This is a genomic window from Serratia sp. 1D1416 (assembly GCF_003641105.1).
GTDB classification, from domain to species: domain Bacteria; phylum Pseudomonadota; class Gammaproteobacteria; order Enterobacterales; family Enterobacteriaceae; genus Serratia; species Serratia ficaria.
In genome coordinates this window covers 1,659,047-1,774,389 of the sequence record NZ_CP032738.1, presented here as the reverse complement: position 1 = coordinate 1,774,389, position 115,343 = coordinate 1,659,047, and the positions used below count along the sequence as shown (strand labels likewise).

Here is a 115,343-nt window from a genome sequence, read left to right as displayed (position 1 = left end):
GTGCAACGAATTGCACTGGGTTTCCCCATTCGGGTATCGCCGGTTATAACGGTTCATATCACCTTACCGACGCTTTTCGCAGATTAGCACGCCCTTCATCGCCTCTGACTGCCTAGGCATCCACCGTGTACGCTTAGTCACTTAACCTCACAACCCGAAGGCGTCTTTTATGAATAATCGACACTTCGCATTGCAAACATTTGAGAGACTCTATGACAGGTTACTCCTCATCCCAATATTTCTACGGAGGGACAAGTTTCAGCCGTCATGTTTCAATTTTCAGCTTGTTCCAGATTGTTAAAGAGCAATATCTTAAACACGACTCGCAAGAGTCATCTTTAAGATTTTTTCGGTTACGAATAACCGGTGATAATGTCTTTCACTCATTATCGGAATGGCGTCCCCAAGGGGATTCGAACCCCTGTTACAGCCGTGAAAGGGCAGTGTCCTAGGCCTCTAGACGATGGGGACACGAAAATCCGATTAAACTGAACGTTTTAATCGGTTCGCATCAGCATGAGTCAGAGACTCATTACATCAACAGGTGCGCATTGCTCGTTACTTTTTCATCAGACAATCTGTGTGAGCACTTCACGCGAATCGATATCATTAGGTAAGGAGGTGATCCAACCGCAGGTTCCCCTACGGTTACCTTGTTACGACTTCACCCCAGTCATGAATCACAAAGTGGTAAGCGCCCTCCCGAAGGTTAAGCTACCTACTTCTTTTGCAACCCACTCCCATGGTGTGACGGGCGGTGTGTACAAGGCCCGGGAACGTATTCACCGTAGCATTCTGATCTACGATTACTAGCGATTCCGACTTCATGGAGTCGAGTTGCAGACTCCAATCCGGACTACGACGTACTTTATGAGGTCCGCTTGCTCTCGCGAGTTCGCTTCTCTTTGTATACGCCATTGTAGCACGTGTGTAGCCCTACTCGTAAGGGCCATGATGACTTGACGTCATCCCCACCTTCCTCCGGTTTATCACCGGCAGTCTCCTTTGAGTTCCCGACCGAATCGCTGGCAACAAAGGATAAGGGTTGCGCTCGTTGCGGGACTTAACCCAACATTTCACAACACGAGCTGACGACAGCCATGCAGCACCTGTCTCAGAGTTCCCGAAGGCACCAAAGCATCTCTGCTAAGTTCTCTGGATGTCAAGAGTAGGTAAGGTTCTTCGCGTTGCATCGAATTAAACCACATGCTCCACCGCTTGTGCGGGCCCCCGTCAATTCATTTGAGTTTTAACCTTGCGGCCGTACTCCCCAGGCGGTCGATTTAACGCGTTAGCTCCGGAAGCCACGCCTCAAGGGCACAACCTCCAAATCGACATCGTTTACAGCGTGGACTACCAGGGTATCTAATCCTGTTTGCTCCCCACGCTTTCGCACCTGAGCGTCAGTCTTCGTCCAGGGGGCCGCCTTCGCCACCGGTATTCCTCCAGATCTCTACGCATTTCACCGCTACACCTGGAATTCTACCCCCCTCTACGAGACTCTAGCTTGCCAGTTTCAAATGCAGTTCCCACGTTAAGCGCGGGGATTTCACATCTGACTTAACAAACCGCCTGCGTGCGCTTTACGCCCAGTAATTCCGATTAACGCTTGCACCCTCCGTATTACCGCGGCTGCTGGCACGGAGTTAGCCGGTGCTTCTTCTGCGAGTAACGTCAATGCGATGCCGTATTAAGACATCGCCCTTCCTCCTCGCTGAAAGTGCTTTACAACCCGAAGGCCTTCTTCACACACGCGGCATGGCTGCATCAGGCTTGCGCCCATTGTGCAATATTCCCCACTGCTGCCTCCCGTAGGAGTCTGGACCGTGTCTCAGTTCCAGTGTGGCTGGTCATCCTCTCAGACCAGCTAGGGATCGTCGCCTAGGTGAGCCATTACCCCACCTACTAGCTAATCCCATCTGGGCACATCTGATGGCGTGAGGCCCGAAGGTCCCCCACTTTGGTCCGTAGACGTTATGCGGTATTAGCTACCGTTTCCAGTAGTTATCCCCCTCCATCAGGCAGTTTCCCAGACATTACTCACCCGTCCGCCGCTCGTCACCCAGAGAGCAAGCTCTCTTGTGCTACCGCTCGACTTGCATGTGTTAGGCCTGCCGCCAGCGTTCAATCTGAGCCATGATCAAACTCTTCAATTAAAAGCTTGATTTGCTTCAACTCGTGAAGCGATGCTCAAAGGTTACTGCATGAATTTTACTTCAGTAGTCACTCTTCAAGACTTGATATTTTTTCGCATCCGAAGATGCTGGATATCGTCTTGTGGAGTGCCCACACAGATTGTCTGATAAATTGTTAAAGAGCAGTGAGTTAGCCGCGTTGGCTTGCTAACTCGAGGTGGCGTATACTACGCTTCTCACCTCACAGAGTCAAGCGATTATTTCGCTTTTCTCTTTCCGACCCGGCGACTTGTCAGTCGTTGTTCCCGGTCAGTGGAGGCGCATTATAGGGAGTTCTCGGCGGGCCGCAACCCCTAAATTCAAAAAACTTTTCAAACGCGGCTTTTTTCGGCAAAACGCTGCCCAAGGCAGCGTTTTTGTCACTTTTCGTACTGGGGCTGGCTAAATTCCTGGGCGAAACGTTCGACCTGTTGCCAATCTGTGTACTCCACTTCCTTGCTGGTGTCCGTTTCCCCGCCGGTCATGCGCATAATAAATTGAATCATGATACGGTCAAACCAAGGATAACGGGGATAACGCAGCGCGCCGGCGAATACCGCACACTGTTTCGGCTGCCAGGGAGAGGCCAGCAAAAACTTGCGGGTATAGACATTGGTCTGCGGCGAACGCTTTTCCGGCTTGCGGGCTGTCAGGTTAACGGCAAAGAACGCACTCGGCATGCGATTCAGCTGCTCCGCATGGCGTTTGACGAACTTATCCAGAGCCGGATTGAAATGGCCATAGCGAATAGAGGCGCCGAGCATCACCTGCTGATACTGGCTAAGGTCAACATTCTCCGCCTGCAGCAGATCGATAACGTCACAGCGCAGCGTATCCTGAACTTTGCTTGCTATATAAGAAGCGATCGAACGCGTTTGCCCGTCACGGCTTGAATAAAGTATCAGTGCCTTCACGGCGTTACTCCTTCTATCGGGATCATTCGCGCCAGAAGGTCGGCGTGAACAGAACCAGCAGTGTAAATACTTCCAGGCGCCCGAACAGCATGGTTACCACCAGGACCCACTTGGCCGCGGCCGGCATGGTGGTGAAATTGTCCGCCACCACGCCCAACCCCGGCCCCAGGTTATTCAGCGTCGCCGTTACGGCAGCAAAAGCGGAGAAATCGTCGACGCCGGTGGCGATAATCGCCAGCATGCTGACGATAAACACCAATGCATAGGCCGAGAAGAAGCCCCACACCGCCTCAAGGATGCGCTCCGGCAACGCGCGGTTGCCCAATTTGATGGTGTAAACCGCATTCGGGTGAACCAGCCTTTTCAGCTCGCGCGAGCCCTGCAGGTAAAGTAACAGTATGCGGATCACTTTCAGGCCACCGCCGGTCGAACCGGCGCAACCGCCGATAAAGGCGGAACACAGCAGCAGCATAGGCAAGAAGAGCGGCCACTTGGCAATGCTGTCGGTGGTAAAGCCGGCGGTGGTAGCCATCGATACCACCTGGAAGAACGCCTGATTGACCGTTTCCATACCGGTCTTGTAAACGCCGTGGCCCCATAGCACCAGCGTACAGACCACCACCAGCGTCAGTTGCACGAAGATAAACATGCGGAATTCAGGATCCCGCCCGTAGACCTTCAGGCTGCGCCCGCTCAATAAAGCAAAGTGCAAACCATAGTTACAGCCGGAGATCAGCAGGAAAACGGCAATAATGGTGTTGATGGTTGGGCTGGCGTAATAACCGATGCTGGCGTCATGGGTAGAAAAGCCGCCGATGGCGATAGTCGAGAAGCTGTGGCCGATAGCGTCGAACACCGACATTCCCGCGCCCCACAGCGCCAGCGCGCAGGCGATGGTCAGCAACACATAGATCAGCCACAGGGTTTTGGCGGTTTCGGCGATCCTCGGCCGCATCTTGTTATCTTTCAGCGGGCCGGGCATCTCCGCCCGATAAAGCTGCATGCCCCCGACGCCGAGTATCGGCAGTATCGCCACCGCCAACACGATGATCCCCATCCCCCCCATCCATTGCAGCATCTGCCGATAAAACAGGATGGCCTTCGGCAGCGAGTCCAGCCCCACCAGCGTGGTGGCACCGGTGGTCGTCAGACCGGAGAAGGATTCAAAGAAAGCGTCGGTCAGCGACAGGTTCGGCCGCTCCGAGAACAGAAAGGGCAATGCCCCTACGCTGCCCAGCACGGTCCAGAACAGCACCACGATCAGGAATCCCTCACGCGGCTTCAGCTCATGCTTTTGCTTGCGGTTGGGCCACCACAGCATCAGCCCGATAGTGACCGCCACAAAGAAGGTCTGACTGAATGCCCGTCCCGCCCCGTCGCGGTATATCAATGCCACCAGGCCGGGAATAAACATCGTCCCGGAGAACAAGATGACCAGCAGACCCACGATGCGGGTTATGGCGCGAAAATGCATTTCAGCACGATCCTTAGCAATTCAATTGGGAGGAATTATTGCGAAATGGGGGTTAAATGCAAATTACCGCGACTGAGATCACGTAATTTATTCCCAAACAGCTCAACGCCGGTTGCCGGCAAAGCCAGGTGCAGCAAGACGTCAGCGCCATATTCGCCCTGCAGGATGCGGCCATCGGTTTGCTGTAACAGATTTTCCACCAGCGGCAACTGCGCATAGTCGCACTGCAAAGTATATTCGACCTGCGGAACCTTGTGCGCCAGGGGCAACTGTTTTAATGCCTGTTGCACGCCGCTGCCGTAGGCTTTTACCAGGCCACCGGTACCCAATTTGATGCCGCCGTAATAACGCACGACCACAGCGGTGATTTCCCCAATTCCGCTGCCCATCAGCTGCGCGAGGATCGGTTTGCCCGCTGTGCCGGAAGGTTCGCCATCGTCGGAAAACCCCAGCTGCTGCGAATCATCCGGCGCCCCGGCCACAAACGCCCAGCAATGATGCCGGGCCGCCGGGTGCTCGTCACGCACCTGCTGCACGAACGCCTTCGCCGCCGCTACCCCGCTGGTCGGCGCCAGCAGGGTGATAAAGCGGCTTTTCTTGATTTCCTCGCTGACGCTGATGGAAGCAGCCGGTATCGGGTAAGGCTGCATCAGGCCAGATTCAGATCGCGCGTCATGTTCTCGGTGCGCTTATCATGGATCACGACATTGTCCTCGATGCGGATGCCGCCATAAGGCTTCAGCGCATCGATACGATCCCAGGCGAAGTGTTGCTTGAATTCACCGCTGCGCCACGGCGCCAACAACGATTCGATAAAGTACAGGCCCGGCTCGATAGTCAACACCATGCCCGGCTGCAATACCCGGGTGCAGCGCAGGAACGGGTATTTGGACGGTGCGGCCAGGTGCGTACCTTGCTCGTCCTGCATAAAGCCGGCGGCGTCATGCACCTGCAGGCCCAAAGGATGGCCCAGGCCGTGCGGCAGGAACGGCGTGGTGATGCCCTGTTCAACCATCGCCTCTTCGCTGATGCCGCTCACCAGCTTGTGGCTCTTGAGCAGCTTGGCGATACGCTGGTGCATCTGCACGTGATAGTCGGTATAGCGTACGCCGGCCTTGAGGGTGTCGATCAGCGCCAGCTGTTCGTCGTTCAGATCCTTCACCAACTGCGCAAACGCGCCGCCGCTCTGCGCCGCATAGGTGCGCGTCAGGTCGGCGGCGTAGCCGTTATATTCCGCACCGGCGTCAAGCAGGAAGCTCAGCGACTCGGCCGGCGGCTGGTGATCCAGCTTGGTGTAATGCAGCACCGAAGCGTGTTCGTTCAGCGCCACGATATTGTCGTAAGGCACGTCGGTATCGCGATGGCCGGTAGCGGTCAGATAAGCCTGATTGATATCGAACTCGCTCATGCCGGACAAAAAGGCTTCATGCGCCGCGCGGTGGCCCATAACGGCGGTCTTCTGCGCTTCACGCATGCAGGCCATCTCGTAGCCGGTCTTGATTGAGCGATGGAAATCGAGGTAGTTCAACACCGCTTTCGGGTTGACGTTTTCCGAGGCGATACCGAGATCGCGGGCGCGCTGCGGCGCATAGCCGATATAGCCCACGCGCTCTCGCTGCGCCGGCAGCTGCTGCGCGATATCATCGGCGTTGGCCAATGGCATCATCTCAATGGATTTGGTCCAGAAACTGTCCGGCAGCGGCTCCACGCTGTGCCAATAATCGACCGGTGAATAGAACCACAGCTTCGGTTTGTTAACGCCGTCGACCCACAGCCAGCAATTCGGTACCGAGGTGACCGGCACCCAGGCTTTAAAGTTCACGTTCACTTTGAACGGATAGCTATGGTCGTCGAGAAAGACCTTTTGCAGTTCGCCGGAGTGAATCAGCAGCGCATCCAGCTTGTTGCGCTCCAACACTTCACGTGCGCGTTTCTGCATTTCTGCCAGGTGGTCGTTATACAAAGAAGCCAGCGTTTCCATTACAGTACCCTTAATGCCCTTAGCACGAAAAAAATCATCTTAACACAGCGCCCCGGCGCACCAACCCCATAGCGTTGGTCATGCGGGGCAGTTCGCAATTCGCGGTGAAACCCGTTACATCCGCAGTTTAACCATCAGCCAGCCCAGCAGGCCGAGCAGCGCAATCGCCAGCGCCCACAGCCCCTGATGCTCGAGCAACACCGCCCCTGCGGCGGCGACGCCAGCCAGACACTGTTGCAGGAACCCGCACAGCGCCATCGCATAGGCGCCATAGGCTCTGGCATCGCTGACCGCCATCGCCATGCTGTTGGGAAACAGCACCGCCTGGCCAAAAATCGTCAGGCAGTACAGTGCGATAAACACCGTCATGCCGGACAGGCCGACCAACAATCCGCTCCACCACAGCAGCATGATCGCCGCCGTCGCCAACGCGACAATGCCGCTGCCGATCTGCATCAGCCGTTTGCCGCCAACGCGCGCCACCGTGCGGTTTACCGCCATCGCCCCGCTAAAATAGGCAATGCCGATCACCAATCCCAACGCACCGAAGGCCGTGACGTTGAGACCGAACCCCTGCTGCATCACGAACGGGCTCACTTCCTGCAGCGTCACCGCGATGGCGAACCCCAGCCCGCCAACGCAAGCCGGCCAGAAAAAACCCGGCCGCCGCAGGATGGCGAAATAGGTCGCCGCCATCGGCGGACGCTGCCCCGCCGGGCGCCCCGCTTCCAGCGGCAGCGTCGCCATCAGCAGCAGGATCGCCAGGCCGGTGAGGCCCATCAGCACGAAGCCCATTTGCCAGTGCGCATACTGACTGAGCAGCCCGCCGATAAACTGCCCGCCGCCCAGCGCGGCGATAAAAGCGACCGACAGCACCGACAGGCGTCGCGCCAGCTCGTCGCCGCTCCAGTTATCACGCACGATAATACGCGCGATGATCGCCGCTCCGCCCGCGGCGACGCCTTGCACTGCGCGCAGCGTCAGCAGCTGAACGCCATTATGGCAAAAGGCCAGCAATCCGCTGCAGGTGATGAACAACACCAGAGAGAGCGTCAAGGGCAGGCGTCGGCCAAAACGGTCGGCCGCCGCGCCCCAAAACAGCACCGGCAGGGCGGCGCCGATCACAAAGATGGAGATGGAAAGCTCGGTGGCGCGGCGGCTCATCGCCAACTCCCGCATCACCGTCGGTAACGCGGGCAGGTACACCGTGGTCGCCATCTGCGCCATGAACACCAGCAGACACGCCAGCGTCATCGTTCTGGCGGGAATGCTCCATAAAACGTTGCGTTTCGCACATGCCGCCTTACTCATCCTGAACCTCGCGTAGGTAATGAACTGCCTGGGGCAAGTGTATGGGGGGCTATAGATTCCGGCAAATGCCGATAGCACATAAAATATAACTTCGTTTTAAATCAAAAAATTAATCAGATGGCATGTGATCAGACCAGCAAAATCGCAATCTCTTATTTGCATATTGTTAACATAAAAACCACACTCCTCATCATCTGGTCATACCAGATCAAACGCTGATTCAGGAGATAGACATGCTCTACCAAGGCGAAACATTACAACTGCACTGGCTCGACAACGGCATCGCCGAGCTGGTGTTCAACGCACCGGGCTCGGTCAACAAGCTGGATACCAGCACCGTCGCCAGCCTGGGCGAAGCGCTAGACGCGCTGGAAAAGCAGACCGAGCTGAAAGGGCTGCTGCTGCGGTCCAGCAAGGCCGCCTTTATCGTCGGCGCCGATATCACCGAGTTCCTGTCGCTGTTTGCCGCCCCGGCCGAAAAGCTGCTGGAATGGCTGGCCTTCGCCAATTCCGTCTTTAACCGGCTGGAAGATTTGCCGGTGCCGACCATTTCGGCGATTAACGGCTATGCGCTCGGCGGCGGTTGCGAATGCATTCTGGCGACCGACTTCCGCGTCGCCTCGCCGGACGCGCGCATCGGCCTGCCGGAAACCAGGCTGGGCATCATGCCGGGCTTCGGCGGTTCGGTTCGTCTGCCGCGCCTGTTGGGCAACGACAGCGCGCTGGAAATCATCGCCGCCGGTAAGGACGTCAGCGCCAAAGACGCGCTGAAAGTCGGCCTGGTGGATGCGGTTGTCGCACCGGAAAAACTGACCGATGCGGCGTTGAACATGCTGCAACAGGCGATCGACGGCAAACTGGACTGGCGCGCGGCCCGTCAGCCGAAGCTGGAGCCGCTGAAACTCAGCCCCATCGAAGCGGCGATGAGCTTCACCACCGCCAAAGGCATGGTGCTGCAAACCGCAGGCAAACACTACCCCGCGCCGATGACCGCGGTGAAAACCATCGAAGCCGCTGCAAAATTGGGCCGCGACGCCGCATTGAAGCTGGAAACCGCCAGCTTTGTGCCGTTGGCGCGCTCCAACGAAGCGCGCGCGCTGGTCGGCATTTTCCTCAACGATCAGTTCGTGAAGGGCCAGGCGAAAAAGCTGGCCAGGAATGTGGAAGCGCCCAAGCAGGCCGCCGTGTTGGGCGCCGGCATCATGGGCGGCGGCATCGCCTACCAGTCCGCGCTGAAGGGCGTGCCGGTGATCATGAAGGACATCAGCGAAAAATCGCTGACGCTGGGCATGAACGAAGCCGCCAAGTTGCTCAATAAACAGCTGGAGCGCGGCAAGCTGGACGGCCTGAAAATGGCTCAGGTATTGTCGACCATTCAACCTACGCTGGACTACGCCGGCATCGAACGCGCGCAGGTCATTGTCGAAGCGGTGGTGGAAAATCCGAAGGTAAAGGCCGCCGTATTGTCTGAAGTGGAAAACCTGATCGGTGAAGATACCGTTCTGGCCTCCAACACCTCGACCATTCCGATTAATCACCTGGCGAAATCGCTGAAACGCCCGCAGAACTTCTGCGGCATGCACTTCTTTAACCCGGTGCACCGCATGCCGTTGGTCGAAATCATCCGCGGAGAGCAAACCAGCGACGGCACTATCGCCGCGGTTGTGGCCTACGCCACCCGCATGGGCAAAACGCCTATCGTGGTGAACGACTGCCCGGGCTTCTTCGTCAACCGCGTGCTGTTCCCTTACTTCGCCGGCTTCAGCCTGCTGCTGCGTGACGGCGCCGATTTCCGCCAGATCGACAAAGTGATGGAAAAACAGTTCGGCTGGCCGATGGGCCCCGCCTATCTGCTCGACGTGGTGGGCATCGATACCGCGCACCACGCCCAGGCGGTGATGGCGGCCGGTTTCCCGGAGCGCATGAACAAGGACTATCGCGACGCCATTGACGTGATGTTCGACAACCAGCGCTTCGGCCAGAAGAACCAACTGGGCTTCTACCGCTACAGCCAGGACAACAAGGGCAAACCGCGCAAAGACAACGACGAGCAGACCGACGTGCTGCTGGCCGAAGTGAGCCAACCGCGCCAGACCGTCAGCGACGAAGAGATCATCGCCCGCATGATGATCCCGATGATCAACGAAGTGGTGCGCTGCCTGGAAGAAAACATTATCGCCAGCCCGGCGGAGGCCGATATGGCGTTGGTTTACGGCATCGGTTTCCCGCCGTTCCACGGCGGGGCGTTCCGCTACCTGGACACGCTCGGCACCGCCAACTACGCCGAGCTGGCCCAGCGTTATGCACACCTTGGCGCGCTGTATCAGGTGCCTGCCGGCCTGCGCGCCAAAGCCGAACGTAACGAAAGCTACTACCCGGTGGCTGCGCCGCTGTCCGATGTCGCCACCCGCCAACCGGCATGAGGTCATAAAGATGGAAAACGTAGTTATTGTTGATGCCGTACGCACGCCGATGGGCCGCTCCAAAGGCGGCGCCTTCCGCCAGGTACGCGCTGAAGATCTTTCCGCTCACCTGATGCGCGCGGTGCTGAGCCGCAACCCGGCGCTGGATGCCGCCGAGATCGATGATATTTACTGGGGCTGCGTGCAGCAGACGCTGGAGCAGGGTTTCAACATCGCCCGCAACGCCTCGCTGCTGGCGGAGATCCCGCATACCGTGCCGGCGGTGACCGTTAACCGCCTGTGCGGCTCCTCGATGCAGGCGCTGCACGACGCGGCGCGCGCCATCATGGTCGGCGACGCGCAGGTCAGCCTGATCGGCGGCGTAGAGCACATGGGCCATGTGCCGATGAATCACGGGGTGGATTTCCATCCCGGCCTGAGCCGCAGCGTGGCCAAGGCCGCCGGCATGATGGGCCTGACCGCCGAAATGCTGGCTAAAATGCACAATATCAGCCGCCAGATGCAGGACGAGTTCGCCGCCCGTTCGCACCAACGCGCACATGCCGCAACCCTAGCCGGCCATTTCAAAAACGAGATCGTTCCGACCAGCGGCCACGACGCCGACGGCGTGCTGACCCGTTATGACTTCGACGAAGTGATCCGCCCGGAGACTACCGTCGAGAGCCTGGCCGCGCTGCGCCCGGCGTTCGACCCGGTCAACGGCACCGTCACCGCCGGCACCTCTTCCGCCCTGTCGGACGGCGCTTCCGCCATGCTGCTGATGAGCGAATCGCGCGCCAAGGCCCTCGGGCTGAAAGCGCGCGCCCGCATCCGCTCGATGGCGGTGGTGGGCTGCGATCCGTCCATCATGGGTTACGGCCCGGTGCCGGCCAGCCGGTTGGCGCTGAAGCGCGCCGGTCTGAGCGTGCAGGATATCGATCTGTTCGAACTGAACGAAGCCTTTGCCGCCCAGTCGCTGCCCTGCATCAAGGATTTGGGGCTGCTGGACAGCCTCGACGACAAGGTCAACCTGAACGGCGGCGCCATCGCCCTCGGCCACCCGCTGGGCTGCTCCGGTTCGCGCATTTCGACCACCCTGCTGAACAACATGGAGCGCCGCGACGTGCAGTTCGGCCTGGCGACCATGTGCATCGGCCTGGGCCAGGGGATCGCCACCGTCTTTGAACGCGTTTAGCCGTGTCTATCTTGGGATGACCGCGTCACCGCTTAAAACCGCGGCGTCCCGCCAAGTTTAGTTGCCGTACTTCCCGCCTGTCAGGGGCGGGTTTTTTTATGCCCGCCATTCGCCGACGCCCCAATAAAAACGGGGCGACCACTGGCCACCCCGTTGTTATTGCGCCTCTCGCCGGTCAGATAAACGAGAAAGCGTCGCCAAACATATGCGCTTCCTGCGCGCCGCGTTCGGCGCAGAAACGTTCGCGGGCGATTTTCGCCATTTCGAAACGGCCGGCGATGTAGATATCGTGCTCCGCCAGGGTGCCGAAATCCTGCAGCACCGCGCTGAGCACGGTGCCGCTGCGGCCGCGCCATTCGTCTTCCGGCTGTTCCACTACCGGGATCACCTTCAGGTTCGGGTGCTGCAGCGACAGCGCTTCCAGCTCGCTCAGATCGTACAGGTGCTTCAGCTCGCGCCCGCCCCAGTAGATCGAAATATCGCGATCCGGCTGCTGCGCCAGCGCGGTCAGCAAAATCGAACGCGCATAGGAGAACCCGGTACCGCCGGCGATCAACACCAGCGGGCGGCTGCCCTCTTCGCGCAGCCAGGCGTCGCCGTGCGGAATATCGACGGTGATCGCCTGCTCTTTCAGAATGCGATCCATCACCGCCATGGCGTACAGATTCAGTTCCGAAGCGCCGATGTGCAGCTCGATGTATTCCTGTTGCGTCGGCGTTGACGCCAGAGAGAACGGGCGCTTGTCGCGCTCATCCATCACTACCATCAGGTATTGCCCTGCCTTGAACGAAAACGGCGCCTCAGGCACCAAACGTACCCGATAAACCGTATCGGTAATGGCCTCTACCGAGGTCACTTTACAGCTCAATATTGTCATGCGTTCCCTCTGTCGGGTCATCAATGCAAAACTGAGAACAGAGCCTGACGTTAAAGCGTCGGTTCCCTGTCACTGAAGATTGCGAGCTCATCCCAGATTTCGTCGACGCGCGCACGCACCTTTTCATCCATCTGAATCGGACGGCCCCATTCGCGCTCGGTTTCACCCGGCCATTTATTGGTGGCGTCCAGCCCCATCTTCGAACCCAGTCCGGAAACCGGCGAGGCGAAGTCCAAATAGTCGATCGGCGTATTCTCCACCAAAACGGTATCCCTTGCCGGATCCATTCGGGTGGTTATCGCCCAGATCACGTCATTCCAGTCGCGCGCGTTGACGTCATCGTCACAGACGATAACAAATTTGGTGTACATAAACTGACGCAGGAACGACCAGACGCCCATCATCACGCGCTTGGCGTGGCCGGCATACTGTTTTTTGATGGTCACTACCGCCAGACGGTACGAACAGCCTTCCGGCGGCAGGTAAAAATCAACAATTTCCGGGAATTGCTTTTGCAGGATCGGCACAAACACTTCGTTCAGCGCCACGCCCAAAATCGCCGGTTCGTCCGGTGGACGGCCGGTATAGGTGGAGTGATAAATCGCATTGCGGCGCTGGGTGATGTGAGTCACGGTGAACACCGGGAAACTGTCTATCTCGTTGTAATACCCGGTGTGATCGCCATACGGGCCTTCCGGCGCCATTTCCCCCGGCTCGATGTAACCTTCCAGCACGATTTCCGCGCTGGCCGGCACTTCAAGATCGTTGGACAGGCACTTGACCACTTCGGTTTTGTTGCCGCGCAGCAGCCCGGCGAAGGCGTACTCGGAAAGGGTGTCCGGCACCGGCGTCACCGCGCCGAGGATCGTAGCGGGGTCGGCGCCCAGCGCCACCGCGACCGGGAAACGCTCACCGGGATGCGCCTGGCACCATTCCTGGTAATCCAGCGCGCCGCCGCGGTGCGACAGCCAGCGCATGATCACTTTATTCCTGCCCAGCACCTGCTGGCGGTAGATGCCCAGGTTCTGCCGCTCTTTATGCGGCCCGCGGGTGACCGTCAGCCCCCAGGTGATCAGCGGCGCGGCGTCTTCCGGCCAGCAGTGCATCACCGGAATACGGCTCAGATCGACGTCGTCGCCCTGCCACACCTGCTCCTGGCAAGGCGCGGAACCCAGCACCTTGGTCGGCATGTTCAGCACCTGCTTGAACTTCGGCACCTTGTCGAACAGATCGCGGAACCCCTTCGGCGGCTCGGGTTCTTTGAGGAACGCCAGCAGCTTGCCCACTTCGCGCAGCGCGCTGACATCCTCCTGGCCCATGCCCATCGCCACGCGGTTGGCGGTGCCGAACAGGTTGCACAGCACCGGCATGTCGTACCCTTTCGGTTTTTCAAACAGCAGCGCCGGGCCGCCCGCACGCAGGGTGCGATCGGCAATTTCTGTCATTTCCAGATAGGGATCAATCGGCTGGCTGATGCGTTTTAGTTCCCCTCTCTTTTCCAGCAACGAGAGGAAATCGCGTAAGTCACGGTATTTCATGCTGATCATTATAACGGCCAGTGAGGAGGGCATTATAAGCCCTCTTCACGCTTGTTGCTGCAATTTTGTTAAACGCCGCCCAATACCGGGCGACCCTCAGCGGCAGATGAAGGGCACCAGCGCGGCCAAAGCCCGCGTATCCTGATACTCGCGGGTCTCTTCGCCGTGGCGGAATACCTTGAACCCCTGCTGCCTGGCGCTGAAATAACTCAGTTCATCGCCCTCGACGTGCAGCAGGCTGCCTTCGCGCAGCGCCACCACCGATTCGCTCGGATTGACCACGCAGAACTCCGCCAGGCGCTCGTCGCGGGTTTCCCCCATATGACCGCTGATATGGGCGTCGATATAGTGCGGGTTAATCTGCACCGGGAACAGCCCCAGCGCCGGCAACACCACGCTGCAGCGCACCGGCATGTCATTGGTGGTGCGGATGCTCGGCGTCGCCACGTTGCAGCCGGCGCTCCAGCCGACGTAGGGCACGCCGCGCTCGCGCACCGCACGCTGGATAGGCACGATCAGCCCCTGCTCATGCAGCATCTGGTTCAGCATCCAGGTATTGCCGCCGCTGACCAAAATACATTCCGCTTCGGCGATCGCCGCCGCCGGGGAGGCCGCGTGATGAATGCTGGCGACCTCGATGCCCAGGGTCTGCGCCAGCTCCTGCGCGCGCTGGTCATAGTCATTGCGGAGCATCGCGTAAGGGATAAATACCGCGAATTTAACGCCGCGGCGCTCAATCATCGCCAGCAGCCGGCTCTTGGCGTACCCCAGCAGTTCGGCTTCGTCAGGCAGCTTGCCGTTGCTCAACAGAAATAACTCCATCTCTCCCCCAAATCAAAAACGATGAATAGCGTCACATCTGGCGGCGCCGGGCCTTGCCATACTGTGACGGTAACAAATTTTTAGCCCTCTGTTATACCCGAGCCGTGCAGACAAGTGTGTGACCCTCCGCTAATAGCCAACTATTCATGGAGATAGCGCCGGTTACAAGCTGAAACCTGCATCACTATGTATCCGTAATAGCTTTTGATATGCTTACCGGCTGGCAGAAAGGCATGTGAAATTATGGAATCCTGGTACTTACTCTATTGCAAACGCGGCCAGCTGTTACGGGCGCAGGAACATCTGGAACGGCAGGAAGTGAACTGCCTCAGCCCGATCATCACGCTGGAAAAAATCGTGCGCGGCAAACGCATCGCGGTCAGCGAACCCCTGTTCCCCAACTACCTGTTCGTGCAGTTCGACCCGGAGCGCATTCACACCACCACCATCAGCGCCACCCGGGGCGTCAGCCACTTCGTGCGCTTCGGCTCGCTGCCGACCACCATTCCGCACAAGGTGATCGAAGAGCTGCAAACGCACGCCAGCGAGGCTTACGTCGATCCGGAAACGCCGCAGCCGGGGGACACCGTGCTGATCGTCGACGGCGTATTCGAGGGGCTGCAGGCCATTTATACCGAACCGGACGGCGAAGCGCGCTCGATGCTGTTGCTGAACCTGATCAACAAGCAGGTCAGCCAAAGTCTGGACAATCGGCAGTTCCAGAAGCTGTAATGCAGAAAGGCGCCCGCGGGCGCCCTTCGTTTTTATGCGGTCAGCGCTTAGCGCTGCATCGCCTCATCATGCAGCCACTGGGCGACCCGCTTGGCGAAGTAAGTCAGCACGCCATCGGCGCCGGCGCGTTTGAAGCACATCAGGGATTCCATCACCGCAGGCCGTTCCTGCAGCCAGCCATTCTGGATCGCCGCCATGTGCATGGCATATTCGCCGGACACCTGGTAAGCGAAGGTCGGCACGCCAAAGGTGTCTTTCACCCGGCGCACCACGTCCAGATACGGCATGCCCGGCTTCACCATCACCATGTCCGCGCCTTCCTGCAGATCCTGCGCAATCTCTTGCAGCGCTTCGTCGCTGTTGGCCGGATCCATCTGGTAGGTCTTCTTGTTGCCGCCCTTCAGGTTGCCGGTGGAACCCAGCGCATCGCGGAACGGGCCGTAGTAACAAGAGGCATATTTGGCGGAATAGGCCATGATTTGGGTATTCACCAGGCCTTGCAGCTCCAGGCGATCGCGTATCGCACCGATGCGGCCATCCATCATGTCGCTTGGCGCCACGATTTCCGCCCCGGCTTCGGCATGGGACAGCGCCTGGCGCACCAGAATCTCTTTGGTGACGTCGTTAATCACATAGCCTTGTTCATCGATCACCCCATCCTGCCCGTGGGTGGTGTAAGGGTCGAGCGCGACGTCGGTCAGAATGCCCAGCTCCGGCACCGCGTCCTTCAGCGCGCGCACCGTGCGCTGCACCAGACCGTCCGGATTATAAGCCTCTTCCGCATGCAGCGATTTCAGGCCCGACTCGATGACCGGGAACAGGGAGATCACCGGCACGCCGAGCTTGGCGATGGCTTCCGCTTCCTTGATCAACAGATCGATAGTCATGCGCGATACGCCGGGCATCGATGAAACCTCTTCCTGGCGGTTGCTGCCTTCCATGACAAATACCGGATAGATCAGGTCGTTGACCGTCAGCTGGTTCTCGGCGACCAGACGGCGACTGAAGTCATGACGGCGCACGCGGCGCATACGGCGACCAGGGAAGGTGCCCGGAAATGCATAGCTCATAGTTTTCTCCTAACTCAAACCAGCCGGAATAGCCGGCGGGCGTTCTCATCGGTTTTTTGCCCCAGCCATTCAGGATCTTCCTGGCGCCAGGCGGCCACCTGACGAACGATATGGGGCAGAAAACCGGGTTCGTTGCGGCGAGATGCAGGTTTAGGGTGTAAATCCCGGGGCAACAGATAGGGGGCGTCGGTTTCCAGCAATAAACGCTCCGCCGGGATCCGCGGCAGCAAGGCGCGCAGCTCCAGGCCGCGCCGCTCGTCGCATACCCAACCGGTGATCCCGATCGACAGGCCCAGCGACAGGCAGCGGTCTAATTCTTCGGCGGTGCCGGTAAAACAGTGCACCACGGCCGCGGGCAGTTTATCCAACCAGGGCGCCAGCAGCGCGGCAAAACGTGCGTGTGCGTCGCGACAATGCAGAAAAACCGGCATCGCCAGTTCCGCCGCCAGCGCCAACTGGGCGCTGAATGCCGCCTCCTGCTGCTCCGGCGTAGAGAAATTGCGGTTGAAATCCAGCCCGCACTCGCCGATCGCCGCCACTTCGGAACGCGTGGCCAGCGCATGGATCTGCTCGGCGCTCTGCGCATCCCAGCCGCTGGCGTAATGCGGATGCACGCCGGCGGTCGACCAGCAATAGCCGGCATCCTGCTGAGCCAATTCACTGGCCTCGCGACTCTCCTGCAGATCGGTGCCGGTGATTAGCAGCCCGGTCACCCCGGCGGCGCGCGCGCGCTCCACCACCTGCCGGCGGTCTTTGGCGAACTGGGGGCTGGTGAGGTTCACGCCGATATCAAACATGGTTTTTCCCAAAGCAAAAGCCGCCCAGCGGGCGGCTCGGAAACACAATACGGACTACGCGGCCGGGGGGTCTTCACCCTCGTCTTCTTCTTCCGGCTGCGGACGACGTTTGCCGGTATAGAAGCGGGCGAAGAACACCCCCACTTCAAACAGCAGATACATGGGTATCGCCAGCAGGGTTTGCGAAAATACGTCCGGCGGCGTCAGCAACATACCGACCACAAAGGCGCCGACCAAAACGTAAGGCCGTTTTTTCTTCAGATCTTCCGGCGACGTGACCCCGCTCCAGCACAGCAGAATGATGGCGACCGGCACTTCGAAGGCCACGCCGAACGCCATAAACAGCGCCATGACGAAGTCGAGGTAGTTATTGATGTCGGTGGCGATCATCACCCCTGCCGGCGCAGTCTTGGCGAAGAAACCGAAGGCCAGCGGGAACACGATGAAGTAAGCGAAGGCCATGCCGAGATAAAACAGCAGGCTGCTGGAAACCAGCAGCGGCATCATCAACCGGCGTTCATGCTTATACAGCGCCGGCGCGATAAAGGCCCAAACCTGATACAGGATCACCGGCGCCGAAACGAACACCGAGACGATCATGGTCAGTTTGATCGGGGTAAAGAACGGTGACGCCACGTCGGTGGCGATCATGCTCGCGCCCGCCGGCAGCTGCTTGATCAACGGCGCGGACACCAGCTGATAAATGTCGTTGGCGAAATAGACTAACGCCAGAAAGATCGCCAGTACGCTGATGATCGAGTTTAACAGCCGCTTACGCAGTTCTATCAGATGACTGATAAGGGGTTGGGTATCTTCAACAGCCATGTTTTAACGATCGCCACTAGGTTGGTGAGACGCTGGGGTTTTATCCGCAACAGGTTCGGCCGCCGCTTCAACGGCAACCGGCTTTTTGACCGGCTGCGCGACGACGGGCGCTTCCGCCGGCGTCACGCCGTCGTCGTGAATGGCTTCCGGGTCAGTGGCCAGCGGGTTATGGATGGTATGCGCCAGTTCGTCCTTTTCGCCCTGATAGGTGCGCTTCAGCGACTCCGCGGCGTCTTTCAATTCATCCATTGACGCCTTCAGTTCCGGCGTCAAATTCTGCAAACCGGCCTTCTCGGCTTTTTTCAGGCTGTCCTGCAGCTCCTGCAGCTTCAGCTCCTGAGAAAGCTCGTGCTGCACCGAAGCCGCCAGCGAGCGCAGCGCGCGGATCCAGCCCGAAACGGTTCTGACCGCTACCGGCAACCGTTCCGGCCCGAGAACGACCAGGCCGATAACCAGCACCAACAGCAGCTCACTAAACCCAATGTCAAACACGGTTTATACCTGCTCTTTGTTCTTCGACTCTTCGGTTTTCACTTCCGGCTGCTTATCGGTAATAGGCTTGGCCGTGAAGTCAGCGTCGTCCAGGCTGCTTTTCTCAGCCGTATTGGTCGGCGGTGGAGTTTCGTCGCCGATCGCCTTTTTGAAACCCTTGATTGATGCACCGAGATCGGAGCCCAGCGTGCGGAGCTTTTTGGTGCCGAACAGCAGCACCACGATCACTGCGATGATCAACAATTGCGTAATACTAATACCGCCCATTCCAATTACCTCTAATTTTAAAAGGGTATTTCAAAGCCAACCGCATTATAGGGCAGACTTTACCAGAGTATCGAGTCAATTCAGGTGGTTCGCTTCCAGCCAATCACCCAGCATACGATGCCGGCGGCCATCATCCAGGCGGGGAATACCTCGACCTGGCCCAGCAGCAGCAACGTACCGCTTACTAACAGTGTAGCGCCAACGCCGAACAGATAACGCGATTGCCCTTGGCGAACCCGCTGGGCCTGCATTTGGTTGGTCAGCTTATCAACGCTTTGTTGCAGCAGTTTATGTTGCTGCAGGCTGTCGTAAAACAATTCAGGCAGCTCGGGCAGCTTCTCCGCCCAGAACGGCGCCTTTTCTTTCAGCGCGCGTATTACCGCCGGAATGCCGACCTGATCGCGCAGCCAGCTCTCGAGGAACGGCTTGGCGGTGGTCCACAGATCCAACTGCGGGTAGAGCTGGCGGCCCAGACCTTCAACATACAGCAAGGTCTTCTGCAATAACACCAGTTGCGGCTGCACTTCCATATTGAAACGGCGCGCCGTATTGAACAGGTTCAGCAGCACGTTGCCGAACGAGATCTCCGCCAGCGGCTTCTCGAAAATCGGCTCGCAAACGGTGCGGATGGCGAATTCGAAATCTTCTACGTTGGTGTCGCGCGGCACCCAGCCGGAGTCGACGTGCAGCTCTGCCACCTTGCGATAATCGCGGTTGAAGAAGGCGATGAAGTTTTCCGCCAGATAACGCTTGTCGTCCTTGTTCAACGAGCCGACGATGCCGCAGTCGATGCCGATATAGCAGGGATCTTCCGGGTGTTCGTAGCTGACGAAAATATTACCGGGATGCATGTCCGCATGGAAGAAGCTGTCGCGGAATACCTGGGTAAAGAACACCTGTACGCCGCGCTCCGCCAGCAGTTTCATGTTGGTGCCCTGCTGTTCCAGCGTGGCGATGTCCGATACCGGAATGCCGTAAATCCGCTCCATCACCAGCACGCTTTCGCGGCAGTAATCGGAGTAGACTTCGGGCACGTACAGCATCGGGCTGCCTTCAAAATTGCGGCGCAGCTGAATGGCGTTGGCCGCTTCGCGCAGCAGGTTCAGTTCGTCCAGCAGGGTCTTTTCGTACTCGCGCACCACTTCGCGCGGGCGCAGCCGGCGGCCGTCCGGCATCAGCATCGGCACCCAGCCGGCCAGCCGGTACATCAGGCGAACGTCGGCCTTGATGATCGGCCCGATATCCGGTCGAATCACTTTCAGCACCACTTCCTGGCCGGTGGTTTTCAGCCGGGCGGTATGCACCTGCGCAATGGAGGCCGACGCCAGCGCCTGCTGGTCAAAATCGTCAAACCAGGTCTCCAGCGGGCCGCCCATCGCCTGTTCTATATGCTTGCGCGCCAGCGCGCCGTCAAAGGGCGCTACCCGGTCCTGCAGCAGCGTCAGCTGATCGGCGATGTGCGGCGGGAACAGGTCACGGCGGGTCGACATCATCTGACCGAATTTGATCCACACCGGGCCCAGCTCCTGCAGCGCCAGCCGCAAACGCTCGCCCAGGGGTTTATCCTTGTGGCGATTCGGCATCCAGAACAGCAGCCGGCGGCCAAAGCGCAGCGGCAGGGTCAGCCGCATTTTAGGGATCAGTTCATCCAGACCATAGCTGAGAAAAACGCGGACGATCAAATACAGGCGGCGCAGTTCGCCAGGGGTCATCGCTTGCCCTCCAACTTGTCCATGCGGGCGAGCAGCGCTTGCGCGCTGCGGGTGACGGCGTCAACTTCCTCGTTGAACCACACCACTTCCAGCGGCCCCGGCGCCAGGCGCCATTCTTCGGTCAGGGTTTCCGCCACATCTTGTTGCCGACGCTGCACACCGGCCTTCAGCAGGCCGGCGCCTTTGCCCAGCGCCTGGGTAATGCCCTGCGCGGCGATATCGCCGATATAAGGCGCCAGCCATTCGGCCGGATCCCATTCCGCCAGATCCAACAGCCCGACCAGCTGTTGCACCACCTGGATGTCGCCTTCCACCGTCAGCTCGCCGCTGCGCATCAGCACTGGCAACTGTTGGCGATCGCGCAGCTTGAGCAGCGCCGGAATGCGGCTGCGCACCTTGCAGTCGGCGTCGTCTTCGGACTGCCCCAGCACGTCGACCCGCAGCTCGCTGAACACCAGCACCAGCGGCGAGGCCAGCTCTTCCAGTTCGATACGCAGCACCTTGCCCGCCAGGCGCTGCCGGGCGGCTTTCATGCTGCGGTCGCGAAACAGCAGGCTGTTCAGCGAGGTTTCCAGCGCCCCGGTCAATAGCGGGGTAAACAGCATCGGCATATTCATATCAGAACTTGAAGCCCCGATGCAGCGCCACAATGCCGCCGGTCAGGTTGAAATAGGTCACGTTATCGAAGCCGGCGTTGCCCATCATGCCCTTCAGGGTTTCCTGATCGGGGTGCATGCGGATCGACTCGGCCAGATAGCGGTAGCTGTCCGGATCCTTCACCACCAGCTCGCCGATTTTTGGCAGCACGTGGAAAGAATAAGCGTCGTAGGCCTTGCTCAGCGGCGCCAGCAGCGGCTTGGAGAACTCCAGCACCAGCAGGCGGCCGCCCGGCTTCAGCACGCGGAACATCGAACGCAGCGCCTTGTCCTTGTCGGTCACGTTGCGCAGGCCGAAAGAGATGGTGATGCAGTCGAAGTAGTTGTCGGGGAACGGCAATGCTTCGGCATTGGCCTGCACATAGTTGATGTTGCCGACGATGCCGCGATCGCGCAGCTTTTCGCGCCCCATCTTCAGCATCGAATCGTTGATGTCCGCCAGCACCACCTGCCCCTGCTCACCGACCATGCGGGAGAACTTGGCAGCCAGGTCGCCGGTGCCACCGGCCAGATCCAGCACCCGCTGCCCGCGGCGCACGCCGCTGCAGTCAATGGTGAAACGCTTCCAGATACGGTGGATGCCGAACGACATCAGGTCGTTCATCACGTCATACTTGGCCGCTACCGAATGAAAAACGTCCGCCACCATGGCCTGTTTTTCGTCTCTAGCGACGGTGCGAAAACCGAAATCGGTGGTTTCCTGCGGTTGTTCTGCCATTGTCCTGCCTGCTATTCAGTCAATTTTGTGGGGTTGAGTGTACCAGAACCCCAAGGAATACCCCACCTCGCCGCGGCGTTCAGCCATGCGAAACGGAGCCTGGTTCTTCGGCGGGATTGTCATCTTCCGCCTGCGGCACTGCGGCGGCCTCGTCGTCGTCCGCCGCCGCATCGGCTTCATCTTGCTGCGCGCCGGCCTGCTGCGCCAGCAGCGGGTTGATAGGTCGCTTCACTTCAACCCCCAGCGCGCGGAAGCCCTCGGTCTGGCCGATAAGATTACCACGGCCTTCGCTCAGTTTGTTCATCGCCTGGCGATAACTGCCCTGCGCTTTATCCAGGCTTTGCCCCAGCGCGGACATGTCGTCCACGAACAGCCGCATCTTGTCGTACAGCTTCGCCGCCCGGTCGGCGATGCGCTGGGCATTTTGGCTCTGATGTTCGTAGCGCCACAGGTTGGTGATGGTGCGCAGCGCCACCAGCAGCGTGGTGGGGCTGACCAGCATAATGTTGTGCTTGAGCGCCTCGCTGATCAATTCGGGCTCGCGGTCGATCGCCAACAGGAAGGCCGGCTCGACCGGAATGAACATCAGCACGTAATCCAGCGAACGCAGGCCGGGCAACTGCTGGTAGTCCTTGCGCCCCAGCAGCCGGATATGGCCGCGCAGCGAGGCGATATGCTCATTCAGCGCCGCTTCGCGCTCCGCCTCGTCTTCCCCGTTGAAATAGCGTTCGTAGGCGATCAACGACATCTTGGCGTCGATCACCACGTCCTTGCCCTGCGGCAGCCGGACGATGACGTCTGGCTGCATGCGGCTCTGGTGGTCCACCCGTACGTTGACCTGGGTTTCATACTCGTGGCCTTCGCGCAGGCCGGAGGCCTCCAGCACCCGGCTAAGCACCACCTCGCCCCAGTTGCCCTGGGTTTTATTGTCCCCCTTCAGCGCCTTGGTGAGGTTGATGGCTTCGCGCGCCATCTGCGCATTGAGCTGCTGCAGATTACGGATTTCGTGCGTCAACGTATGGCGCTCGCGTGCTTCCTGGCCAAAGCTGTCCTGCACCTGGCGGTGGAAGCCGTCCAGCTGTTCGCGCAGCGGCAGCAACAGGCGATCCAGGCTCTGCCGGTTCTGTTCATCCACCTTGCGCCCGCTGTGTTCGAAAATGCGGTTGGCCAGGTTTTCGAACTGCGTGGTGAGGCGCTGTTCGCTGTTGATCAGCAGGCGCTGCTTTTCTTCCGCCGCCATGCGGGTCTCCTCCAGACGGATGGTGACCTCGCGCAGTTCGGCTTCCTGCACGCCGTTGACCTCGCGCTGGGCGCGCAGCTCCTGATTGAGCAGTTCGCACTCGTTGCGCCAGTGATTGAGCTGTTGCAGCTTTTCGTGCCCGGCCGCCAGCTGGCTGTGCAAATTGCGCAGCTCCAGATCGCTCTGGCGCATCTGTTGTTCCTGGCGCTGCAGCGTCTCCTGCCGGGCCGTCGCTTCCTGTTGCGCCTGCAGCAGCGATTGCTCCAGCAAGCGCAGCTCGGTTTCATGCTGCGCGCCGGCCTGCTGCGCCCGCAGGCTGGCGATCAGCCACCCCAGCAGCATGCCGATAACCACCCCACCCATACCGTAAACCAGACTGGTATCCACCCTGCCTCCTGTTGCGCCTTGCCGTTCCGGCGTTTCACTCGCCCGTTGCCCGTCACGTTAAGGGGATGCTGTATGGATGTCCAGCCTGATTTTGCACGCTGCGGGCAATATTGCGCGCCGGCGCGCAACTCAGGCGAAAGTCAGCCCAACCATTGGCTTAACCACTTGATGCCGAACGCCCCGGGCGCCAGAATGCCAAACGCCCAAATCATCGCCGAAGTGATGTTCGCCAGTTGGAAATAGCGCTGCGGCATGCCGCATATGCCCCCACCAGCGGCACCACGGCGCGCAGCGGGCCGAAGAAGCGGCCGATGAAAATGCCCACTACGCCCCAGCGCTCAAAAAACGCATGGCCGCGCGTCAATAACTGCGGATTGCGCGACAGCGGCCACATGTGCGCCACCCGGTCCTGATAGTGATAGCCGATCCAATAGGAGATCCAGTCGCCGAAGAAGGCGCCGGCGGCGGCGGCGGCCCAGATCGGCCAAAACGCGATGCCGCTTTCGCCGATCAACGCGCCCAGCGCCAGCAGGATCACCGTGGCCGGCAGCAGCAGCGACAAAAACGCCAGCGACTCGCCGAACGCCAGGAAGAAGATAATGGGAAGGGCCCAGCCCTCGTGCTGACGCACGACGTCGCTGACCCAGTTGATAACGTCATTGAGGCTCAATACGGGGCTCCTGATACGCGATATTCCACCGCCAAGGATACGCAATGTCAGCCGGAACGAGTTAAACCCCGGCTAAACATCAGGCGGTTTACTCGAGGTAAAACGCCTGCAGCGTTTCGCGCTGGGCCGCCCCCAGACCGTACTCCGCCTCCAGCCAGCGATCGGTAGAGCCGTATTGTTCGCGGATGCAGCTCAGGGCGGTCATCAGAAACTCTTCGCGCGCGCTCAGCACGTAGGCGAACTGCCCGAGCGCGGCCGCGTTCAAGCGGATCGACAGCTGATCCAACATCTGCTCGCGAAAGGTCGCCAGCGTGGTTTCGGTCAGCAGGTAATCTTCGGTCACCGTCGCTTCGTCGGCGCCCAGCGCAAACAACACCAGCGCCGAACCTATCCCGGTGCGGTCTTTACCCACCGCGCAGTGCTGCACAATCGCGCCGTCGCCGGGGTTGCTCAGCAGCTGCGCCAGCCGCTTGTAGGCCGCATTGCCGAACGGCAGGCGGCGATACAGCTCCAGCATGAACGCCCGGGCGTCAAAGCCGGCCAGCGTTTCGCTGGTGAGCTTTTCCAGGTTGGCGTTGACCTCGTTGCTCAGCGGGTTGGCCGGCACGTGGTGATAATCGGCGCCGCGCCACAGGATATCCGGCTTGGCCTGCACCTCGTCGGCGTCGCGGTAGTCCAGCACCGATCGCACCGGCACGCCGGCCAGAAACTCGCAGTCTTTCTCCGTCAGCCGCTCGAGCGAGCCGGAACGGAACAGCAGGCCGCGTTTGATGCGGCGCCCATCGGCCACGCCGTTGCCGCCAAAATCGCGAAAGTTGATACCGCCGTCGAGCGGCGCAAGCGAAGGGTGAAGCAGGATTTGGGCGGTCATAAACGTCCTCATTGTTATGGTTTGACAACGCGCTGCGGCGGCGGCCAACATGCAATAACGCTGCGGCCGTCGGCGTGACGCCGATGGCTATAACCGTAACAGATTAACCGCGAATGGAAAAACGGGCCGCAGAGCGACCCGTTGAACAACAGGGGATTACAGCAGGCGGCGCGCGGCGTCCACCACGATCTGCACCGCTTTGCTTTCGGTGTTTTTCATGGTTTCCGCGTTCGGGATCTCTTGCTGGGTACGGTTGACGATCACCCCGGCGACCATACCGGCGCGCAGGCCCTGGCTGGCGCACATGGTCAGCAGGGTGGCGGATTCCATTTCATAGTTCATCACGCCCATCGCCTGCCATTCTTCCATCGAGCCTTTGAAACGGCTGACCACGCGGCCGGAGTAAGTGTCGTAGCGCTCCTGGCCCGGGTAGAAGGTATCGGAAGACGCGGTCACGCCAATATGGGTAGTGGCGCCGCTGGCTTTGGCCGCTTCCACCAGCGCGGTGGTGCAGGCAAAGTCCGCGACCGCCGGGAACTCCATCGGCGCGAAGTGCAGGCTCGCGCCGTCAAGACGCACCGCCGCGGTGGTGACCAGCACATCGCCGACGTTGATGTCGGACTGAATGGCGCCGGTGGTGCCGATGCGCAGGAAGGTGCGAATGCCCAGCTGCGCCAGCTCTTCCACCGCAATCGAGGTGGATGGGCCGCCGATGCCGGTAGAGCAGACGATCACCGCCTTGCCGTCCAGCTCCGCGCGCCAGGTGGTGAATTCACGATGGGAGGCCAGATGCACCGGATTTTCCATCAGCTTGGCAATTTTCTCTACGCGCTGCGGATCGCCCGGCACGATGGCAAGCTGAGCCCCTTGTAAATCACTTTTGGTGAGGCCGAGATGAAAAACGTCAGATTGAGACATACGAGACTCCTCATGGATCATGTTTATTGGGAGGAACAAAAAAGCACTCTACTGAAAACTGCCGGTCAATTTCGTGACGGCAATCACCATGAGCAAAGAAACAGAAATCAAACTACATAATAATTGTGATTTTTATCACAAAAATCAGGTTAACGCCCCAACGATAAACACCACCAGCCTAGCCGACGAACCCACTTCGCCGCTGTCCTGCGCGCTGCCCCACCGAGGCGGCCGCCCGCCTGCCGAAATCCTTTGGCCGCAGGAAGGGAATAACCGCATTCTATCGGTGACTTAGCGACAAAAAAGGCGCCTAACGCACCTTATGGCACTTACAGGGGCCAAAATGCGCAATAGCATGATAAAAAGGGCTTAAAAATGCCGTAAAGCCAGATAATTAGCCGTTTTTTACCGACTTGGCCGAAAGTGCTCCACTCGATGCCAATAACGGGTAATCTTTCCTATAGTTAATCTCAGCGTTTTTTTCTATTGCACGGAGACCGCAATGAAAACCGACCACGTGATGACATTACAACAGGCCGCGGGGGGATTCGCCCCGGCCGCCGCACCGTTGGCCGCCTCCGCTATTCTCACCGACGAACAGGGCATTCACGCCGGGCAAACCACCATCCCCTCCCAGGGCGATGAACTGCCGGCCTACATCGCCAAACCCGCCGACCACGGTGGCCCCTTCCCGGTGGTGCTGGTGGTGCAGGAAATCTTCGGCGTGCACGAACATATTCAGGATCTGTGCCGCCGCCTGGCCAAGCAGGGTTATCTGGCAATAGCGCCGGAACTCTACTTCCGCCAGGGCGACGCCAACGACTACAGCGACATCGGCGAGCTGTTCCAGCAGTTGGTGACCAAGGTGCCGGACCGCCAGGTGCTGTCGGATCTGGACCATGCCGCCCACTGGGCAACGCGCCACGGCGGCGACGCCGGCAAACTGGCGATAACCGGCTTCTGCTGGGGCGGCCGCATCACCTGGCTGTACGCCGCGCACAACCCGCAGCTGAAAGCCGCGGTCGCCTGGTACGGCAAGCTGGTGGGTGAAAAAACGCTGAATTCGCCGAAGCAGCCGGTGGACGTTGCGACCCAGCTGTCGGCGCCGGTGCTGGGGCTGTATGGCGGGCAGGACGGCAGCATTCCGCAGGAGACAGTGGAAACCATGCGTCAGGCGATCCGCGCCGCCAACGCCGAGGCGGAAATCGTGGTCTACCCCGAGGCAGGGCACGCCTTCAACGCCGATTATCGTCCGAGTTATAACGCCGAAGCGGCGGCAGACGGCTGGCGACGCATGCTGGACTGGTTCGCGCAGCACGGCGTGGCCGGCGTCGAGTAATCCCCTCCTCGGCGGCTGCGGCGGCCGTCTGCAGACATAAAAAGGGGCGCCTGGGCGCCCAATATCATCACACCAGAACCTCAATGCACGGCGGCCCCGATGCCCGACCGCCGCGCCGCGATCAGGCTCGTTGCTCGCGCAGGCGCTGCGCCGCCAGCACCATGTTGGCCAACGACTGCCGGGTTTCCGGCCAGCCGCGGGTTTTCAGGCCGCAGTCCGGGTTTACCCACAGGCGCTCCGCCGGGATGTTCTGCGCGGCTTTGCGCAGCAGCGCTTCGATCCATTCCACGCTCGGCACGTTCGGCGAGTGGATGTCGTACACGCCCGGGCCGATTTCATTCGGGTATTCGAACTCCTTGAAGGCTTCCAGCAGATCCATATCGGAACGCGAGGTTTCGATGGTGATCACGTCGGCATCCAGCGCCGCGATGGAGTCCATGATGTCGTTGAACTCGCAGTAACACATATGGGTGTGGATCTGGGTATCATCCTGCGCCACGGCGGCGTTCAGTTTGAAAGCGTCCACCGCCCAGTTCAGGTAAGCGGCCCAGTCGGATTGGCGCAGCGGCAGGCCTTCGCGCAGCGCAGGCTCGTCGATCTGGATGATGCCGATGCCGGCTTTCTCCAGGTCTGCCACTTCGTCGCGCAGCGCCAGGGCGATCTGCCTGGCGATCACTTCACGGGTCACGTCCTCACGCGGGAACGACCAGCACAGGATGGTCACCGGCCCGGTCAGCATGCCTTTCACCGGTTTGTCGGTCAGCGACTGGGCGTATTTCGCCCACTCGACGGTGATGGCTTCCGGGCGGCTGATGTCGCCGATGATCACCGGCGGCTTCACGCAGCGGGAACCGTAGCTCTGCACCCAGCCGTTCTGGGTGAAAACGAAGCCGTCGAGGTTCTCGCCGAAGTATTCCACCATGTCGTTGCGCTCGGCTTCGCCGTGCACCAGCACGTCCAGCCCCAGGCGCTCCTGCTCGACGATCGCCTGTTTGATGTGTTCGCCGATGCTGGTGCGGTAGTTGTTGCCGTCCAGTCGCCCCTGTTTGAAGTCCAGGCGCAGGCTGCGGATCTCGGTGGTCTGCGGGAACGAGCCGATGGTGGTGGTCGGCCAGGCCGGCAGGTGGAAGCGCTCACGCTGCGCCTGGGCGCGCTCGGCGTAAGGGCGCCGGCGCTCGCTGTCCTGCGCGGTGATCGCCGCCAGACGTTGTTCCACCTGCGCATTGTGCACCCGACTGGACTGGCGGCGGGCGCGGATTGGCGCGCTGTAGGCGTCCAGTTCGGCCTGTTTCGCCGCACCCGGCGCATTCAGCGCCGAGCTCAGCAGCGCCAGTTCGGCGCATTTCTGCAGCGCGAAGGCGAACCAGCTCTTCACTTCGTCGTCCAGGCGGCTTTCCACGCTCAGGTCGATCGGGCTGTGCAGCAGCGAACAAGAGCTGCCGATCCACAGCGGTCGGCTACCCACCAGCGGCTGCAGGCGTTCGAACCAGTCGCTCAGATCGGCGCGCCAGACGTTGCGGCCGTTGATCGCGCCCAGCGACAGCAGCCACTCTTTTGGCAGCGCGTCGTTCAAGGCGGCGATATCGTCGTGGCCGGCGACCAGATCGACGTGCAGCCCCTGCACCGGCAGGGCGCGGACCGTCTCGAGGTTATGGCCGACGCTGTCGAAATAGGTGGTCAGCAGCAGCTTGGCCTGGCCCTGCAGCGCGTCGTAAGCCGGCTTGAAGGCGGCCAGCCATTCCTGCGGCAGCTCCAGCACCAGTGCCGGTTCGTCGATCTGCACCCATTCGACGCCGCGCCTGGCCAGCTCGGCCAGCACCTGTTGGTAAACGGGCAGAATGTCCTTCAACAGCGACAGGCGGTCGAACTGCTCGCCCTTCACTTTGCCCAGCCACAGGTAAGTTACCGGGCCCAGCAACACCGGCTTGATCTTGTGGCCCAGCGCCAGCGCTTCGTCAACTTCGTCCAGCAGCTGGGTCCAGCCCAGTTTGAACTGCTGGCCCTGGTGAAACTCAGGCACCATGTAGTGGTAGTTGGTGTTGAACCACTTGGTCATTTCCGCCGCCGCCGCCGGTTCGCCACTCGGGGCGCGGCCGCGGCCGATGCGAAACAGCGTATCCAGATCGATAGCGCCGTCCGCATTCTGATGACGCGCCGGCACGTTGCCCAGCAGCAGGCTGGTGGTCAACACGTGGTCGTACCAAGCGAAATCGCCGACCGGCACCAAATCCACTCCGGCCTGCTGTTGCTGTTGCCAATGGCGAGCGCGCAGCTCGCGGCCAACCGCCAGCAGTTCTTCCTGCGTTGAGTTGCCAGCCCAGTAGCTTTCCTGAGCTTTTTTCAGTTCACGTCGTAGCCCAACGCGCGGAAAACCCAGCGTGTGATTTAAAATTGCCATCGTCATATTCCCCATTTAGCCGTCCAGATGTTTACACATCCATAATCCGCAGGTACTGTATTAACCACAAGCGCAATTTATTCACTGTCACTGTGAAGGACTCTCATGATCGAACTGAAACACTTACGGACGCTGCAGGCTCTGCGCAACACCGGTTCGCTGGCGGCGGCGGCGGCCCAACTTCACCAGACGCAATCTGCCCTGTCGCATCAGTTCAGCGATCTGGAGCAGCGCCTGGGCTTCAAGCTGTTCGTTCGCAAAAGCCAGCCGCTGCGCTTCACCGCGCAGGGCGAGATCCTGTTACAGCTGGCGGAGCAGGTGCTGCCGCAGATCCAGCAGGCGCTGCTGGCCTGCCACGAACCGCACCAGGCTACGTTGCGCATCGCGATTGAATGCCACAGCTGCATCCAGTGGCTGACGCCGGCGCTGGACAACTTCCGCCTCCGCTTCCCGCAGGTGGTGATGGACTTCAAGTCCGGCGTAACCTTCGATCCGCAGCCGGCGCTGCAGCAGGGCGAGCTGGATCTGGTGCTGACCTCGGACATCTTGCCGCGCAGCGGCCTGCATTATTCGCCGATGTTTGATTTTGAGGTGCGGTTGGTGCTGGCGCCGGACCATCCGCTGGCGAGCAAGCCGCACATTGAGCCGGAAGATCTCAGCGATGAAACGCTGCTGATTTACCCGGTGCAGCGCCAGCGGCTGGACATCTGGCGGCATTTCCTGCAGCCGGCGGGCGTCAGCCCGGCGCTGAAAAGCGTGGATAACACGTTGCTGCTGATTCAAATGGTATCGGCGCGGATGGGGATTGCGGCGCTGCCGCACTGGGTGGTGGAAAGCTTTGAGCGCCAGGGGCTGGTGGTCACCAAAACCCTGGGCGACGGCCTGTGGAGCCGCCTGTATGCCGCGGTGCGCGACGGCGAGCAGCGTCAGGCGGTGACGGAAGCCTTTATCCGCTCTGCGCGCCAGCACGCCTGCGACCATCTGCCGTTCGTGCGCGACGCGGCGCGCCCCATCCCCGGCGGCGCCGGCGTCAAAGGGCTGGGCTCGCAGCCATAACGCTTCGGGCCGCCTGCGCTTGGGCGGCCCGTCGCTTCAGCCGACCTGCTTCGGCGCCACCCAGCGGCGATGCACCCACAGCGACGCGACGATCACCGCCCCGCCGATGATAAAGCTGGGCCAATGCGGTTGCTGCTGCCAGATGGCCAGGTTCACCAACAGCCCGGCCGGCACATGCATGTTATTCATGATGCCCAGCGTGCCTGCATCCACCTGGGTCGCGCCGTAGTTCCACATGAAGTAACCCAGCCCGGAAGCCACCGCCCCCAACCAGATCAGCACCCCCATTGCAGGTTGGTGGTCGGCAGCTGCTGCGGATTGCCCCACAGGCACCAGGCCACCACCGCCACCGCCAACGCCCCCAGGTAGAACCAGGAGAACGCGGTGTGCTGCGGCAGCGGGTGCACCTCCATCAGGCGCTTATAGCCGACCATGCCGATGGCGAAGCTGATGTTCGCCGCCTGCACCAGCAGCAGGCCCCACCAGAAATGCTCGCTCAGCTGATGGTAACGGATGATAGCCGCCCCCAGCACCGCCAGCAGCGCGCTGAACACATAGCCCCAGCGCAGGCGCCGGCCGCTGAGCAGATCGTAAATCAGCGTGACGTACAGCGGGGTCAGCACGGTGAACAGCAGGAACTCCGGCACCGTCAGGTACAGATAGGCGCGGAAGCTGAACAGGTACATGATGCCGAGCTGGCAGGCGCCCACCAGCATATACAGCAGGATCACCTTTGGCCGAAGGTTGCGCCAGCGCAGGAACGGCAGAAATACCAGCGCCGCCAGCCCGATGCGCATCAGCACCGAGAACCAGCTATCGACATGGCCCGCCAGATATTCGCCGATCAGGCTGAAAGAGAACGCCCACAGAATGGTAGTCATCACCAGAAGCAGCACGATGGGTTCACCCTAAAAATTCAGAAAGGGCGATTGTAACGGAAGGCGCGGCGCGGGGTAACGAAAAGGCGGTTGACGTCTGCTCGAAATGCAAACTGTCGGCAAATTTTCACCCTTGGATTAGGCTTAATGGAAAGGCGAGGTAAATATCATGAAAACTTATCACATTCTGTTCGGCCTGCTGCTGCCCGGTCTGGCGGCCGCGGCCAACGGCGTCACCGAGCTCGACTCACAGCAGCAGTTGCTCAACCAGCGCAGCCAGCAGGCGCAGCAGCAGCGCATGCTGAACAATCAGCAGCTGGACCAGCGCCGCCTGCAGCAACAGCGGCAGTTCGACAACCACCAACAGCGGCTGCTGAAAACCACGCCAAACGGCGGCCAGCCGCTGCCAAACGGCAATCAGCCGCGCGATCCGTTCCAACGCACGGCGCCGGCGGTGCCGCAGGCGCCGTTGCCGGCTACGCCCGCACGCCCATAACGGTGAGGATTAAAGGGGTGGTGATCGCCGCCAGCGCGGTGGACATCACCAGGCTGGTGGCGGCCGGGCCGGTGAGCACGTTGAACTGACGCGACATCAGATAAACGTTCACCCCCACCGCCATCGATCCCAACAGCACCACCACGCGGGTTTCCATCGGCGGCAGGTCCATCATCCAGGCCAGCAGCCAAACCACCAGCGGCTGCACAAGCAGCTTGAGGAAACAGATGGCGCTGCTCAGCTGCCAGCCTTCGCCGATGCGATATTCCGCCAGCCCCATGCCGAGCACCACCAGCGACAACGGCGCCGCCACCTGGCCGAGCATGCTGACCGGCTGATCGACGAACGCCGGCAGCGGCAGCCCGGTGAGGCTGAACAGGGTGCCGGACAGGATGCCGATAATCAGCGGGTTGGTCAGTACGCTGCGGGCGGTTTTGATGAAGCCGCGCAGCGTCGGCGAACCGTTGCGCGCCCATTCGATGGAAACGGTCACCAGCGTCCACAGGATCAGGCCGTTGAACACCAGCACCAGCGCCACCGACGGGATCGCCGCCTCACCGAGCATGACGCTGGCGATCGGCAGGCCGAGCATCACGTTATTGGAGAAAATGCCGCCCAGCGCGAACACCGAACCTGACACGCCGTCCAGGCCGAACAGCCGGCGGGCGGCGATGCGGCCGACGACGAACACCACCAGGCAGCTGCCGAAGAAGGCGATCAGCAGCCGGGCGTCCACCGCCGGCCGCTGCGAGAAATCGCACATCATGCGGAACAGCATGGCCGGCAGCGCGAGGGAGAAAACGAAGCGGGTCAGGCCGTCGGTGACTCCTGCAGGCCATTTCCCCCAGCGAATCAGGCCGTATCCCAGCACGATCAACACAAATAACGGTAAAGACAGCACTATCTGGTGCCACAGTGAAACGATAAAGGCGGACATCACATTCCTTCCGGTGGCGCGGCGGCGGGCAATGTCGTCGCGGGTTTCAACGGGCGCCGTTATTCCTCAATGCTCTGCAATTCAGAAATCCGGGCCGATCAAATCTATCCGGTCGGTACAAATGCAGTCAACGCCCCAGTCCAGCAGCAAGCGCGCGCGTTGCGGCTGATTGACGGTATACGCCAGAATGCGCAACCCGGCGCCTTTCAGCGCCGCCACCCGTTCAGCGGTCAGCTCTTTATGGTTGATATGCAAGGAGACGCAGCCCAATCGTTCGGTGAGTTCACGCCAGTTGTCGTCCCATTCGTCCAGCAACAGCCCGCGCGGCAGGTCCGGTACGGTGCGCTGCGCCGCCGCCAGCGCCCCAACCGAGAACGAGGACAGCAACGGGTCGGTCTGCCCCTGCCACAGCAGGCGCGCCGCCAGCGCCACTACCCGGCCGGTTTCGTCGTCGCTACCGGTGGTGGGTTTGATTTCGATATTGGCCATCAGCCCGTGTTGCCGACAACGCTCCGCCACGTCCGACAGCAGCGGCAGCCGCTCGCCCTTGTAGGCCGAGCTGTACCAGTTGCCGGCGTCGAGCTGCACCAGCTTGTCCCACGGCAGTTCGCCCGCCACGCCCCAGCCGTTGCTGGTGCGATCCAGGGTATCGTCATGCAGCAGGAAGATTTGCCCGTCCTGCGCCAGCTTGGCGTCAAACTCGATCATTTTATGGCCGTGGCGCGCGCCGACGTCGATCGCCGCCAGGGTGTTTTCCGGCGCCAGAGAACCGCCGCCGCGGTGGGCGACGATATGAGGATAAGACCAGGCTGTGGTCATCATTCCATCCTTAATCCGCTGTGGGTATCAAAAAAGTGCAGCGCCTGTGCAGGCAGCTGCAAATATAGCGTACTGCCCGCCGCCGGCAAGGTTTCATGCGTCAAACGCGCGATCACCCCGTGGCCGCCCCACTGCCCGTGCGCCAGGTTGTCGGCGCCCAACAGCTCCAGCGTTTGCAGCTGCAGCGGCACGCCGCCCTGCTCGCGCGTGGCCAGTCGAATATGCTCCGGGCGGATGCCCAACGTCAACTGGCGCCCCGCCCACTGAGGTTTGGCCTGCGGCAAGGTCAGCGTCATGCCGCCCGCCAGCTGCAGTTGGCCGCCGTCGGCGCTCAGGCTGCCCGGCAGCAGGTTCATCGCCGGCGAGCCGATAAAGCTGGCGACGAACAGCGACGCCGGGCGCTGATACACTTCGCTCGGGGTGCCGATTTGCTCCGCCACCCCTTTGTTCATCACGATCACCCGCTGCGCCAGGGTCATCGCCTCCACCTGGTCGTGCGTCACGTACAGGCTGGTGGTTTTCAGCCGGCGATGCAGCTGCTGCAGCTCGAGGCGCATCTGCACCCGCAGCTTGGCGTCCAGGTTGGACAGCGGTTCGTCGAACAGAAACACCGCCGGTTCGCGCACGATGGCGCGCCCCATAGCCACCCGCTGGCGCTGGCCGCCGGACAGCTCGCGCGGCTTGCGCCGCAGCAGCGGCTCCAGCTCCAGAATGCGCGCCGCCTCCTCAACCCGCTGACGGATATGATCCTTGCCGAACCCGCGGATCTTCAGGCCGTAGGCCATGTTGTCGTACACGCTCATGTGCGGGTACAAGGCGTAGTTCTGGAACACCATCGCGATGCCGCGATCCTTCGGCTCCAGATCGGTGACCCTTTGGCTATCGATATAAATATCGCCGCTGGTGGTGCGCTCCAGCCCGGCCACCATGCGCAGCAGCGTGGATTTGCCGCAGCCGGACGGGCCGACCATCACGATAAACTCGCCGTCCGCCACATCGAGGTCGATCTGTTTGATCACCGGCGTTTTGCCGTCGTAAGACTTGGTGACCGCCTGTAGTTTTAAACCTGCCATGTGAAAATTTCTCTCGTTACTTCTCGCTGTCGACGAGACCGCGCACAAACCAGCGCTGCATCAGAAGAACCACCGCCAGCGGTGGGATTAAGGTCAAGATCATCGCCGCCATCACCTGATTCCACTGGGTCGGCGCGCCGGAGGTGGAGATCATGCTCTTGATGCCCGCCACTGCGGTGCCCATCGAGGCGTCGCTGGCGATCAGGATCGGCCACAGGTACTGGTTCCAACCGTAGATGAAGGTGATGACGAACAGCGCCGCCAGGTTGGTCTTCGACAGCGGCAGCACGATGTCCCAGAAAAAGCGCATCGGCCCGGCGCCGTCGATGCGCGCCGCTTCCAGCAACTCGTCCGGCAGCGTCATGAAGAACTGGCGCAGCAGGAAGGTGGCGGTGGCCGAGGCCATCAGCGGCAGCGTCAGGCCGGTGTAGCTGTCCAGCAGGTTGAGGTTGGAGATCACCTCCACCGTCGGGAAGATGCGCACCTCTACCGGCAACATCAGGGTGAGGAAGATCAGCCAGAAAAACAGGCTGCGCAGCGGAAAACGGAAGTAAACGATGGCGTAAGCCGACAGCACCGACACCACAATTTTGCCGAAGGTGATCGCCAGCGCCATGATCACGCTGTTCAGCAGCAGCAGCGAGAACGGCACCTTGAGGTTGCCCACGCCGCCCTGCCAGATATTGCGGATGTTCTCCCACAGGTGGCCGCCCGGCACCAGGGTCATCGGCACCTGGAACACCTGTTTGTCGTCCAGCGTGGCGGCGACAAAGGCCACGTACAGCGGGAACAGCACCACCAGCACGCCGATTATCAGCATCACATGGCTGAAGATATCCAGCCCGCGTCGATTCTCAATCATTGGTAGCGCACCTTACGTTCTACGAAACGGAACTGGATCACCGTCAGACCGATCACCAGCAGCATCAGGATCACCGACTGCGCGGCGGAGCTGGACAGATCCAGGCCGGCGAAGCCTTCGCGGTAGATCTTGTAGATCAGCGTGGTGGTGGACTGCACCGGCCCGCCGCCGGTGGCGGCGTCGATCACCGGGAAGGTGTCGAAGAAGGCGTACACCAGATTGACCACCAGCAGGAAGAAGCTCACCGGGGTGATCAACGGCAATACCAAATTGAAGAAACGCCGTACCGGGCCGGCGCCGTCGATAGCGGCGGCCTCCACCAGCGAGCGCGGGATAGACTGCAACGCCGCGAGGAAAAACAGAAAGTTATAGCTGATCTGCTGCCATACCGAGGCCAGCACCACCAGGAACATCGCCTGTCCGCTGTTTTGCGCATGGTTCCAGCTGTAGCCCAGCCCGTTGAGGAAATGGGTGATCAACCCCAGCCCCGGGTTGAACAGGAAGATCCACAGCACCGCCGCCACCGCCGGCGCCACCGCGTAAGGCAGGATCATCAGCGTGCGGTAGATGCGGCTGCCGCGCAGTACGTAATCCACCAGCGCGGCGAAGAACAGCGACACCACCAGCCCGATGCCCGCCACCAGAAAGCTGAAAATCAGCGTGGTGTAAAACGAATCGAGGTAGTAAGGGTCTTGGAACAGCTGGGTAAAGTTATCCAGCCCGACAAACTGGCTGGACAGGCCGAAGGGATCGAGGCTCTGGACCGAGTACCACAGCGCCTCGCCGGCGGGCCACAGAAAGAAGATTGCGGTAATCAGCAGCTGCGGCAGCACCAACACATAGGGCAGCCAGCTGCAGCCGAAACCGGGACGATGTGAGCTCATAATCTAGGACTCATGCAGACAAAGATGGGCAATTCGAAACGAGGCGAAGTGCGGTAGCCAAAAATCATGACTGCAATAATTCCAGTTGACGTTGCGAGCGCCGCCAGATTGGGTGCGGACAGCGCACAGGATCCGGAGCGTACACGTAGTACGTGAGGAGTCCGAGCACTGCCCAATCCCAAGATGGCAAGCGCAGTAGTCAAATGGGATTATTGCGTCGAAGATTCGAAGCGGCGCAGCAGTACATCACCGCGCTGTACGGCGGCATCCAGCGCCTGCTGAGGCGTTTTCTTGCCGGTCCAGACGCTTTCCAGTTCTTCATCCACCACGCTGCGGATCTGCGGCATATTGCCCAGGCGCAGGCCCTTGGTGAACGGCAACGGCGGCTTGTTCAGCATCTGGCGCGTGGCGACGTCGGCGCCCGGGTTCTTGTCGTAGAATCCCTGCTGTTGGGTCAGGTCGTAAGCGGCGGTGGTGATCGGCAGATAGCCGGTCTTCTGGTGCCACTCGGCGGCGATCTCCGGCTGCGCCAGATACTGCAGGAACTCGGCCACGCCCTTGTAGGTAGCGGCGTCTTTGCCGTTCATCACCCACAGGCTGGCCCCGCCGATGATGGCGTTCTGCGGCGCGTTTTTGGCGTCGGCGTCGTACGGCATCATGCCCACGCCGTAGTTGAACTTGGCGTAGTGCTTGATATCCGCCAGCGAACCGGACGACGCGGTAGTGATGGCGCAGTCGCCGCTGTAGAACTTCTCGGTGGACTCGTCTTTGCGGCCGAAGTAGGTGAAATCACCCTTCTTGTTCATGTCTTCCAGCAGCTGAATGTGCTTCACCTGCAGCGGCTGATTGAATTCCAGCTTGGCGTTGGCGCCGCCGAAGCCGTTGTTTTCGGTGGCGAACGGCACGCCGTGCCAGGCGCTGAAGTTCTCCAGCTGGATCCAGCCCTGCCAGCCGCTGGCATAGCCGCACTTCATGCCGGCCGCGCGCAGCCTGGCGGTATCCGCCGCCAGCTCCTGCCAGGTTTTCGGCGGTTGTTCCGGGTTCAGGCCGGCCTTCCTGAAGGCGTCCTTGTTGTAGTACAACACCGGGGTAGAGCTGTTGAACGGTTGAGACAGCAGGTGGCCGCTCTTGTTGTCGGTGTAATAGCCGGCCACCGTCGGCACGAACACCGACTCGTCGAAGTTGATGCCGGCGTCTTTAAACACCTCATACACCGGTTTGATCGCTTTGCTCGCCATCATGGTGGCGGTGCCCACTTCGTACACCTGCAGGATCGCCGGCGCCTTGCCGGAGCGGTAAGCGGCAATGCCCGCCGCCAGGCTCTGTTCGTAGTTGCCCTTATAAACCGGTACGATCTTGACGTCGCTGTGGGTCTGGTTGAAGCGGTCCGCCAGGGAATCCACTTCCTTACCCAGCTCGCCTTCCATTGAGTGCCAGAACGGGATCTCGGTCGCCGCCAGTGCCTGGGTGCTGACCGCCAGGGTCAACGCGACGCACAGCGTGGTTTTGCGAATAGCGTAGGTGAGCATGCCTAACTCCTGAAAAAAGCTGGTGTATCCCCTGCATCTCTCAAGCCGCAGCCGCCTTGCTGCAACGTGAAATCTATTGGGGCAATAAGCGCGTGAGCGAAAAGAATCAGTTTTTTGTTCGGAAGCTAACATGCCATGCGCGGATGACAGAAAAATAACCGTTAGATGACAGCCGGATGACGGGAGAGTGAAGTGCAGATTGCGTTTTGATGTCGACGGCGAGGCAGTGCGCCCCGCCGCCGTGGAAATTACAGCGAACGACGCAGGCGAGCGACCGCTTCCTGCATTTGCTGCTCGGTCGCGGTGGCGAACGACAGGCGGAAGGTCGAACGATCCGGGTTATCGGAGAAGAAATATTCCCCCGGCACGAACACTACGCCCTGCTGCAGAGTGGTGTTCAGCCACTCGGTGGCGTTGAACGGCTGACGGAAGCGCGCCCACAGGAACATGCCGCCCTTCGGCTGATCGAAGGTGATGTAGTCGCCCAGCTCTTTTTCTACCAGCCCGGCCAGGATCTCGCCTTTATGCTTGTAAGCGGCGCGGATCTTTTCGATCTGCGCCGGCAAGCGATCCAGCCCCAGGTAACATTCGACGATGCTCTGCGACAGCGCGCTGGCATGCAGATCCGCCGCCTGCTTGATGATCGCCACCTTGTGCAGCAAGAACTCGGGCAGGATAGCCCAACCCAGGCGCAGGCCCGGCGCCAGGATCTTGGAGAAGGTCGAGGTGTAGATAATGTTATCGGTGTGGCCCAGCACCCGCTGCGAAACCTGATGCAGCGTGGCGTGGCGCTCATCGGTAAAGCGCAGCTCGCCGTACGGGTCGTCTTCGATGATCAGGAAGTTGTGCTCGGCCGCCAGCTTCACCAGCAGTTCGCGCCGCGCCGCGCTCAGGGTGATGCCGCTCGGGTTGCCGAAGTTCGGCACCACATACACGCCCTTGATGCGCTGGGTTTTCAACAGCTCGGCCAGTTCTTCCACCACCATGCCGTCGCTGTCGGAGGAGACCGACAGGATGTTGGCTTCCGCCAGCTCCAGCGTCTGCAGCGCCGCCAGGTAGGTCGGGCGCTCCACCACAAACACGTCGCCCGGGTTGACGATGGCGCGCATCACCAGATCCAGCGCCTGCTGAGAGCCGGCGGTCACCATCACCTCTTCCGCGCGGGCGGAAACGCCGCGCTCGGCGCACAGCGCGCAGATACGCTCGCGCAGCAGCGGGCTGCCTTCGGTCAGGCCATACTGAAAGGCGCTTTTCGGCTGCTCGGTGATCGCCTGCTGGGTGGCGATGCTCAACCCTTCGAAGTCAAACAGGGCATCAGAGGGGATGCCGCCCGCCAGCGAAATGACGTTTTCCATCTTACTGTGCTTGAGCAATTCACGGATTGCCGAGCTTTTTACATTGACGATGCGCTGCGCGAGTAACCCTTCTGTCTTCATTTCTTATTCTCGTACCTGATTATTTTTTAATTCGTAGGGGGGCGGTTCACCCGCCCAGATACGCCGACCGTACTGCTTCGTTTGCTAACAATGCGGCACCCGTATCTTCCAACACCACGCGGCCGTTTTCCAGCACATAACCGCGATCCGCCAGTTTCAGCGCCTGATTGGCGTTTTGCTCCACCAGGAAGATGGTCATGCCCTCTTCCCGCAGCTGCTGGATGATGTCGAAGATCTGCTGAATGATGATCGGCGCCAGCCCCAGCGAGGGTTCGTCGAGCAGCAGCAGCTTCGGTTGGCTCATCAGCGCGCGGCCGATCGCCAGCATCTGCTGTTCGCCGCCGGACATGGTGCCGGAGCGCTGATTGCGGCGTTCCAGCAGGCGCGGGAACAGGTTAAATACCCGCTCGATGCGCTGCTGATACTGCTGACGATCGGCGAAGAAACCGCCCATCGCCAGGTTTTCTTCCACCGTCATGCGCGAGAACACCCGCCGCCCTTCCGGCACGATCGCCACCGCTTCGCGCATGATGCGCGAGGTTTGCCACTGGGTGATCTCCCGATCGAGGAAGGTGATGCTGCCTTCGGTAGCGCGCGGTTCGCCGCACAGCGTGCCGAGCAGCGTGGTTTTACCGGCGCCGTTGGCGCCGATCAGGGTGACTATTTCGCCCTGCTTGATGTTCAGGCTAACCTGATGCAACGCCTGAATTTTGCCGTAATGGGCGGAGACCTGATTAAATGACAGCATAAAGACTGTGCCCCATCATTGTGCGTGAGCATCGCTGGTGGTTATTTCGCTGCGCAGCAAGGCGCGAGCCGTGAGGTTTGGTGGGCCAAATAAACGGTGAGTAACACAGCGGCGCGGCGAAATAGCCCCAGCCCAGTGGGTCGCGCCCCAAAAAACCCGCTCTCTGCGTTGTCAGATTTGAACATAGTCCCGCTATGTTCTTCATCTTCCGCCTTGATAGCGGGCTTTTGGGTCTGCGACGATGCCACGAACAATGATGGGACACAGTCTTAAGCCTCGCCCAAATAGGCCCGGATCACGTCCGGGTTGTTGCGGATTTCGTCCGGCGTGCCCTGCGCCAGCGGCGTTCCCTGATTCACCACGTAGATGCGGTCCGAAATGCCCATCACCAGCTTCATGTCGTGCTCAATCAACAGCACCGAAACCCGGTGCCGGTCGCGCAGCTCGACGATCAAATGGTCCAGCTCGTCGGTTTCTTTCGGGTTCAGGCCGGCGGCCGGTTCGTCCAGCATCAGCAGCTCCGGGCGGGTCACCATGCAGCGGGCGATCTCCAGCCGCCGCTGCTGGCCATAGGCCAGGTTGCCCGCCGAGCGGTTGGCCATCGCCAGCAGGCCGACGCGCTCCAACCACACCGCCGCGCGCTCCAGCGCATCGGCTTCGGCGCGGCGGAAGGCCGGGGTTTTCAACAGCCCGGCGAACAGACCGCTTTTCAGGTGCTGGTGCTGCGCCACCAGCAGGTTCTCGATCACCGTCATTTCGCGGAACAGCCGCACGTGCTGGAAGGTGCGCACCCCCCCCATGCGGGCGATGGCCTGCCCCGTCAGCCCTTCAAGGTGGCGATCGCGCAGCCTGATGGTGCCGCCGGTCGGGCGATAAAAACCGGTCAGGCAGTTGAACACCGTGGTCTTGCCGGCGCCGTTCGGGCCGATCAAAGAGACTATTTCGCCTTCGTTCAGCTGCAGCGCCACCTTGTTGACCGCCAGCAGCCCGCCGAAGCGCATCGACAGCCCTTCGACCTGCAGTAAAGGTTGAGCGCTCATGCCTGTTCTCCCTTGCCTGCATGGATATCCGCCGCCTTCAGCTTGAGCTGCGGCCGTTTCATCGGCAGCAGCCCCTGCGGCCGCCAGATCATCATCAGCACCATCAGCGCGCCCAGCAGCAACATGCTGTATTCGTTCAGGTCACGCATCAGCTCGCGCGACACCACCAGCAGGATCGCCGCCAGGATCACCGCAAACTGCGAGCCCATCCCCCCCAGCACCACGATCGCCAGCACGAAGGCCGACTCGACGAAGGTAAAGGATTCCGGGCTGACGAAGCCCTGGCGCGCGGCGAACAGCGTGCCGGCAAAGCCGGCGAAGGCGGCGCTGATGGTAAAGGCGGTCAGCTTGATGCGGGTCGGGCTAAGGCCCAGCGAACGGCAGGCGATTTCGTCTTCGCGCAGCGCTTCCCAGGCGCGCCCCAGCGGCATGCGCAGCAGGCGGTTGATGACGAACAGCGTCAGCACCACCAGCAGCAGCGCCACCAGGTACAGGAACACGATGCGATCGCTCGGATCGTATTTCAGGCCAAAGAAGTTGTGGAAGGTGTCCCAGCCGCCGTCGCGCGCGCTGCGGTTGAACTCCAGGCCGAAGAAGGTCGGTTTCGGGATCTGGCTGATGCCGTTCGGCCCGCCGGTGATCTCGGTGTTGTTCAGCAACAGGATGCGCACGATTTCGCCGAAGCCGAGCGTGACTATCGCCAGGTAGTCGCCGCGCAACCGCAGCACCGGGAAACCGAGCAGGAAACCGAAAGCGGCGGTGACGATGCCCGCCAGCGGCAGGCTTTCCCAGAAGCCGAGGCCGTAATAGTGGTTCAGCAGCGCATAGGTGTAGGCGCCGATGGCGTAGAAGCCGCCGTAGCCCAGCACCAGCAGGCCGGACAGCCCGACCACCACGTTCAGGCCGAGGCCCAGCATCACGTAGATCAGCGTCAGGGTAGCGATATCCACCGTACCGCGCGACACCAGAAACGGCCAGGCGACCGCCGCCGCGATCAGCGCCGCCGCCAGCAGCTTTTGCCGCGGGGTGGTGCCGTCGAAGCTCGGCAGCACGAAAGCGGGGCCGGAAACCTTTTTCAGCCCCTGTTGCAGCAGCGGCCGCAGCAGCTGGAAGAAGAAGACGATGACGCAGCCGATGCCGATCCACATCCAGCGCACTTCCGCCGCGCCGTGCACCACCAGTTTGGTGCCGTCCAGGCTGAGCTGCATGCCCATCAGGAACGACGCCATCACGAACAGCACCGCGGTGGCGATCAATGCGTTAAGCAGATTGAGTTTCATACCTTCTCAACCTCCGGGCGCCCGAGAATGCCGGTCGGCATGATCAGCAGCACCACTATCAGCAGGGCGAACGACACCACGTCTTTATATTCGGTGCTCAGATAGGCCGAGGTCAGCGCCTCCGCCACGCCCAGCACCAGCCCGCCGATCATCGCGCCGGGGATGCTGCCGATGCCGCCCAGCACCGCGGCGGTGAAGGCTTTCATGCCGGCCATAAAGCCGATATAGGGATTGATGACGCCGTAGAACTGGCCGAGCAGCACGCCGGCCACCGCCGCCATCACCGCGCCGATCACGAAGGTCAGCGAGATCACCCGATCGGTGTTGATGCCCAGCAGGCTGGCCATCTTCAGATCTTCCGCGCAGGCGCGGCAGGCGCGGCCCATGCGCGAGTAACGAATGAACAGCGTCAGCGCCAGCATCGCCAGGAAGGTAACGCCCCAGATGATCAGCTGCATGGTGCTGATGGTGGCGGCGAAGCCGTTGCTTTCGCCCAGCACCCACTGGCCGGTGACCAGGCTGGGCAGCGCCAGATCGCGCGAACCCTGCGTCAGGCTGACGTAGTTTTGCAGGAATATCGACATGCCGATGGCGGAAATCAGCGCAATCAGGCGTTTGGAATTGCGCACCGGCTTGTAGGCCACCCGTTCGATGCTCCAGCCGTAGGCGCTGGCCATCACGATCGACACCAGGAAGGCGGCGCCGATCAGCAGCCAGCCGACGTCGATGCCCAGCATCATCAGGGCGGCGATCACGATAAAGGAGACATAGCTGCTGATCATGTACACCTCGCCGTGGGCGAAGTTGATCATGCCGATGATGCCGTAAACCATGGTGTAACCGATGGCGATCAAGGCATAGGTGCTGCCCAACGTCACGCCGTTGAACATCTGCTGCAGAAAATAGAGAACCTGCTCTGACATACTCTGACCCTTGGCTGCGAAACCTGAACGCAAAGCGCCTTCAGGTAAAGGGATACGGGGCCGGCAAGCCGGCCCGCGGGCGCAGAGGACTGCGCCCTACCCTGATGATTATGGCTTATTTAATCGGTGTTGATGTGCCGTTGGCATGCCATTCGAATACGCCGAACTCGAAGCCTTTCAGATCGCCCTTGTCATCCCAGCTCAGCGGCCCCATTACGGTGTCGACCGGCTTGCCGGTTTTCAGATCCTTGACGATATCTTCCGGTTCCTGGCTGCCGCTGCGTTCCATGCCGGTGGTCAGCGACTGCAGCGCGGCATAGGTGGTCCAGACGAAAGGCCCGGTCGGATCCAGCTTCTTGGCCTTCAGCGCGTCGACGATCGGCTGGTTGGCCGGCACCTGATCGTAGCGTTTCGGCAGGGTCACCAGCATGCCTTCAGAGGCGGCGCCGGCGATGTTGGACAGCGAGGAGTTGCCCACGCCTTCCGGCCCCATAAAGCGGGTGGTCAGGCCGGCCTGCTTGGCCTGGCGCAGGATTTGGCCCATTTCCGGGTAGTAGCCGCCGAAATAGACGAAGTCGATATTCTCTTTCTTCAGGCGCGCCACCAGGGTGGAGAAGTCCTTATCGCCGGCGGTGATGCCTTCAAACATCGCCACCTCGGTGCCCTGCTGCTTCAGGCTGTCGCGCACCGAGCGCGCCAGGCCTTCGCCATACTGTTGCTTGTCATGCACCACGGCGATGCGCTTGGGCTTGATCTCGCCGAGGATGTATTTGGCGGCGGTCGGGCCCTGATCGGAATCCAGACCCGTGGTGCGCATAATCATTTTGTAGCCGCGGGTGGTCAGATCGGCGTTGGTGGCCGCCGGGGTAATCATGATCACCCCTTCATCCTCATAAATATCGGATGCCGGCTGGGTGGATGAGGAACACAGGTGGCCGATCACGTAGCGAATGCCGTCGTTGATCACCTTGTTGGCGACCGCCACCGCTTGTTTCGGGTCGCAGGCGTCGTCGTATTCCACGCCGACCAGCTTGTCGCCCTTGATGCCGCCCTTGGCGTTGATGTCGGCGATCGCCTGGCGCGCGCCGGTAAACTCCATATCGCCATACTGCGCGACCGGGCCGGACATCGCCCCGACGATCGCCACCTTGATGTCTTTCGCCATGGCCGAATGGCCGATAGCCATCGCGATACAACCCGCCAGCAATGCCTTACCTGTTGTTAATTTCATCCGCAAATTCCCCATCTGTCGTTGTGAACGTACCTGTTGTGTTTGCCTGCACCCGAGCGTTATTTACTGCTTTTATTCATAAGTAATAATGATTTAGGTGTTTTGATGGCAATATTTTCTAATAAGACTTTATTTTTCATGCCATTAAACAGGAATATTCTGCTGCAAATCAACTTCATCACTCAGAAACAAGCGGTGTAAACAGGATAAAACTCGGATTAAATCTGCGCTGTTTGCCATCAGGCGTAGCGCGTTATGCTGGTTAACAATGCGTTTACTAACTGTTTGCTCGGAAAATGACCCATGCAAAAAACATTTTGCGCAGTAATCGTACAGAAAAACTTACACAACGCTCTGCGCAAGATCTATTACACTGTCGGCATCATTTAGCTGCGCGGAAATTCTGCATGAAATTGACCATCGAGCGCTTGAGTACGCTATCCCCGCAAGACCTTATCGACCTCGGCAAAATCTGGCCGCATCAGCAACCTGCGCAGTGGCAAAGCTGGCTGAGCGGCGGCAAAGCGCTGTTCGCCGCCCGTTTCAACGAGCGGCTGCTGGGCGCGGTGAAGGTGGTTTTGCAGGACGACCAGGCCGAATTGCAGGACCTGCTGGTGCGCGAAGTGACGCGCCGCCGCGGCGTCGGGCTGTATCTGGTGCAGGACACGCAGCGCCAGCTGCCGCAGGTGGCCCACTGGCGGCTGTCGACCGCAGGCCTGGCGCCGCGCGAACGCGGCGAGGTCGACAACTTTATGCGCGCCTGCGGCTTCGCGCCCCAGGGCGAACTCTGGCAGAAATGAAACGCCGGCTGGCGGCGCTGCTGCTGATCGCGCTGGCGCTGGCGGCCTGGTTCGCCGGGCGCCAGCAGGCTCTGCGGCTGCAGCAGCCCTGGGATCGTCAGGTCTACGTGTGGCAGCGGGTCTGGACGCCGCAGCACGCCGAGGCGCTGGCCGACAGCCGCGACCTGTTCTCCAGCCTGCGGGTGCTGGCGCTGCAGGTGCACCCGCGCGAGGGCTGGCGGGAAATTCCGATCAATCTCCCCTTGTTGCAACAGGATGGCCGCCCGCTGTGGCTGGTGGCGCGCCTCGACGGGCAACTGCCGCAGCGGGATCAAACCGCCATCGTTCAGCGCCTGCTGACGCTGGCGCAACGCTGGCAAGACGCCGGGCTGCAGGTCAGCGGCGTGGAAATCGACCACGACGCCGCCACCGCCCGGCTGCCGGACTACCAACGCTTCCTGCACCAGCTGCGCCAACGGCTGCCCGCCTCGCTGCAGCTCGGCATAACCGCCCTGCCGGCCTGGATCGGTTCACCGGCGCTGCCCGGCGTGCTGCAACAGGCCGACAGCTCGGTGCTGCAGGTGCACGCCGTACTCTCTCCTCGTCAGGGGCTGTTCGACGGCGCGCAGGCGCTGCGCTGGGTGCGGCAATATGCCGCCATCACCCCGAAGCCGTTCCGCGTGGCGCTGCCGGCCTACGGCATGGGGTTATTGGGGTTCGATGCGCAGGGCGCGCAGGTGGAAAGCGAATCGCCGCTGCGCGTGGCGGGCGGCGGGCGCGAACTGACGGTGGCGCCGCAGCGAATTGCCGACTTTCTGCAGCAGTTGGCCAGCCAGGCCACACCGCGGCTGCGCGGCATCATCTGGTTCCGCCTGCCGCTGGCGACCGATCGCCGCGCCTGGTCGCTCGCCACGCTGCGGGCGGTTATCGAGCGCCGGCCGCTGACCGTCGACTGGCAGGTAAAATTCAGGCCTCAGCCACGGCAAAACGGGTTGTATGATCTGACAATTCATAATAACGGGCCGGTTGACGCCCCGCTGCCCCGGGAGATCGTCATCATCGCCGGCGATTGCCTGGCGGCGGATGCGGTGGGCAATTACCGGCTGGAAACCACCCCTCAACGGCAGCGTTTTACCCGCATTGACGGTGACCAGCTGCGCGCCGGACAATCCCGGCCGCTCGGTTGGCTGCGCTGCAAAAACCTGACGCCAGGAGGCACCCTTGTCACACCTTGATACGCGCGCCGCACGGGACCCCCGCCGGTATCTTCCGCTGGCCGCGCTGATTGGCGCCGCGCTGGCGCTGCCGCTGAACGGCTACGCCTGCGGGCCGGATTTCCCCAATCGTTTGCTGACCGATCGCAACGGCACCCTGCTGTACATGCCGGAAGGCAACTTCGCCTTTGAGGCCGGCCGCCTGGTGGCGCCGGACAAACAGCTGCCGCAGTGGCAAGCGCCGCCGCCGCCAATGCCGCCGAAACCGATGCCGCTGTCGCCGGAGACCCTGATCATCGGCAAAATGCGCGCCGCCAAAACCGTCGAAGAAGCCGATGCGGTCAATACTCAGGGGCTGTCCGACGCCGCACGCCTGTATCAGTTGGGCGCCGTCGCCTTCGCCGTCGACGATCCGCGCGCGGCGGAATATTTCCGGCAGGTGCTGGCGCTGCCTGCGGCGCAACAGGCCGACTGGGGGCTGCGGGCGCAATATTCGCTCGGCAGGCTGCTGATGGGCGATCGCGGCACGCCGGAAAACGCATCCGGCGAACCGGCCCCGGCGGTGGAACATCCGCCCAAAGCGCAGCTCGCACAGGCGCGGGCGGCGTTTCAGCAGGTGATCGATCGGGTTAAGGGCGGCGCAGCCGATCCCGATCGGCTGGCGCTGAGCAGCCTCGGGCAGCAGGCGCGCATTGATCTGTGGCTGGGTGACGTCGCCGCGGCGGCGCGGCTGTATGCTCAGCAGGCGGCACAGGGCGACCCGGGCGGTGGCCTGTCGCTGCAGTACGTCTCCAGCTATCTGGTCAATCCTGACCATGTCGAAACCCTCAAGCAGGCTATCGACAATCCGCTCATTCAGCAGTTGGTCACCATCGAGCTGTTCGCCCGCAGCAGCAACCTGCAGCTGGCCGATACCGACGGCAGCGGCAGCCGCTCCGCGCAAACCATCAGTCAGATCCTGACGCTGCTGAACGCCTCGGTGAAGAGCGGCTTCGCCGGCAGCGATCGGCTGGCGGCGCTGGCTTACCGCGCCGGGCAGTACCCGATGACGGCCAGCCTGCTGAAAAACGCCGGCGACAGCGGCCTGGCCTGGTGGCTGCGCGCCAAAATGGCGCTGCGCGACGGCGACGTCAAGGCCGCCACCGCCGCCTACGCCAAGGCGGCGAGCGCCTTCCCCGCCAACGAAAGCTGGGGCGAACAGCGCAATGCCGACTTTGTGGCGGAAACCATAGTGCCGGAGTGCCGGGTAGCCGGCGAGCAGGCGATACTGGCGCTGAACCGCGGCGATTATCTGCAGGCGATGGATCTGCTGTATCGCGGCAAGGCGCTCTACTGGGCCGACGTGGCGGACGTGGCCGAGCGGGTGCTGACCGTCGATGAGCTGAAAGGCTTCGTCGACCGCCATGCGCCGGCGCCGGCCACGCCGCTGCAGCCGGTCAATCCGGACGAATACGGCGGCCAGCAGATGACGCCGGAAGTGCAGCTGCGCGAGCTGCTGGCGCGGCGGCTGATGCGCGCCGGACGCGAACAGGAAGCGCTGGCCTATTTCGACATCCCCAACTACCGCCAGGCGGCCCAGCAGTACGCCGATGCGCTGAAAGCGGCGCAGGATAAAACCGCCAAGCCGCTGGCCCGCGCCACTGCCTACTACCGGGCCGCGAGCCTGCTGCGCGCCCAGGGGCTGACGTTCACCGGCTATGAAATGACGCCGGACTACGCCATTTACGGCGCCGGTTATTCTTATCTGGGGGATGCGTTCGATACCCGCGAGCTGAAGCACAAAAGCTGGATCGGCGGCGCGGAAGCGGCGCGCGCCAAGGCGGCGCTGCCGCCGCAGGACAACCGCTTCCTGCACTACCGCTGGCAGGCGGTCGATCTGGCCCGGCAGGCGGCCGATTTGCTGCCGCCGAAGAGCCAGGCCTACGCCGCGGTATTGTGCAACGCCGCCGGCTGGGTGATTAAACGCGACGCCAAAACCGGCCAGGCGCTGTACCAGCGCTACCTCAATACCGGCACCCGCTACGCCTGGGCCAGCAAGTTCGGCTATGACTGCCCGGCACCGGACTTCGCCGCCGTCACGCGATAACGGCGAATCGCAGGCACAAAAAAGCCCGGCTCGCCGGGCTTTTCTTCTTATGAAATGAACTTAGGCTTCGATCGCCATCTTCAGCTTCTTCATGGCGTTCTTTTCCAGCTGACGCACGCGCTCGGCGGAAACGCCGTACCGATCGGCCAGTTCCTGCAGCGTGGATTTGTTGTCGTCGTCCAGCCAGCGGGCGCGGATGATATGCTGGCTGCGTTCGTCCAGACCTTCCAGCGCATAGGCCAGTTTGTCCGCGGCGTTGCTTTCCCAGTTATCTTCCTCAATGCCTTCGGCGAAGTCGGAGCTTTTATCCTGCAGATACAGCACCGGCGCCATCGACTGACCGTCACGGGCTTCGTCGTCCGGGGTCGGGTCAAAGGTCATGTCCTGCGCCGCCATGCGGGACTCCATCTCGCGCACGTCTTTGCTGGTCACCCCCAGCTCGCGGGCCACCAGTTCCACTTCGTCCTGATTGAACCAGCCCAGACGCTGCTTGGTTTTGCGCAGGTTAAAGAACAGTTTGCGCTGCGCCTTGGTGGTGGCGACCTTGACGATGCGCCAGTTGCGCAGCACGTATTCGTGAATTTCCGCCTTAATCCAATGCACCGCAAAGGACACCAGACGCACGCCAACCTCCGGGTTGAAACGGCGAACGGCTTTCATCAGGCCGATGTTACCTTCCTGGATCAGATCCGCCTGCGGCAGACCATAGCCTGAATAGTTGCGGGCAATATGAGCGACAAAGCGCAGGTGAGACAGGATAAGCTGCTTAGCTGCTTCCAGATCGCCCTGATAATGCAGCCGTTCAGCCAGCTCCCGCTCTTCCTCTGCCGTCAGCATCGGATAGGCGTTGGCGGCCCGAATATAGGCTTCCAAGCTGCCTTGGGGTACTAAGGCTAAAGTTTGCATTTCTTTGGTCATTCAAACCCTCTCTATGAGAAAACAGATCATGCAGGTGATAATTACAGCGGGGAAATGATTGATTCTACGGCAGTTGCTGTTGCAAAAGCGGTTCCACACGCCGGGCACCTTAACATTTGCTGCAATTTTGGACCCTGTTCCGCCCTAAAAGTTCACTGTTTTTCGACAGCATTGCATCTGACAATACGTGATGAAAGTTAAGGCTGATAGGGAATTTGTGCGCTAAGCGAAGAGGAGCGGTGCTTGCTGTACTTAAGGTCACTCTTCTCCCGCAACGCGTTCAGAGCAGCAGGAGAAGAGTATACCAAAAAAATCTTACTGTGGTGTAAATCGGCGTAAATGTTGCACCGTCGCCAGCCAGGCGGCGATCCAGCCGATCATCGCCGAGATGAGCAGCAGCAGCAGCGCCTCGTCCCAGCCCAGGCCGTGCAGGGTGAAGGTGGTGCCGAACACCCTGGCCACGTCGGTCACCACCGACTCCAGCTTCCACACCAGGGCCCCGGACAACGCCAGCGACAGCAGCGCGCCGGTAAAGCCGAGCATCGCCCCGCCGTTGAGGAACGGCCGCAGGATAAAGCCGTCGGTGGCGCCGATCAGCTTCATCACGTTGATGGTGTCGCGGCGGCTGAAGATGCTCAGGCGCACGCTGTTGCCGATCACCAGGAACACCGCCACCACCATCAGCACGCCGATGATCGCCGCGACCTGGCCCACCAGCCCGGTCAGCGCCGCCAGGCGGGCAAACCAGCTGTCATCCATGCGCACTTCGTCCACGCCCTGTACCGCCGCCACGCGATCGCGCAGGGTGTTGAGGGTTTCGGAACTCTGGAAGCTCATCTTCGGCGTGATGATCGCCACCGCCGGCAGCGGGTTTTCTTCCAGCATGTCCAGCGCGCCGCCGAAGCCTGACCAGTTGCGGAATTCGCCCCGGGCCTCTTCGCGCGACAGGTAGTTCACCTTCTCTACGCCGGCTTCCGCCTTGATGGCGTCGAGCACTTTCACCGCGGCGTCGTCGTCCAGCGACTTGTCCAGGTAGACCGTCAGCTGCGGCGTCGGGTACCACTGGGTGGCCGCGGTGCTGACGTTTTTCCACACGATGTAGCACAGGCTAGGCAGCGTCAGGGAGATGGCGATCACCATCACCGTCAGCAGCGTCGCCAACGGCTGGCGCAGCATATCCTTGATGGCGTTCGCCCAGGCGTAGCGCCACTGTTCGCGCCAGCCGCCGCGCAGCGCCTTGCTCTTGGCGGTTTTTGCATTATTCGCCATGGTGCGCTCCTCCCAGCATGCGGCCCTGGCTCAGCGTCAGGATACGGTAATTGCGGCGGGCGATCAGCCCGGTGTCGTGGGTCGCCATCAGTACGGTGACGCCGACGCGGTTGAACTCTTCAAACAGGCGCAGGATGCCTTCCGACAGCGCATCATCCAGGTTGCCGGTCGGCTCGTCCGCCAGCAGCACCGCCGGTTTGTTCACCACCGCGCGGGCGATGCCCACGCGCTGTTGCTCGCCGCCGGACAGCTGAATCGGGAAGTTTTTCGCTTTATCCAGCAGCCCGACCTTGTCCAGCGCGGCGGAAACTCGGCGGCGGATGTCTTCGGTGCTGGCGCCGGCGATGATCAACGGCATCGCCACGTTGTCATACACGGTGCGGTCCAGCAGCAGGTGGTGATCCTGGAAAATCATGCCGATCTGACGGCGCAGGAACGGCACCTCGCCGTTTTTCAGGCGGCTGATGTCGTGGCCGCCGAACCAGATATGGCCGGCGCTGGGGCGTTCAATGCCGCAAATCAGTTTCAGCAGGGTACTCTTACCCGCGCCGGAATGGCCGGTCAGAAACGCCATCTCCGCCGGGCGCAGATGGAAATCTACCCCCTGCAGCGCCTGCCGTCCGCCCAGATAAGCTTTACTGACCTGTTCAAAGCGAATCATCCGTTTTAATCCTCTCGGGCAAAAAGTGCCTCAATAAAATCGTCAGCCTTAAACGGCCGCAAATCTTCGATGCCTTCCCCGACGCCGATATAGCGAATCGGGATACCGAACTGATCGGCGATGGCGAAGATCACCCCGCCCTTGGCGGTACCGTCCAGTTTAGTCAGCGTGATGCCGGTTAAGCCCACGGCTTCATTAAACAATTTCGCCTGGCTGACCGCATTCTGGCCGGTGCTGGCATCAAGAGTCAGCATAACCTCATGGGGGGCCTGGTCGTCCAGTTTTTTCATGACGCGGACGATCTTCTTCAGCTCTTCCATCAGGTGCGCCTTGTTCTGCAGGCGGCCGGCGGTGTCGGCGATCAGCACGTCAACGCCGCGCGCCTTGGCGGCTTGCACCGCATCGAAAATCACCGAGGCAGAATCCGCGCCGGTATGCTGCGCCACCACCGGAATGCGGTTGCGTTCGCCCCACACCTGCAGCTGCTCGACCGCCGCCGCGCGGAAAGTATCCCCCGCGGCGAGCATCACCGATTTGCCTTCGGCCTGGAACTGGCGGGCCAGCTTGCCGATGGTGGTGGTCTTGCCCACGCCGTTGACGCCCACCATCAGGATGACATACGGGGTTTTGCCGCCAACATCCAGCGGTTGGTCAACCTTGGCCAGAATTTCGGACATTTCCTCCTTCAGTTTGCCGTACAGCGCTTCGGCGTCTTTCAGCTGTTTGCGGCTGGCGTGCTGAGTGAGGGAGGTAATGATCTTGCGCGTGGTTTCCACGCCGACGTCGGCGATCAACAGCTGCTCTTCCAGCTCGTCAAACAGATCGTCATCGATTTTCTTGCCGCGGAACAGGCCGATAAAGCCGGAGCCGAGGTTTTGTTTGGTCTTCACCAGGCTGCGCTTCAGGCGGGCGAAGAAGCCCTCTTTGGTCGGACGTTCCTGCTCTTGAGTGACCGCAGGCGCGGCCAGCTCGGCGGCGGCGTCTTCCTGCGCCGCAGCGATGACAATCGGTTCCAGCGCTACGCTGGCCGGCAGAACCTCAGGTTCTGGCTCAACCACTTCCGGCTCGGGTTCGGCTACCGGCTCGGGTTCGACTACCGGCTCGGGTTCGACTTCCGGCTCGGGTTCGACTTCCGGCTCGGGTTCGGCTACCGGCTCGGGTTCGGCTACCGGCTCGGGTTCGACTTCCGGCTCGGGTTCGGCTACCGGCTCGGGTTCGGCTACCGGCTCGGGTTCGGCTACCGGCTCGGGTTCGGCTACCGGCTCGGGTTCGGCTACCGGCTCGGCGATGTCTTCCGCCGCCGGGCGCTCGGCAACCGCCGGCACGCTTTCCGCAATCTGCTCGCCGGTCAGGCTGCTGTCCCATTCTCCCGGGGTGTCAACGGAGGCGGCAGGTTCAGATTCCTGGGTGGGGAGCTTATCGTCCAGCGTGGGGGCCGCCGGTTCAGCCGGTGTCTCCACGGCCTGATTTTCCGTCTGTTCTACCGACGGTTCAGGTTGCTGTTGCTCTTCTTCCTTCTGGCCGAAGCCCAGCCAGGAGAAAAACCCACGTTTCTTATCTTTTGCCATGTGATGACTCTACTCCGTACCTAAGGCTTGCTTGCCCTTCATACTTGAAGCTGCAATCAGCGTTGGCTGCGGCGCTCGCCCCGGCCACTGACTTAAGTAAGCGCCTGAGGCCTCCCACTCTTGCCGCCTTGCTGCAACTCCAATTATTTTGGGTATATGCTGACAATTAATCCGCCGAGTCTATCACTTTCCCTCGCGCAGCAACACGCATCCGGCATGCTTTCCAGTGTGAAATCAGGCAACAAAGTTTTACCGTTTCCCCCGGAGCCCGTCACCGGTAGAATAGGGCAACTTTTCGTTAACCTGTGCGGCCCGCGCCGCAGAAAGAAATCAAGCAAAGCATATGACAAGACTATCGCCACGGGCGGCGGCAAAAAAACCGGCTCAGGCCGCAGCCGGGCAGATCCGCATCATCGGCGGCCAATGGCGTGGGCGCAAGCTGCCGGTGCCGAGCAGCCCGGGGCTGCGCCCGACCACCGATCGGGTGCGTGAAACCCTGTTCAACTGGCTGGCGCCGGTGATCCAGGGGGCGCGTTGCCTGGACTGTTTCGCCGGCAGCGGCGCGCTGGGGCTGGAGGCGCTGTCGCGCTATGCCGGCAGCGCCACGCTGCTGGAATATGAACGGCCGGTGGCGCAACAGCTGGAAAAAAACCTGGCGCTGCTGCAGGGCAAAGGAACGGTGGTCAATACCAATACGCTAAGCTGGCTGGCGGGCGGCGGCCAGCCGTTTGACGTGGTGTTTCTCGATCCGCCGTTCCGCAAAGGGCTGCTGGCGGAAACCGTCACGCTGCTGGAGCAGCGGGGCTGGCTGGCCGACGAGGCCTGGATCTACGTGGAGGCCGAAGCGGAAAGCGCCGCGGCCGATGTGCCGGCCAACTGGCAGTTGCACCGTGAGAAAGTCGCCGGTCAGGTGGCTTACCGTCTTTATATTCGTTCGCAAGAGAAAACCAATCATGCTGATTAACCTGGGCCGCCTGCTGATGCTGTGCGTATGGGGCTTCCTGCTCTCCAATCTGTTCCACCCGTTTCCCAAGCCGCTGAAATATTTCATCGACGTGGCGCTGTTCTTCATGGTGGTGATGCACGGCCTGCAGCTGGTGCTGCTGAAATCCACCCAGCCGAAAGATCAACCGATCAGCTACTGGCAGGAAGCCAAGATCTTCGTCTTTGGCGTGTTTGAGCTGCTGGCCTGGCAGAAAAAGCAGCCGCCGATCAAAAAGAAATAGCTTACCGGGCGGTAAAGGAGACGAAGCGCGCGCCCTGCATGTTCAACGTGCCCTGCGCGCCTTTTTCGATCGGGTTGTACTGCCACTGCTTCACCCGCAGCCGAATGTCCTCGCCGCCACCCTGCGGGCTGAATACCACCTCATAATGCATCGGCTCATTGGCCCAGTGTTCGCGCTGGCGCGAACGGGTGGCGGCGACGGGAAACTCGCGCTTGTCGCTGACCTTGACCTGCAGGCTGCGCAGCGGCGCGCGGTCGTTCTCCGCATCCATCCGGCGTTGGTTGAAATAGCGATGCGTCGCCAGCACGGCGATAAGCGCAATAACGGCGATAAAAAACAGCGGTGGTTTGCTCATCTTGGCTCCCTGGTATGCAGGATTTAACGCGGCCGGGCGTCTGTCGCAGCATCGCCGGCGGATTAAGATCGTTCAGCCGACTCGCACCGATCGCCACGTCGCACTGCCTCATTACTCTTTTTTATCAGAATGTTACTGTCTGTGCGAACCGAGTCAAAACGCTATCCCCGGGATGTTCTTTTTCTGTCGCCGAGTCTAAACATCATTACCGGTAAATAAAAGTCCGCGGCCGACTTAACCTGGCCGCCGGGCAACTAAAGTCCCTTTCTTGCCGCCGCAAATAGGTTACAGTCCATGCTGGCGTAAAGCATTGTCGATTGCCGACAGGCTACCTACACTGAAATCAAGAAGTGACGTTGGTGACAACTTGGAGCCGATTGCTGCGGCTCCCCTCATGAATAAGGAAGACATATGAGTTGGCCGTTCCTTGCCGTATTCTTTTCCGGTTGGCTGTTCGTCGACGCCTCCTACCGCGGGCCGCGCTGGCAGCGTTGGGTGTTCAAACCGCTGACGCTGCTGTTGCTGCTGTTGCTGGCCTGGCAGGCCCCGGTGCTCGGCCCCGCCGGCTATTTGATCGTGCTCGGCCTGCTGGCGACGCTGATCGCCGACGCCCTGCTGCTGCTGCCCCGCGAGCGAGTGCTGTATGCGCTCGGCGCATTTTTCCTTTCCCATCTGCTGTATACCCTGAGCTTCGCCAGCCAGATGACCTTCAGCCTGTTTTGGCCGCTGCCGCTGGCATTGCTGGCGATCGGCCTGCTGCTGCTGGCGACCGTCTGGACGCGGCTGGAGGAAATGCGCTGGCCGATCGCCACCTACGTGGCGATGACCCTGCTGATGGTCTGGCTGGCGGGTGAACAGTATTTCATGCGCAGCACCGACTTCGGCTTCTCGTTGCTGGCGGGCACTTCGCTGCTGCTGTTGGCCAACGTGGTGTGGTTGATCAACCGCTACCGCTTCACCTTCCGCGCGGCGGACGCCGTGGTGGCGTTTTGCTACTTCTCCGGCCACTTTCTGATCGTGCGCTCACTGTATCTGTAACGACGCGACGGGTTCGGGGTGCCGAACCCGTTGGTTCTAGGCCAAGGCTTTCAGCGTCAGGCCGTCATCGGCGCCAAGGCGGTTGCGGTACACCTCGCCGTCGCGCGAGAAGAACGCCAGCGCGCTGCCGTCCGCCTGCAGGAGGGCGATGCCGTCGGGCGCCGGGCGCCAGCCGGCCACCTCGGCCGCAAACAGCTTGTTCAGGCAGCGTTGCCGATCCACCAGCCGGTAGCCGTTGGCTGCGCTCTGCTCGCTGGCCAGAAATTCGATCCGGCACTGCCGCTCGCGATCGGCAACCTGCCATTGTCCCGCCAGTGACTGCGCGGTGGGAAGAACCAGACTGCTGGCCATCACTGCCCCCGTAACCATCATGCCTCCCGCCGTCATGGCGGTGCGCGCTAACGTGTTTTTCATCTCGGCTCCCGCATAACGCCCGGCCAGGCTGCGCCGGGCGTTATGATGCTTTCAGTTACACGATAAAGTCGGTGGCGACGTCCACCTGACCGACAATTTTCACCAGGAAGTCCGGCGCCTGATGGCCGCCGATGTTCAGCGCCAGATCGCTGACGTTGCTCGATGCGTCATAGCTCAACAGCGCCTCGCCCACTGCGCCGCTGAAGTGATCGACGAAGTGGATCTGGTCGCCGGCCTGCGCGCCCTTGTTGAAGTAAGACAGATCGATCTTGTCGGTGCCCTTCTGGAAGTCGCGGATCCAGTCCGATGCGCCCGGCGCGGAATCGCTGACGGCGGAGAACACGAAGGTGTCCTTGCCGGCGCCGCCCCACAGCTCGTCCGCCCCGCCGCCACCGAACAGCACGTCGTTGCCCGCGCCGCCTTTCAGCACGTTGTTGGCCGCGTTGCCGACGATAACGTCGTCGCCGGAACCGCCAATGGCGTTTTCGATGGTCACGCCCGCCGCGATCGACACGTTGCCCTTCAGCCCGCCAACGTCGGAGAACGATTTCTCGTTCAGGTTGATGCGCTGGTTAGCGGTGTAGCCGGAGAAGTCGAAGGTGTCGTTGCCGCCCGCATCCCAGGCCGCAAAGATCACTTTCTGCGAGTTGCTGGCGGTGCTGAGGAAGTCGCGATCGGTATTGGAGTTGAAGCCATACACGGTATCGCCGGTGCGGGTGGACAGGTTGGCGCCGTACAGATGCTGAATGGCGGAAATGTCATCCAGCAGCGGGGCCGCGGCGTAGTGGCCGCCGTTGTCGCCGCCGGTGTTGGTTTCACTCCAGTAGCTCATCAGGCTGAACTCGCGGGTGTCTTCCGCATAGCTGGCGTCGCGATAGGTCGGGTTGCCTTCACCGGCGTTGTAGTCGCCCGGGTGGCTCAGGCCCAGCGCATGGCCAATCTCGTGAGTGAACGTCTGGCGGCCGTAATCTTCGGATGCCGGATGTTCCACGTTGGATTGGTTGACGTTGTACCAGGTCTGGCCGCCCAGATTCTGGCCCTGATAAATGGTGTTCGGCAGGAAAGCGTAAGCCTGGGTGTCGTAGTCATAATGACCGGGACGATCCTGGCTGTAGTTGCCGAAGGTGATGTTGGCCTTCTGGTTGGCCGCCACCTCGGTAAAAGTGATATTGGCCACGTCAGACCAGGATTGCAGCGACAGTTTGGCCTGCTGCTGCTGTTCCGCGCTGAATTTGCTCAGCCCGGTGTCGCCGGCGACGTTGGTGGAAGAGAACTTATAGTCCGGGAAGGAGAATGTCAGCTTGGCCGGCTGGCCAAAAACATTATGCCCATTCCAGGTTTGGTTCTCACGGGTAATAAACAGCCCAGCTTGTTCAGTAGAAAATGAATCCTTGCCATTAACCTGAATACCGTTGCCGCGCTCGTGATAATGCAACAGATCGTCTACAGCATCGTAGCCGGTCGTTGCAGCCGCGAGGCTGGATTCAGTAACTTCAATTGCCTTTTTAGTAGATTGCATTGGTTCGATTCCACTCATTACCTGATTGTTATCAATCAGACAGATAGACATAACCTCCCCGTAAGCGGCGGCCAACGTGACCCAGCGCTTGCTGGAAGGGGCTTATGCGCCGTTAGCGGCAGTGTGTTAGATAGAATTAATGCATATATATCAGTAAATAAGATCACCACCAAAAATGGTAATCGATTCCAATTATAGGCAGGACCTTAAAACTGCACATAAAATAATCAACTATTTATTATCGTAACGAAAGATTGTTATGCTGCTTTTTTGGCAATCTTACAAAACAAAGGGAAGTCGCCTCCGATAAGTTGGCAACAAACTTCAACCGGAATGCGGCCTGCAGGCCCAAGCGAATCATGCTGGCTGTTTCGGGTAAAAAAGTTAAATTTGGTTAAAGCGTTATAGGTTAATAACTCTTTATTATTAGCCGGCGGGACTTTTTAGCTTCTATAGGAATAATATTTTCTTATTTCGACTAACGGTTATTCGCCATAGTGGCGAAATAGGTAATAAGGAAATTAAATAGATTTAATTTCTTATTATTAGCATCTGAATAAGTCATGCCTTTTCCCGTTAGCAATAATTCTCATCGCGCACTTGACTCTGGAGTTGACTCCAGGGTGTAGAGTCGGGCCATAAAGCTCATTAACTGCCCGGAGGGGGACGTTATGCATAACCATCAAAACCCTAATCATCAAGAACATAACCATACGGAAGGCGGCGGCTGCGGCTGCAATCACAGCCACGGTAAAACCCAGCACGGCTGCAGCAGCGACAAGCGAGAGCTTGCCGCACCTGCGGAACAGGCCCATGCGCACGATCATGGCGCCAGCTGCTGCAGCGCCGTCGACACTGACGATCCGGATGAGGAAAGCGACAGGCTGGCCGCCGCCCCTCCTTCCGGCAGCCGGCGCTTCAGCTGGAAAGTCACCGGCATGGATTGCCCCAGCTGCGCCAAGAAAATTGAGAATGCCGTCACCTCGATCCCCGGCGTCGACAGCGCGCGCGTGTTGTTCGCCACCGAAAAACTGGTGGTGGACGCACGGTCCGACGTCAGCCTGCGCATTCAGGATGCGGTCAAACAGGCCGGCTTCACCCTGCTCGGCGCTCAGGCCGCCAAAACCGCGCCGCAGGCTGCGCGTTTCGGTGAATTCGGCCCGCTGCTGCTGCTGACTACGCTCATGATCGTCAGCTGGGTGCTGGATCGCGTTAACCCGGAGCTGGGCCGCATCGCCTTTATCGCCACCACCCTGGTGGGCCTGGCGCCGGTCGCCACCAAGGCGCTGCGTCTGATCCGCTCAGGTACCCCGTTCGCCATTGAAACCCTGATGAGCGTAGCCGCCATCGGCGCGCTGTTTATCGGCGCCACCGCCGAGGCGGCGATGGTGCTGCTGCTGTTTATGGTCGGCGAGCTGCTGGAATCCTACGCCGCCAACCGGGCCAGACGCGGCGTGACCGCGCTGATGGCGCTGGTGCCGGAAGATGCGCTGCTGCTGCAGGGGACCACGCGCAAGCGCGTACCGGTCGCCGCTCTGCGCCCCGGCGACGTGATTGAAATCGCTCCCGGCGGCCGTTTGCCGGCCGATGCCGAGCTGCTCAACCCGTTCGCCAGCTTCGACGAAAGCGCCCTCACCGGCGAATCGCTGCCGGTTGAGCGCCAACAGGGCGAGAAAGTGGCCGCCGGCAGCCTGTCCGTCGATCAGGTGGCGCAGATGAAGGTGATGTCCGAACCCGGCAAGAACGCCATCGACCGCATTCTGCAGCTGATCGAAGAGGCCGAAGAGCGCCGCGCGCCGATCGAGCGTTTTCTCGACCGTTTCAGCCGCTACTACACCCCGGCCATCATGCTGCTGGCGGTGGCGGTGATCCTGGTGCCGCCGCTGCTGTTTTCGCAGCCGTGGGATACCTGGATCTATCGCGGCCTGACCCTGCTGCTGATCGGCTGCCCGTGCGCGCTGGTGATCTCTACCCCGGCGGCCATTACCTCCGGGCTGGCGGCGGCGACGCGGCGCGGCGCGTTGATTAAAGGCGGCGCGGCGCTGGAACAACTCGGCCAGGTGCAAACCATCGCCTTCGATAAAACCGGTACCCTGACGGAAGGCAAACCGACGGTGACCGACGTGCTGCCAATCGGCGACATCGACGAACGGCGGTTGTTGACGCTCGCCGCGGCGGTTGAGGCCGGCTCCCACCATCCGCTGGCGCAGGCGATCATCAACCGCGCCGCACAATACGGGGCGGACCTGCCGCTGGCGCAGGGGCGCCGCGCGCTGGCCGGGGTTGGCGTAGAAGGCAAGGTCGACGGCAAAACCCTGCTGATCAGCGCGCCGGGCAAGCTGGCGCCGGGGCTGCTGGGCGGCAAATGGCAGAGCCAGGTGGACAGCCTGGAAAGTGCCGGTAAAACGGCGGTGGTGGTGCTGGAGGACGGTGCGCCAATCGGCCTGCTGGCGCTGCGCGATACGCTGCGCAGCGACGCCAAACAGGCGATCGCCGAGCTGAACGCGCTGGGGATCCGCGGCGTAATGCTGACCGGCGACAACCCGCGCGCGGCGGCGGCGATCGCCAGTGAGCTGGGCCTGGATTATCGCGCCGGCCTGCTGCCGGAAGACAAGGTAAAGGCGATCACCGAGCTGAGCGAGCTGCGGCCGACGGCGATGATCGGCGACGGCATCAACGACGCTCCGGCGATGAAAGCCTCGAGCATCGGCATCGCCATGGGCAGCGGCACCGACGTGGCGCTGGAAACCGCAGACGCGGCCCTGACCCACAACCGGCTGCTGGGCGTGGCGGAGATGATCCGCATCTCGCGCGCCACCCACGCCAATATCCGGCAGAACATCACCATCGCGCTGGGGCTGAAGGGGGTATTTCTGGTAACCAGCCTGATGGGGTTGACCGGCCTGTGGCTGGCGGTGCTGGCGGATTCCGGCGCCACCGCGCTGGTGACCGCCAACGCGCTGCGCCTGTTGAAAAAACGCAGCTAGGCAACGGCATGCCAGGGGTGAAGGATTTGCCCCTGGTATCCATTTCAGCGGCTATACGCCCTTGCGCAACAGATAACGGTAAGGCGCCTGCTCGGTGTCCTGCGCCACCAGCGTATGCTCCATAAAGCGGCAGAACCCCGGGATATCGCGGGTAGTGGCCGGATCGTCGGCGATAATCAGCAGCGTTTCGCCGTTATCCATGTGGCGCACGGTTTTACGCACCATCATCACCGGTTCAGGGCAGCGCAGCCCCAGCGCGTCGAGCGTCTGGTCTGCCTGGGCAAATAAGTCAGTCATGCAATTTTCTCGAAAAAAACGATCGGCGAACGCTCGCCGCATCTCATTAGCGCCTAGTTTACGCCGGTAGTTTTTCTGCGCAAGATGCGTTAACGTTTGCTCCAAATTTAACCGTTGCATTGGTTGCGCAAACGCGTATCATGCCGCCGCGCAGTCAATTCGGCTGCTCTGACAAGAATTACTGGGTTCCCTCACCCCACGACCAAAAAGGCTACATCATGTATTCGTTTACCGCTCAGCAGCGCTTCACCGCGTTGGTCTGGCTATCGTTGTTCCATATCGCCATCATTACCTCCAGCAACTATCTGGTGCAGCTGCCGATCACCGTTTTCGGCTTCCATACCACCTGGGGCGCCTTCACCTTCCCGTTTATCTTTCTGGCGACCGATCTGACGGTGCGCATTTTCGGCGCGCCGCTGGCGCGACGCATCATTTTGTCCGTCATGGTGCCGGCGCTGTTCATTTCCTACGTGATTTCCACCGTCACCTACCAGGGAGAGTGGCAGGGCTTCGCCGCGCTGGGCAGCTTTAACCTGTTTGTGGCGCGCATCGCCATCGCCAGCTTTATGGCCTACGTGCTCGGCCAGATCCTCGATGTGCACGTCTTCAACCGCCTGCGCCAGCGCAGCGCCTGGTGGGTGGCGCCCGCGGCGGCGATGTTCCTCGGCAACATCAGCGATACGCTGTCGTTCTTCTTCATCGCCTTCTACAAGAGCAGCGACGCCTTTATGGCCAACAACTGGGTGGAGATCGCCCTGGTGGATTACAGCTTCAAAGTGCTGATCTGCATGTTGTTCTTCCTGCCGATGTACGGCGTGTTGCTGAACATGCTGCTCAAGCGCATCGCGGCGCGCGCCGGCGGCCTGCAGCCGGGCTAAGCCGTGCTATCATTGGCGGCCCGCACCCTTTCGGAGGCCGCCGATGAGCTTGACCACCCGCAACGCCACCCTCGAAGAAATCCACCGTCTGTACCGCTGCATTCCCGAATTCGGCGGCCTGCACAGCCTGGCCGACCTGCGGCAGCGCATCGGCTCCGCGCCCGCCAGCCTGCTGATCGCCGAGATCGACGGCCGGCCGGCCGGTTTCAAACTGGGCTATCAACTGCGGGAAGGGGCATTTTACAGCTGGCTGGGCGGCGTGCTGCCGGCGTTTCGCCGCCACGGCGTGGCGCAGGCGCTGCTGACCGAACAGGAGCGCTGGGCGCGGGCGCAGGGCTACCGGCAACTGAGGGTAAAAACCCGCAATCGGTTCCGCGCCATGCTGATGATGCTGATCGTCAATCACTATCAGATTGTTCGACTGGAAAATAAAGGCGAAGTGGCTGATTATCGGCTATTACTTGAAAAAACCTTGTGACAACATCTGCCTTGCATTTCAACCTGGAATAGGTTGCGATACGGCAGTGAAATCCTACCGGAAAGGAAGAAGGAAGCCCGATGCGTAAAGTAGCAAAATTGATGGGTATCAGCCTGCTGGTGCTTGGCCTGGCGGCCTGCGACGGCGACACCAAGGCGCCGGCGGACGGCGCGGCGGCCAGCGCCTCGGCCGGGCAACAGGTCAGCCTGCTCGACGGCAAGCTGGCGTTTACCCTGCCGGCCGGCATGGCGGATCAGAGCGGCAAGCTGGGCAACCAGGCGAACAACATGCACGTTTATGCGGACAGCACCGGCCAGCGCGCGGTGATCGTGATCCTCGGCGACAAGACCGCCGACAGCCTGGAAACCCTGGCCAAGCGCCTGGAAGACACCCAGCGCGCGCGTGACGCCAACCTGCAGGTGATCACCAACAAAGCCATCGACGTCAACGGCGTGCCGCTGCGTCAGCTGGACAGCATCATCACCAGCGGCGGCGAGAAAGCCTACTCGTCGATCCTGATCGGCACCCTGGACAACAACATGTTGACCATTCAGGTGACGCTGCCGGCGGACAACCAGCAGCAGGCGCAGAGCGAAGCCGAAGGCATCATCAGCACCCTGAAGCTGGGCAAGTAAGCCACCGGGGGCGCAGCTCGCTGCGCCCTACGCCAACGCCTGCGCCAGCAGGGCGATCGGATGTTCGCAGCGCTTGCCGGTCGACATTTCAATCTGCCATTTGCAGGTCTCGCAGTCGGTCACCACCAAATCCGCCCCGCTCTCTTCAATCTGCCGGAACAGCGCGGCGCCGATGCCCTGTGAGGTGGCGTAATTCTCCGTTTTGAAGCCGTAGGTGCCGGCGATGCCGCAGCACTGCGGATCCAGCGCCACCAGCTCCAGCCCCGGTATCTGTCGCAGCAGTTCCAGCGTGTAGGCGGTCCAGCCCATTTTCTCCATATGGCAAGGCGTATGATAGGCCACGCGCAGCGGCGTGCGCTTTAGCGGCAGGCTGCGCCCCTGGTTGATCAGCCGATAAAGATAGCGCGTCGCCAGCTCCACCCGATCGCGCACCGCCGAGGTGTCCACCTCCAGCAGATGCGGATACTCGTCGCGCAGGGTAAAGGTGCAGCTCGACGAGGTGGCCACCACCGGGATGCCGCGTTCCAGCACGGCGTGACTCAGGGATCCGGCGTTGACCCTGGCCTGCTTTTTGGCCTGTGCGATAAAGCCGTTGGCGATCAGGGGCACGCCGCAGCATTTCTCGCGCTTCAGCAGCTGCACGCCGATATCCAGCGCGTTGAACACCCGAATCAAATCCTTGCCCAGCTGCGGATGGTTGTAATTGACGAAGCAGCCGTGGAAAAACGCCACCTGCTCGGCATAGCGCTGCTGGGCCTGCGCCTGCTGGCGATACCAGCGGCGGAAGGTGCCGAACGAATACTTCGGCAGCGCGCGGCGGTGATCGATTTTCAGCGCCTTATCCAGCAAGGCGCGCACCGGCTTCAGGCCGGTGGCGGCGTTGACCACCGGCGCAAACGGCGTCGACAGCGTCCCCATTATGTCGGTATGGCTGAGGATGGCGTCGCGCAGCGTGGGCTTGCTCTGGGCGTAGTCGGCGCGCGCGCGTTGAATGATGTCGCCGATTTTAACCTCGGACGGGCAGGCGACCTCGCAGCGCTTGCAGTTGGTGCAATACTTCAGCGCCTCGTCGTACAGCGCCGGATCCTTCAGCCGCAGGCGTTCGCCGTCCGGCCCCGCCTGCTTCGGCCCCGGGTACAGGGGGTTCACTCTGGCTACCGGGCAATAGGTGGTGCAGACGGTGCACTTGATGCAGCTCTCGAAGCTGTGGTCTTTATGCAGGCTCATGCGTTTTCCTCTGCGGCTATCTGCCGGGCGACGTACAGCGCGCCGATCAATGACACCCCGGCGCCGCAGCCCTGCTGCAGCGGATCGTAGCCGCCGGTCACCGCGCCGATGGCGTACAGGTTGTCAAACGCCTCCCCTTGCCGCAGCGCGCGCAGGCGGCCGTCGGTGCGCACGCCGAACTGCAGGTAAGGCTGCGGGGCGAACAGGTCGGGGTGGCTCCAGTCGGCGCGCTCCGCCCGGCTGTCGACATCCAGCCCAAACACCGGCTCGCGCACGCCGTCGAACCTCGCCGTCAGCCCGTTGCTGAAGAAGCTGCCGCTGGCCAGCACCACCTGCTGCGCGTTCAGCGGAATGTCGCCATGGTTGCGGGTATACAGACCGGCGACGCGGCCGCCGGCGATTTCCGCCCGCAGCACGCTGTCGCCCGGCATAAACACCCCGCCCAGCTGCTGAAAACGCCGACGCAGCGCCTGGTGCAGGCGCATGCCGGGCACCGAAGGCGGCAGCGTCGGCAGCAGGCGGATCGGTTTGCCGACCGCCGCCTGCAGCGCCGCCAGCGGCGCATCGTCCTCCAGCCCCAGGCAGGCCGGCAGGAATATCGCTTCGGCCTCGCCCGCCAGCCGTTGCAGCTCAGCGGCCATCGGCGCCAGGTTCTCCGCCAGATCCAGCACCCGGGCGATATTCACCGCGCGGAACTCGCTGGGGTTGTTGCGCAGCCGGTCCAGCGCCGGCAGGTGCAGCTCAGCCACCTCGGCCTGCACGCCCAGCTCACGCGCCAGAGAACTGGCGGCCAACTGCGGCTGAAAATCGAGGAAGCCTTCGATGCCGATCGCCGCGATGCGCCGCCACGGCAGCGCGCCGGCCAGCGGCAGCGTCGGCACCGCCTGCGGGCTGAGCCAGGTGGCGCGGCGCGTGCCGAGCGGCGTCACCCGCAGATGGTTGCGTTCGCCGTCGCCCTGCAGGTTGAGGCCGCAGCGTTGCAGCAGCCGCTGCGCCTCGGCCGACAAGGCCGCCACGCGCTCGGCGCCGATCAGCGCGTAGGGATGCCGCGGCGCCTGGCGCGCCAGTTCGGGCAGCGCCGCCAGCGGTGCGCCAACCGCGCTACCGTCGGGCAACTGCGCCAGCAAATCCAGCGAGCCGGACGAAAAATAGAGCGCGCTCTGGCCGGCGCTGACCACCGCGCAACGCTTGCCCCGTTCGGCCACCGCTATCGCGCAGCTCAGGCCAGCCAGGCCGCCGCCAATCACCACCACGTCATAGCGCATCATCCGCCTCCTGCTCCTGGTCGCCGCGGGCGTCGAGCCCGCACAGGCCCTGATAAACCCAACGGGTGAATTCACTTTCGCGCAGCGCATCGCCCCAGGCGATCGGCCGCACGCCTTTCCAGCGTTCGTTGAGGAAATGCGACAGCTGATCGAGAGATTGCTGCGGCGTGCTGACCCTGAAACGCGTCAGCAGACCGGCGGCGCGGCAGGCGCACAGCTCCCCCTGGCAGGGGCCCATGCCGACCCGGGTGCGCCGGCGCAGATCAACCAGGTTGTTGACGGTCAGCGAATTGACCGCATAGCGCACCTCACCGACGGTCACCGCTTCGCATTCGCACACCAGGCCGTTGTCGAGCCGATCGCCGGCCGGCACCTGGCTGGCGAGATCGCCGTGGCGATATACCGCCGAACCGCGAATGCTGGCGGGCAGAGAAACCACGCGGCGCGCCGTTTCTTCCGCCGTCTGACGCGAACCGGGCAGCGCCGCCTGCGCGGTGGTGCAGGGGCTGTTCAGGCCCAATTTTTCACACAGCTTGTCGGTGGCCCACTGCGCCATCAGCCGATAGGTCATCAGCTTGCCGCCGGTAATGGTGATAAACCCCTCCAGCCCGTCGCGTTCGGCGTGGTCGAGCAGCACGATGCCGCGGCTGACGTTGCGCCCGTTCGGGTCGTCGTCGCTGGCCACCAGCGGCCGTACGCCGGCATAGGCGCGCAGAATGCGGGTCTGCGCCAGCTCGGGCGCCAGCAGCGCACCCTCGCGGATCAGGATGTCCACCTCCTGCGGCGTCACCTGCATGTTGTCGATCTGGTCGTAGTCGATATGGGTGGAGGTGGTGCCAATCAGCGAGATGGTGTCGCCCGGCACCAGAATGTCGGCGTCCGCCGGTTTGCGGCAGCGGTTGATCACCCGGTTGTTGATGCGATGGCCGAGGATCAGCAACGCCCCCTTGGCCGGGAACATGCGCACCCGCAGATCGGCGTATTCGGCAATCTGCTGGCCCCAAATGCCCGCCGCGTTGACCACCATGGCGGCGTGCAAATCGTACCTTCTCCGGTTTTGATGGTCGAAAACGCGCACGCCGGTCACGCGATCGCCCGCGCGCAACAAACCGACCACCTGATGATAGGTGAGGATCCGCGCGCCGTGCTCACGGGCGTCCAGCATGTTGGCGGCGGTCAGGCGGAACGGATCGACGGTGCCGTCCGGCACGCGCACCGCGCCGATCAGCGCCGGATTGGCCGCCGGCTCCAGGCGCAGGGCCAGCTGCGGATCGATCGCCTCGGCGTCGATGCCCGCCGCGCGGCAGGCGGCGATAAACGGCTGCTGATAGTCCAGCGGATCCTGCGGCAGGGTGATGAACAGCCCCTCTGTCGCTTCGATGCAATGGTGGGCGATGCGTTTCAGGATGCGATTTTCTTCGATGCATTCACGCGCCGACTCGCCGTCGGTGACCGCATAGCGCGCGCCGCTGTGCAGCAGGCCATGATTGCGGCCGGTGGCGCCGGTGGCGATATCGTGGCGCTCCAGCAGGATGCAGCGCAGCCCCCGGCGCGCGCAGTCGCGCGCAATGCCGGCGCCGGTCGCGCCGCCGCCGATGATGATCACATCCGTTTCGTCGTCCGCCGAATGGCTGCTCATAACGCTCCCCCAGGATCCGTGGTGATGCTGCCTATTGGGCCACGGTTACTGAGGGTTTTGTTTGATAAGGAACAATAACGAACCTTAAACGAAAGAAAAATGTCCACAAAAAACCATGAATGTGATCATTGTCACGATTTTTGGCCCTTTTTCTATTTCATAACGTTAACGAATCGCTCAAAATCCGCCGTAGTTTCATAAAAGTGTAACATTTGCGCCATTCATCACAGCGACACCAGGCGTATTTGACTAGGATGGCGCTCGTTATGGAACAAAAAAACACCACATTCGATATCCGCTCAATCATCAAATGAACGTAAAAGGTCATATTGATGTGATAACAGATAAAGCCATCGGAGGCGCTCATGTTGAGTATTTTTAAGCCGGCAGCACACATTTCCCGTGTGCCGGTCGACAAGGTCGACCCGCTCTACCGTAAATTGCGCTGGCAAATTTTTATGGGGATCTTCTTCGGTTATGCCGCCTACTATCTGGTGCGCAAGAACTTCACCCTGGCAATGCCGTACCTGATCGATCAGGGTTTCAGCCGCGGCGACCTCGGTTTCGCGCTGTCGGGCATTTCCATCGCCTACGGTTTTTCCAAATTCATCATGGGATCGGTCTCCGACCGCTCCAACCCGCGGGTATTCCTGCCCGCCGGCCTGATCCTCGCCGCGGCGGTGATGCTGTTCATGGGCTTCGTGCCATGGGCCACCTCCAGCATCGCGGTGATGTTCGTGCTGCTGTTCCTGTGCGGCTGGTTCCAGGGCATGGGTTGGCCGCCGTGCGGCCGCACCATGGTGCACTGGTGGTCGCAGAAAGAACGCGGCAGCATCGTTTCGGTGTGGAACTGCGCCCACAACGTGGGTGGCGGCCTGCCGCCGCTGCTGTTCCTGCTGGGCATGGCCTGGTTCAACGACTGGCACGCGGCGCTGTACATGCCGGCCTTCGGCGCCATTCTGGTGGCCCTGATCGCCTTCGGCCTGATGCGCGATACTCCGCAGTCCTGCGGCCTGCCGCCGATTGAAGAGTACAAGAACGACTATCCGGACGACTACAGCGAGAAAGCCGAAGAAGAGCTGACCGCCAAGCAGATCTTCATGCAGTACATCCTGCCGAACAAGCTGCTGTGGTACATCGCGGTCGCCAACGTGTTCGTTTACCTGCTGCGTTACGGCATCCTCGACTGGTCGCCGACCTACCTGAAAGAAGTGAAGCACTTCGCGCTGGACAAGTCCTCCTGGGCTTACTTCCTGTACGAATACGCCGGTATCCCGGGCACCCTGCTGTGCGGCTGGATGTCGGATAAAGTGTTCAAGGGCAACCGCGGCGCCACCGGCGTGTTCTTCATGACCCTGGTGACCATCGCCACCGTCGTTTACTGGCTCAACCCGGTCGGCAACCCCGGCATCGACATGGCCTGCATGATCACCATCGGCTTCCTGATTTACGGTCCGGTGATGCTGATCGGCCTGCACGCGCTGGAGCTGGCGCCGAAGAAAGCCGCCGGCACCGCCGCGGGCTTTACCGGCCTGTTCGGTTACCTGGGCGGCTCGGTCGCCGCCAGCGCCATCGTCGGCTACACCGTGGACTACTTCGGTTGGGACGGCGGCTTTATGGTGATGATCGGCGGCAGCGTCGGCGCAGTACTGCTGCTGTTGCTGACCATGCTGAGCGAGAAGAAACACCACGCGGAAATCGCCGCCGGCAAACGCGGCTAAGCACTATCGCATCATCTTTACCCTATGAATTTCGAGTTGCAGCTAGGCGGCCAGCTCACTCATCCCCAGGCGCTTACTTTAGTAAGTAACTGGGGATGAGTGAGCGCAGGTAACAACGCTGCAACTTGAAAGGCGACGGGTAAAAAGGCCGCACTGCGGCCTTTTTACTACCCTGCCCCCAACAACATGGAGAACCACAGAATGCGGACTCAAGTTAAAGCCCTGCTGACAGGGATTATCCTCGCCACCTCAATGGCCGGCGCCGCCCATGCCGCCGATGACAAGGTGGTGATCGCCCACCGCGGCGCCAGCGGCTACCTGCCGGAACACAGCCTGCCGGCGAAGGCGATGGCCTACGCGCAGGGTGCCGACTTCCTCGAGCAGGATCTGGTGATGACCAAGGATAACGAGCTGGTGGTGCTGCACGATCACTATCTCGATCGCGTGACCGACGTGGCCGAACGCTTCCCGGACCGCGCGCGCAAGGATGGCCGCTACTACGCCATCGACTTTACGCTGGCGGAAATCAAATCGCTGAAGTTCACCGAAGGCTTCGAGATTGAAAACGGCAAGAAGGTGCAGGGCTACCCTGGCCGCTTCCCGATGGGCAAATCCGACTTCCGCGTGCACACCTTCCAGGAAGAGATCGAGTTCGTGCAGGGCCTGAACCACTCGACCGGCAAGAACATCGGCATCTATCCGGAAATCAAGGCGCCGTGGTTCCATAAGCAGGAAGGCAAGGATATCTCCAGCAAGGTGCTGGCGGTGCTGAAACAGTACGGCTATACCGGCAAGGGCGACAATGTCTACCTGCAGTGCTTCGACGCCAACGAACTGAAGCGCATCAAAACCGAGCTGGAACCGAAAATGGGCATGGATCTGAAGCTGATCCAATTGATCGCCTATAACGACTGGCAGGAAACCTACGAGCAGAAGGCCGACGGCAAGTGGGTGGAATACGACTATGACTGGATGTTCAAGCCGGGCGCGATGAAGAAAATCGCGGCATACGCCGACGGCATCGGGCCGGACTACCACATGCTGGTGGCGGCGGACCAATCCAAGCCGGGCCACGTCGTGCTGACCGATATGGTGAAAGAGGCGCATGCCAGCAAGCTGGCGGTGCACCCGTTCACCATCCGCGCCGATGCGCTGCCGAAATACGTCACCGACGTGAATCAGCTGTATGACGTGATTTACAACCAGGCGGGCGTCGACGGCGTGTTCACCGACTTCCCTGACAAGGGCGTGCAGTTCCTGCAAAAGCAGGGCCAGCACAAGTAACGACAAGGGCGCCGCAGGGCGCCCCGATTCACCCACTGCTAACGCATCTTCTGCGCCAGCGCAGCAATAGACACCGCGTCAAAACCGTGGTGCTGACGCAGCCAGCTGCGATCGGCCGCCGCCGCATATTCGCCATCGGGAATACCCAGACGCCTAAGCGGAATGCCGACACTCGCTTCGGCCAGCACTTCCGCAACCAGGCTTCCCAACCCGCCATTGACGTTATGTTCTTCAACCGTTATCACCGCTTTGCAGGACTTCAACGCCACCAGCAACGCTGCGGTATCGCAAGGACGAATTGAAGGGACGCTGACCACTTTGGCCTGAATCCCCACGTCGACAAGCCTTTGCGCAGCATCGACAACTTCATGTACCGTCGATCCGGTTGCTACCAGCGCAATGTCTTCACCTTCGCGCAGCGTCACCACCGCCCCCGGCACAAACTGATAGCTTTCATCATACAACTCCGGCAGCGCCTTGCCATCCAGGCGAATATAAACCGGCCCCTGATAGCCAATGGCATAATCGATAATCTGCCGACATTCTCGCGGTGAAGAGGGCGCAAAAATCTGAATATTGCCGAAGCCGCGCATCACCGCCAGATCATCGATCGCATGGTGGGTACTCGCCAGCGGGCCATAGCTGGCCCCTGCGTTGAGACCGAACAGTTTGACGTTGGTATTGTTGTAACAAACGTCCACTTTAATTTGCTCATTGGCGCGGGAGATGAGGAAGGGCGCGGCGTTACAGGTCACCGCCACTTTCCCGCCCAACGCCAGACCGGCAGCCGTTCCGACCATGCTTTGCTCGGCGATCCCTACGTTAACCAAGCGGCCTGGGAATTGTTTAATGAAGGGGGCAATTTTTGCCGTCGACGTTGAGTCAGCCACCACCGGCACCAGATCAACACCGCTTTCAACTGCATCAATAAACGCTTGAACCATTACGCTCGCCAGGTGTTCTGCATTACTCATCTTTCAGTTCCTCCAGTGCCAGTGCAATTTCTTCGCCTTTCGGTACCCGGTGATGCCATTCCGGGCGCCCCTGGATAAAGGAAATACCGGCACCTTTCGTGGTGTTGGCGATAATAACGTTGGGTTTACCTTCCTGTTTCAGCCCTTCCAACGTCGCAACCACCGACGCCATGTCATTTCCCCGACACTCGGTTACCCTCATACCGAAGGCTTTCCATTTATCGGCCAGCGGATCGGTGTTCATAATTTCGTGGGTCGGCCCTGCCAACTGGAGGTTGTTCTTGTCATTTATGATGACGAGGTTATCTAGCCCGTAGTGCGCCGCAGCCAACGCAGCTTCCCAGTTACTGCCTTCTGTCAGTTCGCCATCGCCGGTAATTAGAAAGATACGGCGGGCGCTATTGCTTTTTTTCGCAGCCAGCGCCAACCCCACAGCAACAGGCAAACCGTGGCCCAGCGCTCCGGTGTTGAGTTCGATACCCGGGGTTTTCTGCCGTACCGGGTGGCCAGGAAGATGAGAGTTTGCATGCTGATAAGTCTCCAGCCAGTCAACGGGGAAGAAACCCGCTTCGGCCAGCACGCAGTAGTAGCAGCCCACCGCATGGCCTTTGGACTGGATGTAGATGTCGCGCTGGTCGTCAGCGATACGATCCGGCGCAACATTCAGAATGCGAAAGTAGAGTGCGGTGATCAGTTCAACCTGAGAAAGGTCGGCTCCGGTATGCCCACCGGCAGGGCTGTTGGCATTCAATCTGACGATGTGGCGACGTATCGCGCGAGCTTTACGCTCAAGTGCCTGGACATCATAGCTATAGGGATTCATTTAATACCTCTGAATTTATTTTCAAATCGGAATATTTATTCCAACAGGGACTAAAAAACCAGACATCCCCAGAAAAGGCATCGCAAGGCTTCCGCCGCTGCATCATACTCAGGAACATTCAGCCTCCTTACCACCAAGCCTATCTGCGCCTGGATACTTTTTCAGTTGACCTGAAAGCATCAATGAATATATATTCACTAATGACTCTTTATTCAATTATGCAATCGCTGCTCTGTTTTTGTCCATAGCTGATTTGGAGTATTGGCGAAAGTTAGATATCCATCACACTTAAATGTCTGTTCTTTTCGCGTATGATAAATGGCTCTAACATAATGGCTGCACGTAAATGATTTTCGGGGAAATATATGGCTAGGCAGGATGAACAACGGCTATTGATTAAGATTGCCACGCTCTACTATCTTGAAGGACGAAAGCAGTCCGATATTGCTCAACTTCTCTCGCTTTCTCAGTCATTTATCTCCCGCGCGATTACGCGTTGCCAAAAGGAAGGCGTGGTCAAAATTAGCGTTGTTCAGCCATCGAATATTTTCCTGAATCTTGAAAAAGGCCTGGAAGATCGCTACGGAATTAAACAGGCCATCGTGGTGGATACCGAAGAGGACGCCAGTGATCACACCATTAAGCGCGCCATCGGTTCCGCCGCCGCCCACTATCTGGAAACTCGCTTACGGCCGAAAGATCTGATTGGCGTCTCTTCGTGGAGCTCAACAATCCGCGCCATGGTTGATGAGGTTCACGCCCAGAATCTGAAGGCTAACGGCGTTATTCAACTGCTGGGCGGTGTGGGGCCTAACGGTAACGTGCAGGCAACCATACTCACCCAAACCCTGGCGCAACATCTGAACTGTGAAGCCTGGCTGCTGCCTTCCCAAAGCATTGAAGGTTCGACGGAGGAAAAGAATCGTCTCGTTGCCAGTAAAGATGTCGCCAATGTGATTGCTCGCTTCGATGAAGTCGATATTGCCATCGTCGGTATTGGCATCCTCGAACCCTCGCAACTGCTCAAAACGTCAGGAAACTACTACCACGAAGATATGCTTCAGGTGTTGGCGGAACGCGGAGCGGTCGGCGACATTTGTCTGCACTACTACGATAAAAACGGCCAGGCTGTGTTGCGCGATGATGAAGATCCTGTTATCGGCATGGCGCTGGAGAAAGTGAAAAAGTGCCCTAATGTGGTTGCCCTTGCCGGTGGCGCCGATAAGGTCGCCGCTATCAAAGGCGCGCTATCGGGTGGTTACATCGATGTTTTAATCACGGATTACCCAACCGCGCGCCTGCTTGTCGCCAGTTAACTCTCCCCAGCCAAACACTTTCTAAAAACCTTTACGCTTCACCCCGAGCGTAAAGGAATAAAAACAAATGTATTTCAATCAGATAGTCACGACCTCCTTCACTCTTTTTCACCAACATCCGTAAACTTCATCGATCGGATAAGTGTGATTGCCAGCACAATTGATGACTTTTCCTGTAGCCCGACGTGAAGTTTCTGGCTAAGGTGTTAAATAAATAATCACTATCGAATATATATTCAGTGATTAAATAAGTGAAAATGAATTGTCACATCATGGCCTGCCAGGCAGCAATGCGAGAAAGAGGAACACCTCCCCTTCCCCCTCCGCGCCAGGACAAAGTGTGACTCAGGAGACGACCTAATGCAGGCAACACGTAAAGAGTTCATCATTGCACTGGACGAAGGCACCACTAACGCCAAAGCCGTCGTACTCGATAGCTGCGGCCACATTGTGGTGAAATTCTCTCAACCGCTGGCAATTCAAACGCCGCGCGACGGCTGGGTCGAACAGTCGGGCGAGCTATTGGTCGAAGCCTCCCTTGACGTTATCGCAAAAGCAGTCGAACACGTTGGCGCTGAAAACGTTGCCGCATTAGCTATCAGCAACCAGCGCGAGACCGCCATTGGCTGGTATCGCCAGAGCGGTAAACCGATTAACGCCGCCATCTCTTGGCAATGTACCCGCAGTGCCGCTTTTTGCGATGAACTGCGTCGCGAGAACAAAGAAGCGCAAATTAAAGCCACCACCGGACTGCCAATTGCTCCCCTGTTCTCTGCCTCAAAAATGCGCTGGTTGCTGGGGTCTGTTCCTGAAGGCCACCGGCTCGCAGAACGCGGTGAAATTTGCCTCGGCACCATTGATAGCTGGCTGCTGTGGAATTTAACCCAGGGCAAGGCATTCTATTGCGATCACTCTAATGCCGCACGCACCCAGTTGCTGAACCTGCAAACCGGGCAATGGGACAACGAGATGCTGGCGCTATTCCAGATCCCTCGCGCTGCGCTGCCGGATATTAAACCTTCCTGTGGACTATTTGGTTATACCCGCGGGCTAAACGCGATCCCGGATGGTATTCCGGTGATGGCGATGGTGGGGGATTCCCATGCCGCGCTGTTTGGTCACGCCCTCGGGAATTAGGCTGCGTTAAAGCCACCTACGGGACAGGCTCCTCGGTGATGGCACCGGTGCAATCGGCAAAATGCGATATTGACGCACTGGCCACCACCATTGCCTGGCACGATGGCGATCGCATCACCTATGGGCTGGAGGGCAATATCCCACATACCGGTGATGCCGTTTCGTGGATGGCGGACAGCACGGGCTTAAGCGAACTTTCCGATGCCGAACTGGCTCATGAACTCAACACCCTGCCCGCCTCCGTGGGATCTACATTGAGCGTCTATTTTGTGCCCGCGTTAACCGGCCTTGGCGCTCCCTGGTGGGATGACAGCGCCCGCGGCGTTATTTGCGGCCTGAGCCGAGGTGTCAAACGTGCGCATCTGATCCGTGCGGCACTGGAGTCAATTACCTATCAAATCGCCGATGTGGTTGTCGCCATGCGCCAGCAGGATGATTTTCACTTAACGGCATTAATGGTCGACGGTGGGCCGACGAAAAACGACTGGTTAATGCAGTATCAGGCTGACCTGCTGGGTTGCCCGGTGATGCGCAGCGATGTTGCCGAACTTTCGGCGATTGGTGCCGCCCTGCTCGCCCGCAAAGCCCTCACTCCAGGATCGATTAGCGACCTGAAGGGCTTTTTAACCGAACACAGTGAATTTATCCCCGACATGGTCCGCCACCAGCGCCTGCAAAAAAGATGGCAGGAGTGGCGCCATGCGGTGAACAGAACATTATGGAAACCGGCATCGTCCACCTGACGCCCACCAGGGAATCTTCGTGCGCGACGAACCTTAATCATCAACCAAAGGAGCTCCTCGCCCATAAACTTGATATTCAGGTCATACGTTGTTTCACCGTACCCGACAATAACAACCAAGAGAGAACATTGTCATGAAATTACGTTTAACGCTTTTAACTGTCGCTGCCCTGACCGCTTTTTCTTTTACTGCTCAGGCCGTGGAAAAAGGTACCATAATGATCATGGTAAATTCGCTGGATAATCCGTATTACGCTTCTGAAGCCAAAGGCGCCAGCGATAAAGCAAAAGAACTGGGGTACCGAACCACAATCCTGTCACATGGTGAAGATGTAAAAAAACAGAATGAGCTGATTGATACCGCCATCGGTAAAAAAGTTCAGGGGATTATTCTTGATAATGCCGACTCAACCGCCAGCGTAGCGGCAATTGAGAAGGCGAAGAAAGCAGGCATTCCCGTGATCTTGATTAACAGGGAAATTCCCGTTGATGACATCGCTCTTGAACAAATTACCCATAATAACTTTCAGGCCGGTTCTGAAGTTGCCAACGTATTTGTTGAGAAGATGACGGAAAAAGGAAAATATGCCGAACTGACCTGTAACCTGGCAGATAAAAACTGTGTTACCCGCTCTAAATCTTTCCATCAGGTCATCGACCAATATCCGGATATGATCAGCGTCGCGAAACAAGATGCCAAAGGAACGTTAATCGACGGCAAACGCATTATGGACAGCATTTTGCAGGCGCATCCTGATGTGAAAGGCGTGATTTGCGGCAACGGCCCTGTCGCTCTGGGCGTTATTGCCGCGCTGAAAGCAGCGAATCGCACCGATGTTGTAGTTGTTGGTATTGATGGCAGCAACGATGAACGCGATGCCGTTAAAGCCGGAACCCTGCAGGCCACAGTGATGCTCCAGGCTCAGGCTATTGCCGCTCAGGGTGTTACCGACCTCGATAACTACCTGCAAAAAGGTGAAAAACCAGCGAAACAACGCGTTATGTTCCGCGGCATTCTGATCACCAAAGACAATGCAGACAAAGTTCAGGACTTCAATATCAAATCCTGAGTTCGGGTTGTTGCGCCTCTTCGGGGGCGTATAGGAGAGTTTATGTATAAAAAAACCTGGCTGGCACTGGCCGTTCTTGCGCTTGGAGGCTGTCGCATTGTCTCTGAGCAAGAGCTGGCCGATCTTAAATCCCCGCCCAATCCGCATATGGCGAATATCGATCAGACGTGGCAAGACAAAGTGGTTCCACAGGTCGTTTCTCAGGCCCGTTCCGTTGCCGAGCTAATGGCCGCCTTCCGCGCGGCGAAAGATATTGATAGCGCATGCAAAACATTGGGCTACCGCGCTCAGGATGAGAGTCCGTGCGTTTTTTACGTCAAGGTTGAGGGCAATATCACCCATATTGACTCTGCTTCCCGTAGCGGAAAAATGACGATTCAGGATACCGGCGGCAGCAATGTTGTGGTGCAAATTGGCCCAACGCTGCGCGGTACGCTCTTACGCGACGCCTACCAGGGTACCAGTTATCAAGACTTTAACGACCAGGTTCTGTTTGGCGAATATGGCCAGGCCATTAACGAGCATGCGGTAAAAATGATTCAAGCGGCACAAATTAAAACGGGCGAAGTTACGCAAGTGTATGGCGTATTCTCGGCTTGGGATATTCCGCAAGCCATTCCTGATATTACGCCAGCGAAAATTGTCAGTTTGGGAGGGAAATAACATGCAACAGCAAGAACTCGTCACTCCCCAACCAGTCGAATCTGAAGTTATTATCGAAACCCGTGAGTTGTCGCGCATCTATCCAGGGGTCGTGGCCTTGGATAACGTGAACTATCGGGTCTATCGAAATAAAGTAAACGTTCTGATCGGAGAGAATGGTGCGGGTAAATCCACCATGATGAAAATGCTTGCTGGCGTTGAAACACCGTCCTCCGGTCAAATTATTCTTGATGGCACCCCGGTTATCCTCAGTTCGACTCACCAGGCCGAAAAGAAGGGGATAAGCATCATTTTTCAGGAATTGAATTTATTCCCGAACATGAACATCATGGATAACATATTTATGGCTAACGAATTCTTTCAGAAAGGGAAGATCAACGAAAAATATCAATATGAGTTAGCAAAAAAACTATTGGAAAGACTCGAGCTCAATGTCGATCCCTATACTCAGCTTGGCGAGTTAGGTATCGGCCACCAGCAGCTGGTCGAAATTGCACGTGCGCTTTCAAAGGATACTCGCGTATTAATCATGGATGAACCTACTTCTGCACTGAGCCAGTCGGAAGTCAAAATTTTGTTTAACGTTATTGAGCAACTTAAACGTCGCGGCATCACCATTATTTATATTTCCCATCGTCTGGAAGAGCTAATGGAAATTGGCGACCACATTACCATTTTCCGCGATGGGCGCTTTATCAGTGAACGCAATGTCAGTGATACCAGCATTCCCTGGATTATCGAACAAATGGTTGGCGATAAGAAAAAACATTTCGACTATCAGCCCGCGCAAAAGGGCGAAGCGGTACTGGCCGTTGAAGGTTTGACGGCGCTGCACCACAGCGGCGGATATAGGCTCAACGATGTGAGCTTCACGCTGAGTAAAGGGGAAGTGATTGGTATTTACGGCCTGCTGGGTGCCGGGCGCACGGAGCTGTTTAAAGGCCTGATAGGCCTGATGCCCTGCCAGAATGGCAGCGTCCATCTTGGTGGCGAGAATATTGGCAAAGCCCAGTTTCAAACCCGCCTTAAAAAAGGCCTGGCGTTAGTTCCCGAAGACCGACAGGGCGAAGGCGTGGTGCAAATTATGTCGATTCAATCGAATATGACCTTATCGGATTTTAGCCTGAAAGGTTTTCGCCAGGCTTGGAAATGGCTGAACACGCAAAAAGAACACGCCAGCGTCAAAGAGATGATTCGCGAGCTCGCTATCAAAGTCAGCGACCCTGAACTGCCGATTACGTCCTTAAGCGGTGGCAATCAACAAAAAGTGGTGTTAGGCAAAGCCCTGATGACACAACCAAAGGTTGTTTTTCTCGATGAACCCACTCGCGGCATCGACGTCGGCGCCAAAACTGACGTTTATCACCTGATTGGCAAAATGGCCCAACAGGGTCTGGCAGTGATGTTCTCTTCATCGGAACTCGATGAAGTCATGGCGCTGGCGGATCGAATTTTGGTGATGGCCGATGGCCGTATTACCGCCGATTTACCGCGTCATGCGGTTACCCGCGAAAAATTAATCGCGGCTTCAACACCTCAAGATTAATCAGGCTGGAATCCATCATGAACCAGAAATATATGATTTATATGTACCTGTTGAAGGCCAGAACTTTCATCGCTCTGCTGCTGGTTATCGCGTTCTTCAGCGTGATGGTACCGAATTTCCTGACCACATCTAACCTGCTGATTATGACTCAGCACGTGGCCATCACCGGCCTGCTGGCCATCGGCATGACGCTGGTTATCCTGACTGGCGGGATTGACCTTTCTGTCGGTGCCGTCGCCGGGATCTGCGGAATGGTCGCAGGGGCATTATTGACCAACGGTCTGCCCTTATGGAACGGCAACGTCATCTTCTTCAACGTCCCTGAAGTTATTCTGTGCGTGGCCATCTTCGGCATCGTCGTCGGCTTTATCAACGGTGCCGTGATCACCCGTTTCGGCGTGGCACCCTTTATCTGCACGCTGGGCATGATGTATGTCGCCAGGGGTTCTGCCTTGCTGTTCAATGACGGCAGCACCTATCCCAACCTCAACGGTATAGAAGCCCTGGGCAATACCGGTTTCGCCACGCTGGGTTCCGGTACGCTGATGGGTATTTATCTGCCTATCTGGCTGATGATCGGGTTCCTGCTGCTGGGCTACTGGCTGACGACAAAAACACCACTTGGTCGCTATATCTACGCTATTGGTGGTAACGAATCCGCTGCTCGCCTGGCAGGCGTCCCCATCGTTAAAGCAAAAGTATTCGTTTACGCCTTCTCTGGCCTGTGCTCCGCATTTGTTGGCCTGATCGTCGCTTCACAGCTGCAAACGGCCCACCCAATGACCGGCAATATGTTCGAAATGGACGCCATCGGAGCCACCGTGCTGGGCGGAACCGCGCTGGCGGGTGGGCGTGGGCGGGTGACGGGTTCAATTATTGGGGCTTTCGTCATCGTCTTCCTTGCTGACGGCATGGTGATGATGGGTGTCAGCGACTTCTGGCAAATGGTCATTAAGGGCGTGGTCATTGTCACCGCCGTCGTCGTCGACCAATTCCAACAGAAATTACAGAACAAAGTCATCCTGATGCGTCGCCATGAGGAAAAACATGCCGCAGCTCAGGTTGCCAGTTAATAGGCTTTCATTACCCCGCCGCACGCGTTTGCGTCCGGCATATAAAAGGGAAAAAACATGCAAAGAAATTTCCATAACAAAACGGTCGTTATCACCGGTGCATGCCGCGGGATCGGTGCGGGTATTGCTGAGCGCTTTGCTCGCGATGGTGCCAATCTGGTGATGGTCTCCAACGCCGAGCGCGTTCACGAAACGGCAGAAACCTTGTCCCGGAGTCACCAGACCGAGATCCTGTCATTGCAGGTGGATGTCACTGATGAAGCGCAGGTGCAATCGCTGTACGAACAAGCCGCAACCCGTTTCGGCACTATCGATGTCTCGATCCAGAACGCGGGCGTCATCACCATCGATTATTACGATCGCATGCCGAAAGCCGACTTTGAGAAAGTGTTGGCGGTTAACACCACCGGCGTCTGGCTCTGCTGTCGTGAAGCTGCCAAATACATGGTGAAGCAAAATCACGGTAGCCTGATTAATACGTCGTCAGGTCAGGGTCGTCAGGGCTTTATCTACACCCCGCATTACGCTGCCAGCAAAATGGGCGTGATCGGTATTACGCAAAGCCTGGCCCACGAACTGGCGCCGTGGAATATCACCGTCAACGCCTTCTGCCCAGGCATTATCGAAAGCGATATGTGGGATTACAACGATCGTGTGTGGGGTGAAGCCCTGAGCACCGAACAAAAACGCTATGGCAAAGGTGAACTGATGGCTGAATGGGTCGAAGGCATTCCGATGAAGCGCGCCGGTAAACCAGAGGATGTCGCCGGGTTGGTGGCCTTTCTCGCTTCAGACGATGCACGCTATCTTACCGGGCAAACCATCAACATCGACGGTGGCCTGATTATGTCGTAATGCCCGTCAGGGACGACAAAATCAGAATCGTAACCCGGATGGCGTTAACGTAATCGGGGCATCCCTTCCCGTCGGTTTACAGCGCACTGTGCCACGGGATACTAATTCAGAGAGTGATGGTTATGATCACAAAACATTTTGCTCAGCGGCTATTTAACCTGCAGGACCGCGTGGCCTTTGTGACCGGTGCAGGCAGCGGCATCGGTCAGATGATTGCTTACGGGCTCGCCAGCGCAGGGGCTCGGGTAGTCTGCTTTGATCTACGCGAAGACGGTGGCCTTACTGAAACCGTTAAAAATATCGAGGCGATTGGCGGGCAGGCCTGCTTTTATACCGGGGATGTGCGTCAGCTCAGCGATCTGCGTGCTGGCGTCGCCTTGGCCAAAAGCCGCTTCGGTCGACTCGATATCGCCGTTAACGCAGCCGGCATTGCCAATGCCAATCCGGCGCTTGAGATGGAAACTGAACAATGGCAGCGGGTTATCGATATTAACCTCACTGGCGTGTGGAACTCCTGTAAAGCGGAAGCCGAACTGATGCAGGAGTCAGGTGGAGGCTCGATTATTAATATCGCCTCCATGTCCGGCCTTATTGTTAATCGCGGTCTCGAGCAGGCGCATTATAACTGCTCCAAAGCGGGTGTTATTCACCTATCCAAAAGCCTTGCAATGGAGTGGGTCAGCAAAGGGATCCGCGTCAATTCCATCAGCCCGGGATACACCGCCACGCCTATGAACACACGCCCTGAGATGGTCCATCAGACCCGTGAATTTGAAAACCAGACGCCGATTCAGCGAATGGCAAAAGTGGAAGAGATGGCTGGCCCGGCACTCTTCCTCGCCAGTGATGCCGCGTCGTTCTGTACCGGTGTTGATCTGGTCGTCGATGGCGGTTTTGTCTGCTGGTAAAGCTTCATGTACTACATTAATGCAGGGCGCCAAAGGCGCCCTATTCAAATCAACCCAGGAACATCTTGCGCAGGTAGTGCGGCACCGCGTCGTCGACGTTGGAGCCGATCACTTCCAGGTTCGGCAGCTTGTCCTTCAGGCGCTGGTGGGCGTCGCGCATGATGCAGCCCTTGCCGGCCATCGACAGCATTTCCAGATCGTTCATGCCGTCGCCGAAGGCGATGCACTCTTTCAGCGTATAGCCGATGATCTTGGCCACTTCTTCCAGCGCATGCCCCTTCGACACCCCGCCGGCCATCACTTCCAGACAGGTCGGGAACGAGAAGCTGACGTTGACCCGGTCGCCCCAGCGCGCGTTGATGGCGTCTTCCAGCGGCAGCAGCTTTTCGTGGTCGTCGCAGGTGAAGTACACCTTGCAGACGCCGTCGGTTTCCAGCAGGCCCGGCTCGAACAGCCGGTACTGGAAGACGGATTCCTGGAAAAACTCTTTCTGCTCGGGGCTTTCACGGTTGATGAACCAGTCGTCGTTGCGGTAGACGTTGGTGGTGATGTCCGCATCGTCGTGCATCATGCCGTACAGGTCGCGGGCGATGTCCGCGTCGAGGTTGTGGCTGAAGATCAGCTCGCCGGCGGTGTTGTGCACCCGGGCGCCGTTGGAGGTGATCATGAAGGCGCTGATCTCCAGGTTGTCGCGGATCTGCGAAACGTCGATATGGTGGCGGCCGGTGGCGAAAACGAAGTGCACGTCGCGCTGGGTCAGCAGCTTCAACGTTGCTTTGGCGTACGGCGACAGAGTGTGGTCGGGAGACAGCAGCGTGCCATCTAAATCGGAAGCGACGACGTGATACATAGCGTTATGTTCTAACCTCTGATGGAGTTGTCGGCGGTAGGGTTACCACCTAAGTGTTGAGCAAAGAAGCGCAGGATTGCGTTCAGTGCTTCGGCGCGCATCGCGTCCCGCTCGAACAGGATCTCATGGCGTGCGCCTTCGATAACCCGCGGTTTTCCCCCTTCACAGGGATGCCCCGCGTCTGACAGTGCCTGACAAAAAGCCTGATGCGAACGGTTGTCGACCACCCGTTCCTCACCGGCCTGCAATAATAACAGCGGCGTGTTGATGTCGGCGGCCTGAGCGACGATCTCCCGCCCGGCCCGAATGCTTTCCCGCACCCAGTGGTAGGTCGGCCCGCCCACCTGCAGCTCGGGGTAATCGGCGTAATAACGCAGACAGCGGCGATAGCGCTCGCGGCTGTGGGTCAGTACGTTGACCACGTAGGGCAGCGGCCGCCACTGGCCGGTTCCCACCGCATAGTAATCTCGCATCAACGGGCGTTTCTCCGCCCAATCCAGAATGCGCTTGGCCATCCAGCCCGGCATCGGCAAATAGATGCCGAACATCGGCGCGCAAAACGCCGCCGCGTCGAACGCCTGCGGCTGCCGCAGCAGGAACTGCGCCAGGATCGCGCCGCCCATCGAATGCGCCAGCGCATAACGCTGCCGATAGCCGCGCGGCGCCACTTCGCGCTGATAGAACTGCTCGAAATCGTCAACGTAGTCGGCAAAGTTTACCACATGACCGCGGTGCGTATCTGCCAGTAAACGGCCCGAACGCCCCTGGCCGCGGTGATCGACGATCATCACGTCGTAGCCGCAATGGAACAGATCGTAGGCCACCTCGGGGTATTTCACGTAGCTTTCGATGCGGCCGGGGCTGATCACCACCACCCGCCGGTGGCGCGTCGAAGTGAAACGCACGAAGCGGATCGGCACGCCGTCCACCCCGCTGAACTCGCCCTCTTCGCGCTGCCGCCAAAAAGCCAGCAGCGGCCCGGTGGCGAAGGCAGCGAACTGCGTTTCACGCGTTAACCAGTCATCGGTGCTGAGAGTGAACGAGGTCATCGAGAGCCTTTTCCCTGAGTGGCCGGCGGCAAAATGTGACCGCTGGCACAAGAAATAATACTAGCGTATGGTGATTCAATTCTGACAAAAATGGCGCCATAACGGCGCATTGTGGCACAAAACGACGCTTTCAGGGAGCTGTGCGATGACCTTGGACTGGTGGTTAACCTATCTGCTGACAACCCTCATTCTCAGCCTGTCCCCGGCTCAGGCGCCATCAACACCATGAGCACCGGCATCAGCCACGGCTATCGCGGCGCGGCGGCGTCGATAGCCGGCCTGCAGCTCGGGCTGAGCCTGCATATCGTGCTGGTCGGCATTGGCCTCGGCGCGCTGGTTTCCCAATCGCTGCTGGCGTTCGAACTGCTGAAGTGGCTGGGCGCCGCCTATCTGGTGTGGCTCGGCATCCAGCAGTGGCGCGCCGCCGGGGCGCTGGATCTGCACGCGCTGGCGGGCAGCATGCCGCGCCGCCGTTTGTTCCGCCGCGCGGTGTTGGTCAACCTGACCAACCCGAAAAGCATCGTGTTCCTGGCCGCGCTGTTCCCGCAGTTCATCCTGCCCAATCAGCCGCAGGCCGAGCAGTATCTGGTGCTCGGCGCCACCACGGTGGCGGTGGATATCCTGGTGATGATCGGTTACGCCACGCTGGCCACGCGCATTGCCGGCTGGCTGAAGACCCCGCGCCAAATGCGGTTGCTGAACCGCATCTTCGGTTCGCTGTTTATTCTGGTGGCGGGGCTGTTGGCGACGGCCAGAAGGGCCTGAGAATTTGGTTTTGGCTGCCCGTGTGCGCCCGGGCAACCAAAATAGCCTAACGGGTAAAGATCAGGTGCAAACCGAACCCGGTGAACAGCACCCCCGCCAGCCCGTCGATCCATTTCGCCAACCGCCGGTAGCCGCGGCGCATCGCCGGCAAGGCGAAGACCACCGCCACCAGGCTGAACCAGACGAAGGTCTCGGCGACGATCAGCAGGAACAACCCCCAGCGCGCGCCGGCGCCGACGTCGTCGCCGACGAACAGCGAGAACACGCTGCCGAAGTAAATCACCGCTTTAGGGTTGGAGAGGTTGGTCAAGAAACCGCGGATAAAGCTGCGGCCGGCCTGCGGCAAGGCGACCTTCGCTTCCGCCTCCGGCGCCGGCCGAGCATGCTGCGCCCGCGCCGAGCGCAGCAGCTGCCAGCCCATCCAGCACAGGTAAATCCCGCCGCCGACCATGATCACCTGGTGCAGCCAGGCCATCTTCTGCAGGATCAGGTGCAGCCCCATCAGCGCCACGCCGGCCCATACCACGATGCCGAGCGAAATGCCGATCACCCCCATCATCGCCTCGCGGCGCGAACGGCTGGCGGCGGTTTGCGACACAAAAAAGAAGTCCGGCCCCGGGCTCATCAGCGCAATCAGGTGCACCAGCGCCACGGTCAAAAACAGCATCAGCATGATTTATTGCCCTTAGTCTTCATCATTGTCCAGGTGGTCGCGGATCATCGCCATAAAGGGCGCGCCGAAACGCTCCAGTTTGCGCTGGCCGACGCCGTTGACGCTCAGCAGATCGCCGGCCTTGATCGGCATCTGTTCGGCCATTTCCAGCAGCGTGGCGTCGTTGAACACCACGTATGGCGGAATGTTTTCTTCGTCGGCGATCGATTTACGCAGCTTGCGCAGCTTGGCGAACAGCTTGCGATCGTAATTGCCGCCGTAGGATTTCTGGTTGGCGCCGCTGCGCGGCTTCAGGCTCTGGATACGCGGCACCGCCAGCTGCAGCGCCACTTCGCCGCGCAATACCGGCCGCGCCGCCTCGGTCAGCTGCAGCGCCGAGTGCATGGCGATATTCTGGGTGATAAAGCCCAGGTGGATCAGCTGGCGCAGCACGCTGGTCCAGAATTCGGTGGTCTGATCGCGGCCGATGCCGTACACCGGCAGCTTGTCGTGGCCGTATTCGCGGATGCGCTGGTTATTGGAGCCGCGCAGCACCTCGACGATATAACCCAGGCCGAAACGCTGCCCGACGCGGTACACGCAGGACAGCGCCTTGCGCGCGTCCTCCAGCCCGTCATAACGCTTGGGCGGATCCAGACAGATGTCGCAGTTGCCGCAGTTCTCGTGCTTGCCCTCGCCGAAATAGTTGAGCAGCACCAGCCGGCGGCAGGTTTGCGCCTCGGCGAAGGCGCCCATGGCGTTCAGCTTGTGGCGTTCGATATCCAGCTGCTGCCCGGCGGGCTTCTCCTCCAGGCAACGGCGCAACCAGGCCATATCGGCCGGGTCGTACAGCAGTATGGCTTCGGCCGGCAGGCCGTCGCGCCCGGCGCGGCCGGTTTCCTGATAGTAGGACTCGATATTGCGCGGGATGTCGAAGTGCACCACAAACCGCACGTTGGGTTTGTTGATGCCCATGCCGAAGGCGACGGTAGCCACCACCACCTGCAGATCGTCGCGCTGGAACGCTTCCTGCACCTGCGCGCGCCGGTCGTTATCCAACCCGGCGTGATAGGCGCCTACGCTCAGCCCGCGGCTTTGCAGACGCGCCGCGGTATCTTCCACCTTGGCGCGGCTGTTGCAGTAAATAATGCCGCTCTTGCCGCGCTGGTCCTGCACAAAGCGCCACAGCTGGTCGAGCGGTTTGAATTTTTCCACCAGGGTATAGCGGATGTTCGGCCGGTCGAAGCTGCTGACCTGCACCAGCGGATCCTGCAGCGCCAGCAGGCGCACGATGTCGCCGCGGGTGGATTCGTCGGCGGTGGCGGTCAGGGCGATCACCGGCATGCGAGGGAAACGCTGCTTCAGCTGGCCCAGGGCGCGGTATTCCGGCCGGAAATCGTGGCCCCATTGCGAAATGCAGTGCGCCTCATCCACCGCCAGCATCGCCGGCGGACAGTGGTCGAGCAGGTCGAGGAAGCTGTCCATCATCAGCCGTTCCGGGGCGATGTACAGCATCTTGATCTGGCCGCTGCGGCAGCCCGCCATCACTTCCAGCTGCTGCTCGCGGCTCTGCGTCGAGTTGTAGCAGGCGGCGGAAACGCCGTAGGCCAGCAGCTGATCGACCTGATCCTTCATCAGCGAGATCAAGGGGGAAACCACCAGGGTCAGGCCATCCATCACCAGCGCCGGGATTTGATAGCACAACGATTTACCGCCGCCGGTCGGCATCACCACCAGGCAATCCTGCCCGCCGATCGCTGCGTTGATAATCGTTTGTTGGCCCGGACGGAACTGCTGGTAGCCGAAGGTATCGCGTAATACCTGCTCTGCCAGCAACTCTCGGTTTATCACTGCTGCGGTTGACACACACTTCCCCATTTTTTATTGGCACAAACCCACGAAGCGGCGACCGGCACGGCCGCCGCTGCACATAGCCGGGATATAATTACATAATATCGTTAAGCATGACACCAACACCCACCCGTGTCTGCCGGAAGTTGTAATCGATCAACGATTCACCGTAGCCGCTGAACACCTGGGTGTAGAAGCGCACGTGTTTGGTGATCGGGTAACTCCAGCCCAGCTCGGCGCCGCCGAAGCCGCTGTTCCAGTTGTAATGGCCGTCGACGCTGAACACGCTGTCGCCCCAGGCATAGCCGACCTTCAGCCGGTAATAGCCCATGTACTTGGTGATGTCCGGATTATCGTCGCTGCTGGCGCTTTCCGAGAAGCGGAACCAGGGTTTCAGATCCACCTGCCAGTTGCCGTTTTGCGCCATAAAGCGCGCGTAGCCGCGATTCCAGCTGCGCGACGTCGGCTCCGAGCGGCCGTTGGACTGGTGATTAAGGCCGACTTCGACATCGCGCAGCGTCCAGCCGGCGAAGCGGTAATCGGTCGCCCAGCCCAGGAACACCTGCGGCTCGTAGTTGGTTTCGCGAAACGGCGACGATTCGCCATGGTTGGACAGCTGCCACCAGGAGCGCTGAGTATAAGACGCGCCGAGCACCGAGTTGTCGCCAACGATGCCGCGCCACAGCGGGAACGCCAGGCTGAGCTGGAACTTCACCTCGTCCTTGCGCGCCTTGTCCGCCCAGTTGTAGCTGCTGATGGCCTCTTTATTGAGATCGCTGGTATCGGTATACAGCACATAGTTGGTTTCATAGGGATACAGCGTGAACGGATTGTCGTGATCCTGCAGCATGTTGGCGATAATGCTGCCGCGCACCGCCGGATTATCATGAATGTGCTGCTCTTTGGCCTCTTCAGCCAGCGCCAGCGCCGGCATCAGCAGCGTGGCAGAAACGAGCCCTGACAAAATGCGCATAACCTTTCCTCACTCCAAAAAAGACTAACCCCGAAATAAAAACAGGCCATTTTACACACAAAGCCCGGTTTACAGCAGCGCGCAGCGCTTTTATTGGAATAGTCTGGAAAGCAACAAAGGTTAAGCATAAAATCAACAACTCATTAACCTGGACTGACCAGTACGTTACCCTCAAGAAGAAGAACGAAAACTATGTCTACCGCACCGCTGACTCTTGCAGTCGCCCGCCAAAAGATTGGCGAAATCTTTGTTTATCACATGCCGTTTAACCGCGAACTGGGGCTGGAGCTGCGTCGCTTTGACGACGACTACGTCGAGCTGAGCTTCACCAATCAGCAGAAGCTGGTGGGCAACGCCGCGCAACAAATCCTGCACGGCGGGGTGATCGCCTCGGTGCTGGACGTCGCCGCCGGCCTGGCGTGCGCCGGCAGCGTGCTGATGCGTCTGGAGCCGCTTCTCGAAGAGGAAATCGCTTCGCGCCTGTCGCGCATGGGCACCATCGATCTGCGCGTCGACTACCTGCGCCCCGGCCGCGGCGAGCATTTCGTCGCCTCCGCCAGCGTGCTGCGCAGCGGCAATAAGGTCGCGGTGGCGCGCGCCGAGCTGCATAATCACGACGGCCTGCACCTCGCCAGCGCCACCGCCGCCTATCTGGTCGGGTGATTGTGCGCGGTGAGCGTCTTAAGTACACTCACCGCATCTTCTATTTCCCCATCAGAGTAACGTCATGGACGCACAACAAACGCGGCAGGGCATTTTCTTTGCCCTGGCGGCCTATTTCATTTGGGGCATCGCCCCGGCCTATTTCAAACTGATCCAGCAGGTGCCTGCGGATGAAATCCTCACCCACCGGGTGATTTGGTCATTCTTCTTCATGCTGGCGCTGATCTCGCTGGGCCGCAACTGGCCGCAGGTGCGCGCCGCCTGCCAGAACCGCAAACGGCTGCTGCTGCTGGCGGTCACCGCGCTGCTGGTGGGCGGCAACTGGCTGCTGTTTATCTGGGCGGTGAATAATCACCATATGCTGGAGGCCAGCCTGGGTTATTTCATCAACCCGCTGGTTAACGTGCTGTTGGGGATGCTGTTCCTGGGCGAACGTTTTCGCCGCATGCAGTGGCTGGCGGTGGCGCTGGCGTTCGCCGGCGTGCTGATCCAGCTGTGGCAGTTCGGTTCGCTGCCGATTATCGGCCTGGGGCTGGCGTTCAGCTTCGCCTTCTACGGCCTGCTGCGTAAAAAGATCGCCATCGACGCCCAGACCGGCATGCTGATCGAGACCCTGTGGCTGCTGCCGGTCGCGGCGGCTTATCTGTTCCTGATCGCCGACAGCCCGACCAGCCACCTGAGCGCCAATCCCTGGTCGCTGAACCTGCTGCTGATTGCCGCCGGCGTCGTCACTACCGTGCCGCTGCTGTTCTTCACCGCCGCGGCCACTCGCCTGCGCCTGTCGACGCTCGGCTTTTTCCAGTACCTCGGCCCGACGCTGATGTTCCTGTTGGCGGTCACCTTCTACGGCGAAACCGTCGGCCAGGACAAGCTGGTGACCTTCGGCTTTATCTGGGCGGCGCTGGTGCTGTTTACCCTCGACGCGCTCTACACCCAGCGCAAGCTACGTTGACGCCGGCGAGGCGCGGTTGGAAATAAACCGCGCCATCGCCGGGCCGGTCAGCAGGATGGTGAACAGCCGCAGCGTCTGCATCGCCATCACGAACGACATGTCCACCCGGCTGCCCGCCGCGATGATCGCCACGGTATCCAGCCCGCCCGGGCTGGTCGCCAGGTAGGCGGTCATCATATCCACCGGCAGGAAATGGGTCAGCATCCACGCCAGCAGCCCGCAGAACGCCATCAGCGCCACGATGGACACCAGCATCTGCGGCAAGGTGCGCAACGCCAGCAGGAAGATTGGCCGGGTGAAACGCAGCCCCACGCTCCAGCCGATCAGGGTGTAAGCCAGCGCCAGCAGCCATTCCGGCACCTGCAGCGCCATGGCGCCGCTCGAATGCAGCGCCGCGCCGAGGATCATCGGCAGCAGCAGCGCGCCGGAGGGGATGCGCAGCCGCGGCCCGAGCCAGGCGCCGGCGGCGGCGACGCCGAGGGTGGCGAGAAAGCGCCAGTCCAGCGGCGGAAACCACTGCAGCGCCGCGCTGCCCTGGCCGGCTTCATCCCCCAGGCCGATCCGCGCCACCACGGCGGCGGCGGTGGCGACAAACAGCACCCGCAGATACTGCATGAACGCCACCAGCCGCACGTCGGCGCCGAAGTCGCCGGCCATCGCCACCATGGCGGAAGCGCCGCCGGGCGAAGAACCCCAGGCGCCGGTCGGGCCGGGCAATCGGCTGAAGCGCACCAGGCACCAGCCGGAAATGCCGCTGGCCAACAGCGTGGCAGCCAGCACCAGCAGCACCAGCGGCCAGTCGTCGAGCAACGGGGTGAGAATCGAGGGGGAAAGGCTTTGGGCTATCATGCAGCCCAGCACCGCCTGTGCGGCGATAAACAGCGGTTTGGCAATGCGCACCGTGGCGCCCAGCAGCCCCATGGCGACGCCGACGATCATCGGCCCCAGCAGCAGCGCCGCCGGTATATGGAAGCTCTGCAGGCCAAATCCCAGCGCCAGCGAAGCCAGCAACAGAATCGACCATTGAATCAAACGGGGCAACCTCTCCATCAACACGCGCGCCTTACCAACAGAATGAGCCGAGGGGCTATTCTACCTCTAAGTTGGCAAAGCGCGTTTCGTTTAAAGCCAGTTCTTGCGTTTGAAGTACAGATAGGGCGCCAGCCCCGCCAGGATCATCAGGCTGATGGCGCCCGGGTAGCCGAACGACCACTTCAGCTCCGGCATAAACTCAAAGTTCATCCCGTAGCTGGACGCCACCAGCGTCGGCGGCAGGAACACCACCGACACCACCGAGAAGATCTTGATGATGCGGTTCTGTTCGATGTTGATAAAGCCCATCGCCGCCTGCATCAGGAAGTTCACCTTCTGGAACAGCGATTCGTTGTGCGGCAGCAGGGATTCGATGTCGCGCAGCACTTCGCGCGCCTGCTCCAGCTGGCCGGTCGGCAGGCGCGCCTTGCGCACCAGGAAGTTCAGCGCGCGCTGGGTATCCATCAGGCACAGGCGCACCTTCCAGCCGATATCCTCCAGCTCCGCCAGCGTCGACAGCGCTTCGTCGTATTCGTCGCCCTGGTGCCCTTCCATGATCACCCGGCTGAGCTTTTCCAGATCGCTGTAGATGTTTTCGATCTCGTCGGCCAGCTGTTCGATTTTGGTCTCGAACAGGTCCAGCAACAGCTCGTAGGCGTTGCCGTCGACCATGGTCAGGTTGCGGGCGCGCATGCGGTACAGCCGGAAGGCCGGCAGTTCGCGTTCGCGCAGGGTATACAGCCGGCCGTCGCGGATGGTGAATGCCACCGTCGAGTTGCCGGCGTGATCTTCCGCATCTTCAAAGTAGAAGAAGGAGTGAATATGCAGGCCGTCTTCGTCTTCGAAGAAGCGGGCGGAGGCTTCGATGTCGTCCAGTTCCGGACGCGTCGCCAGGCTTTGGCCCAGCTCGTTTTGCACGCGCTCGCGCTCGCCTTCTTCCGGCTCAACCAGGTCGACCCACAGCGACGTGGTGAGATCATCTGAGTCATCCAGCTCCAGACGGGACAAGCGGCTGTTATCTAATTTAAAAGCGCTTAGCATGTGCCAAAACTCCCTAATGGTGACGGGTGCAGACAACGCGTTGAAGCACAGAAACAGAGGGGGTGCGTATCACCGGCTTGTTTCAGACCATGAAGAGATCTGACTCATAGCGACACTTTGCGGAGTCGCCGACAACCACGAAGGCTATCAGCAGAATGGGATAGCCTTAGAAGTTGTACCTGCGGCGCAGGTCAGTGAGCCAGCATCTACTGGGTGTGTCCAAGGCGTATGTCCTCATTGATAATAGTGCGCGCATGTTACGCCGAGACGAAAAAGTCTGTCAACACGTTAGACAGGATAATTGCGCAACAATTCATCACCATGACAAATGGTGAAAAATGCGCGTAATCCGCGGGCGAGAAGACAGAAAAAGTCGCGGCGATCTCTGACCGCGGCGGCGAATATTGCTAAGCTTACGCCACCCCAAGGGACAATAAACATGCGGACTTTACCGATGAAACAGATTACCGCCCATGAACTGAGCGCGATGAGCGAACAGGCCGCCAACGTCGCCCGCCTGCGCGCGCACCGCACCCTGCACGACGAGTTAAGCGACCCGGTACAACGCCTGGCGATCGCCATGGAGCCCGGCACCTACATCCGCCCGCACCGCCACCCGCAGACCTGGGAGCTGCTGACGCCGCTGCGCGGCCGCTTTGTGGTGCTGCAATTCAACGATGACGGCATGGTGACGCAGCGCACCCTGCTCGGCGAAGAAACCAAAGTGCTGGAGATGCCGGCATTTACCTGGCATGCGGTGCTGTCGGTCGATCCGGGCGGCGTGGTGTTCGAGGTGAAGCAGGGCCCTTATCAGGCGCTGACGGAAGAAGACTGCATGCACTGGGCGCCGCAGGAAGGCGGCGAAGGCACCGAAGCGGTGATGCGCTGGTATGCCACCGCGCAGATCGGCGACCGGTTCCCTCACTGATCATGAACGATTGCAGGGGCTTGCCCCTGCAACTCACCCTCTGTTTATACCGTTTCCAAACGAGCGTAGGCCGCCACCAGCCACTTGATGCCTTCGCCCGGGAAGGCTACCTGCAGCCGGCTGTGTTCGCCGCTGCCTTCCAGATTCACGATGGTGCCTTCGCCGAACTTGGCATGGCGCACGCGCTGGCCCAGCTTGTAGCCGGTGTCGTTTTCACTGATTGGCGTGCCCATGCGGCGGTGATTCACCGGGCGCGAAACGCTGGCGCGCAGGCGCACCTCTTCCACGCAGTCTTCCGGCAGCTCGCCGATAAAGCGCGACGGCCGGTGATACACCTCTTTGCCGTACAAACGGCGCGTTTCGGCGTAGGTCAGCGTCAGCTTCTGCATGGCGCGCGTCAGGCCCACGTAGGCCAGGCGGCGTTCCTCTTCCAGCCGGCCGCCTTCATCCAGCGACATCTGGCTCGGGAACATGCCCTCTTCCATGCCGACGATAAACACCAGCGGGAACTCCAGCCCCTTGGCGGAGTGCAGGGTCATCAGCTGCACCGCGTCCTGATAGGCGTCGGCCTGGCCTTCGCCCGCCTCCAGCGCCGCGTGCGACAGGAACGCCTGCAGCGGCATCAGATCCTGATCTTCTTCCTGATAGCTGAACTGGCGCGTCGCCGTCACCAGCTCCTCCAGGTTTTCGATGCGCGCCTGGCCCTTCTCGCCCTTCTCCTGCTCATACATGATGAACAGCCCGGAATCGCGGATCACCCGGTCGGTCTGCACGTGCAGCGGCATCTCGGCGGTTTCGTGCGCCAGCGAATCGACCAGTTCGGTAAAGCGCTGCAGCGCCGACGCGGCGCGGCCGGCCAGCACCTTGTCCTGCAGCAGCGCGCGGGTGGCCTGCCACAGCGTCAACTGACGGTCGCGCGCCGCCTGGCGCACCACGTCGAGGGTGCGATCGCCGATGCCGCGCGTCGGGGTGTTGACCACCCGCTCAAAGGCCGCGTCGTCGTTGCGGTTGGAGATCAACCGCAAATAGGCCAGCGCATCCTTGATTTCCTGACGCTCGAAGAAGCGTTGGCCGCCGTAGATGCGATACGGCATCGCGGTCTGCAGCAGCGCCTCTTCCAGCACCCGCGACTGGGCGTTGCTGCGGTACAGGATGGCGCAGTCGTTGAGCGCGCCGCCGTTGTCCTGCCAGGTTTTGATGCGGTTGACCACGAAGCGCGACTCGTCGAGCTCGTTGAAGGCGCAGTAGATCGAGATAGGCTCGCCTTCGCCGCCCTCGGTCCACAGGTTTTTGCCCATGCGCCCGTCGTTGTTGGCGATCAGAGTGTTGGCCGCCTTCAGAATGTTGCTGGTCGAACGGTAGTTCTGCTCCAGGCGGATGGTCTCCGCACCGGGGAAATCCTTCAGGAAGCGCTGGATGTTTTCCACCTGCGCGCCGCGCCAGCCGTAGATCGACTGGTCATCGTCGCCGACGATCATCACGTTGCTGTTGTTGCCCGCCAGCAGGCGGATCCAGGCGTACTGGATGCTGTTGGTGTCCTGGAATTCGTCCACCAGCACGTTGGTGAAGCGCTCGCGGTAATGGTTGAGGATATGCGGTTTGTTCAGCCACAGTTCGTGGGCGCGCAGCAGCAGCTCGGCGAAGTCCACCAGCCCGGCGCGATCGCAGGCCTCCTGATAGGCCTGGTAGATGCGCAACCAGGTGGCTTCCACCGGGTTGTTGTAGGTTTCGACGTGCTGCGGGCGCAGGCCTTCGTCTTTCTTGCCGTTGATGTACCACATCGCCTGGCGCGGCGGCCACTGCTTCTCGTCGATGTTCAGCGCCTTGACGATGCGCTTGAGCAGCCGCAGCTGGTCGTCGCTGTCGAGGATCTGGAAGTCCTGCGGCAGGTTGGCTTCCATGTGGTGCGCGCGCAGCAGGCGGTGCGCCAGCCCGTGGAAGGTGCCGATCCACATGCCGCCCTGGCTGGTGCCGATCAGGTGCTCGATGCGGTGGCGCATTTCCGCCGCCGCCTTGTTGGTGAAGGTCACCGCCATGATCGAATACGGCGAGCAGTTCTCTACCGACAGCAGCCAGGCGATGCGATGCACCAGCACCCGGGTTTTGCCGCTGCCCGCACCGGCCAGAACCAACAGGTTGCAGCGCGGCGCCGCCACGGCTTCGCGTTGTTTTTCATTCAGGCTGTCGAGCAGATCGGAAACGTCCATAGGCACCATCATCGGTAAGGGAAAACGCAACCAAAACGCGTTTCCACTGTGAATTTATACAGAGTTCTGGCAGGGATTATAACAATGCTGTCAGCGATGCCAACTGCGAAATCTCAATATGCGGCAACAGGCGGCCGTCGGCGGCCTGCATCAGATCTCGCTGGCGATCGTTGATCCAGCAGGCCTGCAGGCCCGCGCGCAGCGCGCCGGCCACGTCGGTGGTCAGGTCGTCGCCCACGTGCAGGATCTGCCCGGGCGCCACGCCCAGCCGTTCGACGGCCAGCCGATACATGTCCTGATAGGGCTTGGCGCGCCCGTCCGGCCCGGAGCGCAGCACGAACTGGAAGTATCCGTCCAGCCCGCACAGCGCCGGATCGGCATTGCCGTTGGTGATCGCCACCAGCGGATAACGTTCACCCAGCGCTTTCAGGGTGGCATGGGTCGCTTCCGGCACGTCGATGCGGCTGCGCCACAGCGCAAAGTTCTGCATCGCCGCGTCGGCGCCGATCGCGGCCTCGGCGTCGCGCAGCCCCTGGCGGCTCAGCGCCAGATGGATGGCGCGCCAACGCCACTGGGTAACGTCGTGGTAAATCTCCGGATCCTGTTCGCGCAGCTCCTGCCGCAGGCGGTGAAAGTCCGCCGACTGGAAGCAGCTCAGTCCGGGATGGTAGCTTTGCAAAAAAGCCACCGACTGCTGCTCGGTTTGCCGGATCACCGGGCGGTTGTCGTACAGCGTATCGTCCAGATCGAAGGTCAGCGCCGCCAGCGGGCGCAGCGGGCGGTAAAAATGCATCAGGATTTTCCTCGTTTGGCGCGCGGATGCGCGGCATCGTACACGTTCGCCAGGTGTTGAAAGTCGAGGTGGGTATAAATTTGGGTGGTGGTCAGGTTGGCGTGGCCTAGCAACTCTTGCACCGCGCGCAGATCGCCGCTGGACTCCAGCATGTGGGTGGCGAACGAATGGCGCAGCTTGTGCGGGTGAATGTGGCTGTTGACGCCCTGCTTCACGCCCCACTCGGCGAAGCGTTTTTGCACGTTGCGGGTCGAAATGCGCCGCCCCTGATTGGACAGGAACATCGCGTCGTCCTCCGGCCCGAACAGCTCGCGCATCGCCAGCCAGTGCTCCAGCCAGGTGACGGCGGTGCGCCCCACCGGCAGCTTGCGTTCCTTGCTGCCTTTCCCCATCACCCAGATTTCACCGGCGGCCAGATCGACGTGGCGGCAGTCCAGCCCCACCAGTTCGGACAAGCGCAAACCGGCGCCGTACATCACCTCCAGCATGGCGCGATCGCGCACCGCCAGCGGATCGTTGAGGTCGATCTCCAGCAGCTGGTTCATTTCGTCGACGTCGATATTTTTCGGCAGGTGGCGGCCGCTGCGCGGCGTGCGAATGCCTTTGGCCGGATTGGCGTGCAGCACGCCCTGGCTGACCAGCCAATCGAGAAAGCTGCGCAGCGACGACAGCCGCAGCGCCAGGCTGGCGGATTGCAGGCCGGCGCGTTTGCTGCGCGCCGCCAGCATGCGCACCCGGGCGGCGTCTAGCGCCGTCCATTCGGTGACGCCGATGTCCTGCGCCAGCAGCATCAGCGCCTGCAGCTGGCGCGAATAGCTGATTTGCGTCAGCGGGCTAAGCTGGCGCTCCACCTTCAGATAACGCAGAAAAGCGTCCACCGGCTGCTGCAGGCTGGCCGCTATCGGGGTCATGCGCGTTCGATCCAGCGTTCCAGCAGCTCCGGCAGCATGCGCGCCAGCTGGTTGAGCATCACCGTGCCCATGCCCTGCTGATAGTGTTGCGTGTCGCGGCTGCTGAAGATCACCATGCCCAGTTCGCCTTCGTCGCCCAGCATCGACAGCGCCACCGAGCCGACCTGCTTGGCCTGCGGCAACAGCAGCAGCAGCTCGGGCCCATTCAGGCTGCCGAGAAAATGCTGCTCATTGCCCAGGCGCTGAATGCGCAGCGGTTCAAACGCCGAACGCGCCAGCGCCAGATGGGTAAAGTCGGAAGGCGCGCCGATGTTCCAGCGATCGGAAAACAGGCGGATATTGGCGCCGGCCAGGCCGAAGCCGCGCGCCCAGCGCTGCAGACGGTTGAGCATGTCTTGCAGGCTGTCGGCGGTGGCCAGGCTGGCCTGCAGGTGCAGCAGGCTGGCGAACAGCGTTTCATTGGCGCTGGCCTGCTCCATCAGCAGGGTGATTTCTTCTTCCAGTCGATTGATGTGGTTGCGCTGGCGGGCCAGGTGCCACTCCACCAGCGAAACGGTGCCGCGAACGGGATGAGGTACGCGCATCTGCTCAACCCTGCGCGCGTTGCGAATAAAGAAATCCGGGTTTTGCAGCAGATACTGCATTACGGTGTCGTCATCCAGCTCGACGCCTGCGACGCTCTGTTCTTCTACGCTTTTCATAGGTGAATAAATCCGTCATATACATGGGTTGCCGGACCGGTCATAAACAGCGGGCTGCCCGGTCCTTTCCAGCGAATATGCAGGCTGCCGCCCGGCAGTTCTACATGCACCTCTTCTGACAGCAATTCCTGTTGAATGCCCACCGCCACCGCCGCGCAGGCGCCGCTGCCGCAGGCCTGCGTCTCGCCGGCGCCGCGCTCGTAGACGCGCAGCTTGATATGCTCGCGGCTGACGATCTGCATAAAGCCGATGTTGGCCCGCTCCGGGAAGCGATCGTGCCCTTCCAGCACCGGGCCGAGCAGCTCTACCTTGGCGGTTTTTACATCATCTACCTGTAAAACACAATGCGGGTTGCCCATCGACACCACGCCGCACAGCACGGTATGTTCGGCGGCGCGCATGATGTACGTCTTCTCCGCCTTGGCGGCGCGGAACGGCACCGCCTGCGGATCGAAATTCGGCTCACCCATATTGACGCACACCAGGTCATCGTCGGTGACGCTGAGCACCATGCGCCCGGTTTGGGTACTGACGCGAATGTCGCGTTTGTTGGTCAGCCCTTTCAGCCGCACAAAGCGGGCGAAGCAGCGCGCGCCGTTGCCGCACTGCGCCACCTCGCTGCCGTCGGCGTTGAAGATGCGATAGTGGAAATCCAACTCGGGATCGTAAGGCGGTTCTACCACCAGCAGTTGGTCAAAGCCGATGCCCAGGTGCCGATCGGACAGCCTGCGGATCAGCTCAGGTGAAAAATAGACATTCTGTGTAACGGCATCGACCACCATAAAGTCGTTGCCCAGACCGTGCATTTTGGAGAACTGCATATCATACTCCGCTATCTGGACGCGCTACCCCCTTCATCCTTCAAGCTGCGCGCCGTTGGCGGCAACTTGAAATCTATTGGGTTCATCCGTCTTGGTTTTGCGGCGGCGCCCGCCACCGCAAACAAGGGGTTACTGGTCGGTCATCGACGGTTTCTGCTGAATGGCAGAAGGCTGCTGCTGATTTTTCTGCACCTGCTCCGTTTGCACCGGCGTCGCGGCCGGTTTTTTATCGGCGGGATCGGCGGGCGGGAAGTACAGCGGGCCCTTCAGGCCGCAGCCGGCAAGGCCGGTGAGCATAACGGTCAGCAGCGCATAGCGTAGTTTTTTTTTCATTTGCATTAATGCCTGTAATTCATGCGTCCAAGGTCTCTATAATCGCAGGTGGATCATGAAAAGCAATAGGAATTGAATATGAACGACAGTGAGTTTCACCAGTTGGCTGACCAGCTGATGCTGAATATTGAACAGACGCTGGACGATTTTGACGGCGATTCTGACATCGATTACGAAACCAATGGCGGCGTGATGACGCTAAGCTTCGAGAACGGCACAAAAATTGTCATCAACCGCCAGGAGCCGCTGCATCAGGTCTGGCTGGCCACCAAAACCGGCGGCTATCACTTCAACTACCGCGACGGCGTCTGGCTGTGCGATCGCAGCGGGCAGGCTTTTTACCCGTTGCTCAGCGAAGCGGCCAGCGCGCAGGCCGGCGAGGACGTCGTTTTTTCCTGAGGCGTTGCGGGGCTCGGTGCGCTGAGCCCCTGCGGCGTCAATGCAGCTGGAACTGCTGTTTCAGCGGCTGAGCGGCGCCATCGGCCAGGGTGACGCACAGGCTCGACAGCACGTTGCTGCGGAACGGGATCACCTGGGTGCGGCCGTCGAGCTGCACGATTTGGTAGAACTGCGGCAGGTTGAAGTTGATAAAGCTGGAGCCGTAGGTGAAGCGGTCGTGCGAAGAAGAGTAGAAGCGGCTGACGTCGCGCACCAGTTCCTCTTTGCTGCCCTCGCAATGGTGATAAACCTCGACCCGGTTCGACTCGTCCAGAATATAGATGTTGAAGCCCTTGTCGTCCGAGGTGTCTTCGAAGAAGAACTGAATAATCCCTTCGCTGGCGAAACCGTCCACCACCGGCGGCAGGTGCACCTGGTCGGTTTCCACTTTAATCGACAGGCCATGCAGCTTGTTGTTGGAGATGGCGCCGTAAAACTCCACCGCATTTTCCAACTTCTGCACCGATACGCTCAGGCGTTCGAAGAACAGGCCCCAGGTCTGGCCGGACACCCGCACCGCTTTGAAACGGCCCGGCTCCAGGCGGGTGCTGGACAGGCGCAGTTCAATGCACTCCGACACCAGTTGCTGGATGCGGGTGCGGATCAGGCCGCGCAAATGCTGGCTGTAGCAGAACACTTCCACCGATTCCGGCGGCGCGGCGTCCTGATGCATTTTGCCGAGGATGGTCTTCAGCGCTTCCAGCACCGACTGTTCGCCGCTGAAATGCAGGGTGCGCACCTCGTTCCACGAGTTGCGGTACAGCAGATCGATGCTGCCCACCAGGCACTGCTGCTGCTGGCCGAAGCTGAACACGTCGAGCTTGCGGAAATCGAAATGCACCACCTGATTGCGGAAGGCGGCGGTCGGATCGTTTTCCAGATTGACGATGATCGCCAGATGGCGAATTTCGCACGGGCTGTACAGCGCTTTCGGCGTCGGCGCCGCCAGCCGCAGCGGGAAATGATGGGACACGTCGGCCACCAGCTCCTGCAGCTTGGCGGTGTCGCACAGGTTGCCGCTCTTGATGTGCAGGCGGGTTTGCGGCGTCAGCAGGCCGTTGAAATAGGCCCAGGCCACCAGCTTGTTCAGATAGCGGTTATATTCCAGCGGCTGATGGCTGACGATCGAGTCCATGGCCGGCGCCTGGTTGTACAGGTACCAGCCGGTGCGGTTGGCGCGGCCAATCGGCACGTGGATAAAGGTTAAATCGTTTTCGGACAGGTCCGGCGAGATCTGCGGGTTCACCAGCGTCACCTTGCCGGGCAACGCCTCAAACGCCGCGTACAGCTTGCGGGTCAGCACGCCGATGTCCTGCGGACTGGCGCTGACGCTGAGGTTGTTGCGGCGGGCGAAGCGGATCAGGTTGCGATAGCTCTGCATCATCGCATCCAGCAGTTCGTTATGCGCTTCGCGCACCCGTTCAATCTTCCAGTTGGCGCGGTTGTCCAGCATCGCCAGCCGTGCTTCGTCCCAGCCCCATTCGCTCACCAGCTGGCTGAGGATCTCGCGACGCCAGCCGACGCAGGCCTTGGCCAGCGACAACTTTTCATAAACTTTCAGGTAGAAACAGCGGCGGACCAGATCGAGGCGGGTGGTGTCGTTGATTTGGGTCAGGTAGTGGGTGACCCGTTCGAGCATCATGCAGTAGGCATCAAGGCCGAAACAGACGATCTCCCCCTGGTGCAGGCGACTTTTGATGTCCATCGCCAGCAGTTGGGTATTGGGGTATTCCCAGGAGTAGGCCTCCAGCAGCAGGGTTTTCAGCACCGCCTTGTAAGGCGAATCGATGCTTTTATACAGCTGCCACAGGCTGGCGCCGAAATACTCTTCCGCCGACAGCGTGCTCAGGCCGCCGAGATCCAGCCATTCGTTCGGCGTCAACGCGCCCTGCGCGTACAGCGACAGCACGTATTCATCGTAATGCGCTTCTTCTTCGCCCGGCACCATGTTCCACAGGATGCGTTTACCGGCCAGGCGCACCGCGGTGCGGTAGAATTCGTCCAGCAGCAGGATATGTTGGGTGGAACCGCAATCCTCGCCGCCGAGGCTGCCGCTTTCGTTGTGGCGGAAGCGGTTTTCATCGATCAGGAAGAAGCTGACTTCCACCCCCATCGAGGCCGCCCACTTTTCCAGCAGGCTGCATTTTTGCTGCAGGCGGTTGCGTTCTTCGTTGTCCAGCCAGGACTGGTGGCATACCCAGATGTCGAGATCGGAGCTGCAGCTCTGGCCGATCGAAGAGGTGCTGCCCATCGAGTAAACGCCGGTAATCGGCAGCTCGCCGCTGGCCAGTTTGTCAAACGGGCTGCCCCATTTGTCTTCTAAATCATTAAGGTAATCTTGCTGGGTTTCATCAGGCGTGTAGAGGCAAACGCCGTGGGGAACGTTACCGTTCAGATAACCCGGCATCAGGGGGTGGTGGTGGTGCAGTAAGGTAGGCAGCAGACTGTATACCCGTTGAAACGCGGGCTTCATGGCCGCTAGGGCGCGATCGACTCGAAGTTGATTGATCGCATCCAGTCTCTGCTTCAATGTCTCGATGTAGAGGTACAAGACGTCTCGCCTGATTATCCCGGTGTTTAGAAAAAAACCCGTATTCCATAAGCGCCGTTAGTGTTGGAAGAATATTTGGCGACTTATTGCTGGAAACGTGATCAATTTAACACCTTGCTGATTGACCGTAAAGGAGGTAACGCTTCACTATTATTGTAGCGCTTCCCTAAACGATTTACCCGCAGTGTTAGCTGCCCCAAAACACATCACACGTCCCGTTGATTCCGTTGTCCTTTTTCCGCCCCCGGCTTCTTGCACTGACAGTATTGACTCGCAGTGGTAGGATGGATGGCGAATTATAAAAACGGTAACAAGCATGTTAGACAAAATTATTCGAATTGCCACCCGACAAAGCCCACTCGCGCTTTGGCAAGCACATTATGTGCAGCAACGTCTGATGGCCAGCCACCCCGGATTGCAGGTTGAGCTGGTGCCGATGGTGACGCGCGGCGACATTATTCTGGATACGCCGCTGGCGAAGGTCGGCGGTAAAGGACTGTTTGTTAAAGAGCTCGAGCTGGCGCTGCTGGAAGGCCGCGCGGACATCGCCGTTCACTCGATGAAAGACGTGCCGGTAGATTTCCCGGCCGGCCTGGGTTTGACCACCATTTGCGAACGCGACGATCCGCGCGACGCATTTGTATCCAACCGTTTCTCCTCGCTCGATCAACTGCCGCAGGGCAGCGTGGTCGGCACCTCCAGCCTGCGCCGCCAATGCCAGCTGCGCGAGCGCCGCCCCGATCTGATCGTGCGCGATCTGCGTGGCAACGTGGGCACCCGCCTGGCGAAGCTGGATAACGGCGACTACGACGCCATTATTCTGGCGGTGGCCGGGCTGAAGCGCCTGGGCCTGGAGCAACGCATTCGTTGCCCGCTGAGCGCCGAGGAATGCCTGCCGGCGGTCGGCCAGGGCGCCGTGGGCATTGAATGCCGCCTCGACGACGACGTGACGCGCGCGTTGCTGGCGCCGCTGAATCACGCCGCCACCGACACCCGCGTGCGCGCCGAACGGGCGATGAACACCCGGCTGGAAGGCGGCTGCCAGGTGCCGATCGGCAGCTATGCCGAACTGGACGGCGACAGCCTGTGGCTGCGCGCGCTGGTCGGCTCCCCGGACGGCAGCCGGATGGTGCGCGGCGAACGCCGCGGCCCGGCGGCCGACGCGGAACGCATGGGCGTCGAGCTGGCGGAAGACCTGCTGGCGCGCGGCGCGCGTGAGATCCTGCATGACGTTTATCAGGGAAATCCCCCGGCATGACGATCCTGGTAACCCGCCCTTCCCCCTCGGGAGAACTGTTGGTGAGCCGACTGCGCGCACTCGGCCGGGTTGCCTATCATGCCCCCTTGATTGATTTTGCCCCCGGCGGCGATTTGCCGAAGCTGCCGCCGGCGCTGCAGCAGCTCGGCCCCGGCGATCTGGTGTTCGTGCTGTCGCAGCATTCGGTGAACTACGCCGATTCGGTCATCGGCCGCGCCGGGCTGACATGGCCCGCCCATCTGGCCTATTATGCGATCGGCCGGGCCACCGGGCTGGCGCTGCACCGCATCAGCAGCCTGCCGGTGGAATACCCGCGCGAACGCGAAATCAGCGAAACGCTGCTGATGCTGCCGGCGCTGCAGAAGCTGGGCGGCAAGCGGGCGATGATCCTGCGCGGCAACGGCGGGCGCGAGCTGCTCGGCGACACTTTGCGCGAGCGGGGCGCCGACGTCAGCTATTATGAATGTTATCAACGCAGCCCGGTGCACTATGACGGCAGCGAACAAAGCGCCCACTGGCAGCGCGCCGGCGTCGATACGCTGGTGGTGACCAGCGGTGAAATGTTACAACAGTTGTATACTTTAGTTCCTGATTACTATCGCTCTTCGTGGCTGCTGCGCTGCCGCCTGGTAGTAGTGAGTGAACGTCTGGCTACCCTCGCCCGGGAATTGGGCTGGAGCACCATTCGGGTAGCTGATAACGCCGATAATGACGCGCTGATCCGCGCGCTAAAATAAACCTGACTATGGGATGTGCCACTATGACGGAACAAAATACCCCATCCGCCCCGGTTGAAGAACCAACCCCGGCGGTTGAGAGCCCCCAGCAGCCAGCCGCCGATCGCCGTAAAGGGAAAAATACCGGCCCGGTGCTCGGCGCCATCGCCATCGTGCTGGTTATCGCACTGGGCGCGGGCGGCTATTACCACACCCACCGGCAGGCGCAGGCGCTGATCGCCGCCAACCAGTCGCTGCAGCAGCAGCTGGACGGGCTGAAACAGAGCCAACAGCAGGAAAGAAGCGCGCTGGAAGGCCTGCTGCAACAGCAGGGCAAAACCCTGGACGCCGCCGATCGCGAGCAGGCGACCCTGGCGCGCCAGCTGAATGAACTGCAGGAAAAAGTCGCGACCATCTCCGGCAGCGACGCCAAAACCTGGCTGCTGGCGCAGGCCGACTTCCTGGTGAAAATGGCCGGCCGCAAACTGTGGAGCGACCAGGACGTCACCAGCGCGGCAACGCTGCTGAAGAGCGCCGACGCCAGCCTGGCGGACATGAACGACCCGAGCCTGATCGACGTGCGCCGCGCCATCACCGATGACATCAGCACCCTCTCCACCCTGACCCAGGTGGACTTCGACGGCATTATCCTCAAGGTCAATCAGCTGTCCAACCAGGTGGATAACCTGCGCCTGGCGGACAACGACACCGACGAAGCGCCGATGGATCAGGACAGCAGCGAGCTTTCCAGCTCGATCGGCGAATGGCGGCAGAATCTGACCAAAAGCTGGCACAACTTTATGGCCGACTTTATTACCATTCGCCGCCGCGACGCCAGCGCCGAACCGCTGCTGGCGCCAAACCAGGATATCTACCTGCGCGAAAACATCCGCTCGCGCCTGCTGGTGGCCGCACAGGCGATCCCGCGCCACCAGAACGAAACCTACAAGCAGTCGCTGGAAACCATCTCCACCTGGGTTCGCGCCTACTTCGACACCACCGATCCGGCGACCAAGGCCTTCCTCGAAGAGCTGGACGCGCTGAGCCAGCAGTCGATCTCGATGGACGTGCCGGATCAGCTGAAAAGCCAGCCGCTGCTGGAAAAAGTGATGCAAACCCGGGTGCGTAATCTGCTGTCGCAGTCCCCTGCCGCTCACCAGGAGGGATAAGCCATGTTACGCGTGTTATTTCTGTTCCTGGTGCTGATCGCCAGCGTGGTGCTCGGGCCGATGTTGGCCGGGCATCAGGGTTACGTGCTGATCCAGACCGACAACTACAATATCGAAACCAGCGTCACCGGCCTGGTGATCATGGCGGTGCTGCTGTTTGTGGTGCTGCTGGCGATCGAATGGATCCTGCGTCGCATCTTCCGCACCGGCGCCCGTACCCGCGGCTGGTTTATCGGCCGCAAGCGCACCCGCGCGCGCAAACAAACCAAGGCCGCGCTGATCAAGCTGGCGGAAGGCGATTACAAGCAGGTTGAACAACTGCTGACGCGCAATGCCGACCATGCCGAACAGCCGGTGGTGAACTACCTGCTGGCCGCCGAAGCCGCCCAACAGCGCGGCGACGACTTCCGCACCAATCAATATCTGGAGCGCGCCGCCGAGGCCGCCGACACCGACCAGCTGCCGGTGGATATCACCCGGGTGCGCATTCAGCTGGCGCAGGGCGAGAACCATGCCGCGCGCCACGGCGTCGATCGCCTGCTGAATCAGGCGCCGCGCCATCCGGAAGTGCTGCGCCTGGCCGAACAGGCCTATCTGCGTACCGGCGCCTTCGCGTCGTTGCTGGAAATCCTGCCGTCGATGCGCAAAATCGATCTGCACAGCGAAAGCGAGCTGCAGGCGTTGCAACAGCAGGCCTATATCGGCCTGATGAACCAGGCGATGGCGGACGAAGGCAGCGACGGCCTGAAACGCTGGTGGAAAGATCAGAGCCGTAAAACCCGTCACGAAGTGCCGCTGCAAATCGCCATGGTGGAACACCTGATCGAATGCAACGACCACGAACTGGCGCAGGAAATCGTGCTGGACAGCCTGAAGCGCCAATACGACGAGCGCCTGGTGTTGCTGATCCCACGGCTGAAATCCGGCAATCCGGAGCAGCTGGAGAAGGCGCTGCGCCAGCAGGTCAAACAACATGGCGCAACGCCGCTGCTGAACAGCACGCTGGGGCAGTTGCTGATGAAGCATGGCGAATGGCAGCAGGCGGCCGACGCCTTCCGCGAAGCGCTGAAACAGCGGCCGGATGCCTACGACTACGCCTGGTTGGGCGACGCGTTGGAAAAACTGCATCGCTCGGATGAGGCGGCGCAGGTGCGGCGCGAAGGGCTGATGCTGACGCTGAAGCAAAACGGCGAATAACGCGGCAGTGTATTGTCTTCAAGGCGTGCCCACTGGGCGCGCCTTTTTTATCCGCTTTATTCTCTGGCCAGGGCATACAAACGCAGCCAACACTGATACGGCTCCAAGTACGGCAATTATATATACCCAAAATAATTGGAGCTGAATCAAGGCGGCAAGTTTGTAAATCCCCAGGAGCTTACTCAGGTAAGTGACTGGGGTGCACAAACGCAGCCAACACAGATACAGCTTCAAGTATGAAGGGGATAGGCAAAAAAAAACACTTGCCGCGGTGGCAAGTGTATAAAGAAGCAATCAGGTCTAGGACAACAGGGGCGGTGCCTCACTCAACGTTATGCCCTGAGCGTGATGACGGCTTGTGTCATCGGTCTCTTGGGCAATAGGCACCCTAAATCGGCTCTGCGTCATTCCCAGGGTTTATGAAGCCTAAGGCGAACATAAGAGGTGGAATGAGCATCTACGATATAGATATTGCACTTGGCGTGCCAACTTTGGCGTTCGAGCCGCCACAACGTAAAAAAAACCGCACCACATTGAAATAAAAAGACTTTTATTTTCAGAGCGGTTTACCCCTCCTCCCCCCTGCCTGCCGGCGAAGACCTGCCGCGGCAAAACGTGTCGCCTGATAACGACGACTTAAGTCAAAGTGATTTTTATCGAACAAAATCAAAAGATTATATGTCTCAAACTGACGACAAAGCCTGATGCGAGCGTCGCTGAAAACCAACGCCGGGCGCAAAAAGCAAAAAACAAAAAGCCCGCTCATTGCCGAACGGGCTTTGCTTAAACTGCGGGCGTAAAAAAACCGACTTTCGTCGGTTTCTTTGAATGTGGTCGGCGAGAGAGGATGACGCGCATCTGCGATGCTTGCCCTGCGGGCCGTCGCTAAAGCAACGTGGTCTCGCTGCGCTCGGCTCAAACCTCCTTCGGAGGTTCTCATCCTCATAAACTACAGGCGTAAAAAAACCGACTTTCGTCGGTTTCTTTGAATGTGGTCGGCGAGAGAGGATTCGAACCTCCGACCCACTGGTCCCAAACCAGTTGCGCTACCAAGCTGCGCTACTCGCCGATTTCTTGTTGCTGATACTATCGATTTATATCGCTTATGTCTATGTAAATATTATATTTATTAGACATTTTGTGTGTGGTGCGAAGAGAGGGACTTGAACCCTCACGTCCGTAAGAACACTAACACCTGAAGCTAGCGCGTCTACCAATTCCGCCACCTTCGCACAATCACAAAACAGCTTACAAACCTTCACTTCTCGCAGGAAGTGGGGTGGCTAATGGGACTCGAACCCACGACAACTGGAATCACAATCCAGGGCTCTACCAACTGAGCTATAGCCACCATTACTTCTAAACTTCACGCGGTAATACTACCACCGCAGCTCTTGCACACAAACTTAATGGTGCGCCCGACAGGATTCGAACCTGAGACCTCTGCCTCCGGAGGGCAGCGCTCTATCCAGCTGAGCTACGGGCGCGTAGCGCCGTTGCGGGAGGGGATACTACGGATTTACTCTAATCCTGTCTAGTGCTTTTTCGCAGAAATGTTGCGTTTGATTACGCTTTGCTCACTCCCGCGCAGGAAAGCGCTATCCGCAGCCCCTTTTCACCGCTTATTGCTGCGTTTCCGCCTGTTTTTCAGCCGGATGATGTTTCTTGTGCATCCCCAAAGCGAAGTAGCACAGGCTGACGCCCGCCAAGAAAATCGCCCCGACCAACAGAGAAACTCGCGTATCCGGGTTGATTCCCATGCCAACCAGCACGCACAGCAGAAAAGCGATGGTCAAATAGTTCACATAAGGGAACATGATCGACTTGAAGCCGTGAGTTTTGATCGCTTCTTTATGGGCGCGGCGGAAGTACAGCTGGCTGATCAGCACCACAAACCACGGCACCATGCCCGGCAGCACGCTGGCGCTGTAGACATAGACGAACACCTGCTGCGGATTGGGAATGATGTAGTTCAACCCGGACCCCGCCAGCAGGCAGCCGATGGTGACGGCGATGCAGTTCACCGGCACGCCGCTGGCGGACACTTTGGTCAACGCGGCCGGCAGCTGACGATTCTTGGCCAGGGCGTACAGCATGCGCCCGCCGCTGTACATGCCGCTGTTGCAGCCGGAGAGCGCGGCGGTCAGCACCACAAAGTTGATGATGCCGGCGGCGGCCACGATGCCAATCTTGGCGAAGGTCAGCACGAACGGGCTGCCGGCGGTGCCGATGCCGTTCCACGGGAAGATGGTGACGATGACGAAGATGGCGCCGACGTAGAAGATCAGAATGCGCCACAGGATATTGTTGATCGCGCGCTTCAGCGTGATCTGCGGGTTCTTGGCCTCGCCGGCGGTGATGCCCACCAGCTCGACCCCCTGATAGGAGGCGACCACGATGCACAGCGCAAACAGGAAGCCTTTCCAGCCGCCGGCAAAGAAGCCGCCGTGGGCGGTCAGGTTGGCGAAACCGACGGGTTCGCCGCCGTTGCCGAAGCCGAAGAAAATCACCCCCAACCCCACCAGGATCATCACGATGATGGTGGTGACCTTGATCATGGCGAACCAGAACTCCAGCTCACCGTACAGCCGCACCGCCGCCAGGTTGGCCAGCGCCACCATCGCCACGGCGATCAGCGCCGGCACCCACTGCGGGATTTCCGGGAACCAGAACTGCACGTAAACCCCGATGGCGGTGATTTCGGATATGCCGACGGCGATCCACATAAACCAATATCCCCAGGCGGTCAGGTAACCGAAGTAGGGACTCATATACTTATGCGCATAAACGGCGAAGGAACCCGCCACCGGCTCGAGGAACAGCATTTCCCCCATCGAACGCATAATAAAGAACACGAACAGCCCGGCGATGATATAGGCCAGCAGCACCGACGGCCCCGCCCACTTCAGCGTACTCGCAGAGCCCATAAACAGGCCGACCCCGATGGTGCCCCCAGAGCGATCAGCTCGATATGCCGGGCCTCGAGCCCCCGGTGTAGTCCTTGCGGTTTTTCTTTGTGTGCCATGAGTCCTCAATAATTTTTCGGGTTGTGCTTGCCTGCCGGCCGCCGCCGGTCGTTATTGTTGTTATGAAAAGAATAAATCATCCCCTGCCGATCGGGTTGGCATCAACGGGTAGTCGGAGCGATCTTGCGGCGAGAAGAACCTCGTTCAGCGCCGTCGCAGCAGGCGCCAGCGGCCAGGGATAATTTCCGGGCGGTATCGTTTCGCATTTTGCCGCTATAAGCAAACCGCAATTTAAAACTTTATGGAATAAATGAGGGAGTGTTTAGGGCCGGGGGTTATAGATATGCGGGTAAAACGTTTAAAAAGCAGATTATTTATCCCGTTGGGCCTGCCGGAGCGGCACTTTCCGCCCCGGCCGCCGCTTACATCTTGCCGCGGTAGTAGTAGCCGACAAATTTCAGCAGCTTCAGCTGGCGGCCAATGCGGCTGGGCTGGCTGAGCAGCCGATAAAGCCACTCCAGGCCCAGATTCTGCCAGACCTTGGGCGCACGCTTCACATGGCCGGTAAACACGTCGTAGGTGCCGCCGACGCCCATATACAGCGCCTGCGGATGCACCCTGCGGCAGTCGCGCATCAACATCTCCTGCTTCGGCGACCCCATCGCCACGGTGACGATAGCCGCCCCGCTGGCGCGAATGCGTTCAAACAGCGCCTGGCGCTGTTCCGGTTGGAAGTAACCGTCCTGGCTGCCCACCAGGTTGACGTTCCACTGGCTGCGCAGCTTCTGTTCGGTTTCCGCCAGCACCTGCGGCTTGCCGCCGATCAAAAACACCGGCGTGCCTTCGCGGCCGGCGCGCTGCATCAGCGCTTCCCACAGATCGGCGCCCGCCACGCGAGACACTTCGGCGCCCGGGTACTTGCGGCGGATGGATCGCACCATGCTGATGCCGTCGGCATATTTGAATTCCGCCTCATCCAGCAGTGCGCGCAGCGCCTGGTCTTCCTCCGCCTTGAGGATTTTTTCGGCATTCATCGCCACCAGCGTGCCCTGCTTTACCCGCCCGCCGTCGAACAAAAAGTCCATGCAGTGCGCCATATCGCGGAAGCCCCACAGGCTGAAACTGCGCAGCTCATACTTCGGGACCTCAATCTTTGCTTCCATCTTGATCATTACCCTTACAAAAGACCGTTGGCCTGCGGAGGCGGCGCTGCCAAGGAGCGCGAGCGCCGCGCCCGGGCCTTGATCAGCCCGGCGGTATCAAACAGCCAGTACAGCAATTTCGCCAGCACCAGACAGGCGCCAAAAATAATGCAGAAGAACACCACGCGTGAGACGAATGAATCGACGCCCTCACGCGCCAGCACGATCATGTTGAACACCGCCCCAAAGCAGAAGCCCTGCAAAATGGCCGCCTTGTAGCGGTTCGGTTCGGTTTTGCCCAGCTCATACAGCCAGTCGAACCACTTGATGATCATGCCGACCAGCACCGCGCCAAGCGGGATAAACAGCGCGCCGCCCATCACCACCAGCGAGCCGATCAGCGTCGGGGAAATCGCCAGGCCGGAATGGTTGTTCAGCACTTCCCAGGTAAAGTAGTTGGCGGAGTTCAGCACCACGTCCGGCCGCCCCGGCCACAGCCAGGACGGTATGAATACGTAGAAATCACGCAGGATCGGCGCCAGGCCCTGGAAATCAATCTTGTCGTAGTTTTGCAGCAGCAGCGCCAGGTTCTCCCACGGCGAGAAGGTGTCGCGCGTCAGGTAGAGGAAGGTGTAAAACGCCTCGGCGCCGCTGACGTCCAGGCTGTAGCGTTTCAACGCCAGCCAGAACATGCCGACGATGCCGAAAATGCCCGCCGCCGCCAGCATCCACAGCGTGATCCAGCCGCGGACGATGCCGATAAACAGGAACAGCGCGAAGGCGATGATGATGTTGGCGCGGGTGCCGCCGACGATCACGTAGGTCAGAATGCCAAACGCCACCGTCGCCACCAGGAAGAAGAACCAGGCGCGCAGGTCCTGCCGCAGGAAATACACCACCAGCATCGCCGGGATAAAGAAGTAAAAGAAGCGTTTGAGCGCCACGCCGGACACGTCGCTGGAGAAAATCTGGCTGTAAGAGTTCAGCTTGAACAGCAGGAAACCGTTCTGCATAAAGAAAATGCCTACGGTGCCAATCGCCACCAGCGCCAGCAGCACCCAGGTCAGGTGGGTCTCCACCCGATTCATGGTAAACAACGGCGCTCGCGGCTGGGCACTGCGCGTGCGCAGCCGGGTTTTATAGCTGACGTAATAGATGGCGTAGAACGCCGTGGCGGACAAAATGGCGTACAGCAGAAACTCGACCGGCACCACCTCGACGTCGAACTGAAACACCAGCAGGCAGGTCAGCGGAAAGCCGAAGTAAAACGTCAGCAAATACAGCACCGAAAAGAACACGTTGAAGTTAAAGCGAATGCGCCGGAACTCCTGATAGGTCAGCGTCAGGATAAACAGCACGCTGACCAGGTAGACCGCGAACAGGCCGCCAAACTGCGCCAGCGTCATGAGGCTTCTCCCGCCGCCAGCGCCAATGCCTGTTGCCAGCCATCGATGAAGTTCGGATTAAAGAAAGCGATGGCCTGTTGATCCACCGACGCCAGCTGGCGCTGCGCCTCGCGCACCACCGCTTCGTCCAGCGAATCGCCGTAAAACAGCACCGGCAGATGCTGTTCCGCCAGATCCTGCCAGAACGGGTTTTGTCGGCTGAGCACAAAAGGCACGCCGAACTGGATCAGCAGGCACAGCGTACCTATGCCCTGCTGGCGGTTGAAGATGAAGTAGCCGAGATCGCATTCGCGCAGGATATTCAGGTAATCCTCGAACGCCACCTGCTGCGTCAGCAGCTGCAGGTTCTTTTCGCTGAACAGCTGCAGCCCGGCGGCGCGCACCTGCTCAATGTAGGCGTCGTTGTTGGCCGGATAACCCATCGGCAAGATCACGCGCACCTCGGCGCCGAACTGCTGATGAATCGCCTTCAGCGCCTCGATATGCCGGTTGGTGCGATCGCCGGAGTTGCCCACCAGAATGGTCATCGGGCCGGCCAGGTTTTTCTCCACGCCGATCCCGGTCAGCGCCGGATCCATCCGCGTCGGGAAATACAGCAGCGAAGCCGGCACGCGCGCATGGCGCTGCTGGTAATGGGCCACATCGCCGCGGGTGGCGAACACGTTGGCCACCCGCCCCTGCGCGATGCGGCGCAGCAGATAGAACAGCCGGTATTTCCAGCTGGTGGCGTCTTCATACAGATCGGCGCCCCAGATATGCCAACTGACCTGCCGCGCTTTGATCTTGCCGCTCAGCAACGCCAGCCACAGCCCGGGGTTGAACTGGCCGTGCAGAAAGAAGCGCGCGTCGCGATCGGCCTGGGCGCGGGCGATCACCGCCTCCGCCAGGCTTTTCTTATCCGCAAACGGCTCGATGCTCAGCGCGGGGAAATCGCCCAGCGCCGCAACGTCTTTAGCCGCCACCATAAAATGGCGCGTCTGTTCCGACGGCAGGCGCGGCGCCAGCACGTCGTTGAAGAAGCGCAGCACCGTCTGATTGTGATGCGGGATGTCAGATCCCAGTACGTGAATCAGTGTGGTCATACTCGTCTACGATAAATAAGGAATACGCAGCTACAGAGCGTGAAATACACGATGTAGGTTGCCATATAGGCCTGAGCCGCGCCGAGCGCGCCGTGCAACGGTATCAGCCAGTGCGAGAACAGCGTCAGCAGCAGGAACTGGCTGACCTCCGTCAGGATATAAAAACGCAGCGACGCCTTGGCGATGACCAGATAGCCGAACACGTAAGCGCCGACTTTCAGCACGTCGCCGACCAATTGCCAGGCGAACAGGTCGCGCATCGCCACAAACCGATCGGAAAACAACAGCCAGATGGCGAAATCGCGCAGCAGCCACACCGTAAAGCTCGCCGCCGCCACCGCCGGCAGCACAAACTTCAGCGAACGCACGATCTCCTGCGAGATGGCGCCCTTATCCGTCAGCCGCGACAGCGTCGGCAGCAAATACACGGTGAACGAGGCGGTGATAAACTGCAGGTAAGCGTCGGAGATGCTGCTGACGCCCTGCCAAATGCCCACTTCATCCCAGCTGTAATGCGCCGCCAGCAGGTTTCGCATCATCACATAGGCCACCGGCAGCGTCATCGAGGTGATCAGCGCCATGATGGTGAACTTGCCGAGATTGCCGGCGACCGCTTTATCCCACGCCAGCGCCAGGTAACGCAGCGGCAGGGTTTTGCGCCGCCACAGCATCAGCCCGGCCGGCAGCACCACCAGCGCAGGCACCAGCGCCAACCCGGCCAACGCGCCTTCATAGCCGCCCAGCTTAAAGCACAGGTAATAGGCCACCACGCCAATCAGGCTGCCGCCGATCACCGCCAGCGCGTTGCCCAGCGCATCGCGATAGCCTTTCAGCACCGCCATAAACAGGTTGGCGTAGGCGATGCCCATCTGGATAAACGCCACCGCTCGCACCACGCCGACGTAATCGGCATGGCCGAACAGAGCCACGCCGATCGGCTCGGCGGCGAACAGAAATACCAGCGCCAGCAGCGTCGAAAAGCCCAGTACGATGCTCGATGCGGTGCCCACCGCCAGCCGCAGCCGCTGCGGATCCTGGTGATACTCCGCCACATACTTGGTGATGCCGTTAAAAATACCGGCGCCGGACAACACGCCCAGCACGGTGATCAACTGGCGGAAGTTGCCCGCCTGCCCCACGCCGCTGGGGCCAAACGCCACCGCCAGCAGTTTCACCACCAACAGCCCCACGCCAATTTTGATCAGCGTGGAGCCGGCGGTCCATATCGATGCTTTTGCCAACGACATATCAGGCGAAGAAGCTCAAAATAGTATTGATCACCGTACGCTGATTGACATCGGACATATTGTAGAACAGCGGCAGCCGCACCAGGCGTTCGCTGTCTTTACTGGTATGACGATCTTCGCCGGCAAAGCGGCCGAACCGTTCGCCGGCCGGGCAGGCGTGCAGCGGGATATAGTGGAACACCGACATAATCTCGGCCTCTTTCAGATAGTTGATAAAGGCCGTACGGTCCTGCATATCGCGCAGTTTGATATAAAACATATGGGCGTTGTGCACGCAATCCGCCGGGACGCTCGGCAGCTCGATGCGGCCGGCCTTGGCCAGCGGCAGGAAGCTGTCGTAGTATTTTTTCCACAGCGACAGGCGGCGCTGGTTAATCGCGTCGGCCGCTTCCAACTGGCCCCACAGATAGGCCGCCTGCAGATCGGCCATCAGATAGCTGGAACCGATATCGCGCCAGGTGTACTTGTCTACCTGGCCACGGAAAAACTGGCTGCGGTTGGTGCCTTTTTCGCGAATGATCTCCGCCCGGTCGATCAGCGCCGGGTCATTCACCAACGTCGCGCCGCCTTCGCCGCCGGCGGTATAGTTTTTGGTTTCATGGAAGCTGAAACAGCCGATATGGCCGATGGTGCCCAACGCTTTGCCTTTGTAGGTCGACATCACGCCCTGAGCGGCGTCTTCCACCACGAACAGGTTATATTTCTTCGCCAGCGCCATGATGGTGTCCATCTCGCAGGCGACGCCGGCGTAATGCACCGGCACGATGGCGCGGGTTTTATCGGTGATCGCCGCTTCGATTTTGCTTTCATCGATGTTCATGGTGTCCGGCCGCACGTCGACAAACACCGCTTTGGCGCCGCGCAGCACGAAGGCGTTGGCGGTGGAGACAAAGGTGAAGCTCGGCATGATCACTTCATCACCCGGCTTGATGTCCAGCAGAATGGCCGCCATCTCCAGCGAAGCGGTGCAAGACGGCGTCAACAGCACCTTCGGGCTGCCGAAGCGTTGTTCCATCCACTGCTGGCAGCGGCGGGTAAAGCCGCCGTCGCCGCACAGCTTGCCGCTGCCCATGGCAGCCTGCATATAGTCAAGTTCAGTGCCAACAACCGGTGGTGCGTTAAATGGAATCATGTCTACCTCTGTATAACCAATACGCGGTGCTTTCTATGGCGGCACCGTGCCTTTGATAAAGCCGTAACGCGGCGATATTGCCGGTCTGGGTCGCAACCCGCAGATGCCGCAATTGACGCTGCGCGCACCAGGCGATGGCCGCATTCATCAGCCGCGAACCTATGCCCTTTCCTTCCGCCCCCGGGAATGCGGCCAATAAGCCAATCCGCGCCTCTCGATCGCCGGTGTCCCGCAGGCTGACAAACCCGGCGGGCCGCCCATGCTCATCAAGCGCCAGCAAACATTGATGATCAAACGTCCCCAGCACGGCTTTTTCGATCCACAGCGCATAAAAACGGCCGCTGTCCTCAATCCGATACCAGGGGGAGCGAAAACGGCTGGCGGCGAAAACCTTGCCCGCCGCAGCGCGCAAGGCGGGTATATCTGCCTGGATCGCAGGGCGAATCGCCGTCAGGGGGGCGTCATCAGATAAAGCACTTTCCATGCCAACCGGCAGTTTCAGGTCGATTTCCCCCTCCGCCAGTTGAAAGCCCACGCCCGCTAACGCATCGATTAAATCCAGCCGCTGGGCCGGGATCTTGGCCTGAACCAGCGAAAAGGCGTCCAGCTCAGCGACGGTCAACGCCGGCGCGGATGCGTTAATGTCGAGCTTGGCGCTATTCAGCCTGAAAAACTCACTTTCCCAAGCCAGCGGTTCAACTGAAGCATGCAGATGCATATGATTAATCCCCGGCGTCGCCATCGGACCGAATATCGCGGCAGCAGGCGCCTCTCGATAACGCCTTGCGCCGCTCGCGCAATGGGCTGAAATCAGCGCCAAACGCCCTTGGTGTCCACCACCCAGGTTTGTTTTATCTCTTCCGGCCGAATGGCCTTGAACTGCTGGTGATCGACCAGCATCACGATCACGTCCGCCTGCCGCAGCGCATCGGCGATGCTTTTCAGCGTCACCTGCCCGGCCAGCGTTTTCGGCAGTTGCT

The 115,343-nt window shown here is 60.2% G+C and carries 100 protein-coding genes, 5 tRNA genes, 2 rRNA genes, 1 other RNA gene and 5 pseudogenes (2 of these 113 running past the window's edge); 36 read left to right on the top strand and 77 right to left on the bottom strand.

Features of this window, described 5'->3' with window-relative positions; all coding sequences use genetic code 11:
- From D7I37_RS08430 to D7I37_RS08395, 8 genes are all read right to left on the bottom strand, one after another.
- Positions 1-147 (bottom strand): 23S ribosomal RNA (locus D7I37_RS08430) (it extends 2,760 nt beyond the left edge of the window).
- A gap of 248 nt (positions 148-395) precedes the next feature.
- Positions 396-471: transfer RNA gene (locus D7I37_RS08425), tRNA-Glu, on the bottom strand.
- A gap of 143 nt (positions 472-614) precedes the next feature.
- A 16S ribosomal RNA gene (locus tag D7I37_RS08420) occupies positions 615-2,156 on the bottom strand.
- Together the 16S and 23S rRNA genes with 1 tRNA gene alongside form the textbook arrangement of a ribosomal RNA operon.
- Positions 2,157-2,554: 398 nt before the next feature.
- A complete protein-coding gene (hemG, locus tag D7I37_RS08415) occupies positions 2,555-3,088 on the bottom strand; it encodes a menaquinone-dependent protoporphyrinogen IX dehydrogenase (RefSeq protein ID WP_129543541.1) in 534 nt (177 codons plus the stop codon).
- A gap of 22 nt (positions 3,089-3,110) precedes the next feature.
- The gene (trkH, locus tag D7I37_RS08410; RefSeq protein ID WP_061798710.1) at positions 3,111-4,562 is read right to left on the bottom strand and encodes a Trk system potassium transporter TrkH; all 1,452 of its coding nucleotides are present in this window, start codon (positions 4,560-4,562) and stop codon (positions 3,111-3,113) included.
- Between the two features lie 35 nt (positions 4,563-4,597).
- Complete coding sequence (locus tag D7I37_RS08405; protein WP_061798713.1) at positions 4,598-5,212, bottom strand: IMPACT family protein; 615 nt, start codon at positions 5,210-5,212, stop codon at positions 4,598-4,600.
- A complete protein-coding gene (gene pepQ, locus D7I37_RS08400) occupies positions 5,212-6,543 on the bottom strand; it encodes a Xaa-Pro dipeptidase (RefSeq protein ID WP_129543540.1) in 1,332 nt (443 codons plus the stop codon). The genes D7I37_RS08405 and pepQ overlap by 1 nt, the downstream gene beginning before the upstream one ends.
- A 114-nt stretch (positions 6,544-6,657) precedes the next feature.
- On the bottom strand, positions 6,658-7,854 hold the full coding sequence (locus tag D7I37_RS08395) for an MFS transporter (protein WP_061798716.1): 1,197 nt from the start codon (positions 7,852-7,854) through the stop codon (positions 6,658-6,660).
- A gap of 233 nt (positions 7,855-8,087) precedes the next feature.
- Between D7I37_RS08395 and fadB the strand changes: the two genes are divergently transcribed.
- Positions 8,088-10,277, top strand: a complete 2,190-nt coding sequence (gene fadB / locus D7I37_RS08390; RefSeq protein WP_129543539.1) for a fatty acid oxidation complex subunit alpha FadB — start codon at positions 8,088-8,090, stop codon at positions 10,275-10,277.
- Between the two features lie 10 nt (positions 10,278-10,287).
- On the top strand, positions 10,288-11,451 hold the full coding sequence (gene fadA / locus D7I37_RS08385; protein WP_095095096.1) for an acetyl-CoA C-acyltransferase FadA: 1,164 nt from the start codon (positions 10,288-10,290) through the stop codon (positions 11,449-11,451).
- 175 nt (positions 11,452-11,626) lie between these two features.
- Here fadA and fre read toward each other — a convergent pair whose 3' ends face one another.
- The 3 genes from fre to pepE form a co-directional block, all read right to left on the bottom strand.
- Entirely contained in the window at positions 11,627-12,328 is a 702-nt protein-coding gene (gene fre, locus D7I37_RS08380) for an NAD(P)H-flavin reductase (RefSeq protein WP_061798723.1), read from the bottom strand.
- A 50-nt stretch (positions 12,329-12,378) separates the two neighbouring features.
- Entirely contained in the window at positions 12,379-13,875 is a 1,497-nt protein-coding gene (gene ubiD, locus D7I37_RS08375; RefSeq protein WP_129543538.1) for a 4-hydroxy-3-polyprenylbenzoate decarboxylase, read from the bottom strand.
- Between the two features lie 87 nt (positions 13,876-13,962).
- On the bottom strand, positions 13,963-14,688 hold the full coding sequence (pepE, locus tag D7I37_RS08370) for a dipeptidase PepE (protein ID WP_129543537.1): 726 nt from the start codon (positions 14,686-14,688) through the stop codon (positions 13,963-13,965).
- Between the two features lie 243 nt (positions 14,689-14,931).
- Between pepE and rfaH the strand changes: the two genes are divergently transcribed.
- Positions 14,932-15,420: a transcription/translation regulatory transformer protein RfaH gene (gene rfaH / locus D7I37_RS08365; RefSeq protein ID WP_061798729.1), complete on the top strand. Its 489-nt coding sequence runs from the start codon at positions 14,932-14,934 to the stop codon at positions 15,418-15,420.
- Positions 15,421-15,467: 47 nt separating this feature from the next.
- Here the strand turns inward: rfaH and hemB are convergent, their stop codons facing one another.
- From hemB to udp, 12 genes and pseudogenes are all read right to left on the bottom strand, one after another.
- Positions 15,468-16,490 (bottom strand): porphobilinogen synthase, encoded by a 1,023-nt coding sequence (gene hemB, locus D7I37_RS08360; RefSeq protein ID WP_061798731.1) that lies wholly within the window; start codon positions 16,488-16,490, stop codon positions 15,468-15,470.
- 14 nt (positions 16,491-16,504) lie between these two features.
- Positions 16,505-17,287 carry a 3'-5' ssDNA/RNA exonuclease TatD gene (tatD, locus tag D7I37_RS08355; RefSeq protein ID WP_061798733.1) on the bottom strand — a complete coding sequence of 261 codons (783 nt, stop codon included), beginning with the start codon at positions 17,285-17,287 and terminating at the stop codon, positions 16,505-16,507.
- A gap of 54 nt (positions 17,288-17,341) precedes the next feature.
- Positions 17,342-18,112 carry a Sec-independent protein translocase subunit TatC gene (tatC, locus tag D7I37_RS08350; protein WP_061798735.1) on the bottom strand — a complete coding sequence of 257 codons (771 nt, stop codon included), beginning with the start codon at positions 18,110-18,112 and terminating at the stop codon, positions 17,342-17,344.
- A gap of 3 nt (positions 18,113-18,115) precedes the next feature.
- A complete protein-coding gene (tatB, locus tag D7I37_RS08345) occupies positions 18,116-18,604 on the bottom strand; it encodes a Sec-independent protein translocase protein TatB (protein ID WP_095095092.1) in 489 nt (162 codons plus the stop codon).
- Between the two features lie 3 nt (positions 18,605-18,607).
- Positions 18,608-18,871, bottom strand: coding sequence for a Sec-independent protein translocase subunit TatA (tatA, locus tag D7I37_RS08340; RefSeq protein ID WP_061798738.1), 264 nt, complete (start codon positions 18,869-18,871; stop codon positions 18,608-18,610).
- Positions 18,872-18,951: 80 nt separating this feature from the next.
- A complete protein-coding gene (gene ubiB, locus D7I37_RS08335) occupies positions 18,952-20,583 on the bottom strand; it encodes a ubiquinone biosynthesis regulatory protein kinase UbiB (RefSeq protein ID WP_061798740.1) in 1,632 nt (543 codons plus the stop codon).
- The gene (locus D7I37_RS08330; protein WP_061798847.1) at positions 20,580-21,188 is read right to left on the bottom strand and encodes an SCP2 domain-containing protein; all 609 of its coding nucleotides are present in this window, start codon (positions 21,186-21,188) and stop codon (positions 20,580-20,582) included. Before D7I37_RS08330 ends, ubiB begins: the two co-directional genes overlap by 4 nt.
- 13 nt (positions 21,189-21,201) lie before the next feature.
- Positions 21,202-21,957 carry a bifunctional demethylmenaquinone methyltransferase/2-methoxy-6-polyprenyl-1,4-benzoquinol methylase UbiE gene (gene ubiE, locus D7I37_RS08325; protein WP_061798741.1) on the bottom strand — a complete coding sequence of 252 codons (756 nt, stop codon included), beginning with the start codon at positions 21,955-21,957 and terminating at the stop codon, positions 21,202-21,204.
- Positions 21,958-22,036: 79 nt separating this feature from the next.
- Positions 22,037-23,584: a DNA recombination protein RmuC gene (rmuC, locus tag D7I37_RS08320; protein WP_129543536.1), complete on the bottom strand. Its 1,548-nt coding sequence runs from the start codon at positions 23,582-23,584 to the stop codon at positions 22,037-22,039.
- A gap of 140 nt (positions 23,585-23,724) precedes the next feature.
- Positions 23,725-24,254, bottom strand: a pseudogene (locus tag D7I37_RS08315) (DedA family protein).
- 88 nt (positions 24,255-24,342) lie between these two features.
- A complete protein-coding gene (locus tag D7I37_RS08310; protein ID WP_061798747.1) occupies positions 24,343-25,125 on the bottom strand; it encodes a tyrosine-protein phosphatase in 783 nt (260 codons plus the stop codon).
- Between the two features lie 156 nt (positions 25,126-25,281).
- Entirely contained in the window at positions 25,282-26,043 is a 762-nt protein-coding gene (udp, locus tag D7I37_RS08305) for a uridine phosphorylase (protein ID WP_061798748.1), read from the bottom strand.
- 88 nt (positions 26,044-26,131) lie between these two features.
- Between udp and D7I37_RS08300 the strand changes: the two genes are divergently transcribed.
- A complete protein-coding gene (locus D7I37_RS08300) occupies positions 26,132-26,338 on the top strand; it encodes a hypothetical protein (protein ID WP_129543535.1) in 207 nt (68 codons plus the stop codon).
- A 207-nt stretch (positions 26,339-26,545) separates the two neighbouring features.
- Positions 26,546-27,382 carry a dienelactone hydrolase family protein gene (locus D7I37_RS08295; RefSeq protein ID WP_061798750.1) on the top strand — a complete coding sequence of 279 codons (837 nt, stop codon included), beginning with the start codon at positions 26,546-26,548 and terminating at the stop codon, positions 27,380-27,382.
- A 121-nt stretch (positions 27,383-27,503) separates the two neighbouring features.
- Here the strand turns inward: D7I37_RS08295 and metE are convergent, their stop codons facing one another.
- Complete coding sequence (gene metE / locus D7I37_RS08290) at positions 27,504-29,795, bottom strand: 5-methyltetrahydropteroyltriglutamate--homocysteine S-methyltransferase (protein WP_165283089.1); 2,292 nt, start codon at positions 29,793-29,795, stop codon at positions 27,504-27,506.
- A gap of 90 nt (positions 29,796-29,885) precedes the next feature.
- On the opposite strand from metE, the gene metR reads away from it, so the two are divergent.
- On the top strand, positions 29,886-30,836 hold the full coding sequence (metR, locus tag D7I37_RS08285; RefSeq protein WP_061798753.1) for an HTH-type transcriptional regulator MetR: 951 nt from the start codon (positions 29,886-29,888) through the stop codon (positions 30,834-30,836).
- Between the two features lie 36 nt (positions 30,837-30,872).
- On the opposite strand, the pseudogene D7I37_RS08280 reads toward metR, so the two are convergent.
- Positions 30,873-31,732 (bottom strand): annotated as a pseudogene (locus tag D7I37_RS08280) (carboxylate/amino acid/amine transporter).
- Positions 31,733-31,883: 151 nt separating this feature from the next.
- Between D7I37_RS08280 and D7I37_RS08275 the strand changes: the two are divergent.
- The gene (locus tag D7I37_RS08275) at positions 31,884-32,210 is read left to right on the top strand and encodes a hypothetical protein (protein ID WP_061798757.1); all 327 of its coding nucleotides are present in this window, start codon (positions 31,884-31,886) and stop codon (positions 32,208-32,210) included.
- On the opposite strand, the gene D7I37_RS08270 is transcribed toward D7I37_RS08275, so the two are convergent.
- From D7I37_RS08270 to D7I37_RS08215, 12 genes are all read right to left on the bottom strand, one after another.
- Entirely contained in the window at positions 32,191-33,147 is a 957-nt protein-coding gene (locus D7I37_RS08270) for an AEC family transporter (RefSeq protein ID WP_129543533.1), read from the bottom strand. The two genes, D7I37_RS08275 and D7I37_RS08270, sit on opposite strands and share 20 nt — an antisense overlap.
- Before the next feature lie 81 nt (positions 33,148-33,228).
- Positions 33,229-33,966: a glycerophosphodiester phosphodiesterase gene (ugpQ, locus tag D7I37_RS08265; RefSeq protein WP_129544755.1), complete on the bottom strand. Its 738-nt coding sequence runs from the start codon at positions 33,964-33,966 to the stop codon at positions 33,229-33,231.
- Positions 33,966-35,039 carry a sn-glycerol-3-phosphate import ATP-binding protein UgpC gene (locus tag D7I37_RS08260; protein ID WP_061798761.1) on the bottom strand — a complete coding sequence of 358 codons (1,074 nt, stop codon included), beginning with the start codon at positions 35,037-35,039 and terminating at the stop codon, positions 33,966-33,968. Before D7I37_RS08260 ends, ugpQ begins: the two co-directional genes overlap by 1 nt.
- Before the next feature lie 16 nt (positions 35,040-35,055).
- The gene (ugpE, locus tag D7I37_RS08255; RefSeq protein WP_061798762.1) at positions 35,056-35,901 is read right to left on the bottom strand and encodes a sn-glycerol-3-phosphate ABC transporter permease UgpE; all 846 of its coding nucleotides are present in this window, start codon (positions 35,899-35,901) and stop codon (positions 35,056-35,058) included.
- On the bottom strand, positions 35,898-36,785 hold the full coding sequence (gene ugpA / locus D7I37_RS08250; protein ID WP_061798764.1) for a sn-glycerol-3-phosphate ABC transporter permease UgpA: 888 nt from the start codon (positions 36,783-36,785) through the stop codon (positions 35,898-35,900). The genes ugpE and ugpA overlap by 4 nt, the downstream gene beginning before the upstream one ends.
- Before the next feature lie 209 nt (positions 36,786-36,994).
- Positions 36,995-38,314, bottom strand: coding sequence for a sn-glycerol-3-phosphate ABC transporter substrate-binding protein UgpB (ugpB, locus tag D7I37_RS08245; protein WP_095095075.1), 1,320 nt, complete (start codon positions 38,312-38,314; stop codon positions 36,995-36,997).
- A gap of 248 nt (positions 38,315-38,562) precedes the next feature.
- Entirely contained in the window at positions 38,563-39,750 is a 1,188-nt protein-coding gene (locus D7I37_RS08240; RefSeq protein ID WP_061798766.1) for a PLP-dependent aminotransferase family protein, read from the bottom strand.
- A gap of 46 nt (positions 39,751-39,796) precedes the next feature.
- Positions 39,797-40,498, bottom strand: a complete 702-nt coding sequence (gene livF, locus D7I37_RS08235; protein WP_061798767.1) for a high-affinity branched-chain amino acid ABC transporter ATP-binding protein LivF — start codon at positions 40,496-40,498, stop codon at positions 39,797-39,799.
- Positions 40,499-40,767: 269 nt separating this feature from the next.
- Positions 40,768-41,538, bottom strand: a complete 771-nt coding sequence (gene livG, locus D7I37_RS08230) for a high-affinity branched-chain amino acid ABC transporter ATP-binding protein LivG (protein WP_129543532.1) — start codon at positions 41,536-41,538, stop codon at positions 40,768-40,770.
- Entirely contained in the window at positions 41,535-42,818 is a 1,284-nt protein-coding gene (locus D7I37_RS08225) for a high-affinity branched-chain amino acid ABC transporter permease LivM (RefSeq protein WP_061798770.1), read from the bottom strand. The genes livG and D7I37_RS08225 overlap by 4 nt, the downstream gene beginning before the upstream one ends.
- Positions 42,815-43,741 carry a high-affinity branched-chain amino acid ABC transporter permease LivH gene (gene livH, locus D7I37_RS08220; RefSeq protein WP_061798771.1) on the bottom strand — a complete coding sequence of 309 codons (927 nt, stop codon included), beginning with the start codon at positions 43,739-43,741 and terminating at the stop codon, positions 42,815-42,817. The genes D7I37_RS08225 and livH overlap by 4 nt, the downstream gene beginning before the upstream one ends.
- A 115-nt stretch (positions 43,742-43,856) precedes the next feature.
- Entirely contained in the window at positions 43,857-44,972 is a 1,116-nt protein-coding gene (locus D7I37_RS08215; protein ID WP_061798773.1) for a branched-chain amino acid ABC transporter substrate-binding protein, read from the bottom strand.
- Between the two features lie 407 nt (positions 44,973-45,379).
- Here D7I37_RS08215 and panM point away from each other — a divergent pair, with 407 nt between their 5' ends.
- Genes panM through D7I37_RS08200 form a run of 3 tightly spaced genes read left to right on the top strand, consistent with a single transcriptional unit; the run spans position 45,380 to position 49,051 of the window.
- Complete coding sequence (gene panM, locus D7I37_RS08210) at positions 45,380-45,772, top strand: aspartate 1-decarboxylase autocleavage activator PanM (RefSeq protein WP_061798774.1); 393 nt, start codon at positions 45,380-45,382, stop codon at positions 45,770-45,772.
- Complete coding sequence (locus D7I37_RS08205) at positions 45,769-46,986, top strand: DUF3142 domain-containing protein (RefSeq protein WP_129543531.1); 1,218 nt, start codon at positions 45,769-45,771, stop codon at positions 46,984-46,986. Before panM ends, D7I37_RS08205 begins: the two co-directional genes overlap by 4 nt.
- Positions 46,973-49,051, top strand: coding sequence for a hypothetical protein (locus D7I37_RS08200; RefSeq protein ID WP_129543530.1), 2,079 nt, complete (start codon positions 46,973-46,975; stop codon positions 49,049-49,051). The genes D7I37_RS08205 and D7I37_RS08200 overlap by 14 nt, the downstream gene beginning before the upstream one ends.
- Positions 49,052-49,111: 60 nt before the next feature.
- Here the strand turns inward: D7I37_RS08200 and rpoH are convergent, their stop codons facing one another.
- The 4 genes from rpoH to ftsY all read right to left on the bottom strand — a co-directional run bounded on the left by rpoH (position 49,112) and on the right by ftsY (position 53,467).
- Positions 49,112-49,969, bottom strand: a complete 858-nt coding sequence (gene rpoH, locus D7I37_RS08195) for an RNA polymerase sigma factor RpoH (protein WP_061798778.1) — start codon at positions 49,967-49,969, stop codon at positions 49,112-49,114.
- Positions 49,970-50,284: 315 nt separating this feature from the next.
- Positions 50,285-51,238: a permease-like cell division protein FtsX gene (gene ftsX / locus D7I37_RS08190; RefSeq protein ID WP_061798779.1), complete on the bottom strand. Its 954-nt coding sequence runs from the start codon at positions 51,236-51,238 to the stop codon at positions 50,285-50,287.
- Entirely contained in the window at positions 51,228-51,899 is a 672-nt protein-coding gene (gene ftsE / locus D7I37_RS08185; protein WP_061798780.1) for a cell division ATP-binding protein FtsE, read from the bottom strand. The genes ftsX and ftsE overlap by 11 nt, the downstream gene beginning before the upstream one ends.
- 5 nt (positions 51,900-51,904) lie before the next feature.
- Positions 51,905-53,467, bottom strand: a complete 1,563-nt coding sequence (ftsY, locus tag D7I37_RS08180; RefSeq protein WP_129543529.1) for a signal recognition particle-docking protein FtsY — start codon at positions 53,465-53,467, stop codon at positions 51,905-51,907.
- 343 nt (positions 53,468-53,810) lie between these two features.
- Between ftsY and rsmD the strand changes: the two genes are divergently transcribed.
- Together rsmD and D7I37_RS08170 are read left to right on the top strand one after the other, a co-directional pair.
- Entirely contained in the window at positions 53,811-54,431 is a 621-nt protein-coding gene (gene rsmD / locus D7I37_RS08175; RefSeq protein ID WP_061798783.1) for a 16S rRNA (guanine(966)-N(2))-methyltransferase, read from the top strand.
- Positions 54,421-54,693, top strand: a complete 273-nt coding sequence (locus tag D7I37_RS08170) for a DUF1145 family protein (RefSeq protein ID WP_061798784.1) — start codon at positions 54,421-54,423, stop codon at positions 54,691-54,693. Before rsmD ends, D7I37_RS08170 begins: the two co-directional genes overlap by 11 nt.
- A 1-nt stretch (position 54,694) precedes the next feature.
- Here the strand turns inward: D7I37_RS08170 and D7I37_RS08165 are convergent, their stop codons facing one another.
- Positions 54,695-55,048 (bottom strand): DUF2500 domain-containing protein, encoded by a 354-nt coding sequence (locus D7I37_RS08165; RefSeq protein ID WP_061798786.1) that lies wholly within the window; start codon positions 55,046-55,048, stop codon positions 54,695-54,697.
- Between the two features lie 411 nt (positions 55,049-55,459).
- Between D7I37_RS08165 and D7I37_RS08160 the strand changes: the two genes are divergently transcribed.
- The gene (locus D7I37_RS08160) at positions 55,460-56,086 is read left to right on the top strand and encodes a lysoplasmalogenase (protein WP_061798788.1); all 627 of its coding nucleotides are present in this window, start codon (positions 55,460-55,462) and stop codon (positions 56,084-56,086) included.
- A 36-nt stretch (positions 56,087-56,122) separates the two neighbouring features.
- On the opposite strand, the gene D7I37_RS08155 is transcribed toward D7I37_RS08160, so the two are convergent.
- Positions 56,123-56,500, bottom strand: coding sequence for an AprI/Inh family metalloprotease inhibitor (locus D7I37_RS08155; protein ID WP_129543528.1), 378 nt, complete (start codon positions 56,498-56,500; stop codon positions 56,123-56,125).
- A 55-nt stretch (positions 56,501-56,555) separates the two neighbouring features.
- On the bottom strand, positions 56,556-58,019 hold the full coding sequence (locus tag D7I37_RS08150) for a serralysin family metalloprotease (RefSeq protein WP_061798792.1): 1,464 nt from the start codon (positions 58,017-58,019) through the stop codon (positions 56,556-56,558).
- Between the two features lie 671 nt (positions 58,020-58,690).
- On the opposite strand from D7I37_RS08150, the gene D7I37_RS08145 reads away from it, so the two are divergent.
- Positions 58,691-61,006 (top strand): zinc/cadmium/mercury/lead-transporting ATPase, encoded by a 2,316-nt coding sequence (locus D7I37_RS08145; RefSeq protein WP_129543527.1) that lies wholly within the window; start codon positions 58,691-58,693, stop codon positions 61,004-61,006.
- Positions 61,007-61,057: 51 nt separating this feature from the next.
- Here the strand turns inward: D7I37_RS08145 and tusA are convergent, their stop codons facing one another.
- Positions 61,058-61,303 (bottom strand): sulfurtransferase TusA, encoded by a 246-nt coding sequence (gene tusA / locus D7I37_RS08140; protein ID WP_061798796.1) that lies wholly within the window; start codon positions 61,301-61,303, stop codon positions 61,058-61,060.
- A 218-nt stretch (positions 61,304-61,521) separates the two neighbouring features.
- Between tusA and D7I37_RS08135 the strand changes: the two genes are divergently transcribed.
- The 3 genes from D7I37_RS08135 (at position 61,522) to D7I37_RS08125 (ending at position 63,294) form a co-directional block, all read left to right on the top strand.
- The gene (locus D7I37_RS08135) at positions 61,522-62,181 is read left to right on the top strand and encodes a 7-cyano-7-deazaguanine/7-aminomethyl-7-deazaguanine transporter (protein WP_061798800.1); all 660 of its coding nucleotides are present in this window, start codon (positions 61,522-61,524) and stop codon (positions 62,179-62,181) included.
- Positions 62,182-62,224: 43 nt separating this feature from the next.
- A complete protein-coding gene (locus D7I37_RS08130) occupies positions 62,225-62,659 on the top strand; it encodes a GNAT family N-acetyltransferase (RefSeq protein WP_095095061.1) in 435 nt (144 codons plus the stop codon).
- An 80-nt stretch (positions 62,660-62,739) separates the two neighbouring features.
- On the top strand, positions 62,740-63,294 hold the full coding sequence (locus D7I37_RS08125) for a DcrB family lipoprotein (RefSeq protein ID WP_129543526.1): 555 nt from the start codon (positions 62,740-62,742) through the stop codon (positions 63,292-63,294).
- Positions 63,295-63,321: 27 nt separating this feature from the next.
- Here the strand turns inward: D7I37_RS08125 and glpC are convergent, their stop codons facing one another.
- Genes glpC through glpA form a run of 3 tightly spaced genes read right to left on the bottom strand, consistent with a single transcriptional unit; the run spans position 63,322 to position 67,425 of the window.
- Positions 63,322-64,521: an anaerobic glycerol-3-phosphate dehydrogenase subunit GlpC gene (gene glpC, locus D7I37_RS08120; protein ID WP_129543525.1), complete on the bottom strand. Its 1,200-nt coding sequence runs from the start codon at positions 64,519-64,521 to the stop codon at positions 63,322-63,324.
- Positions 64,518-65,786 (bottom strand): glycerol-3-phosphate dehydrogenase subunit GlpB, encoded by a 1,269-nt coding sequence (glpB, locus tag D7I37_RS08115; RefSeq protein ID WP_061798851.1) that lies wholly within the window; start codon positions 65,784-65,786, stop codon positions 64,518-64,520. The genes glpC and glpB overlap by 4 nt, the downstream gene beginning before the upstream one ends.
- Positions 65,776-67,425, bottom strand: a complete 1,650-nt coding sequence (gene glpA / locus D7I37_RS08110) for an anaerobic glycerol-3-phosphate dehydrogenase subunit A (RefSeq protein ID WP_061798808.1) — start codon at positions 67,423-67,425, stop codon at positions 65,776-65,778. Before glpA ends, glpB begins: the two co-directional genes overlap by 11 nt.
- Positions 67,426-67,790: 365 nt before the next feature.
- Between glpA and glpT the strand changes: the two genes are divergently transcribed.
- A complete protein-coding gene (gene glpT, locus D7I37_RS08100) occupies positions 67,791-69,146 on the top strand; it encodes a glycerol-3-phosphate transporter (RefSeq protein WP_061798809.1) in 1,356 nt (451 codons plus the stop codon).
- Positions 69,147-69,347: 201 nt separating this feature from the next.
- Positions 69,348-70,430: a glycerophosphodiester phosphodiesterase gene (gene glpQ, locus D7I37_RS08095; protein WP_095095053.1), complete on the top strand. Its 1,083-nt coding sequence runs from the start codon at positions 69,348-69,350 to the stop codon at positions 70,428-70,430.
- A gap of 38 nt (positions 70,431-70,468) precedes the next feature.
- Here glpQ and D7I37_RS08090 read toward each other — a convergent pair whose 3' ends face one another.
- The gene (locus D7I37_RS08090) at positions 70,469-71,404 is read right to left on the bottom strand and encodes a transketolase family protein (protein ID WP_095095050.1); all 936 of its coding nucleotides are present in this window, start codon (positions 71,402-71,404) and stop codon (positions 70,469-70,471) included.
- Complete coding sequence (locus D7I37_RS08085; protein WP_095095047.1) at positions 71,397-72,227, bottom strand: transketolase; 831 nt, start codon at positions 72,225-72,227, stop codon at positions 71,397-71,399. Before D7I37_RS08085 ends, D7I37_RS08090 begins: the two co-directional genes overlap by 8 nt.
- Positions 72,228-72,592: 365 nt before the next feature.
- Between D7I37_RS08085 and D7I37_RS08080 the strand changes: the two genes are divergently transcribed.
- From D7I37_RS08080 to D7I37_RS08045, 8 genes and pseudogenes are all read left to right on the top strand, one after another.
- Positions 72,593-73,543 (top strand): sugar-binding transcriptional regulator, encoded by a 951-nt coding sequence (locus D7I37_RS08080; protein ID WP_129543524.1) that lies wholly within the window; start codon positions 72,593-72,595, stop codon positions 73,541-73,543.
- Between the two features lie 360 nt (positions 73,544-73,903).
- Positions 73,904-75,423, top strand: a pseudogene (locus D7I37_RS08075) (FGGY family carbohydrate kinase).
- Between the two features lie 133 nt (positions 75,424-75,556).
- The gene (locus tag D7I37_RS08070) at positions 75,557-76,492 is read left to right on the top strand and encodes a D-ribose ABC transporter substrate-binding protein (RefSeq protein ID WP_095095038.1); all 936 of its coding nucleotides are present in this window, start codon (positions 75,557-75,559) and stop codon (positions 76,490-76,492) included.
- 42 nt (positions 76,493-76,534) lie between these two features.
- Positions 76,535-77,155 (top strand): DUF2291 family protein, encoded by a 621-nt coding sequence (locus tag D7I37_RS08065; RefSeq protein ID WP_095095035.1) that lies wholly within the window; start codon positions 76,535-76,537, stop codon positions 77,153-77,155.
- Between the two features lies 1 nt (position 77,156).
- Complete coding sequence (locus tag D7I37_RS08060) at positions 77,157-78,701, top strand: sugar ABC transporter ATP-binding protein (protein ID WP_129543523.1); 1,545 nt, start codon at positions 77,157-77,159, stop codon at positions 78,699-78,701.
- A gap of 17 nt (positions 78,702-78,718) precedes the next feature.
- On the top strand, positions 78,719-79,774 hold the full coding sequence (locus D7I37_RS08055) for an ABC transporter permease (protein WP_095095029.1): 1,056 nt from the start codon (positions 78,719-78,721) through the stop codon (positions 79,772-79,774).
- A 57-nt stretch (positions 79,775-79,831) separates the two neighbouring features.
- Positions 79,832-80,629 (top strand): SDR family oxidoreductase, encoded by a 798-nt coding sequence (locus D7I37_RS08050; protein ID WP_095095027.1) that lies wholly within the window; start codon positions 79,832-79,834, stop codon positions 80,627-80,629.
- A gap of 122 nt (positions 80,630-80,751) precedes the next feature.
- Positions 80,752-81,537, top strand: coding sequence for an SDR family oxidoreductase (locus D7I37_RS08045; protein ID WP_095099951.1), 786 nt, complete (start codon positions 80,752-80,754; stop codon positions 81,535-81,537).
- 49 nt (positions 81,538-81,586) lie between these two features.
- On the opposite strand, the gene yigL is transcribed toward D7I37_RS08045, so the two are convergent.
- Positions 81,587-82,387, bottom strand: coding sequence for a sugar/pyridoxal phosphate phosphatase YigL (gene yigL / locus D7I37_RS08040; RefSeq protein ID WP_095095024.1), 801 nt, complete (start codon positions 82,385-82,387; stop codon positions 81,587-81,589).
- Between the two features lie 11 nt (positions 82,388-82,398).
- Entirely contained in the window at positions 82,399-83,436 is a 1,038-nt protein-coding gene (pldB, locus tag D7I37_RS08035; protein ID WP_061798813.1) for a lysophospholipase L2, read from the bottom strand.
- Positions 83,437-83,581: 145 nt separating this feature from the next.
- Here pldB and rhtB point away from each other — a divergent pair.
- A pseudogene (gene rhtB / locus D7I37_RS08030) lies at positions 83,582-84,201 on the top strand (homoserine/homoserine lactone efflux protein).
- Between the two features lie 46 nt (positions 84,202-84,247).
- Here rhtB and rhtC read toward each other — a convergent pair.
- The 3 genes from rhtC to pldA form a co-directional block, all read right to left on the bottom strand.
- Entirely contained in the window at positions 84,248-84,874 is a 627-nt protein-coding gene (gene rhtC, locus D7I37_RS08025) for a threonine export protein RhtC (protein ID WP_061798817.1), read from the bottom strand.
- Positions 84,875-84,886: 12 nt separating this feature from the next.
- Positions 84,887-86,719, bottom strand: a complete 1,833-nt coding sequence (gene recQ / locus D7I37_RS08020; protein WP_095095013.1) for an ATP-dependent DNA helicase RecQ — start codon at positions 86,717-86,719, stop codon at positions 84,887-84,889.
- 79 nt (positions 86,720-86,798) lie between these two features.
- Entirely contained in the window at positions 86,799-87,677 is an 879-nt protein-coding gene (gene pldA / locus D7I37_RS08015) for a phospholipase A (RefSeq protein WP_061798820.1), read from the bottom strand.
- A 192-nt stretch (positions 87,678-87,869) separates the two neighbouring features.
- On the opposite strand from pldA, the gene D7I37_RS08010 reads away from it, so the two are divergent.
- Positions 87,870-88,340: a thioesterase family protein gene (locus D7I37_RS08010; protein WP_061798822.1), complete on the top strand. Its 471-nt coding sequence runs from the start codon at positions 87,870-87,872 to the stop codon at positions 88,338-88,340.
- A gap of 64 nt (positions 88,341-88,404) precedes the next feature.
- Positions 88,405-89,292, top strand: a complete 888-nt coding sequence (gene rarD, locus D7I37_RS08005) for an EamA family transporter RarD (protein ID WP_095095010.1) — start codon at positions 88,405-88,407, stop codon at positions 89,290-89,292.
- Here the strand turns inward: rarD and D7I37_RS08000 are convergent.
- Positions 89,284-90,342, bottom strand: coding sequence for an AbrB family transcriptional regulator (locus D7I37_RS08000; RefSeq protein WP_061798826.1), 1,059 nt, complete (start codon positions 90,340-90,342; stop codon positions 89,284-89,286). The genes rarD and D7I37_RS08000 overlap by 9 nt on opposite strands.
- A 72-nt stretch (positions 90,343-90,414) precedes the next feature.
- Positions 90,415-91,365 (bottom strand): magnesium/cobalt transporter CorA, encoded by a 951-nt coding sequence (corA, locus tag D7I37_RS07995; RefSeq protein ID WP_061798827.1) that lies wholly within the window; start codon positions 91,363-91,365, stop codon positions 90,415-90,417.
- A gap of 454 nt (positions 91,366-91,819) precedes the next feature.
- Between corA and D7I37_RS07990 the strand changes: the two genes are divergently transcribed.
- On the top strand, positions 91,820-92,293 hold the full coding sequence (locus D7I37_RS07990; RefSeq protein WP_095095008.1) for a WbuC family cupin fold metalloprotein: 474 nt from the start codon (positions 91,820-91,822) through the stop codon (positions 92,291-92,293).
- Between the two features lie 44 nt (positions 92,294-92,337).
- Here D7I37_RS07990 and uvrD read toward each other — a convergent pair whose 3' ends face one another.
- The 6 genes from uvrD to D7I37_RS07960 form a co-directional block, all read right to left on the bottom strand.
- Positions 92,338-94,500, bottom strand: coding sequence for a DNA helicase II (gene uvrD / locus D7I37_RS07985; RefSeq protein ID WP_061798854.1), 2,163 nt, complete (start codon positions 94,498-94,500; stop codon positions 92,338-92,340).
- A 76-nt stretch (positions 94,501-94,576) separates the two neighbouring features.
- The gene (gene yigB / locus D7I37_RS07980; protein ID WP_061798830.1) at positions 94,577-95,293 is read right to left on the bottom strand and encodes a 5-amino-6-(5-phospho-D-ribitylamino)uracil phosphatase YigB; all 717 of its coding nucleotides are present in this window, start codon (positions 95,291-95,293) and stop codon (positions 94,577-94,579) included.
- Positions 95,293-96,204: a tyrosine recombinase XerC gene (gene xerC, locus D7I37_RS07975; protein WP_095095005.1), complete on the bottom strand. Its 912-nt coding sequence runs from the start codon at positions 96,202-96,204 to the stop codon at positions 95,293-95,295. Before xerC ends, yigB begins: the two co-directional genes overlap by 1 nt.
- Positions 96,201-96,905 carry a DUF484 domain-containing protein gene (locus D7I37_RS07970; RefSeq protein ID WP_061798833.1) on the bottom strand — a complete coding sequence of 235 codons (705 nt, stop codon included), beginning with the start codon at positions 96,903-96,905 and terminating at the stop codon, positions 96,201-96,203. The genes xerC and D7I37_RS07970 overlap by 4 nt, the downstream gene beginning before the upstream one ends.
- A complete protein-coding gene (gene dapF / locus D7I37_RS07965; RefSeq protein WP_061798835.1) occupies positions 96,902-97,726 on the bottom strand; it encodes a diaminopimelate epimerase in 825 nt (274 codons plus the stop codon). The genes D7I37_RS07970 and dapF overlap by 4 nt, the downstream gene beginning before the upstream one ends.
- Before the next feature lie 129 nt (positions 97,727-97,855).
- Complete coding sequence (locus D7I37_RS07960; RefSeq protein ID WP_083950381.1) at positions 97,856-98,059, bottom strand: lipoprotein; 204 nt, start codon at positions 98,057-98,059, stop codon at positions 97,856-97,858.
- Positions 98,060-98,137: 78 nt separating this feature from the next.
- Here D7I37_RS07960 and cyaY point away from each other — a divergent pair, with 78 nt between their 5' ends.
- On the top strand, positions 98,138-98,458 hold the full coding sequence (cyaY, locus tag D7I37_RS07955) for an iron donor protein CyaY (protein ID WP_061798838.1): 321 nt from the start codon (positions 98,138-98,140) through the stop codon (positions 98,456-98,458).
- A 37-nt stretch (positions 98,459-98,495) separates the two neighbouring features.
- On the opposite strand, the gene D7I37_RS07950 is transcribed toward cyaY, so the two are convergent.
- Complete coding sequence (locus D7I37_RS07950) at positions 98,496-101,048, bottom strand: class I adenylate cyclase (RefSeq protein WP_129543522.1); 2,553 nt, start codon at positions 101,046-101,048, stop codon at positions 98,496-98,498.
- A gap of 316 nt (positions 101,049-101,364) precedes the next feature.
- Here D7I37_RS07950 and hemC point away from each other — a divergent pair, with 316 nt between their 5' ends.
- From hemC to hemY, 4 genes are read left to right on the top strand one after another with little or no spacing between them, the layout of a single operon-like run.
- On the top strand, positions 101,365-102,306 hold the full coding sequence (hemC, locus tag D7I37_RS07945; protein ID WP_061798842.1) for a hydroxymethylbilane synthase: 942 nt from the start codon (positions 101,365-101,367) through the stop codon (positions 102,304-102,306).
- Complete coding sequence (gene hemD / locus D7I37_RS07940) at positions 102,303-103,043, top strand: uroporphyrinogen-III synthase (RefSeq protein ID WP_061798843.1); 741 nt, start codon at positions 102,303-102,305, stop codon at positions 103,041-103,043. The genes hemC and hemD overlap by 4 nt, the downstream gene beginning before the upstream one ends.
- A gap of 23 nt (positions 103,044-103,066) precedes the next feature.
- Entirely contained in the window at positions 103,067-104,191 is a 1,125-nt protein-coding gene (gene hemX / locus D7I37_RS07935; RefSeq protein WP_061798845.1) for a uroporphyrinogen-III C-methyltransferase, read from the top strand.
- Positions 104,192-104,194: 3 nt separating this feature from the next.
- A complete protein-coding gene (hemY, locus tag D7I37_RS07930) occupies positions 104,195-105,388 on the top strand; it encodes a protoheme IX biogenesis protein HemY (protein ID WP_095094998.1) in 1,194 nt (397 codons plus the stop codon).
- Positions 105,389-106,219: 831 nt separating this feature from the next.
- On the opposite strand, the gene D7I37_RS07925 is transcribed toward hemY, so the two are convergent.
- The 13 genes and pseudogenes from D7I37_RS07925 to wecC form a co-directional block, all read right to left on the bottom strand.
- A non-coding RNA gene (locus D7I37_RS07925) (RtT sRNA) lies at positions 106,220-106,348 on the bottom strand.
- Between the two features lie 32 nt (positions 106,349-106,380).
- Positions 106,381-106,457 (bottom strand) — tRNA-Pro (locus D7I37_RS07920).
- Positions 106,458-106,533: 76 nt separating this feature from the next.
- Positions 106,534-106,620, bottom strand: a tRNA-Leu gene (locus tag D7I37_RS07915).
- 43 nt (positions 106,621-106,663) lie between these two features.
- Positions 106,664-106,739 (bottom strand) — tRNA-His (locus tag D7I37_RS07910).
- 59 nt (positions 106,740-106,798) lie between these two features.
- Positions 106,799-106,875, bottom strand: a tRNA-Arg gene (locus tag D7I37_RS07905).
- Positions 106,876-107,010: 135 nt separating this feature from the next.
- Positions 107,011-108,413, bottom strand: a pseudogene (locus D7I37_RS07900) (amino acid permease).
- Between the two features lie 363 nt (positions 108,414-108,776).
- Positions 108,777-109,517 carry a lipopolysaccharide N-acetylmannosaminouronosyltransferase gene (gene wecG, locus D7I37_RS07895; protein ID WP_061797976.1) on the bottom strand — a complete coding sequence of 247 codons (741 nt, stop codon included), beginning with the start codon at positions 109,515-109,517 and terminating at the stop codon, positions 108,777-108,779.
- Between the two features lie 14 nt (positions 109,518-109,531).
- The gene (gene wzyE / locus D7I37_RS07890) at positions 109,532-110,902 is read right to left on the bottom strand and encodes an ECA oligosaccharide polymerase (protein WP_061797957.1); all 1,371 of its coding nucleotides are present in this window, start codon (positions 110,900-110,902) and stop codon (positions 109,532-109,534) included.
- Positions 110,899-111,984: a TDP-N-acetylfucosamine:lipid II N-acetylfucosaminyltransferase gene (locus tag D7I37_RS07885; protein ID WP_061797956.1), complete on the bottom strand. Its 1,086-nt coding sequence runs from the start codon at positions 111,982-111,984 to the stop codon at positions 110,899-110,901. Before D7I37_RS07885 ends, wzyE begins: the two co-directional genes overlap by 4 nt.
- Positions 111,981-113,231 carry a lipid III flippase WzxE gene (gene wzxE / locus D7I37_RS07880; protein WP_061797955.1) on the bottom strand — a complete coding sequence of 417 codons (1,251 nt, stop codon included), beginning with the start codon at positions 113,229-113,231 and terminating at the stop codon, positions 111,981-111,983. Before wzxE ends, D7I37_RS07885 begins: the two co-directional genes overlap by 4 nt.
- A gap of 1 nt (position 113,232) precedes the next feature.
- Positions 113,233-114,363, bottom strand: a complete 1,131-nt coding sequence (gene rffA, locus D7I37_RS07875) for a dTDP-4-amino-4,6-dideoxygalactose transaminase (RefSeq protein ID WP_061797954.1) — start codon at positions 114,361-114,363, stop codon at positions 113,233-113,235.
- A complete protein-coding gene (gene rffC / locus D7I37_RS07870) occupies positions 114,350-115,081 on the bottom strand; it encodes a dTDP-4-amino-4,6-dideoxy-D-galactose acyltransferase (protein WP_061797953.1) in 732 nt (243 codons plus the stop codon). The genes rffA and rffC overlap by 14 nt, the downstream gene beginning before the upstream one ends.
- A gap of 92 nt (positions 115,082-115,173) precedes the next feature.
- Positions 115,174-115,343: the 3' portion of a UDP-N-acetyl-D-mannosamine dehydrogenase gene (gene wecC, locus D7I37_RS07865; protein ID WP_061797951.1), read on the bottom strand. 1,093 nt of this gene lie beyond the right edge of the window; the window shows 170 of its 1,263 coding nt (coding positions 1,094-1,263); its start codon lies off the right edge, out of view; it ends in the stop codon at positions 115,174-115,176.

Coding starts and splice junctions, on each gene's coding strand:
- trkH (WP_061798710.1), bottom strand. CDS start 4,562: ATGCATTTTCGCGCCATAACCCGCATCGTGGGTCTGCTGGTCATCTTG.
- D7I37_RS08405 (WP_061798713.1), bottom strand. CDS start 5,212: ATGCAGCCTTACCCGATACCGGCTGCTTCCATCAGCGTCAGCGAGGAA.
- pepQ (WP_129543540.1), bottom strand. CDS start 6,543: ATGGAAACGCTGGCTTCTTTGTATAACGACCACCTGGCAGAAATGCAG.
- D7I37_RS08395 (WP_061798716.1), bottom strand. CDS start 7,854: ATGAGTAAGGCGGCATGTGCGAAACGCAACGTTTTATGGAGCATTCCC.
- fadB (WP_129543539.1), top strand. CDS start 8,088: ATGCTCTACCAAGGCGAAACATTACAACTGCACTGGCTCGACAACGGC.
- fadA (WP_095095096.1), top strand. CDS start 10,288: ATGGAAAACGTAGTTATTGTTGATGCCGTACGCACGCCGATGGGCCGC.
- fre (WP_061798723.1), bottom strand. CDS start 12,328: ATGACAATATTGAGCTGTAAAGTGACCTCGGTAGAGGCCATTACCGAT.
- ubiD (WP_129543538.1), bottom strand. CDS start 13,875: ATGATCAGCATGAAATACCGTGACTTACGCGATTTCCTCTCGTTGCTG.
- pepE (WP_129543537.1), bottom strand. CDS start 14,688: ATGGAGTTATTTCTGTTGAGCAACGGCAAGCTGCCTGACGAAGCCGAA.
- rfaH (WP_061798729.1), top strand. CDS start 14,932: ATGGAATCCTGGTACTTACTCTATTGCAAACGCGGCCAGCTGTTACGG.
- hemB (WP_061798731.1), bottom strand. CDS start 16,490: ATGAGCTATGCATTTCCGGGCACCTTCCCTGGTCGCCGTATGCGCCGC.
- tatD (WP_061798733.1), bottom strand. CDS start 17,287: ATGTTTGATATCGGCGTGAACCTCACCAGCCCCCAGTTCGCCAAAGAC.
- tatC (WP_061798735.1), bottom strand. CDS start 18,112: ATGGCTGTTGAAGATACCCAACCCCTTATCAGTCATCTGATAGAACTG.
- tatA (WP_061798738.1), bottom strand. CDS start 18,871: ATGGGCGGTATTAGTATTACGCAATTGTTGATCATCGCAGTGATCGTG.
- ubiB (WP_061798740.1), bottom strand. CDS start 20,583: ATGACCCCTGGCGAACTGCGCCGCCTGTATTTGATCGTCCGCGTTTTT.
- D7I37_RS08330 (WP_061798847.1), bottom strand. CDS start 21,188: ATGCTGTTTACCCCGCTATTGACCGGGGCGCTGGAAACCTCGCTGAAC.
- ubiE (WP_061798741.1), bottom strand. CDS start 21,957: ATGGCAGAACAACCGCAGGAAACCACCGATTTCGGTTTTCGCACCGTC.
- D7I37_RS08310 (WP_061798747.1), bottom strand. CDS start 25,125: ATGACCGCCCAAATCCTGCTTCACCCTTCGCTTGCGCCGCTCGACGGC.
- udp (WP_061798748.1), bottom strand. CDS start 26,043: ATGTCTCAATCTGACGTTTTTCATCTCGGCCTCACCAAAAGTGATTTA.
- D7I37_RS08300 (WP_129543535.1), top strand. CDS start 26,132: ATGAGCAAAGAAACAGAAATCAAACTACATAATAATTGTGATTTTTAT.
- D7I37_RS08295 (WP_061798750.1), top strand. CDS start 26,546: ATGAAAACCGACCACGTGATGACATTACAACAGGCCGCGGGGGGATTC.
- metE (WP_165283089.1), bottom strand. CDS start 29,795: ATGGGGAATATGACGATGGCAATTTTAAATCACACGCTGGGTTTTCCG.
- metR (WP_061798753.1), top strand. CDS start 29,886: ATGATCGAACTGAAACACTTACGGACGCTGCAGGCTCTGCGCAACACC.
- D7I37_RS08275 (WP_061798757.1), top strand. CDS start 31,884: ATGAAAACTTATCACATTCTGTTCGGCCTGCTGCTGCCCGGTCTGGCG.
- D7I37_RS08270 (WP_129543533.1), bottom strand. CDS start 33,147: ATGTCCGCCTTTATCGTTTCACTGTGGCACCAGATAGTGCTGTCTTTA.
- ugpQ (WP_129544755.1), bottom strand. CDS start 33,966: ATGACCACAGCCTGGTCTTATCCTCATATCGTCGCCCACCGCGGCGGC.
- D7I37_RS08260 (WP_061798761.1), bottom strand. CDS start 35,039: ATGGCAGGTTTAAAACTACAGGCGGTCACCAAGTCTTACGACGGCAAA.
- ugpE (WP_061798762.1), bottom strand. CDS start 35,901: ATGATTGAGAATCGACGCGGGCTGGATATCTTCAGCCATGTGATGCTG.
- ugpA (WP_061798764.1), bottom strand. CDS start 36,785: ATGAGCTCACATCGTCCCGGTTTCGGCTGCAGCTGGCTGCCCTATGTG.
- ugpB (WP_095095075.1), bottom strand. CDS start 38,314: ATGCTCACCTACGCTATTCGCAAAACCACGCTGTGCGTCGCGTTGACC.
- D7I37_RS08240 (WP_061798766.1), bottom strand. CDS start 39,750: ATGAAGACAGAAGGGTTACTCGCGCAGCGCATCGTCAATGTAAAAAGC.
- livF (WP_061798767.1), bottom strand. CDS start 40,498: ATGCTGTCATTTAATCAGGTCTCCGCCCATTACGGCAAAATTCAGGCG.
- livG (WP_129543532.1), bottom strand. CDS start 41,538: ATGAGCGCTCAACCTTTACTGCAGGTCGAAGGGCTGTCGATGCGCTTC.
- D7I37_RS08225 (WP_061798770.1), bottom strand. CDS start 42,818: ATGAAACTCAATCTGCTTAACGCATTGATCGCCACCGCGGTGCTGTTC.
- livH (WP_061798771.1), bottom strand. CDS start 43,741: ATGTCAGAGCAGGTTCTCTATTTTCTGCAGCAGATGTTCAACGGCGTG.
- D7I37_RS08215 (WP_061798773.1), bottom strand. CDS start 44,972: ATGAAATTAACAACAGGTAAGGCATTGCTGGCGGGTTGTATCGCGATG.
- panM (WP_061798774.1), top strand. CDS start 45,380: ATGAAATTGACCATCGAGCGCTTGAGTACGCTATCCCCGCAAGACCTT.
- D7I37_RS08205 (WP_129543531.1), top strand. CDS start 45,769: ATGAAACGCCGGCTGGCGGCGCTGCTGCTGATCGCGCTGGCGCTGGCG.
- rpoH (WP_061798778.1), bottom strand. CDS start 49,969: ATGACCAAAGAAATGCAAACTTTAGCCTTAGTACCCCAAGGCAGCTTG.
- ftsX (WP_061798779.1), bottom strand. CDS start 51,238: ATGGCGAATAATGCAAAAACCGCCAAGAGCAAGGCGCTGCGCGGCGGC.
- ftsE (WP_061798780.1), bottom strand. CDS start 51,899: ATGATTCGCTTTGAACAGGTCAGTAAAGCTTATCTGGGCGGACGGCAG.
- ftsY (WP_129543529.1), bottom strand. CDS start 53,467: ATGGCAAAAGATAAGAAACGTGGGTTTTTCTCCTGGCTGGGCTTCGGC.
- rsmD (WP_061798783.1), top strand. CDS start 53,811: ATGACAAGACTATCGCCACGGGCGGCGGCAAAAAAACCGGCTCAGGCC.
- D7I37_RS08170 (WP_061798784.1), top strand. CDS start 54,421: ATGCTGATTAACCTGGGCCGCCTGCTGATGCTGTGCGTATGGGGCTTC.
- D7I37_RS08165 (WP_061798786.1), bottom strand. CDS start 55,048: ATGAGCAAACCACCGCTGTTTTTTATCGCCGTTATTGCGCTTATCGCC.
- D7I37_RS08160 (WP_061798788.1), top strand. CDS start 55,460: ATGAGTTGGCCGTTCCTTGCCGTATTCTTTTCCGGTTGGCTGTTCGTC.
- D7I37_RS08155 (WP_129543528.1), bottom strand. CDS start 56,500: ATGAAAAACACGTTAGCGCGCACCGCCATGACGGCGGGAGGCATGATG.
- D7I37_RS08150 (WP_061798792.1), bottom strand. CDS start 58,019: ATGCAATCTACTAAAAAGGCAATTGAAGTTACTGAATCCAGCCTCGCG.
- D7I37_RS08145 (WP_129543527.1), top strand. CDS start 58,691: ATGCATAACCATCAAAACCCTAATCATCAAGAACATAACCATACGGAA.
- tusA (WP_061798796.1), bottom strand. CDS start 61,303: ATGACTGACTTATTTGCCCAGGCAGACCAGACGCTCGACGCGCTGGGG.
- D7I37_RS08135 (WP_061798800.1), top strand. CDS start 61,522: ATGTATTCGTTTACCGCTCAGCAGCGCTTCACCGCGTTGGTCTGGCTA.
- D7I37_RS08130 (WP_095095061.1), top strand. CDS start 62,225: ATGAGCTTGACCACCCGCAACGCCACCCTCGAAGAAATCCACCGTCTG.
- D7I37_RS08125 (WP_129543526.1), top strand. CDS start 62,740: ATGCGTAAAGTAGCAAAATTGATGGGTATCAGCCTGCTGGTGCTTGGC.
- glpC (WP_129543525.1), bottom strand. CDS start 64,521: ATGAGCCTGCATAAAGACCACAGCTTCGAGAGCTGCATCAAGTGCACC.
- glpB (WP_061798851.1), bottom strand. CDS start 65,786: ATGCGCTATGACGTGGTGGTGATTGGCGGCGGCCTGGCTGGCCTGAGC.
- glpA (WP_061798808.1), bottom strand. CDS start 67,425: ATGAGCAGCCATTCGGCGGACGACGAAACGGATGTGATCATCATCGGC.
- glpT (WP_061798809.1), top strand. CDS start 67,791: ATGTTGAGTATTTTTAAGCCGGCAGCACACATTTCCCGTGTGCCGGTC.
- glpQ (WP_095095053.1), top strand. CDS start 69,348: ATGCGGACTCAAGTTAAAGCCCTGCTGACAGGGATTATCCTCGCCACC.
- D7I37_RS08090 (WP_095095050.1), bottom strand. CDS start 71,404: ATGAGTAATGCAGAACACCTGGCGAGCGTAATGGTTCAAGCGTTTATT.
- D7I37_RS08085 (WP_095095047.1), bottom strand. CDS start 72,227: ATGAATCCCTATAGCTATGATGTCCAGGCACTTGAGCGTAAAGCTCGC.
- D7I37_RS08080 (WP_129543524.1), top strand. CDS start 72,593: ATGGCTAGGCAGGATGAACAACGGCTATTGATTAAGATTGCCACGCTC.
- D7I37_RS08070 (WP_095095038.1), top strand. CDS start 75,557: ATGAAATTACGTTTAACGCTTTTAACTGTCGCTGCCCTGACCGCTTTT.
- D7I37_RS08065 (WP_095095035.1), top strand. CDS start 76,535: ATGTATAAAAAAACCTGGCTGGCACTGGCCGTTCTTGCGCTTGGAGGC.
- D7I37_RS08060 (WP_129543523.1), top strand. CDS start 77,157: ATGCAACAGCAAGAACTCGTCACTCCCCAACCAGTCGAATCTGAAGTT.
- D7I37_RS08055 (WP_095095029.1), top strand. CDS start 78,719: ATGAACCAGAAATATATGATTTATATGTACCTGTTGAAGGCCAGAACT.
- D7I37_RS08050 (WP_095095027.1), top strand. CDS start 79,832: ATGCAAAGAAATTTCCATAACAAAACGGTCGTTATCACCGGTGCATGC.
- D7I37_RS08045 (WP_095099951.1), top strand. CDS start 80,752: ATGATCACAAAACATTTTGCTCAGCGGCTATTTAACCTGCAGGACCGC.
- yigL (WP_095095024.1), bottom strand. CDS start 82,387: ATGTATCACGTCGTCGCTTCCGATTTAGATGGCACGCTGCTGTCTCCC.
- pldB (WP_061798813.1), bottom strand. CDS start 83,436: ATGACCTCGTTCACTCTCAGCACCGATGACTGGTTAACGCGTGAAACG.
- rhtC (WP_061798817.1), bottom strand. CDS start 84,874: ATGCTGATGCTGTTTTTGACCGTGGCGCTGGTGCACCTGATTGCGCTG.
- pldA (WP_061798820.1), bottom strand. CDS start 87,677: ATGCGCATTTTGTCAGGGCTCGTTTCTGCCACGCTGCTGATGCCGGCG.
- D7I37_RS08010 (WP_061798822.1), top strand. CDS start 87,870: ATGTCTACCGCACCGCTGACTCTTGCAGTCGCCCGCCAAAAGATTGGC.
- rarD (WP_095095010.1), top strand. CDS start 88,405: ATGGACGCACAACAAACGCGGCAGGGCATTTTCTTTGCCCTGGCGGCC.
- D7I37_RS08000 (WP_061798826.1), bottom strand. CDS start 90,342: ATGGAGAGGTTGCCCCGTTTGATTCAATGGTCGATTCTGTTGCTGGCT.
- corA (WP_061798827.1), bottom strand. CDS start 91,365: ATGCTAAGCGCTTTTAAATTAGATAACAGCCGCTTGTCCCGTCTGGAG.
- D7I37_RS07990 (WP_095095008.1), top strand. CDS start 91,820: ATGAAACAGATTACCGCCCATGAACTGAGCGCGATGAGCGAACAGGCC.
- uvrD (WP_061798854.1), bottom strand. CDS start 94,500: ATGGACGTTTCCGATCTGCTCGACAGCCTGAATGAAAAACAACGCGAA.
- yigB (WP_061798830.1), bottom strand. CDS start 95,293: ATGCATTTTTACCGCCCGCTGCGCCCGCTGGCGGCGCTGACCTTCGAT.
- xerC (WP_095095005.1), bottom strand. CDS start 96,204: ATGACCCCGATAGCGGCCAGCCTGCAGCAGCCGGTGGACGCTTTTCTG.
- D7I37_RS07970 (WP_061798833.1), bottom strand. CDS start 96,905: ATGAAAAGCGTAGAAGAACAGAGCGTCGCAGGCGTCGAGCTGGATGAC.
- dapF (WP_061798835.1), bottom strand. CDS start 97,726: ATGCAGTTCTCCAAAATGCACGGTCTGGGCAACGACTTTATGGTGGTC.
- D7I37_RS07960 (WP_083950381.1), bottom strand. CDS start 98,059: ATGAAAAAAAAACTACGCTATGCGCTGCTGACCGTTATGCTCACCGGC.
- cyaY (WP_061798838.1), top strand. CDS start 98,138: ATGAACGACAGTGAGTTTCACCAGTTGGCTGACCAGCTGATGCTGAAT.
- hemC (WP_061798842.1), top strand. CDS start 101,365: ATGTTAGACAAAATTATTCGAATTGCCACCCGACAAAGCCCACTCGCG.
- hemD (WP_061798843.1), top strand. CDS start 102,303: ATGACGATCCTGGTAACCCGCCCTTCCCCCTCGGGAGAACTGTTGGTG.
- hemX (WP_061798845.1), top strand. CDS start 103,067: ATGACGGAACAAAATACCCCATCCGCCCCGGTTGAAGAACCAACCCCG.
- hemY (WP_095094998.1), top strand. CDS start 104,195: ATGTTACGCGTGTTATTTCTGTTCCTGGTGCTGATCGCCAGCGTGGTG.
- wecG (WP_061797976.1), bottom strand. CDS start 109,517: ATGGAAGCAAAGATTGAGGTCCCGAAGTATGAGCTGCGCAGTTTCAGC.
- wzyE (WP_061797957.1), bottom strand. CDS start 110,902: ATGACGCTGGCGCAGTTTGGCGGCCTGTTCGCGGTCTACCTGGTCAGC.
- D7I37_RS07885 (WP_061797956.1), bottom strand. CDS start 111,984: ATGACCACACTGATTCACGTACTGGGATCTGACATCCCGCATCACAAT.
- wzxE (WP_061797955.1), bottom strand. CDS start 113,231: ATGTCGTTGGCAAAAGCATCGATATGGACCGCCGGCTCCACGCTGATC.
- rffA (WP_061797954.1), bottom strand. CDS start 114,363: ATGATTCCATTTAACGCACCACCGGTTGTTGGCACTGAACTTGACTAT.
- rffC (WP_061797953.1), bottom strand. CDS start 115,081: ATGCATCTGCATGCTTCAGTTGAACCGCTGGCTTGGGAAAGTGAGTTT.